The 108,670-nt window shown below is 36.2% G+C and carries 117 protein-coding genes (1 of these 117 only partly in view); 43 read left to right on the top strand and 74 right to left on the bottom strand.

Features of this window, described 5'->3' with window-relative positions; translation table 11 throughout:
* The 6 genes from ACMAZI_RS11310 to ACMAZI_RS11285 form a co-directional block, all read left to right on the top strand.
* On the top strand, window positions 1-776 hold a 776-nt coding region (locus ACMAZI_RS11310), incomplete at its 5' end, for a histone protein (RefSeq protein WP_412475125.1).
* Between the two features lie 68 nt (window positions 777-844).
* Window positions 845-1,087, top strand: coding sequence for a glutaredoxin family protein (locus ACMAZI_RS11305; RefSeq protein ID WP_158536864.1), 243 nt, complete (start codon window positions 845-847; stop codon window positions 1,085-1,087).
* Between the two features lie 18 nt (window positions 1,088-1,105).
* Window positions 1,106-2,416, top strand: a complete 1,311-nt coding sequence (locus ACMAZI_RS11300) for an HD domain-containing protein (RefSeq protein ID WP_412474111.1) — start codon at window positions 1,106-1,108, stop codon at window positions 2,414-2,416.
* Window positions 2,417-2,466: 50 nt separating this feature from the next.
* Window positions 2,467-3,141, top strand: coding sequence for a hypothetical protein (locus tag ACMAZI_RS11295; RefSeq protein ID WP_115361772.1), 675 nt, complete (start codon window positions 2,467-2,469; stop codon window positions 3,139-3,141).
* Entirely contained in the window at window positions 3,134-4,039 is a 906-nt protein-coding gene (locus ACMAZI_RS11290; protein WP_115361774.1) for a hypothetical protein, read from the top strand. The genes ACMAZI_RS11295 and ACMAZI_RS11290 overlap by 8 nt, the downstream gene beginning before the upstream one ends.
* Window positions 4,040-4,106: 67 nt before the next feature.
* Window positions 4,107-4,613 (top strand): rhodanese-like domain-containing protein, encoded by a 507-nt coding sequence (locus tag ACMAZI_RS11285; protein WP_115361776.1) that lies wholly within the window; start codon window positions 4,107-4,109, stop codon window positions 4,611-4,613.
* A 6-nt stretch (window positions 4,614-4,619) separates the two neighbouring features.
* Here ACMAZI_RS11285 and ACMAZI_RS11280 read toward each other — a convergent pair whose 3' ends face one another.
* The 6 genes from ACMAZI_RS11280 to mreC form a co-directional block, all read right to left on the bottom strand.
* Window positions 4,620-5,105 (bottom strand): MarR family winged helix-turn-helix transcriptional regulator, encoded by a 486-nt coding sequence (locus tag ACMAZI_RS11280; RefSeq protein ID WP_115361778.1) that lies wholly within the window; start codon window positions 5,103-5,105, stop codon window positions 4,620-4,622.
* A gap of 78 nt (window positions 5,106-5,183) precedes the next feature.
* Window positions 5,184-5,477 (bottom strand): hypothetical protein, encoded by a 294-nt coding sequence (locus ACMAZI_RS11275; protein WP_115361780.1) that lies wholly within the window; start codon window positions 5,475-5,477, stop codon window positions 5,184-5,186.
* Between the two features lie 64 nt (window positions 5,478-5,541).
* Window positions 5,542-6,654: a rod shape-determining protein RodA gene (rodA, locus tag ACMAZI_RS11270; protein ID WP_115361782.1), complete on the bottom strand. Its 1,113-nt coding sequence runs from the start codon at window positions 6,652-6,654 to the stop codon at window positions 5,542-5,544.
* 2 nt (window positions 6,655-6,656) lie between these two features.
* Window positions 6,657-8,675 carry a penicillin-binding protein 2 gene (gene mrdA, locus ACMAZI_RS11265; RefSeq protein ID WP_334678831.1) on the bottom strand — a complete coding sequence of 673 codons (2,019 nt, stop codon included), beginning with the start codon at window positions 8,673-8,675 and terminating at the stop codon, window positions 6,657-6,659.
* Entirely contained in the window at window positions 8,675-9,205 is a 531-nt protein-coding gene (locus tag ACMAZI_RS11260) for a hypothetical protein (RefSeq protein ID WP_115361785.1), read from the bottom strand. Before ACMAZI_RS11260 ends, mrdA begins: the two co-directional genes overlap by 1 nt.
* The gene (gene mreC / locus ACMAZI_RS11255; RefSeq protein ID WP_115361788.1) at window positions 9,202-10,092 is read right to left on the bottom strand and encodes a rod shape-determining protein MreC; all 891 of its coding nucleotides are present in this window, start codon (window positions 10,090-10,092) and stop codon (window positions 9,202-9,204) included. The genes ACMAZI_RS11260 and mreC overlap by 4 nt, the downstream gene beginning before the upstream one ends.
* A gap of 130 nt (window positions 10,093-10,222) precedes the next feature.
* Between mreC and ACMAZI_RS11250 the strand changes: the two genes are divergently transcribed.
* From ACMAZI_RS11250 to ACMAZI_RS11240, 3 genes are all read left to right on the top strand, one after another.
* Entirely contained in the window at window positions 10,223-11,686 is a 1,464-nt protein-coding gene (locus tag ACMAZI_RS11250; protein ID WP_412474110.1) for a SurA N-terminal domain-containing protein, read from the top strand.
* Window positions 11,687-11,710: 24 nt separating this feature from the next.
* A complete protein-coding gene (locus ACMAZI_RS11245) occupies window positions 11,711-11,941 on the top strand; it encodes a ferredoxin (RefSeq protein ID WP_115361792.1) in 231 nt (76 codons plus the stop codon).
* A 110-nt stretch (window positions 11,942-12,051) separates the two neighbouring features.
* Window positions 12,052-13,920 (top strand): hypothetical protein, encoded by a 1,869-nt coding sequence (locus ACMAZI_RS11240; protein ID WP_412474109.1) that lies wholly within the window; start codon window positions 12,052-12,054, stop codon window positions 13,918-13,920.
* A gap of 297 nt (window positions 13,921-14,217) precedes the next feature.
* Here the strand turns inward: ACMAZI_RS11240 and ACMAZI_RS11235 are convergent, their stop codons facing one another.
* The 4 genes from ACMAZI_RS11235 to ACMAZI_RS11220 all read right to left on the bottom strand — a co-directional run bounded on the left by ACMAZI_RS11235 (window position 14,218) and on the right by ACMAZI_RS11220 (window position 18,118).
* Entirely contained in the window at window positions 14,218-15,276 is a 1,059-nt protein-coding gene (locus tag ACMAZI_RS11235) for a hypothetical protein (protein ID WP_199506639.1), read from the bottom strand.
* Between the two features lie 73 nt (window positions 15,277-15,349).
* Entirely contained in the window at window positions 15,350-16,489 is a 1,140-nt protein-coding gene (locus ACMAZI_RS11230; protein WP_115361795.1) for an acyl-CoA dehydrogenase, read from the bottom strand.
* A 2-nt stretch (window positions 16,490-16,491) separates the two neighbouring features.
* Entirely contained in the window at window positions 16,492-17,283 is a 792-nt protein-coding gene (locus ACMAZI_RS11225; RefSeq protein ID WP_412474107.1) for an enoyl-CoA hydratase/isomerase family protein, read from the bottom strand.
* On the bottom strand, window positions 17,273-18,118 hold the full coding sequence (locus ACMAZI_RS11220; RefSeq protein WP_115361799.1) for a 3-hydroxybutyryl-CoA dehydrogenase: 846 nt from the start codon (window positions 18,116-18,118) through the stop codon (window positions 17,273-17,275). The genes ACMAZI_RS11225 and ACMAZI_RS11220 overlap by 11 nt, the downstream gene beginning before the upstream one ends.
* Before the next feature lie 248 nt (window positions 18,119-18,366).
* Here ACMAZI_RS11220 and rpsT point away from each other — a divergent pair, with 248 nt between their 5' ends.
* A complete protein-coding gene (gene rpsT / locus ACMAZI_RS11215) occupies window positions 18,367-18,627 on the top strand; it encodes a 30S ribosomal protein S20 (RefSeq protein WP_115361801.1) in 261 nt (86 codons plus the stop codon).
* Window positions 18,628-18,734: 107 nt separating this feature from the next.
* On the opposite strand, the gene ACMAZI_RS11210 is transcribed toward rpsT, so the two are convergent.
* On the bottom strand, window positions 18,735-19,685 hold the full coding sequence (locus ACMAZI_RS11210) for a hypothetical protein (RefSeq protein WP_412474106.1): 951 nt from the start codon (window positions 19,683-19,685) through the stop codon (window positions 18,735-18,737).
* Entirely contained in the window at window positions 19,648-20,307 is a 660-nt protein-coding gene (locus tag ACMAZI_RS11205; protein ID WP_115361806.1) for a hypothetical protein, read from the bottom strand. The genes ACMAZI_RS11210 and ACMAZI_RS11205 overlap by 38 nt, the downstream gene beginning before the upstream one ends.
* A gap of 77 nt (window positions 20,308-20,384) precedes the next feature.
* On the opposite strand from ACMAZI_RS11205, the gene ACMAZI_RS11200 reads away from it, so the two are divergent.
* The gene (locus ACMAZI_RS11200; RefSeq protein WP_158536865.1) at window positions 20,385-20,963 is read left to right on the top strand and encodes a DUF721 domain-containing protein; all 579 of its coding nucleotides are present in this window, start codon (window positions 20,385-20,387) and stop codon (window positions 20,961-20,963) included.
* Here ACMAZI_RS11200 and ACMAZI_RS11195 read toward each other — a convergent pair.
* From ACMAZI_RS11195 to ACMAZI_RS11150, 10 genes are read right to left on the bottom strand one after another with little or no spacing between them, the layout of a single operon-like run.
* On the bottom strand, window positions 20,937-21,563 hold the full coding sequence (locus tag ACMAZI_RS11195) for a methyltransferase (protein ID WP_412474105.1): 627 nt from the start codon (window positions 21,561-21,563) through the stop codon (window positions 20,937-20,939). The two genes, ACMAZI_RS11200 and ACMAZI_RS11195, sit on opposite strands and share 27 nt — an antisense overlap.
* On the bottom strand, window positions 21,547-22,134 hold the full coding sequence (locus ACMAZI_RS11190; protein WP_115361812.1) for an L-threonylcarbamoyladenylate synthase: 588 nt from the start codon (window positions 22,132-22,134) through the stop codon (window positions 21,547-21,549). Before ACMAZI_RS11190 ends, ACMAZI_RS11195 begins: the two co-directional genes overlap by 17 nt.
* Complete coding sequence (locus ACMAZI_RS11185) at window positions 22,131-23,222, bottom strand: hypothetical protein (protein WP_412474104.1); 1,092 nt, start codon at window positions 23,220-23,222, stop codon at window positions 22,131-22,133. Before ACMAZI_RS11185 ends, ACMAZI_RS11190 begins: the two co-directional genes overlap by 4 nt.
* Window positions 23,223-23,227: 5 nt before the next feature.
* Window positions 23,228-24,301 carry a hypothetical protein gene (locus ACMAZI_RS11180; protein ID WP_334678822.1) on the bottom strand — a complete coding sequence of 358 codons (1,074 nt, stop codon included), beginning with the start codon at window positions 24,299-24,301 and terminating at the stop codon, window positions 23,228-23,230.
* Window positions 24,302-24,311: 10 nt separating this feature from the next.
* On the bottom strand, window positions 24,312-25,682 hold the full coding sequence (locus tag ACMAZI_RS11175; RefSeq protein ID WP_115361818.1) for an MlaD family protein: 1,371 nt from the start codon (window positions 25,680-25,682) through the stop codon (window positions 24,312-24,314).
* Window positions 25,683-25,706: 24 nt separating this feature from the next.
* Window positions 25,707-26,459: an ABC transporter ATP-binding protein gene (locus ACMAZI_RS11170; protein WP_115361820.1), complete on the bottom strand. Its 753-nt coding sequence runs from the start codon at window positions 26,457-26,459 to the stop codon at window positions 25,707-25,709.
* Window positions 26,460-27,260: an MlaE family ABC transporter permease gene (locus tag ACMAZI_RS11165; protein ID WP_120404178.1), complete on the bottom strand. Its 801-nt coding sequence runs from the start codon at window positions 27,258-27,260 to the stop codon at window positions 26,460-26,462.
* Window positions 27,261-27,297: 37 nt separating this feature from the next.
* A complete protein-coding gene (gene alr, locus ACMAZI_RS11160) occupies window positions 27,298-28,425 on the bottom strand; it encodes an alanine racemase (protein ID WP_120404177.1) in 1,128 nt (375 codons plus the stop codon).
* Entirely contained in the window at window positions 28,422-29,774 is a 1,353-nt protein-coding gene (locus ACMAZI_RS11155) for a hypothetical protein (RefSeq protein WP_412474103.1), read from the bottom strand. Before ACMAZI_RS11155 ends, alr begins: the two co-directional genes overlap by 4 nt.
* Before the next feature lie 59 nt (window positions 29,775-29,833).
* Window positions 29,834-30,340 (bottom strand): shikimate kinase, encoded by a 507-nt coding sequence (locus tag ACMAZI_RS11150; RefSeq protein ID WP_158536866.1) that lies wholly within the window; start codon window positions 30,338-30,340, stop codon window positions 29,834-29,836.
* A gap of 98 nt (window positions 30,341-30,438) precedes the next feature.
* On the opposite strand from ACMAZI_RS11150, the gene ACMAZI_RS11145 reads away from it, so the two are divergent.
* The 7 genes from ACMAZI_RS11145 (at window position 30,439) to acpP (ending at window position 36,007) form a co-directional block, all read left to right on the top strand.
* Entirely contained in the window at window positions 30,439-31,011 is a 573-nt protein-coding gene (locus tag ACMAZI_RS11145) for a YceD family protein (protein ID WP_115361830.1), read from the top strand.
* Window positions 31,012-31,124: 113 nt separating this feature from the next.
* Window positions 31,125-31,334, top strand: a complete 210-nt coding sequence (gene rpmF, locus ACMAZI_RS11140; RefSeq protein WP_115361832.1) for a 50S ribosomal protein L32 — start codon at window positions 31,125-31,127, stop codon at window positions 31,332-31,334.
* Window positions 31,335-31,482: 148 nt separating this feature from the next.
* The gene (locus ACMAZI_RS11135; RefSeq protein WP_412474102.1) at window positions 31,483-32,802 is read left to right on the top strand and encodes a cytochrome-c peroxidase; all 1,320 of its coding nucleotides are present in this window, start codon (window positions 31,483-31,485) and stop codon (window positions 32,800-32,802) included.
* A gap of 148 nt (window positions 32,803-32,950) precedes the next feature.
* Window positions 32,951-33,949, top strand: coding sequence for a beta-ketoacyl-ACP synthase III (locus ACMAZI_RS11130; RefSeq protein WP_115361836.1), 999 nt, complete (start codon window positions 32,951-32,953; stop codon window positions 33,947-33,949).
* 17 nt (window positions 33,950-33,966) lie between these two features.
* Window positions 33,967-34,920, top strand: a complete 954-nt coding sequence (gene fabD / locus ACMAZI_RS11125) for an ACP S-malonyltransferase (RefSeq protein WP_412474101.1) — start codon at window positions 33,967-33,969, stop codon at window positions 34,918-34,920.
* Window positions 34,921-34,928: 8 nt separating this feature from the next.
* A complete protein-coding gene (gene fabG / locus ACMAZI_RS11120; RefSeq protein ID WP_162929500.1) occupies window positions 34,929-35,693 on the top strand; it encodes a 3-oxoacyl-ACP reductase FabG in 765 nt (254 codons plus the stop codon).
* An 89-nt stretch (window positions 35,694-35,782) separates the two neighbouring features.
* Window positions 35,783-36,007, top strand: a complete 225-nt coding sequence (gene acpP, locus ACMAZI_RS11115; protein ID WP_115361840.1) for an acyl carrier protein — start codon at window positions 35,783-35,785, stop codon at window positions 36,005-36,007.
* A 50-nt stretch (window positions 36,008-36,057) separates the two neighbouring features.
* Here acpP and ACMAZI_RS11110 read toward each other — a convergent pair whose 3' ends face one another.
* Both ACMAZI_RS11110 and ACMAZI_RS11105 read right to left on the bottom strand, forming a co-directional pair.
* On the bottom strand, window positions 36,058-36,318 hold the full coding sequence (locus ACMAZI_RS11110; protein ID WP_115361842.1) for a hypothetical protein: 261 nt from the start codon (window positions 36,316-36,318) through the stop codon (window positions 36,058-36,060).
* Window positions 36,318-37,892 carry a protein-glutamine glutaminase family protein gene (locus tag ACMAZI_RS11105; RefSeq protein ID WP_120404175.1) on the bottom strand — a complete coding sequence of 525 codons (1,575 nt, stop codon included), beginning with the start codon at window positions 37,890-37,892 and terminating at the stop codon, window positions 36,318-36,320. Before ACMAZI_RS11105 ends, ACMAZI_RS11110 begins: the two co-directional genes overlap by 1 nt.
* 192 nt (window positions 37,893-38,084) lie before the next feature.
* On the opposite strand from ACMAZI_RS11105, the gene fabF reads away from it, so the two are divergent.
* From fabF to ACMAZI_RS11075, 6 genes are all read left to right on the top strand, one after another.
* A complete protein-coding gene (gene fabF, locus ACMAZI_RS11100) occupies window positions 38,085-39,338 on the top strand; it encodes a beta-ketoacyl-ACP synthase II (protein ID WP_115361846.1) in 1,254 nt (417 codons plus the stop codon).
* A 17-nt stretch (window positions 39,339-39,355) separates the two neighbouring features.
* Window positions 39,356-40,606 (top strand): serine hydroxymethyltransferase, encoded by a 1,251-nt coding sequence (gene glyA / locus ACMAZI_RS11095; protein ID WP_412474100.1) that lies wholly within the window; start codon window positions 39,356-39,358, stop codon window positions 40,604-40,606.
* Window positions 40,607-40,699: 93 nt separating this feature from the next.
* A complete protein-coding gene (locus tag ACMAZI_RS11090) occupies window positions 40,700-42,280 on the top strand; it encodes a YiiX/YebB-like N1pC/P60 family cysteine hydrolase (protein WP_412474099.1) in 1,581 nt (526 codons plus the stop codon).
* Between the two features lie 27 nt (window positions 42,281-42,307).
* Entirely contained in the window at window positions 42,308-42,841 is a 534-nt protein-coding gene (gene nrdR, locus ACMAZI_RS11085) for a transcriptional regulator NrdR (protein WP_412475124.1), read from the top strand.
* Window positions 42,819-43,295, top strand: coding sequence for a transcription antitermination factor NusB (gene nusB / locus ACMAZI_RS11080; RefSeq protein WP_115361852.1), 477 nt, complete (start codon window positions 42,819-42,821; stop codon window positions 43,293-43,295). The genes nrdR and nusB overlap by 23 nt, the downstream gene beginning before the upstream one ends.
* Before the next feature lie 4 nt (window positions 43,296-43,299).
* Window positions 43,300-43,701, top strand: coding sequence for a hypothetical protein (locus tag ACMAZI_RS11075; protein WP_115361854.1), 402 nt, complete (start codon window positions 43,300-43,302; stop codon window positions 43,699-43,701).
* Here the strand turns inward: ACMAZI_RS11075 and ACMAZI_RS11070 are convergent.
* The 5 genes from ACMAZI_RS11070 to ACMAZI_RS11050 form a co-directional block, all read right to left on the bottom strand.
* Window positions 43,698-44,462 carry a HEAT repeat domain-containing protein gene (locus ACMAZI_RS11070; RefSeq protein ID WP_115361856.1) on the bottom strand — a complete coding sequence of 255 codons (765 nt, stop codon included), beginning with the start codon at window positions 44,460-44,462 and terminating at the stop codon, window positions 43,698-43,700. The two genes, ACMAZI_RS11075 and ACMAZI_RS11070, sit on opposite strands and share 4 nt — an antisense overlap.
* A gap of 37 nt (window positions 44,463-44,499) precedes the next feature.
* Window positions 44,500-45,534 carry a hypothetical protein gene (locus ACMAZI_RS11065; RefSeq protein ID WP_133296934.1) on the bottom strand — a complete coding sequence of 345 codons (1,035 nt, stop codon included), beginning with the start codon at window positions 45,532-45,534 and terminating at the stop codon, window positions 44,500-44,502.
* A gap of 119 nt (window positions 45,535-45,653) precedes the next feature.
* On the bottom strand, window positions 45,654-46,496 hold the full coding sequence (locus tag ACMAZI_RS11060) for an inositol monophosphatase family protein (RefSeq protein ID WP_115361860.1): 843 nt from the start codon (window positions 46,494-46,496) through the stop codon (window positions 45,654-45,656).
* The gene (locus ACMAZI_RS11055) at window positions 46,480-46,692 is read right to left on the bottom strand and encodes a DNA gyrase inhibitor YacG (RefSeq protein WP_199506641.1); all 213 of its coding nucleotides are present in this window, start codon (window positions 46,690-46,692) and stop codon (window positions 46,480-46,482) included. The genes ACMAZI_RS11060 and ACMAZI_RS11055 overlap by 17 nt, the downstream gene beginning before the upstream one ends.
* Complete coding sequence (locus tag ACMAZI_RS11050; protein ID WP_115361862.1) at window positions 46,689-47,489, bottom strand: aminotransferase class IV; 801 nt, start codon at window positions 47,487-47,489, stop codon at window positions 46,689-46,691. Before ACMAZI_RS11050 ends, ACMAZI_RS11055 begins: the two co-directional genes overlap by 4 nt.
* A gap of 39 nt (window positions 47,490-47,528) precedes the next feature.
* On the opposite strand from ACMAZI_RS11050, the gene ACMAZI_RS11045 reads away from it, so the two are divergent.
* The 3 genes from ACMAZI_RS11045 to ACMAZI_RS11035 are packed head-to-tail and all read left to right on the top strand — an operon-like array spanning window position 47,529 to window position 49,930.
* Entirely contained in the window at window positions 47,529-48,497 is a 969-nt protein-coding gene (locus tag ACMAZI_RS11045) for an NAD(P)-binding domain-containing protein (RefSeq protein ID WP_115361864.1), read from the top strand.
* Window positions 48,469-49,275 (top strand): 3-methyl-2-oxobutanoate hydroxymethyltransferase, encoded by an 807-nt coding sequence (gene panB / locus ACMAZI_RS11040; protein WP_412474098.1) that lies wholly within the window; start codon window positions 48,469-48,471, stop codon window positions 49,273-49,275. The genes ACMAZI_RS11045 and panB overlap by 29 nt, the downstream gene beginning before the upstream one ends.
* Entirely contained in the window at window positions 49,256-49,930 is a 675-nt protein-coding gene (locus ACMAZI_RS11035) for a type III pantothenate kinase (protein ID WP_115361868.1), read from the top strand. Before panB ends, ACMAZI_RS11035 begins: the two co-directional genes overlap by 20 nt.
* Here the strand turns inward: ACMAZI_RS11035 and ACMAZI_RS11030 are convergent.
* On the bottom strand, window positions 49,862-50,086 hold the full coding sequence (locus ACMAZI_RS11030) for a hypothetical protein (protein ID WP_133296935.1): 225 nt from the start codon (window positions 50,084-50,086) through the stop codon (window positions 49,862-49,864). The two genes, ACMAZI_RS11035 and ACMAZI_RS11030, sit on opposite strands and share 69 nt — an antisense overlap.
* A gap of 99 nt (window positions 50,087-50,185) precedes the next feature.
* Between ACMAZI_RS11030 and coaBC the strand changes: the two genes are divergently transcribed.
* From coaBC to ACMAZI_RS11010, 4 genes are read left to right on the top strand one after another with little or no spacing between them, the layout of a single operon-like run.
* Window positions 50,186-51,409, top strand: coding sequence for a bifunctional phosphopantothenoylcysteine decarboxylase/phosphopantothenate--cysteine ligase CoaBC (coaBC, locus tag ACMAZI_RS11025; RefSeq protein WP_412474097.1), 1,224 nt, complete (start codon window positions 50,186-50,188; stop codon window positions 51,407-51,409).
* A complete protein-coding gene (gene panC / locus ACMAZI_RS11020) occupies window positions 51,409-52,278 on the top strand; it encodes a pantoate--beta-alanine ligase (protein ID WP_412474096.1) in 870 nt (289 codons plus the stop codon). The genes coaBC and panC overlap by 1 nt, the downstream gene beginning before the upstream one ends.
* Window positions 52,271-53,590 carry a GTPase HflX gene (gene hflX / locus ACMAZI_RS11015; RefSeq protein WP_115361873.1) on the top strand — a complete coding sequence of 440 codons (1,320 nt, stop codon included), beginning with the start codon at window positions 52,271-52,273 and terminating at the stop codon, window positions 53,588-53,590. The genes panC and hflX overlap by 8 nt, the downstream gene beginning before the upstream one ends.
* A 30-nt stretch (window positions 53,591-53,620) precedes the next feature.
* Window positions 53,621-53,974 carry a hypothetical protein gene (locus ACMAZI_RS11010; protein ID WP_412474095.1) on the top strand — a complete coding sequence of 118 codons (354 nt, stop codon included), beginning with the start codon at window positions 53,621-53,623 and terminating at the stop codon, window positions 53,972-53,974.
* Between the two features lie 3 nt (window positions 53,975-53,977).
* Here ACMAZI_RS11010 and ACMAZI_RS11005 read toward each other — a convergent pair whose 3' ends face one another.
* A complete protein-coding gene (locus tag ACMAZI_RS11005; RefSeq protein ID WP_412474094.1) occupies window positions 53,978-54,250 on the bottom strand; it encodes a peptidylprolyl isomerase in 273 nt (90 codons plus the stop codon).
* A gap of 99 nt (window positions 54,251-54,349) precedes the next feature.
* Window positions 54,350-54,697 (bottom strand): hypothetical protein, encoded by a 348-nt coding sequence (locus ACMAZI_RS11000; protein WP_115361879.1) that lies wholly within the window; start codon window positions 54,695-54,697, stop codon window positions 54,350-54,352.
* 50 nt (window positions 54,698-54,747) lie between these two features.
* Here ACMAZI_RS11000 and ACMAZI_RS10995 point away from each other — a divergent pair, with 50 nt between their 5' ends.
* Window positions 54,748-55,035, top strand: a complete 288-nt coding sequence (locus ACMAZI_RS10995; RefSeq protein ID WP_115361881.1) for a hypothetical protein — start codon at window positions 54,748-54,750, stop codon at window positions 55,033-55,035.
* Window positions 55,036-55,038: 3 nt separating this feature from the next.
* Here the strand turns inward: ACMAZI_RS10995 and ACMAZI_RS10990 are convergent, their stop codons facing one another.
* Window positions 55,039-55,875: a type II secretion system protein gene (locus ACMAZI_RS10990; RefSeq protein ID WP_412474093.1), complete on the bottom strand. Its 837-nt coding sequence runs from the start codon at window positions 55,873-55,875 to the stop codon at window positions 55,039-55,041.
* A gap of 29 nt (window positions 55,876-55,904) precedes the next feature.
* Between ACMAZI_RS10990 and ACMAZI_RS10985 the strand changes: the two genes are divergently transcribed.
* Window positions 55,905-56,165 (top strand): hypothetical protein, encoded by a 261-nt coding sequence (locus ACMAZI_RS10985; protein ID WP_412475123.1) that lies wholly within the window; start codon window positions 55,905-55,907, stop codon window positions 56,163-56,165.
* A gap of 329 nt (window positions 56,166-56,494) precedes the next feature.
* Here the strand turns inward: ACMAZI_RS10985 and ACMAZI_RS10980 are convergent, their stop codons facing one another.
* The 15 genes from ACMAZI_RS10980 to ybeY all read right to left on the bottom strand — a co-directional run bounded on the left by ACMAZI_RS10980 (window position 56,495) and on the right by ybeY (window position 72,671).
* Window positions 56,495-58,228: a 30S ribosomal protein S1 gene (locus ACMAZI_RS10980; protein ID WP_115361886.1), complete on the bottom strand. Its 1,734-nt coding sequence runs from the start codon at window positions 58,226-58,228 to the stop codon at window positions 56,495-56,497.
* 163 nt (window positions 58,229-58,391) lie between these two features.
* Complete coding sequence (locus ACMAZI_RS10975; RefSeq protein WP_133296937.1) at window positions 58,392-59,540, bottom strand: glycosyltransferase; 1,149 nt, start codon at window positions 59,538-59,540, stop codon at window positions 58,392-58,394.
* Window positions 59,540-60,625 carry a DUF3108 domain-containing protein gene (locus ACMAZI_RS10970; protein ID WP_158536867.1) on the bottom strand — a complete coding sequence of 362 codons (1,086 nt, stop codon included), beginning with the start codon at window positions 60,623-60,625 and terminating at the stop codon, window positions 59,540-59,542. Before ACMAZI_RS10970 ends, ACMAZI_RS10975 begins: the two co-directional genes overlap by 1 nt.
* Complete coding sequence (gene lpxK, locus ACMAZI_RS10965; RefSeq protein ID WP_115361892.1) at window positions 60,618-61,709, bottom strand: tetraacyldisaccharide 4'-kinase; 1,092 nt, start codon at window positions 61,707-61,709, stop codon at window positions 60,618-60,620. Before lpxK ends, ACMAZI_RS10970 begins: the two co-directional genes overlap by 8 nt.
* A gap of 15 nt (window positions 61,710-61,724) precedes the next feature.
* On the bottom strand, window positions 61,725-62,861 hold the full coding sequence (gene lpxB, locus ACMAZI_RS10960) for a lipid-A-disaccharide synthase (RefSeq protein WP_115361894.1): 1,137 nt from the start codon (window positions 62,859-62,861) through the stop codon (window positions 61,725-61,727).
* Window positions 62,858-63,805 (bottom strand): Gfo/Idh/MocA family protein, encoded by a 948-nt coding sequence (locus ACMAZI_RS10955; RefSeq protein WP_412474092.1) that lies wholly within the window; start codon window positions 63,803-63,805, stop codon window positions 62,858-62,860. Before ACMAZI_RS10955 ends, lpxB begins: the two co-directional genes overlap by 4 nt.
* A 16-nt stretch (window positions 63,806-63,821) precedes the next feature.
* Window positions 63,822-64,625, bottom strand: coding sequence for an acyl-ACP--UDP-N-acetylglucosamine O-acyltransferase (gene lpxA, locus ACMAZI_RS10950; protein ID WP_233500256.1), 804 nt, complete (start codon window positions 64,623-64,625; stop codon window positions 63,822-63,824).
* A 17-nt stretch (window positions 64,626-64,642) separates the two neighbouring features.
* Window positions 64,643-65,119, bottom strand: a complete 477-nt coding sequence (locus ACMAZI_RS10945) for a 3-hydroxyacyl-ACP dehydratase FabZ family protein (RefSeq protein ID WP_115361898.1) — start codon at window positions 65,117-65,119, stop codon at window positions 64,643-64,645.
* An 8-nt stretch (window positions 65,120-65,127) separates the two neighbouring features.
* Window positions 65,128-66,150 (bottom strand): UDP-3-O-(3-hydroxymyristoyl)glucosamine N-acyltransferase, encoded by a 1,023-nt coding sequence (gene lpxD, locus ACMAZI_RS10940; RefSeq protein ID WP_115361900.1) that lies wholly within the window; start codon window positions 66,148-66,150, stop codon window positions 65,128-65,130.
* Window positions 66,151-66,226: 76 nt separating this feature from the next.
* On the bottom strand, window positions 66,227-66,727 hold the full coding sequence (locus ACMAZI_RS10935; protein WP_115361902.1) for an OmpH family outer membrane protein: 501 nt from the start codon (window positions 66,725-66,727) through the stop codon (window positions 66,227-66,229).
* A 16-nt stretch (window positions 66,728-66,743) separates the two neighbouring features.
* On the bottom strand, window positions 66,744-68,978 hold the full coding sequence (gene bamA, locus ACMAZI_RS10930; protein WP_412474091.1) for an outer membrane protein assembly factor BamA: 2,235 nt from the start codon (window positions 68,976-68,978) through the stop codon (window positions 66,744-66,746).
* 156 nt (window positions 68,979-69,134) lie between these two features.
* Window positions 69,135-69,791: an ABC transporter ATP-binding protein gene (locus ACMAZI_RS10925; RefSeq protein WP_412474090.1), complete on the bottom strand. Its 657-nt coding sequence runs from the start codon at window positions 69,789-69,791 to the stop codon at window positions 69,135-69,137.
* Window positions 69,792-70,985, bottom strand: a complete 1,194-nt coding sequence (locus ACMAZI_RS10920; protein ID WP_115361908.1) for an ABC transporter permease — start codon at window positions 70,983-70,985, stop codon at window positions 69,792-69,794.
* A gap of 12 nt (window positions 70,986-70,997) precedes the next feature.
* Window positions 70,998-72,111 (bottom strand): peptide chain release factor 2 gene (gene prfB, locus ACMAZI_RS10915; RefSeq protein WP_240406497.1). Its coding sequence is split into 2 segments (ribosomal slippage): window positions 70,998-72,038 and window positions 72,040-72,111, totalling 1,113 coding nucleotides; the frame shifts between segments, so codons are not numbered across the junction.
* A gap of 17 nt (window positions 72,112-72,128) precedes the next feature.
* Complete coding sequence (gene ybeY, locus ACMAZI_RS10910; RefSeq protein ID WP_412474089.1) at window positions 72,129-72,671, bottom strand: rRNA maturation RNase YbeY; 543 nt, start codon at window positions 72,669-72,671, stop codon at window positions 72,129-72,131.
* Window positions 72,672-72,736: 65 nt separating this feature from the next.
* Here ybeY and mazG point away from each other — a divergent pair, with 65 nt between their 5' ends.
* Window positions 72,737-73,543: a nucleoside triphosphate pyrophosphohydrolase gene (gene mazG / locus ACMAZI_RS10905; protein ID WP_115361912.1), complete on the top strand. Its 807-nt coding sequence runs from the start codon at window positions 72,737-72,739 to the stop codon at window positions 73,541-73,543.
* Window position 73,544: 1 nt separating this feature from the next.
* The gene (coaE, locus tag ACMAZI_RS10900; RefSeq protein WP_412474088.1) at window positions 73,545-74,192 is read left to right on the top strand and encodes a dephospho-CoA kinase; all 648 of its coding nucleotides are present in this window, start codon (window positions 73,545-73,547) and stop codon (window positions 74,190-74,192) included.
* Window positions 74,193-74,397: 205 nt separating this feature from the next.
* Here the strand turns inward: coaE and ACMAZI_RS10895 are convergent, their stop codons facing one another.
* From ACMAZI_RS10895 to ACMAZI_RS10815, 17 genes are all read right to left on the bottom strand, one after another.
* Window positions 74,398-76,698, bottom strand: coding sequence for a hypothetical protein (locus ACMAZI_RS10895; RefSeq protein ID WP_115361916.1), 2,301 nt, complete (start codon window positions 76,696-76,698; stop codon window positions 74,398-74,400).
* A 198-nt stretch (window positions 76,699-76,896) separates the two neighbouring features.
* Entirely contained in the window at window positions 76,897-77,682 is a 786-nt protein-coding gene (locus ACMAZI_RS10890; RefSeq protein ID WP_115361918.1) for a FliA/WhiG family RNA polymerase sigma factor, read from the bottom strand.
* 16 nt (window positions 77,683-77,698) lie between these two features.
* Window positions 77,699-78,607, bottom strand: a complete 909-nt coding sequence (locus ACMAZI_RS10885; protein WP_115361919.1) for a MinD/ParA family protein — start codon at window positions 78,605-78,607, stop codon at window positions 77,699-77,701.
* 49 nt (window positions 78,608-78,656) lie between these two features.
* A complete protein-coding gene (locus ACMAZI_RS10880) occupies window positions 78,657-80,132 on the bottom strand; it encodes a hypothetical protein (protein WP_115361922.1) in 1,476 nt (491 codons plus the stop codon).
* Between the two features lies 1 nt (window position 80,133).
* On the bottom strand, window positions 80,134-82,209 hold the full coding sequence (gene flhA, locus ACMAZI_RS10875; protein WP_115361924.1) for a flagellar biosynthesis protein FlhA: 2,076 nt from the start codon (window positions 82,207-82,209) through the stop codon (window positions 80,134-80,136).
* A gap of 22 nt (window positions 82,210-82,231) precedes the next feature.
* Window positions 82,232-83,308 (bottom strand): flagellar biosynthesis protein FlhB, encoded by a 1,077-nt coding sequence (gene flhB, locus ACMAZI_RS10870; RefSeq protein WP_115361925.1) that lies wholly within the window; start codon window positions 83,306-83,308, stop codon window positions 82,232-82,234.
* Between the two features lie 12 nt (window positions 83,309-83,320).
* On the bottom strand, window positions 83,321-84,097 hold the full coding sequence (locus ACMAZI_RS10865) for a flagellar biosynthetic protein FliR (RefSeq protein ID WP_334678797.1): 777 nt from the start codon (window positions 84,095-84,097) through the stop codon (window positions 83,321-83,323).
* Between the two features lie 9 nt (window positions 84,098-84,106).
* Window positions 84,107-84,376 carry a flagellar biosynthesis protein FliQ gene (gene fliQ, locus ACMAZI_RS10860; RefSeq protein WP_115361929.1) on the bottom strand — a complete coding sequence of 90 codons (270 nt, stop codon included), beginning with the start codon at window positions 84,374-84,376 and terminating at the stop codon, window positions 84,107-84,109.
* A 17-nt stretch (window positions 84,377-84,393) separates the two neighbouring features.
* The gene (gene fliP, locus ACMAZI_RS10855) at window positions 84,394-85,143 is read right to left on the bottom strand and encodes a flagellar type III secretion system pore protein FliP (protein ID WP_115361932.1); all 750 of its coding nucleotides are present in this window, start codon (window positions 85,141-85,143) and stop codon (window positions 84,394-84,396) included.
* Between the two features lie 36 nt (window positions 85,144-85,179).
* Window positions 85,180-86,349 carry a flagellar biosynthetic protein FliO gene (locus ACMAZI_RS10850; protein ID WP_115361934.1) on the bottom strand — a complete coding sequence of 390 codons (1,170 nt, stop codon included), beginning with the start codon at window positions 86,347-86,349 and terminating at the stop codon, window positions 85,180-85,182.
* A 12-nt stretch (window positions 86,350-86,361) separates the two neighbouring features.
* Window positions 86,362-86,742: a flagellar motor switch protein FliN gene (fliN, locus tag ACMAZI_RS10845; protein WP_162929496.1), complete on the bottom strand. Its 381-nt coding sequence runs from the start codon at window positions 86,740-86,742 to the stop codon at window positions 86,362-86,364.
* Window positions 86,743-86,758: 16 nt separating this feature from the next.
* Window positions 86,759-87,781 (bottom strand): flagellar motor switch protein FliM, encoded by a 1,023-nt coding sequence (gene fliM / locus ACMAZI_RS10840; protein WP_115361936.1) that lies wholly within the window; start codon window positions 87,779-87,781, stop codon window positions 86,759-86,761.
* 63 nt (window positions 87,782-87,844) lie between these two features.
* A complete protein-coding gene (gene fliL / locus ACMAZI_RS10835; protein WP_115361938.1) occupies window positions 87,845-88,378 on the bottom strand; it encodes a flagellar basal body-associated protein FliL in 534 nt (177 codons plus the stop codon).
* A gap of 291 nt (window positions 88,379-88,669) precedes the next feature.
* Complete coding sequence (locus tag ACMAZI_RS10830) at window positions 88,670-88,948, bottom strand: HU family DNA-binding protein (protein WP_115361940.1); 279 nt, start codon at window positions 88,946-88,948, stop codon at window positions 88,670-88,672.
* A gap of 119 nt (window positions 88,949-89,067) precedes the next feature.
* Entirely contained in the window at window positions 89,068-89,505 is a 438-nt protein-coding gene (locus ACMAZI_RS10825; protein WP_115361942.1) for a hypothetical protein, read from the bottom strand.
* 107 nt (window positions 89,506-89,612) lie between these two features.
* Window positions 89,613-90,407, bottom strand: a complete 795-nt coding sequence (locus ACMAZI_RS10820; protein WP_115361944.1) for a DsbA family protein — start codon at window positions 90,405-90,407, stop codon at window positions 89,613-89,615.
* A 78-nt stretch (window positions 90,408-90,485) separates the two neighbouring features.
* Window positions 90,486-91,451: a hypothetical protein gene (locus ACMAZI_RS10815; protein ID WP_115361946.1), complete on the bottom strand. Its 966-nt coding sequence runs from the start codon at window positions 91,449-91,451 to the stop codon at window positions 90,486-90,488.
* Between the two features lie 141 nt (window positions 91,452-91,592).
* Between ACMAZI_RS10815 and ACMAZI_RS10810 the strand changes: the two genes are divergently transcribed.
* A complete protein-coding gene (locus ACMAZI_RS10810) occupies window positions 91,593-92,234 on the top strand; it encodes a hypothetical protein (protein WP_115361948.1) in 642 nt (213 codons plus the stop codon).
* A 3-nt stretch (window positions 92,235-92,237) separates the two neighbouring features.
* Here ACMAZI_RS10810 and ACMAZI_RS10805 read toward each other — a convergent pair whose 3' ends face one another.
* Window positions 92,238-93,389, bottom strand: coding sequence for a SpoIID/LytB domain-containing protein (locus tag ACMAZI_RS10805; protein WP_412474087.1), 1,152 nt, complete (start codon window positions 93,387-93,389; stop codon window positions 92,238-92,240).
* 79 nt (window positions 93,390-93,468) lie between these two features.
* Window positions 93,469-94,308, bottom strand: coding sequence for a hypothetical protein (locus ACMAZI_RS10800; protein WP_412474086.1), 840 nt, complete (start codon window positions 94,306-94,308; stop codon window positions 93,469-93,471).
* A 161-nt stretch (window positions 94,309-94,469) separates the two neighbouring features.
* Here ACMAZI_RS10800 and ACMAZI_RS10795 point away from each other — a divergent pair, with 161 nt between their 5' ends.
* The gene (locus ACMAZI_RS10795; protein ID WP_115361954.1) at window positions 94,470-94,682 is read left to right on the top strand and encodes a hypothetical protein; all 213 of its coding nucleotides are present in this window, start codon (window positions 94,470-94,472) and stop codon (window positions 94,680-94,682) included.
* 4 nt (window positions 94,683-94,686) lie between these two features.
* Here ACMAZI_RS10795 and uvrC read toward each other — a convergent pair whose 3' ends face one another.
* The gene (gene uvrC / locus ACMAZI_RS10790; protein WP_412474085.1) at window positions 94,687-96,567 is read right to left on the bottom strand and encodes an excinuclease ABC subunit UvrC; all 1,881 of its coding nucleotides are present in this window, start codon (window positions 96,565-96,567) and stop codon (window positions 94,687-94,689) included.
* An 87-nt stretch (window positions 96,568-96,654) separates the two neighbouring features.
* Between uvrC and ACMAZI_RS10785 the strand changes: the two genes are divergently transcribed.
* Window positions 96,655-97,077: a hypothetical protein gene (locus tag ACMAZI_RS10785; RefSeq protein WP_115361958.1), complete on the top strand. Its 423-nt coding sequence runs from the start codon at window positions 96,655-96,657 to the stop codon at window positions 97,075-97,077.
* Between the two features lie 360 nt (window positions 97,078-97,437).
* On the opposite strand, the gene ACMAZI_RS10780 is transcribed toward ACMAZI_RS10785, so the two are convergent.
* Complete coding sequence (locus ACMAZI_RS10780) at window positions 97,438-99,318, bottom strand: hypothetical protein (RefSeq protein WP_334678793.1); 1,881 nt, start codon at window positions 99,316-99,318, stop codon at window positions 97,438-97,440.
* Window positions 99,319-99,471: 153 nt separating this feature from the next.
* Here ACMAZI_RS10780 and ACMAZI_RS10775 point away from each other — a divergent pair, with 153 nt between their 5' ends.
* Window positions 99,472-100,017 carry a hypothetical protein gene (locus ACMAZI_RS10775; protein WP_412474084.1) on the top strand — a complete coding sequence of 182 codons (546 nt, stop codon included), beginning with the start codon at window positions 99,472-99,474 and terminating at the stop codon, window positions 100,015-100,017.
* A gap of 197 nt (window positions 100,018-100,214) precedes the next feature.
* On the opposite strand, the gene ACMAZI_RS10770 is transcribed toward ACMAZI_RS10775, so the two are convergent.
* Window positions 100,215-100,655: a hypothetical protein gene (locus ACMAZI_RS10770; protein WP_115361964.1), complete on the bottom strand. Its 441-nt coding sequence runs from the start codon at window positions 100,653-100,655 to the stop codon at window positions 100,215-100,217.
* A 100-nt stretch (window positions 100,656-100,755) separates the two neighbouring features.
* Window positions 100,756-102,333, bottom strand: coding sequence for a murein biosynthesis integral membrane protein MurJ (murJ, locus tag ACMAZI_RS10765; protein ID WP_412474083.1), 1,578 nt, complete (start codon window positions 102,331-102,333; stop codon window positions 100,756-100,758).
* A 42-nt stretch (window positions 102,334-102,375) separates the two neighbouring features.
* Here murJ and ACMAZI_RS10760 point away from each other — a divergent pair, with 42 nt between their 5' ends.
* The 3 genes from ACMAZI_RS10760 to feoB all read left to right on the top strand — a co-directional run bounded on the left by ACMAZI_RS10760 (window position 102,376) and on the right by feoB (window position 105,239).
* Window positions 102,376-102,951: a deoxycytidylate deaminase gene (locus ACMAZI_RS10760; RefSeq protein WP_199506642.1), complete on the top strand. Its 576-nt coding sequence runs from the start codon at window positions 102,376-102,378 to the stop codon at window positions 102,949-102,951.
* An 84-nt stretch (window positions 102,952-103,035) separates the two neighbouring features.
* The gene (locus ACMAZI_RS10755) at window positions 103,036-103,266 is read left to right on the top strand and encodes a FeoA family protein (RefSeq protein WP_158536869.1); all 231 of its coding nucleotides are present in this window, start codon (window positions 103,036-103,038) and stop codon (window positions 103,264-103,266) included.
* Entirely contained in the window at window positions 103,266-105,239 is a 1,974-nt protein-coding gene (feoB, locus tag ACMAZI_RS10750; protein ID WP_412474082.1) for a ferrous iron transport protein B, read from the top strand. Before ACMAZI_RS10755 ends, feoB begins: the two co-directional genes overlap by 1 nt.
* Here feoB and ACMAZI_RS10745 read toward each other — a convergent pair.
* The 3 genes from ACMAZI_RS10745 to ACMAZI_RS10735 form a co-directional block, all read right to left on the bottom strand.
* Entirely contained in the window at window positions 105,236-106,324 is a 1,089-nt protein-coding gene (locus ACMAZI_RS10745; protein ID WP_115361975.1) for a hypothetical protein, read from the bottom strand. The two genes, feoB and ACMAZI_RS10745, sit on opposite strands and share 4 nt — an antisense overlap.
* Window positions 106,325-106,419: 95 nt before the next feature.
* Window positions 106,420-106,917 (bottom strand): macro domain-containing protein, encoded by a 498-nt coding sequence (locus tag ACMAZI_RS10740; protein WP_115361977.1) that lies wholly within the window; start codon window positions 106,915-106,917, stop codon window positions 106,420-106,422.
* 24 nt (window positions 106,918-106,941) lie between these two features.
* Window positions 106,942-107,622 carry a transglycosylase SLT domain-containing protein gene (locus ACMAZI_RS10735; RefSeq protein ID WP_412474081.1) on the bottom strand — a complete coding sequence of 227 codons (681 nt, stop codon included), beginning with the start codon at window positions 107,620-107,622 and terminating at the stop codon, window positions 106,942-106,944.
* Between the two features lie 132 nt (window positions 107,623-107,754).
* Here ACMAZI_RS10735 and ACMAZI_RS10730 point away from each other — a divergent pair, with 132 nt between their 5' ends.
* On the top strand, window positions 107,755-108,670 hold the 5' portion of the coding sequence (locus ACMAZI_RS10730; protein ID WP_158536870.1) for a hydroxyacid dehydrogenase. Its footprint extends 32 nt past the window's final position; only the first 916 of its 948 coding nucleotides appear in the window; the start codon lies at window positions 107,755-107,757; the stop codon falls past the right edge of the window.

The raw sequence follows: 108,670 nt of genomic DNA, 5'->3' as shown, positions 1-108,670 counted from the left end.
AGAAAAAAACGGCCAAGAAAAAAGTTGCCAAAAAAGCAACGAAGAAAAAAACGGCCAAGAAAAAAGTTGCCAAAAAAGCAACGAAGAAAAAAACGGCTAAGAAAAAGGTAGCCAAAAAAGCTACTAAGAAAAAAACTGCAAAGAAAGTAGCCAAAAAAGCTACTAAGAAAAAAACTGCAAAAAAAGTAGCTAAAAAAGCGACAAAGAAAAAAACAGCTAAGAAAAAAGTTGCCAAAAAAACTACAAAGAAAGCAACAAAGAAAAAAACGGCTAAGAAAAAAGTAGCAAAAAAAGCAACGAAGAAAACTACGAAGAAAAAGACTGCTAAAAAAGCAACAAAAGCTTCTCCAAAGAAAAAACAAACAAAAGCAGAAAGAGAAGCGGCGGCAGCACTTTCTCGTGAAGAGGCCATTGCTAAATACAAAGCTGAGCATAAAGCTGAACTAGAAGCTCAATTAGCAGATTCACTTAAAGAATATGAAATTGAAGATAAACTAGCTGAAGCCGAAGAAGCAAAAGTTGAAACGATTGAAGAAGCAGAAGGTAGCGTTGCTCTTGAAGCGGCTGAAAATTACAACGATCCAGGCCCAAATCTTCAAGAAGAATATAACCCAGATGATGAGCAAGACGAAAAAGATGATATGAGTTTTGGTTGGGGTTATAACGATGCTTTTGACTCTCCAGAAGAGGAAGTATCAGCAGATGATCTAGATGAAGATGAGCGCTATGCACTTGGCCTAGAAACATCTGATGAAGATAAAGACGATTTATATTAAGATTTATTTACATCGATTATAAAATGATAAAAGCGGCTTCGGCCGCTTTTTCTGTTTGGGATAAAATTATGAAACTAGAACTATACTATTACGACTCATGTCCTTTTTGCCAAATTGTCCTTCAGGCAGTGAAAGAACTAGATATTAATCTAACTTATTGCGATATAATGAATGACACATCAGCTCTAGAAAGGCATATTAAGACTACAGGACGACGTACAGTTCCTTGCTTATACATTGATGGAGAACCAATGTTTGAGTCGCGAGATATCATCAACTGGTTAACGCAAAACAAAGAAAAACTAAAATAAGCTTGAGGTTAAATCCAAATGGAAGTTAGAGACCCGGTACATGGATCAATCCATATTTTAAAAGAAGAAGAACCTATTATTCGTGCAGACTTCTTCCAACGCCTTCGAAATATTAAGCAGCTAGGTTTTTCTGAATATATTTTTCCTGGCGCAACTCATACTCGCTTCATCCACTCAATAGGTGTGATGAGGATTGGAGAGATGGCCTTTGACCGTCTATTTAAAGGTGTCGAACTCACAAAAGAGCACTTAAGAATCAAAGAAACTTTTAAGCTAGCATGTCTTCTACATGATATTGGACATGCCCCTTTAAGTCACTCAACTGAAGTGGTTATGCCAAAGCTTAAAGACCTTAAAATACCAAAAGAGTACCTTGTAGCAAGAGACGTTAATAGTAACCGCCAGGCCACTCATGAAGATTATACAATTAAAGCAATTGCAGATAGCTCACTTGCTCATAGCCTAAGAGAAGTTGAAAAGACTTTTGGCGTTGAAAGAAAGTATATAGCAGACTTAATTCGCGGAGAAACAAGCGACCACGAATATTTCACAATAAATGGTATTAGCTACTTCCCACTTCTACATCAACTTGTTTCAAGTGAACTTGATTGTGACCGAATGGACTACCTTTTAAGAGACAGCTACTTCTGTGGAGTTAGCTACGGTTCCTACGATCTTGACTGGCTACTTGATAATCTCGAACCAGCTATTATCGATGGAAAAGCAAGCTTAGGTATTTCGGAAAGAGCAGTTATCACATTTGATGACTTTTTACTAAGCCGCTACCACATGTTTATTATGGTTTACTTCCACTACCGCGCTGTTTGTCTTGAAAAGCTTCTACAAAGATATTTTAAAACTTCACCATATGAGTATTTAATCCCTGCTGATATTGAAAAATATATTGAACACGATGATTACCATCTAATGAAGGTTCTTCGTCATTCAAACAATCCTTACGCGAAGGCCATTGTTAACAACCAAACTCCAGAAAAGATTTTTGAATCCTTTAATAGTTCACAACTAAAGACATTAGAGGAAGTTCAAAAGTACTTAGAATCCTTAAATATTGAAGTCATCCGCTCTTCTTCAACTGGCCGTCTATCGAAGTATTATGCAGCAGATAAGCCAAATAATAATGAATACACGATGAAAGTAGTAAGAAATTCAAAGATGGGTGGACGTACAGAATACTTCGATATCAATGAAGCGACGGATCTTTTCCACAAATTTCAAAAGTCACATGCTATTAATCGCCTCCACTGTGACCTTGGGATGCTAAGCAAAGCTAATTTAGACGAAATTAATAAAATAATTTCTGCAAATTAATCTTTGAAAGTTTTTACTTAACTCTTCATCCTCGTCTATAATAAGAGGATATGAATAAGTTTTCACTTTATGTGCTATTAATTTTGCTCTATTTAGGAATCTCTAAGAGCTTCTCTCCCTCTGAGAAGAAGACAATCTATATTCCGAATGCAAATGCTTTTGCCTCCATTTTTAAAGGCTCTCCTATTTCAGTAATTCTTGAAAAAGAATTCTCTACAGGTGCACTAATTAAAACTTATTATCATCAATATCAAATCATTCACGCCTTTAAAGCACCTCAAAGATATAATATTAGGATCTCAAGAGACTTTCATCTTGAGAATAAGAAAAATATTGGGATGTCTCTTTTTAGAAGATTTGAAAACGGTGAAATCTCAACAGTTCCCCTACCTCCTGGTTCAATCTACATTGGTTCCCCTGCATATGGTACATGGAGAACTTCAGGCTCTGGTCAAAAAGTATGGCGCTTTCATCGAACATACAAAAACTTTCCAATGATCTTTCGCTGGGGAGACTTTACACCAACTTACAGCTTCTATCGAAAAATGATAGCTTTAGAAAAACTTGATACTCCTTTCTACGGACTAAATGATGAGTTTGGAACAGATGGAAAAGTGACTCAAGAAAATTACAAGTTAAAGAAGAATGTCAAAAGAGAAACTAACTTCAAAGATATTTTAAAGAAATATACAAAAATACCTAAATGGGACCTCAAGAATGAATGAGCTTTATGATAAATTAATTATTCGAGTTATATTTGCGCTCCTTATTTGCTTTATTGTTTATATTTATAAGCAAGCGCACCTTATTCTCTATCCTTCAATAAAGCATCAAATTCTTAAGAAATTTGCTCCATCTAAAAATTCAACAGATACTATACATCTCTTTGGTCGAATCATCGGTATTGGAATTATCTATTCAAATATTGTCATTAATGTATCTGATGGAGTTTACTTCGCTCTTGGACAATTATTTCTTGAATCGATTATGGTCATCATTCTCTACCTTGCTTCTCTATATATTTTAGAGAGTATCGTTTTGTACAACTTTGAATACGCAGATGAAGTTCTTAGGCGTAAGAACTATGCTTATGCAATCATTTGTTTTTCTCATTCTATTTCATTAGCCTATATTCTAAAGACTGTTATTAAGGTTTCAAATAGTTCTCTTATTATGACTGTTTTTCTCTGGCTATTTGCCATTGTTCTCATCGGCTTTTGTTCAAAGACATTTCAGATCATATCCAAGCTTTCGTTTAATCGACTCCTAGTTCAAAAAAGCTTGGCGGTTGCAATTTCTTATATGGGCTTTATTTTAGGTTTATGCATTATTATATCTTCAGCATTAGACCATTCATTACAAGATATTAAATGGTATACGATTCAGGTAATCCTAAAAATTCTACTTTCTATTATCATTATTCCAATTATTAGAAAGGGCCTTATTTGGGTCTTCTCAATTCAAGATGACCTTCAGGTTAAGAAAGATGAAACAGAAGAGAAAAAACTGAATGTTGAACTCGGTTATGGAATTTATGAGGGTGCGATTCTCTTCACATCATGCTTCTTAACAACGGTTATCACTGGGAATATCTATTACGGAAATTTTTACCCGCTCTTCTAGCCACGGCCTCATTCTCTCATCTTTAAGGTTTTTTAACCGAAATGGTTGGTAGAATGAGGAGGATTTCGTGGATTTAAAATACTTTCAAATGCTAGATTTTATCAATACAAGGCTTACTAATATTGAACGTAACCTTGCAAAGGTAGATGAGAAACTAGATTTCTCAGTTGCATTACAAAGAAATCACTTAATTCGTGTCAAAAATGGTGAATTCATTGATGATAATATGATCTTAATGGGACTTCCATATAACGATCTCTCACCTCGTCGTGCACTTGAAATTTATGAAGATAAGGATATGGATTATATTCTTCTCGATATCACTTCTAAAGGTTATGACAAACCAATTGAATTAGAAGGTGCAATTCACATTCCTTACGAAGAATTAGATCACCGCTATGTTGAGATCACAAACAAAACAACACCAATTCTCGTTATTAGTGAAGACGGCCTTAAGTCTATACAAGCTTGTGAAAAGCTAGTTAAGAAAGGATTCTTCAACGTTAATAACATCTCTGGTGGCTATAAGTTTTGGCCAGCAAATCAAGGCTCTGTTGTTTTGAAAGTTGCCTAAATACGTCTAGAAATCGAGAGAAAGATTTAATTGGATACGAGATTCAAGTGTATCCCTTTCCACGTTATTAAGCTTGTCGTGCATATTATCGAGAGTCGATAAAATTCGCTCAAGTTCAACTTCACCAATACGTCTTGAATAATTATTCTCGATTAGCTCTAATACGTCATAAAGTGAAAACTTAAATTTCTCACCGTACTCCGTCAGATAAACTCTTTGCTCACGCTTATCAACTTCTGAAGACTTGCGAATAATGTAGCCACGTTTTTGTAATTCATTGAGATGGCTTGTCATAGTTTGTTTCTTTAAACCACAAGCTGCACCAATCTCTTTAATTGTTGGGCCTTCATTTTCACATGTATAAATAAGAATCTCGAGGAAACTAGGTCTTAGATCAGTAAAACCCTTATCCTGAAGATAAGATAAAATATGATTACTATAAATGCGATAGATTCTCTTAAGGAGACTACCAATTGCTGAAACGTTTTTCATTTCATACCTCGCTACAGCAATATTGTAGCGAGATCATTTCTCCATAGTCAAATATTAGTACTAAATTTAAATACGTTTTTAGAACGATCTTTCAAAGGCATGGATAAGATCATAAGGTACTGATTTTACAGCGGACATTTGCTGGGCAACTTCTTGCTGAATTTCACCATCTTGCATCATTCCATGGGTTGGTGAGTTAAGATCGGCCGTTTGGACATATTCAAAGTCAAGGCCCATCTGCCACATATCAGTTTTCAATCGATCAAATAATTCAAATTCTTCATTATGACCGAATGAATTGGCCATAACAGAACCCGATAAAATGCTAAGTAATGAGACAACTGTAAATAATTTGATCAACTTCTTTGCCATATTTGCTCCATATTGCTGCTTTCTTCAATATAGTTGCAGGATTAATGCCAAATCGAAGCTGATCTTAGAAAAACCTTCTCGTATTGGAAATTGAAGTCGCTACCCCGATACATATCCCAAAGGTTAATAATGAGGACCCACCATATGACATAAGAGGAAGTGGTAAACCTACAACCGGTAGTAATCCCATAACCATCCCCATATTGATAAAGGTGTGCCAAAAGAAAATACTCATAATTCCAATTATGGTGACGGATTCAAAGATCCTACTGACATTTACGGAGAGCCAGACAAATCGAAAAAAGAGAAAGAGGTATAAGCCAATCAGAAGTATCGCTCCAAAGAAGCCATGTTCTTCATTGTAGATTGAGAAAACAAAGTCAGTATGATTCTCAGGAAGATAATTAAGTGAAGCCTGAGAGGATTTTCTTAAACCTTTACCAAATATCTTTCCTGAACCAATAGCAATCTTTGATTGAATCGCATTGTAGCCTGTCCCCTTAGCATCGGCCGTAGGATTTAAGAAAGTTCTAATACGATTTCGCTGGTACTCTTTTAATCCAAATTGATACATCACTCCCCCACTAAGAACTCCAACAAGTCCCAAGATAAGAAGTGTTTTCCATTTGAGTTTTCTAAAGAAAACCATTGTTGCAAATATAAGAAGAACAAGAAGTCCTGTTCCAAGGTCTGGCTCCACAACAATTAGAATGGTCGGAATAATGGCAAGGATTGCAGGTTTAATAAGATCCTTTAATCCAAGTTCAATATCAGGAGCGTAATTTCTAAAATAACGGGCCAAAATAAAGATCACTGAAATCTTCATAAATTCTGAAGGCTGAATTCTAATAGGCCCTATTAATAGCCATCGTCTTGCCCCCATTCCCTTATGACCGAGAACTAGTACTAAGACTAATAAGAGAATATTAAATAAATAGATCGGCCAAGCGAAACGATATAGGTTTTGTGGATTAATAAAGCTAATAACAAAGGCAACAACAATTGAAAGTGCATACCAACCTAATTGAACTTTAAATAAGTTTGCATGAGCTGTACTGGCCGAAGCATGAGTTGCAGAATAGAGGTTTAGAATTCCAAAGAAAAAGATTACAAAACTCAAAAGAAAAAATGAGAAGTCATATCTTTTAAAAAATTCTTTGATATTAGATAAATCCATTATTAATCCTCTTCGCGTCCATTTTCTTCAGACTCTGAAGCTTGTTCTTCTTTCTTTTCTTTCTCTTCTTTTAATCGTTGAGCTTCTTCTCTCTTACGTCTTCTTTCTGCAAAGTATTTCTTCATAATGGCACGATCTTCTTTTGCATAAATTTGATGAAGATCTGGCATATACTTTTTCATATAAGTCGTAAGAACATCTCGAACAATTGGGCCAGCTGCACCTGAACCGGAACATCCGTGTTCAACAACAGCAGCAACTGCAACTCTTGGATTCTCATATGGTGCAAAGGCCACAAATAGACCGTGGTGTCTTTGGTTATATGGTTTTTCACTACACTTAGAAAATAGCTCTGATGTCGTCATTGAAATAACTTGAGAAGTACCAGACTTTCCGGCCATTTTAATACCTGTACCTCGTACCCACCAACCTGTTCCTTTTGGGTGATTGGCAACTTCGTATAGGCCTTGTCTGATGTCGACAAAAGTTTGCTCACTAATGTCGGCCGTTTGAATGAGCTCTTCTTTATAACTTTTAATAATGTCACCTTTATTATTAAAAACTTCTCTAACAATTTGCGGTTTAAATACTTTCCCACCATTTGCAATGGCAGCATAAGAAACGGCCAATTGTAGAGGTGTTGCAAGAACATATGATTGACCGATTACACAACTTACGGTTTCACCGTCTTGCCACTTCTCACCAAAACGTTTCTCCTTCCATTCTCTAGTTGGAATAAGGCCAGTTGTTTCGCGAGGTAGAGCAATTCCTGTCTTTTCACCAAGTCCGAACATACGAGCATACTTTGCAAGGATATCAATATCCAGTTCAACAGCGATCTTATAATAGTAAACATCAACAGAGCGACGTAATGACTTATACAGATTTGTAATCCCGTGTCCAGATCGCTTCCAATCATTATAAGTACGACGTCCTAATCTGAAGCGAGGGCCACACATTATTTCATCTTTTGCTTTTATAATTCCCTCTTCGAGAGCAGCAATTCCTGTAAAAGTTTTAAAAGTTGAACCTGGAGCGTAGTGATCCTGAATTGTACGATCTCTTAGAGGACGATCAGGATTATTAATTAGCGAGTTCCAATACTCTGATGTTAATCCTTTAGAAAATTGTCCTGGGTCAAAAGAAGGACGTGATACCATTGTTAAAACTTCACCATTTCTAACGTCTACTGCTACAACCCCACCAACCTTTTCCTCAAGGGCCTTGTAAGCAGTAATTTGCATATCACGATCGATTGTTAATCTTAAATTATTTCCTGGTCTAGCTTTCTTATTTTGAATACCGGCCAAAAGATTACTCGTACCAATTGAGCGACGCATACGTCCTCTGGCATCGACTTCCATAATTTGGTATCCGTCTTCACCACGTAAATAGCGATCAAAACGTTCTTCAATTCCGGCTTGTCCGATAAAGTCACCTAGCTTGTAATCAATATTATCTCTTTTACGATACCTTGGTAATTGGTTTTGAGAGATCTCACCAATATAGCCAAGTAAGTGTGAGCCAACTTCTTTATCTCGATATTCACGTGAAATAAATGTTTCGACCTGCACACCTGGAAGCTTTTCATTTTCAGTTTCGACAATGGCCACTTCTTTATTTGAAATATTCTTTTTAATTCTTACGGGACGGTATCTTGCTTGGCCACGATACTTCTTTAACGTTTTATAAATATCTTTCTCATCCATCTCAAGAATTTTTGAAAGCTTCTTTATAGTCTCTTTCTTATTCGTTAAATATTGAGGAATAATAACGAGGTCAAAACGAGGAACGTTATCAACAAGAAGTTGATTATTACGAGAAAAAATCATCCCCCTTGGTGCTTTAACTGTCTCTTTTCTTAAGCGGTTTTGAATCGAATATTGATACAACAGGTCCCCTTGATATATCTGTAAATACCAAAGGCGAATTAAGATAATCGCAAAAGCTAAAGTAATTAATGTAAATAGAATATCCGCTCGTGTCTTATGGGAGCGAACTACTTCTTCTTCAGCAAACATTAAACATTACTTCCCATAAGGCCTTCACCTTTCGTCTTCCATACCTTATCAAGTAAAGAGAAGAAAACTGGTGCCAATAAAGATAAAATTATACTCTCTGGAATAAAACGCCAAAACTTCTGAACAATATAATCAAAACTATCAAACTTTAAATACAGTAGTGATGAACTGATTAAGAACCAAAGAATTTGAAATATAAATGTTGTCAGCATCGTAATGAAGCTACTTGTAAAATGAAGTAGATCTCTTAAATATGCAATGACGATACAAATAAGAACACCTGCAATAGTCCCATACTCCCAACCTTCAATTGAGAAGAGTGAATGAACTAATTGAAGAGAGAGAATTATAAGAGCTAAGTAAGGAGTTTCTAATTTAAACCCAACATAGAGAACAATTAAGATATTAAATGGAATCATGTACTTATTAAGTCCAAATAAAGGAAGAAAGGCACTTGCCAAAACCTCTAAGACAATAAGGATTAAAACCGTAATTAATAAACGAATTGGGATATCTGATGACTTAATCATTTGTCATCTCCTTGTTCAGCGTTATTCTCTAGAGCTTGCCACTCCACTCTCTTTCTTTCTTGATCTTTCGTCGTTACAAGAACTGCAACTTCTTCAAGCTTTGAAAAATCAACCGCAGGAGTTACTTCAAGGTGCTGAGTAATCCCATAACTTTCACGTTCAATTTTTGTAATTCTTCCAACAGGAATACCTTTTGGATAAATATTTCCAAGACCAGAAGTGATAACAAGATCATTTAGGCGAACAGGATCAGTACGAACGACATACTTCATCACTGTTCTCCAGCCAGAATAACCTTCAAGTATTCCATAAGACCTTGTACGATTTACAATAACATCAACGCGATTACTTGGATCAAGGATCGTTAAAATATCAGCGAAGTGATCTGTTAGACGGTATACATAACCAACAACACCTTCTGAGGTAACAACTGTTGACTGAAGTTTAATACCATCTTCAACACCTTTATTAATACGAATTACACGAAAGTCACTCGACGAGTCCCAGGCCACAACCTGAGCAGAGATCATTTCATGTTTTATCTTTTCTCCAAAATTTAAGATATCTCTTAAACGTCGATTTTCTTGCTCTAATTGCTTTAGTGCAAAAACCTCTTGCTTCAAGGCACCGATTTTTTCTTTCAGTGCAACATTTTCTTTCGACGCATTAACATTGAGCATATAATCTTCAAAAAAAGACGCGACATTTCCATATGCGTTGGAAATCCCTCTTTGAAGAGGTGCTAGTGTATCCATCATTACATTCTCGAAAATAGAGGCTTCTTTATAAGGGGCCTTACGTTTTGACACGCCGTAAAATGCAAGTGATAAGACAACGAGATTAATGATTAATTTGGTTCGAGATCCTTCCGATGCGATCAGCTTCATTCTAATCCTAAGTTGCTAATTTTTTTTATATTAAAATCGTACACAGGATTATTTAAACTGCCAATAATCTTTACGACCCACCTTATTTAAGTGATAATATCGGAAATCAAAAATTACATGGAGTGGTATAATGTCATCTAGTTTTCAGAAAAAATCATCGCAGATATTCCTGACTCTTTTTATCGGGATTATTGTAATTTCATTTATGGTTTCAGGACCAATGTTTAATACTGGTACACCTGATTCAATAGGAAGTGTTGCTGGTCATGATATAAAAGTTCGTGAATTCAATGCTGAAGTTCAAAGACAATCTGAGTTCTACGCAAATATTCTAAATGGTGGACAACCATTAACATCACAACAAATGTCTCAATATAAAGTTTATGACAATGCTATTAGAAACCTTGTTTTTCAAAAGCTAAGAATTGTTGTTGCTGATGATCTAGGAATTGTTGTTTCAAATGAAGAAGTTATCAACGATATTCAAAACCAGCCATATTTCCAAACAAATAAGCAATTTGATATCACAAAGTATAAAGCACTACTTTCATACAATAAATTCACTCCTGAAGATTATGAGAATGAAACGAAAGATCGTGTGGCCCTAAGAAGACTACAAAATATCGTTCAACACGTTCCTCTATCAAAAGGACTAGAAAACGAATTAAATGAATTATACCAAGACCAAAGAAATGCAAAAATTATTTCTTTAAAGCATAGTGAAGTTAGAAAGCTTGTTAATGTTTCAGATAAAGAGATTACTAAGTTTTTAAGCAATGAAGAAAATAAGTCAAAAGTTGAAGCTCTTTTCAATGAAAAGAAGCCTGTTCTTTCAACTCCTGAACAAGTAAGAACAAGACACATCCTTATTACTGTTGATGAAGGTAATGAAGAAGAAGCTCTTAAGCAGGCAAAGAAGATTAGAAAGGAAGTTAATCCTAAAAACTTCGTTCGTCTTGCTAAGAAGTATACTCAAGAACCACAAGGTAAAGAAAATGGTGGTGATCTTAATTGGGTAAAGCGCGGTCAAATGGTACCAGAATTTGAAAAAGCAGCCTTTGCTTTAAAAGAGGGTGAAATCTCTGAGCCAGTTAAAACATCATATGGTTATCATATTATCTATGCTCAAGATCGCAAAGATGCAGTCGTTGCTAAACTTGAAAATCATGAAAGAAGTCTTGCAAAAGAAATCTTACAAAAAGAAATCGATATAAAAGACATGGTGGCCAAGGCAACTAATGAGATTAAAAATGCAGCTGGAAGCGGTAAAGCTCTTAGTCGTTTAAAGAAAAAGTACAACTTAACTGTTAAAGATCAAAATATTAATAAGCTTGAAGGTGCCGGTCCAACAGGTGCATTAGATGAGAAGCAAACAGCTGAGATCTTCTCAAAAGAGAGCGGATTATTCACTTTTGATGAAGCAACACAAACAACAATTGTTGCGACCAAACCAGCTGATGAAAAAGATGTAAAATCTTATAATATTGAAGGTCTTACAAATATTAGTTCTCAACAAATGATAAAAAATCTGCTAGATAACTTAAGCAAAGAATATACTTTTAAACAAAATAAATACGCTCAATTACCACAGTAATTATAGAATTTTTGGAGAAGCGAGATGGCCGATAAAAGCGCAAAATTTGATCAGAATGTAGATGGCAAATTCTATGTTGATGACCAATGCATCGCCTGTGATGCTTGCGTGATGGAGGCCCCTCGCTTCTTTGAAATGAATGATGATGAAGGACACGCCTTCGTAAAACTCCAGCCAACAAACGATGCTGAATTAGAAGAATGTATCTCTGCCCTTGAAGCATGCCCAGTTGAGGCCATTGGAGATGATGGTTAAACCTCATTTTCTTTGCAATTTCAAACCCTTAGCTCTCTTCTAACTAGTTAAAATCACATTAAATTTATCTAAAGCTTCTACCTCAAATAACCGAGTAGTATAATATGGTTATGAGGAAAACTCTTACGCTATTCACACTCTTGTCTCTGACAACGGCCCTTGCAAATGACAATGGAGAGGCCCAGTATCTACAAGTTATCAGTAGTAAAAATCCTCTTTTTAAAAGTGCTATGCAAGTTGAAGGCGTTCGAGAAATGTATTCAGAGTGTTATCAAATTGATGCGCAAAATGGAAAGCTTGAAGATGGCGACAATAAATTAAGTAATTGTTTATGGGATCGCATCAAAGCGGATGAAGGTATTAAAGAAAAAGTCATGAAGCTTGTTAATGAGCAAAGTGGCGAGGAAGGTACTGGACGCTATCGCACGACCATGGAAACGACAAAGAAACAGTCGGCAGGATTAAAAGGCCTAAAGGAATTTTTCCAAAAACGCCTTGAAGAGGCCCTTTACGGTGAGTATCAAAGTGATAAAGGCCGGTTTGAAAAAATCGCTGATCAAAGAACCTTCTTTGAACTCTATAAAACTCAACTTGGTAAAAATATTATTGCATCAATGACATCATATTGTATTGAGACTGGGCCATACGCTACAGAGATACAGCAAACAGGAATACCTGCATATCCTCTTATTCATTTTAGTGATGAAAAAGCGAGTGGTGATAAGAATAAAAATATCGCAAGTCTTAATAAGCAAGACATCGAAAAAGGTGCATATTCAAATTGGGAACGATGTATTCAAAACCTACCTGTAATTTGTGCTATTGGCTCGAGTGCTAATAAAGGTGAAGTTACCTATAAGAAATATGATGTTTCAACAAAGAAACAAAAAGATTCAAAGAAGTATTCAGATATTCTTGGCTCATGTGAAGACCGCATGAAGAAGGGAAAAGACCCTACAGCAGATGAAACTGAAACATGTGAAAAAATTGTCGATAACTCTAATATGAGGGCCTGCCAGGTTGTTCAATATATTGAACTAGCTAAGCAAAGTCTTCTTAAAACAGATGATATCGTTGCCAAACTCGATAAGAAATCCGGAATGGCCGGAATTCAAAATGTTGAATTCTATGACTCAACTAAGAATCAAGACGAGAGTATCAATGCTCTAACGACGATTTCTTCAGGTGAGGCCCTTGAGGCCCTATCAGAAGGCCACAAGCAAGATGTTGCAAAAATGGAAGAGTGCTATAAAGACGGAGCAATTGTTGATGCTGAAGCTTGTAGTCAATACTTAGCAACAGACAAAGAAGAACAATACGCACTCCTAGGTGAGCTAAAAATCCAACAAGAAGCGACTCTTGAAAAGTTAAAAAATAGTGAAAACGATCCAGAAGAGATCGCAAAGATCCTAATTGAAGAAGGTTATACAGAAACGCAGGCCCAAGAACTTGCAACAATTCAAGGTGTAAAAGAGCAAGTTGAGAGTCGTTATCAAGCAAAGAAAGATGCCATCCTTGCTTCTTTAAGAGAAGAGATTGAAGCCCATACAACAACAGGTGATGAGTTTGATGCTAATAATGCCCAGGATGTTGAAAAGATCGCAAAGATTGCTAAAGAAATTGAATCACGACCAGAGAACTTTTCAAAGCTAGTTCACTATAACAATATCATTTCATCATTTCTTGAGGTTTCTAGTACTGGCGAAGATGGTGAAGAAGTTAAAAACCGAAACACCGCTTCCCTATCAGCTGAAATGAAAAATTCATTTCTATCTGAAGAAAATAAGCAGAAATATGAAGAGATGAACGTAAATTTAGCAACACTTGGCTATTCAGAGGATCAGCTTGGGGAGAGATTTGCTCAGGCAGGAATTGATTACTCTGAAGCTCCTAATGACGATACAACTGTAGAGTTGGAAGATATCAATAAACTGATCTTTAGTTTATTTGATGGCGCCGAGAATATTCAAGAGAAATAAAATAAGAGATAGATTTTCTTTGTGGAGTATTGGCTTATTTTCACGAAGTGAAAATGTTGCTTTTTCTTTGAGAGGGATTTGGCTCATTTTCACTTCGTGAAAATGTCGGTTTTTCTTTACGGGGGATTTGGCTTATTTTAGCTACGCTAAAATGTCGCTTTTTCTTTGCGTTTTCTTTCCCATTGCTCCAGAGGCAACAAAGCCGGGCTTGAACCCGGCTTGTTGAATTAGTTTAATTTCTTTTGCATGGGGAGCTGGCATAGCGTCCAATAGTTTGCCTTTGGGCAAACAATGACGCTATTCCTCATCCATAATAGCTTTAACAGATGACTTTGTTTCGAAGGCGATGTCTTGATCATCTTCTGCATCAATATCATCAACTTCATCAAAGCTTTCATCTGCTTCAATATCCATCTCACGAAGAACATCAACGAAAGACTTATCATCAGCAAGATCTTTTAAAACCTCGTCGATAACTTTTACTGGATATTTAGAAGTGATCTCACGAACAAACTTCTGTAGCATTCCTTCTTCAAGGATTGTTATTTTGTTTTTAATTTCTTTCCAATAACCAATATAGTGAAGACGACAGTATCCAGCCGTTGTAGCTGGATTATCACATCCTTTAGCTAGACAATCATCAGTATCACCTAGGAAATAATCTAAATTATCGGCCATATCAAATACTTGTTCAATACGATCTTCTTCAGCTTCTTTCTTTTCTTCAGCTTTTGTTTTCTTCTTGGCCTTTGGTGCAGGCTTCTTCTCTTCAACGACTTCCTCAACTACTTCTTCTTCAGTAAATAGTTCCGGCTGCTCTTCAACTGCCTCAACTACTTCTTCCTTCTTTGCTTTAGCTTTTGAAGTTTTCTTTTTAGGTGTCGCTTCAGCCTTTTTTGCTACTTTATTTTCTGCCTTCTTCTTAACTGAAGAAGCGGCTTTTTTAGCTGTCTTCTTCTTTGTTGAAGAAGTTGCTGCTTTTTTAGCCACTTTTTTCGCAGTCTTTTTCTTCGTAGTTTTCTTTGCTACTTTTTTAGCCGCTTTTTTCGCAGTCTTTTTCTTCGTAGTCTTCTTTGCTACTTTTTTAGCCGCTTTTTTCGCAGTCTTTTTCTTCGTAGTTTTCTTTGCTACTTTTTTAGCCGCTTTTTTTGCAGTCTTTTTCTTTGCTACCTTCTTCTTTGCAGAAGAAGTAGCCGCTTTTTTTGCAGTCTTTTTCTTCGTAGTTTTCTTTGCTACCTTCTTCTTTGCAGAAGAAGTAGCCGCTTTTTTTGCAGTCTTTTTCTTCGTAGTTTTCTTTGCTACTTTTTTAGCCGCTTTTTTCGCAGTTTTCTTCTTAGTAGTTTTCTTTTTGGCCATGCCTACTTTCTCCAAGATTTTCTTTAACATAACAAGTTAAAACCGTATCACTTCTCTTTCAATAGAACAACGCCTACTTTAAGCTCTTAAGCTCGTTAGCGGCAATTACGACTCTTTGAATTTCTGAAGTCCCTTCATAAATTTCAGTAATCTTAGCATCACGGAAGAACCTCTCAACCGGATACTCTTTAGTATATCCATTACCACCACAAACCTGAATAGCTTGAGTCGTAATCCACATTGCAGCTTCAGCAGCAAAAAGCTTGGCCTGAGCAGATTGTAATGAGTACTCTTCACCATTATCTTTTCTACGAGATGCTTCCCAAATAAGAAGACGTGATGCTGCAAGTTTTGTACTCATATCAGCTAACTTAAACTGGATTGCTTGAATTGCATGAAGTGGCTTACCAAACTGAACTCTTTCATTTGAGTAATGCTTAGCGTAACGGAATGCAGCTTCACCAATACCAAGTGCCTGAGCAGCAATACCGATACGTCCACCATCTAGTGTATTCATCGCAATTTTGAAACCTTTCTCATACTCACCTAAAAGATTCTCTTTTGGCACTTTTACTTTATCGAATGCGATTTGAGCTGTTGATGATCCTTTGATCCCTAGCTTATCTTCACATTTCATTACTTCGAAACCTTCAGAGTCACATTCAACGATGAATGCCGAGATTCCTTTGTAATTATCTGTTTTTGATGTCTTAGCGAAAACAACTGCGATATTAGCTTCTTTACCATTTGTAATGAAGTTCTTTGTTCCACTAATCTCAAAGTAGTCACCTTTATCTTCAGCAAATGTTGTCAGAGAACCTGCGTCTGTACCAGCATTTGGCTCAGACAGACAGAAACAACCAATATGCTCACCAGAAGCTAGCTTAGGAAGATACTTCTTCTTTTGCTCTTCATTACCAAAGTTTAGAATTGGGTAAACACATAGTGAAGTGTGTGCTGAGATTAAAACCCCTGTTGAAGCACAAGCACGAGAAATTTCTTCTACGATGATCGAGTAAGATACATAATCCATTCCTGCTCCACCATATTCTTCTGGAACATATGAACCTAGGAATCCATTCTCACCGAGCTTACCAACGAGATCACTTGGAATCTTTTCATTTTTATCAATTGAAGCCGCTAGAGGAGCTACTTCGCTATCAGCAAATTTAGAAACAAGGTCTCTAAGTTCTTGGTAGTCACTTAACATCATTATTATTCTCCCTTAAATTCTGGTTTTCTTTTTTCAACAAAGGCCTTTGTTCCTTCTTTCATATCATAAGAAGAGAAGATATCGCCAAAGTGGCGAGCTTCAATATCTAGACCTTGTTCATTAGTCAGGTCATTACCTTCGTTCATAATTTGTTTTGATATGGCCACTGCATTTGGTGAGTTTTTAGAAATTGCTTCCAATGTCTTCATCGCCTCACTAATCATTTCATCTTGTGAATCAAAAGAACGAACAACTAACCCGATTTCTTTTGCTTCATTAATATCAACATTACGGCCACTATAAATAATTTCTTTAGCGCGATTGCGTCCAATTAACTTTGCTAATCTCTGTGTACCACCAAAGCCTGGAACAAGACCAAGTTTTACTTCAGGCTGCCCAAAAACTGCTGTCTTCGTTGCATAAATAAAGTCACATGACATGGCCATTTCACAACCACCGCCAAGTGCAAAACCATTTACACAAGCGATTACTGGAATATTTAAACTTTCAAAAAGTAGCGTTACATCTTGCCCAAGAGTTGAGAAGTCATGCCCTTCATCAACTGTCATATCACTCATTTCAGCAATATCTGCACCAGCTATAAAAGCTTTGTCACCAGCTCCAGTAAAGATCATCCCTTTAAGCTCATGACCTTCACTTAGTGAAGATAAAAAATCTTTTAACTCGTGAAGTACTTGTGAGTTAAGTGCATTATATTTCTTTTCACGATTTACTTTTAAAATTCCAATTTCACCGAGCTTTTCAAAAGCAATTGTTTCAAAATTAGTATTCATAAACACCCTTCCCTACTTTGCGACCAAAGCGACCAGCTGTTACATACTTCTTAAGAAGTGGGCATGGACGATACTTTGTATCACCTAGGCCATCATGTAGAACTTCCATAATAGCTAAACATGTATCAAGTCCAATAAAGTCAGCAAGCTCTAGTGGTCCCATTGGCTGGTTACATCCAAGCTTCATAGCATCGTCGATCCCTTTAGCCTCAGCAACTCCTTCGTATAGAGTATAGAAAGCTTCATTGATCATTGGCATAAGGATTCTATTAACAGCAAAGCCTGCTACATCATCTGCACGTACAACTGTTTTACCCATTTTTGTTGCTGCTTCTTCAACAGCATTAATTGTTTCAGCACTTGTTTCAAGCCCAGTGATTGTTTCAACTAACTTCATTACAGGTACTGGATTCATAAAGTGCATTCCAGCAACCTTTTCTGGACGTGAAGTAGCTGCAGCAATTTCAGTAATTGAAATTGAAGATGTATTTGAAGCTAAGATTGCTTCAGGTTTTGCAATCTCATCTAATTGCTTAAAGATTTTGAATTTTATCTCTTTATTTTCAGTAGCTGCTTCAATGAAAAGGTCACAACCTTTAAGATCATTCATTTCTGAAGTTGCACTTAAGTTAGCTAGCGTTGAATCAACAAATGATTGTTCCCACTTACCTTTTGAAACACCTTTTTCTAATTGCTTTTTTATAAAGCTCTGTCCGAACTCAAGGCCTTCAGCTGAGATATCATACATAAAAACTTTATAGTCATTCATAGCGGCAACTTGAGCGATTCCTCGACCCATCTGCCCTGCTCCTATAACGGCAATTTGTTTAATCATTGTGTCTCCTTTGTATTGGCATTCAAAGTACCTAAATTATAAAGGATCGTCCATTAAATTACTATTTCACTCAGATATATCAAATACTTAGACGCCATGAATCATTTAATCATAAAAAGAAGCTAGGTCCATAAATCCTATTGTAGAGATGTGTAATATTCACTTTTCTCTTGCAAAAATGCATTGTGCGGATTATAAAAAGTGACTTATTAATTAGATGTTGAACAAGTTAAACGTAGGAGTCCATTGTGGCAAACCACAAATCTTCAAAGAAAAGAGCTAGACAAGCAATTGTTAGAAACGAAAGAAATACTTCAAAAAGAACTGCTGTAAAAACAGCTGTTAAGAACGTAAGAAATGCTATTGAAGCAGGTAAGAAAGAAGAAGCATCAACTCTTCTAGTTACAGCTCAAAAGCTACTTGGTCGTCTAGCAAAGCACGGTGTTATTAAAACTAACACAGCTGGAAGAAAAACTTCTAGACTAGCAAACCAAATCAACAAGCTTTAATCTTTAATTAGATAGTTTGATATATAAAAAGCGGAGAGCAATCTCCGCTTTTTGTGTTTGTAGCTATATCTTTTAAAATACTAACTTCTTAATTTTTTCTTATAATTTTAGAGACAGAGGTATTCTCTACGGATTTGATCTCTAAGCCAAAGGTCTTTAGACTTGGCCAGCACTTCAAAATTAATCATCTTCTGCTGAATATCGATTAACTCTTCAAAATTCCACTTTTTAGATGCTAATTGAATTCCCCTATCATACTTACTAAGAGATTTTTTAGTGGCCAAATAACTAGGGTCAATAATTTTTGATATATGGCCCTGAAATGAACGGAAGAAATCCATATATAAACTAAAATCATCTTCCACTAATAATAAGTTGAGGTAGAACCTTTTTAAGTTTTGCTGATTAAAAAGATCTGTCTGATCAAAGAAGTCTAACTTTCTCACCTTTATAAGCTCTCTGGCTTTTTCAAGAGAGATATTCCCATTTGCATCCACATGGTGAGAAAGAATATGACATGAATTGAAATAATCACCAACATTATCCTGGACTGACTTTTCAATAAAGTTCTTCACTTGAGGATTCATTTGAAAACCAAAGTACTTAGCAAAAATATCTAAGTATTGGCCAAAATGCCATGGCTTTGGTGCAGCGATGGCCAAAGCATTCATATCTTTAGGAAAAGCTTTAGGCAGGCGCCCTTTCGTTATGAAGATAATTGTGTCTTCAATTAAGTGACGATTATTATTAAATGCTTCAAAAGCATTAGCTTTAATATCCTGAGCATCAATAACAACATAAGGGCCATTAGTCCCAAATAGACCGCCTCCAGCAAGAAGCTCTTGCTCTACAAAGTCGATATTAAACTCATTAGGCCACATCTTCTTTGTCTCACCTTTTAATTTGTCACAAACAATTTTTGAAATAAATTCATCTGGGACAGTTAAATGGTATAGGCCATTTAATTCACTAAGAATTTTTGAAACTTGATCAACGCTATTAATATCAAAACTTTGTTTTTTAGAAGGCATAAAGAAGAACCTCTCTAAAGTCATCACCGAAATCACTTGCTCCATCAGCTAGGGATTTCTTAAAAGTACCTCGGTTCTTTACACTTCTAAGAGGAGCAGCACTGTCAATTCCACCAACTGTATTTTCAATAATATAAGAATCACTTATATCAAAAGTCTTTGAAAAAATGCTACGAGGAAATTGAGAGTGGTCTATTTTATAAAATGATTCATAGAACTGAATTTCATCATTATTTGGCTTCTTAAAGACTGTCACTTGTATCTGAAATTGATAACTTCCAGATGTAGCTAGATAGAAAGCATTTCTATTTCCACCCAATTGATTCTTCTGCTCATCATTCATTAAGGTGTCACCAGTTTCAGTAACTTCTTTCCCCGCTTTTTTTCGACTAGTAATCTCTGCAAGTAAAATTGCATCACTGTCATAATTCTTTCCTGTTCTAACCCTTAAAGAACTAAAAGAAGAAAGAGTTTCAACAATTTCATCAGTATATATTTGAGAAAGACCTGATATTCCAGTGTGATTTTTTACAACAAAAATTGTAATACTATTAACTCCTTGGGCCTCAAATGGGTTATTTGACTCACTGAAACGATACCCTGCACAAGAAGAAAGTAAAATTAAACAAGTTAATACGAAAAACCTCATATTAATAATATGCCTATGATTCAATCAATCGTCTATTACTTTGACTGGTAAGACCTCTTTAATATATGATGCATCTTGTGAAAAAGCTGAAAAATCTCAAAAATTTAAAAGATGTTTTAAAAGATATCGATAGTGACTTCAGTAAAAACGCTGGTGTTGCGAGCGTTTCAAGTTATGGTAGTTATGGTAATAAACAATCTAACTTTAAAGCGAATAAGGCCATTGATCTCTTTGACTTTCTCGAGCTCTCAAGTTCTTGGAATAAGATCGTAGGGCCAAGGCTTTCTCAATTCACTATTCCACTTAAGCTAAAAAATAAATCTCTAACGATTTTAACTTCACATCCAGTTTACGCTCAACAGCTTAAATACATGGAAACAGAAATTATAAAATCAATTGGAAATGTTCTACCTGCAACAAAAGGACAGATTAAGAAAATCTTCTTCCAAGTAGATAATCAATTCTTCCAAAAAAAGAAGTCGGAAGTCGAAAGAAAAGAAATAGTAAAACAAGAAGTTGAAAATCGTCTACATCCACAATCTCCAGAATACAAAGCAATTATGAGAGATGCTCAAGAACAATTTTCAGATATTGAAGATGAAGAGCTCAAAAAGTCATTAACTTCAATATTAATGCAACTTAGAACGAAGAAGTAAGAAAATCGAAAAGCCTTCTGCCTCCTCAACCTTCTCTATATAATAGTTCTTAGAAATACCACTTAGTAATTCTTTTAATTGCTCATCTTCTCGACAAACAAAGAATAAAACACCATTTTGACTCAGTAAATTAGCAGCGTGAACGATATAACTCTTAAGCTCATCACCAGAATACTCTCGGCAAGTTCTTTTCTTTTCATTCTCACTAGATCTTCCATGGCCATTTTTAAAATATGGTGGATTCATCACAATAAGGTCAAAGTCTTTTACTGTATTAAATTGAAGAATATTTTCGAAATGAACCTGATATTCAAGGCCATTTATTTCTCTTTTAACTATTTCAATATTACGATGAAGATGAGAGTTGTAATCATCTTGCACTTCAACAAAATGAATCTCTTTTATCGAATTGAGAAGTTCTTCTTCTAGCTTTTGTAAGATCTCGAGTCCAATGACGCCACAACCACAGCAGAGGTCAGCGACCTTATCAACGACAAGCTCATGAAATTCAATATGCTCGGCCACACAATTTGCTAACTCAATTGAATCACGAGAAAAATGATAAAATGAGGGCTGTGAATAATCAGTAATTAATGCCATGAGATTTTAACACTTCTAAAATATTGTCAATATGATTACCTTCTCGAACTACTTGGGCCGTCAATCCTGAGATTAATATGATAGTTGATGAATGCCCACTCGGTTTAAGAAAATCTGAACTTATGAAGTTACTGTCAGGACAATATCGATGCCAAAATTCATTTGCTTCATCAGAGTCGTAAATCGGAGGCTGACCTGTTTTATTTAAACTTGTTGAAGTAATGAATCCAGGAAAGTCCCTAATACACTCATCAATGATCTCATTTTGAATGACTCGAAAACAAATAAAGTCCGTATCATCAAATGGACCTTTAGGAAATTGAAGGGATAAACTCGCCTTTGGCAGTCCCACTGTGATTTCGTATTTGAAAAGGTCATCAAAAAGAGCTGTATAGGATTCTGAACCATGAAAAGTATCAATCAAATTTTGAACATCATTAGTTAATATACTCAAAGGCTTTCTAATTGAAGTTCCCTTCACTTGAGCAATAAGTTCATACGTTTCAATAGAGAATGGATCTCCTCCAATTCCCCAGACAGTATCCGTTGGATAAATGAATAAATCTTTCATAAATCAACCATTAAGTTTTTAATAACTTCTTCGTTTCTTTGTCCAAGATATAACAGCTGATACGCAAGCCAGCTACTCTTTTTTTCTCTTAATTTCTTATTTAGATATGTTCTTTCAATACTAAAGATTGGCCTTTCAAAATACTTATCACGCTTGACCAGCTCTTTTTTAAAAACAGGGTTACGTAATCCAGAAATCAAAGAAATCATTTGATCAAAATTATAATCTTTATACTCACTAGCTATTTTATCGATAATCTTATCTCGGCCACTTCCAACCTTTGGTAGATTGTATTCAAATAATAGGCCATTATAATCAGATAATTCTTTTACAGCAGGAGTATCAAAGAACCTCTCTACTAAGCGCTTCTTTTCATTAAAATTCTCAAGCTCCTGCACCCAAAATGGAGTCATCTTAACTCCATATTTATAACTTGTTATATCAAACTCAAGAGTTGCTCCAAAAGTTTGATTTAAAAGCTGTGTTAACTTTAATCGACTATCACCAGTAGATATATGAGTGAATTTTTTAAAAAACATTAATTTATAAAATTCATCTATACTTGACTCATTTACCAATTCAAAAGTTCTATTAATATATTTTGCATACTTCTGTCTTGATTTTGGAATGATATTTTCATTAATCCAAACGGAATAATTTGTAATGTCTCGACCTAGTAAGTCGATAATAACAGTCGTTAGCCATTCGTTTTTATTTAATGAAGAAGCGATTATTATTTCTAAAAGTAATTGATGAATATTCTTTCTCTCTAAACTTTTTAAGAAGTTTTGATGAGCTACTTTTTTACTATCAAACTTCATTTTTAAAGCTTCTTCAAACTCCAAAACAGGTTTATCAGAACGAGACTCAACATAAGACTTTATAACGATATCTGGATAAAATAGATGCTGACACTTGGCCTGAAACTCAACCCAAGGCTTCTCGTCACTTTTAAGTTCTGACGTCGTAAAAGCATAAATCAAATTGAACTCAAATTGTGTAATTTTATCACAAGTACTAGGAGGTGTTTTAATAAAGTCCGGTATATACTCGACACCTTCTAATGATAAACTATATGAAACATTCACATAGTTTAGAAAAATCTTTTTTTTTTATCCTGTGATCTAAACTCTTGCGCGTAAACTAAGCTAGTTGGTGTTTTAAATTGAATATCAGAAAACAATTCCTTACCTACAAGCTTTGAATAGAATTTTGAAATAAAGAAAAGAAGAACAATTAATACAGCAATTGCAATATAGACAAAGCTATAATCGTTTTTTCTTTTCTTCTTTTTAGCTTTTGACTTTTTCTTAGCACCTGACTTCTTCTTTTTTGAAGGACGAGGCATTTCTACGGCCTTCATAGGCTCGATATTATCATCTTCAATACTATCTAAATCCGGTGCAGTTGGTGGCTGTTTTTTTTCAGACTTAAGAATCTCTTCTGCTTGAGCAGCTAATTCATCTTCTTTATTCTTTTCTACTTCTTCAACAAATTGATCAATCTGGCTTACTTGAGAAGCTTCTTGTGCAACTTCCTCAGCAGGTGTACTTTCTGAAACACCACCAATATCTGGGAAATCGAGATCATCAGATGAAGGAAGGATTACTTCTTCTTCCTCGATATCCATAGCACTTGTTGCTTCGGCTAAACTGATTGATTCGTCATCAGCCACATCTGCCAGTGGTTTTTCTTGAACAATATTAGGCTCACTACTTGGAGCTGCAACTGCTGTATCACTGTAATCAATTGGCTCTGGAAAATCTAAGTCATCTTCAGCAGGAAGTAATATTTCTTCTTCATCATTAATTGTTGTTGAATTATCTGTTGCAGGGTTTTCAGAAGATAATGGTGTTGCAGGAATTTCATCCCCATTCTCTTTAGAGATTTTTTCTACGATACCACTTGTTTTAACAAGTTTTGTTACGCTATTTGCAACTTTCGTCTTGGCCTCTGCTACTGGATTGAAGGTTTGTTCTTCATCTCCATAGAGAAACTTATTTAATAGGTCTTCTTCTTTGACCCAAAACCAGTAACCATTACCGCTACAAATCTCATCCTCTCCAGAGAGGGTTCCATTTTGTACAAACTCGACAACCTTCTGCTTTGAAAGTGGACCGAGTATTTTTTTCGATTCTGTTCTAATTAACCAGTTTCTTTCCGTCATTACTTATTCTTTATAAGAAAATCCCTACTAAGCCTTTAATATCTTCGTCATTAAACTTTAATCCTAAACTATAAACCATACCAGGATCATTAATTAAATCTTCACCCTCAATTTTACCATAAATTACACTCCATAGTTGAAAATCTAATCCGATACGAATATTTGGCCCAATATTATCTCGGTAATCGAAGACCTCAAGGCTTGTAATGGTATTCCAGTCATCAAAATTATAATCAACAGCAAGACCACCGTAAGAATCGATAAGTCCTCCACGGAATGTCCAATTGTCGATACGACGACCTAATTGAAGGTTGAGGAGAACGTCATTGTATTTTCTAACCTTCTCATCCTCAATAGTCGTTGTCCCACCAACAGTTGTTTCTGTGATCTTTCGTCTTTCAGGCCCAAATTCAGAAGTCGTTACACCTACCAGGTAAAAACGGCCAGGCGATGGAAAGATACGAAGTTCAGCAGTTGTATCTGTTTGATCAGTTCTCGTATTTGCACCAGTATAAACCGACAATTGTGTTCGGATACTATCAACTCGTCCAATTACTTTTTGAACACTTGATAGAGTTGACTTAACTTCATCTGCAATCTCTTCTTCAACAAGAAGCTTACCAACTGTTCCCTTCCCATCTTTGATATTTTGAACAAGGTCCTCAAGATCGGCCATCATATTATCAGCTTTCTTAAGAATCTCTTTTACATCTGCAACAGCACTTGCTGGCTCGTTTGCATCTGTTTGGTATGCTATTTGAGCAGTAAAGTCTTCGAGATTATCAATAATTCGTTGAAGTTTTTGATTATTCCTTCCAACGAGATCATTAAGCTTACCTGTTAATTCTTTCGTATTCGTCATCGTCTCCTGAACATCAGCTACGATCTTTTTCATCGCTGGCTCACCACCCTCTGGAACAAAAGACTCTTTAATACTTCCAACAAGAACTTTTACATCTTGCATAACTTCACTTGCATCTTTTAGAAGTGTTTCAATACCTGCTTTCTCTTCCGCTAGAAGCTCTGAACCATCCGGAAGGAGTTCATCATTATTAGCAACGTAAATTTCTAAGTACTTATCACCTAAGAAACCTACTGATCGAATTCTAAGCTTGGAACCCTTTGTGATCTTAACTCTTTCAAGAACCTCAAAACTAATACGGGCCTTATTTCCAGTTAGTTGAATATCTTTAATTCGTCCCGCATTAATACCAGCAACTTTGATTGGAGTTTTTGGAAAGATACCAGAGGCATCATTAATAGTTGTGTAATAATCATTATAAGCTCCAAAACCAGATTGGTTTGAAGTTACAACTAAGGACATAACAACAACAGCTATCATGGCGGCCAAGGCCATTAAGCCGACTTTAAATTCATTCATATAATTCCTCTTCCCTGGAACTACCTATAAATTAATAAACTCTTGAACCAATGGATGGTCTGAGTTTTTGAAATCATTTGCAGGTAGATACTCAACAATATTACCACGGTTTAAAAAGGCAACGTAGTCGGAAATTTCAAGCGATGCTTTTACGTCGTGCGAAATAATAATTGAGGTTAATCCAATATCTTTATGTAATTTACTTGTTTCTATGATCAAATCGTTGACCATTTTAGTTGTAATAGGATCAAGTCCAGTTGTTGGCTCATCATAGAGCATAAGCTGTGGACTTAGGGCCAGTGCTCTTGCAAGACCTACCCTTTTTCTCATACCACCAGACAATTCACTTGGTAGTTTATCAAAAGAGATCTCCTGAAGACCTACTGATTTTAATAAAGAAGCTGCTTTCTCTTTAATTTCACTTTCATTTAATTTTGTGAATTCAATTAATGGAAAGGCCACATTTTCAATTGTTGTCATTGAATCAAAAAGTGCCGCATATTGAAAAAGCATTCCGTAGTTTTGACGGAATTCACGAAGCTTATCTTCTTGAAGAGTTGATAAGTCTTTTCCCAAAACCTCAATTGATCCAGAAGTTGGATGATGAAGTCCTAGGATATGCTTTAAGAGTGTTGATTTTCCAGCTCCTGAAAAGCCGAGGATTGTAGTAATACTTCCTCGTTTTATATCAAAGTTTAATTCACTTAAAACAGTGTGCTTACCAAAAGTCTTGGTTAAGTTTCTAATTCGTACTGAATGATCATCAAATTCTAACATCTACATCACCTGCACTAAGAAACTTGTTAAAAAATAATCTAAAACTAAAACCGAAATCATTCCCCATACAACAGCGAGGTTTGTCCCCTTACCGACTCCTTGTGCACCTTTTGTGACAGCAAAGCCAAAGTAAGTTCCAATTACTGAAATAACGAAACCAAAGACAGTCGCTTTAATTACACCTTGAAAAATATCTGAGACGTACATAAATTGTCCAAGCTTAGACAAGTAAATGGCATCATCAATCTGCAAGGCATAGGTTCCGACAATGTATGAGCCAACATTCCCTACTAATAAAAAGAAAACTGATAATAGTGGAACTGATAAAGTACCAGCAATAATTCTTGGAACAGCAAGGTATTGCATACTACTAATGCCCATAACTTCAAGAGCATCAATTTGTTCAGTAACTTTCATCGTTCCAATTTGTGCTGCCATCGCAGCCCCTGCTCGACCTGCAACAATTAGCCCTGTTAAAACAGGAGCTAATTCCTTTGCTAAAGAAATTGCAACAACTGGGCCAACAAGAGAATCAACATTGATTAACTTAAAACCAAAGTATGTTTGATAGGCCATAACCATTCCGGTGAATGCACCGGCCAAGAAAATAATAAATAGACTTTTGTTTCCGACAAATTCCATTTGTTCAAAAAATAATTTGAAACGATACGGCCTCTTCGTTAACCAGTAAAAAAAGTTCACAATGAACTTCATCACTTTGCCAAGACCTGCCAAATTGAAAATAACTAATTTTCCTAAATTTTCATTAAAGGAAACAAATGTTCTAAGTAAAAGATTCATTACTTAAATTCTAATGGAAAAAGAATGAAACTGCTACTTACTGTCGATATATTTTGGGAATTCTTTCAGTTAAGTGAATAAACACTTCGTAAGGAATAGTCTTTGATTCGACACATATATTAGAAAAGTTTTGACCATTTTGATCCCATACGACAAACCTTTCGCCATTTTTGATTGTTAGGTTTGTGTTAGGAAACAAAATCTGTGCCATATCCATATTAACTCGCCCTACAATTTGCCCTTCATGCTCCCCATGATTAAGGTGAACATTTTGATAGCGAGTTGAAAAACCATCACCATATCCTAGAGCAAAAACTCCCACAGTACCTGCTGATGGGCATGGGGTTGCTCCATAGCCTATAGGCGTACCTCGATCAACTTGAAAACTATCAATAAAAGTTGTCTCAAGTTTAGAGATCAACTTTCCTTTCCAGCAACTCAACTTATTATACTGAGGCAACAAAGAAGACGGGCCATACATCATTAATCCTGCACGAACATGAGACTCTTCAAGGCCAACTTTTTGCTCAATTGCACCAGAGTTTGCAATTGATGATTTATGAATTTCAATTCCAGAACTATTGATTTGAGACTTTAATTCTTTCCAATTCTCTTTTTGAGTTAGATTTCTCTTATTTTTTTGCATTGATAAGCTTGAGCTCGAAAAGTGGGTCATCAAATGATAAATACTTGATCGGCCATGCTTTTTGATTGTTTGAATCGCATAATCGATTCGATCCATTTTTATTCCGAGTCGATTCATTCCCGTATTGAATTTTAAACAAAGTGGGAAGTAGCGAAATTCCTCATGAGACAAGAAGAACTCTAAGTTTGTTTCATTTGAAATAACTGGGATAATTCGATTATTTAAATAAATATCTGCTGCTTCTTGAAGATCTAGGTTCACATCAGAAAAGACATAAACTTCAAACTCTCCATTTGGAATTTCTTCACGAAGCCTAAGAGCCTCTCCAATACTGGCACAACCAAACTCTTTTATGCCAAGCTCATAATAAGCAAACTTAACAACTGGCACCAGTCCATGTCCATAGGCATTGGCCTTGACCATAAAGAGAGTTTCATTATTAGGACAAATTTCTTTTAAAAGTTGATAGTTTTGCGAAAGAGTGGAGACATTAACCTCCATACTACTTTTTATTCTCATAAGGTACTATCTTGAAACGCTCTTTTTCCTCTCAACTTTCGTGATGTCGTCACCATTGAATACCCAGAGTAAGGAATTTCAGAAACATTTAGCTGCATTGATAGAATAAGACTCTTATCTTTTCCGCTAAAATACTTTCCTAATCTTATATTCTTACAAAGGTCTTGAGCGGCTGCATAACTTTCATCAAAAAAGTCATTTTCCACATCCAGTACAATTGATTCAAAAGAGATATTGTAAATATTGCCAATACTAGTGATTTGAGAAAGATAAACTTTCATATCTTTCCAAAATGTATTCCAGTCAAATGAGAAGTCTGATCTTAACTCCATTAGATCTGTAATTTCAGAAGTATCAATCGATATTAAATTCCTTCCATGACTAACTTCAGAGATATTTGATAATAATTCAAATGGACCTTTAGCCTGTGCGATAGAAGAAACATGAGTTAATGAATTCTTTATTTGAGAATAAATCCCACTTAAAAGTGTTTCTATGACCTGCCAATTAAAGTTAAATAAATAATCGCGATCAACTTCAAGTGCTACAACACTAGTTGTATCGACACCATTTTCCGATAATTCTAAGGTAACAACAGGATTGTGAACTAGGTTAGAAACAATATTCTTCACCATATTCATTCCATTTTCATTAACGCCTTTAAGTTTAATATGACCAAGCCAAACCTCAGGAACTTCAATAGACTTATGCCCATCATGCTTTAAAGGTGAAAGCTTATTGGTCTTTTGATTTAATTCAAAAATTGTATAACCTGAGACAAACTCTAAAGGTTCAAAAACATTTGTTATAAGAGAAGTTAAATCATTTTCTTCTCTATTAAAATTAATGCTGTCACAAACTTCAAAGAAGTCTTTCCCATAAAGAGTCTTCGTTCTTTCACTTTCAAGACTCGCAACAAGTGCTTCTTGACGGTGACGGTACTTATCATGAAATGATTCAAGTTGAGCTAATTGTCTCTTTAACGATGTTTGTTGATTGTACTGATTTAGTACATGTCTAATTTGCGCAAGCAAATCTAAATCGCGATATATAATTCCAATATTCTCATTCGTTGCAACAGTCTTCAGTTCTGAATTCGTTGAAACAATGAAAGCTCTCTTAACGGACTTTAACTCAGATCGATTAAAAAGAAATTGTCCCTCAAATGTCGCATCATTTGCACTTGCTATAACAAGGTCGTATTGCTTTTGTAAGTGAGCGATTAAGAAAGAGTCTACAGTGTCGTATGAGTCGACAACAGTATTAATACTTTTGAAAATTTTTGAAAATGATTTACAGTCATCAATCATTGATGAAAGGATCGCAACTTTTGGACTATTCATTGTCATGGCGCAAAAACTCCTTCTAAGGACATAACATCGCTTAAAATCGTATCAAAAGAGACGTTCTATAGCAATTTTAAGAGGTCCTGGACTGTATTTATTTCAAGAATTTCTTCTTGATTAAGTAAAAGATGACTCTTTTCATAAGTAGGAGCTCTCTTTTTATAGAGATTTTCCATAAACTCGCGGCCATATTTAGCAAGTGGGCGATTTCCATCTTTCTTTAAACGTTGCCAACACTCTTCGAAGTCACATTTTAAATAGACTAATTTTCCACCAATCTCTTCTATAAAATCTGCTACACTCTTTTCATCAAGAGCACCTGCTCCTAATGTAATCATATAGTTATCCTTCATATTTTGATGTAGGAGCTTGAGCATATCAAATTCATCCTTACGAAATTCATCAATACCGATCTCTTGGATATACTCCCCAAGACTGTCGTAGCCAGTCCCCATTCGATTAAAAATCTCTTCATCCAGATCAAATACTTGAAATTCACTATCTTTAGATAGTTTCTCACCAAAAGTTGTTTTGCCGGCTCCAGAAAAGCCCGTTATAAAGATTCTCATACGTAAAAAACTACACGATTCCCACCATAATGTCCTAATTTTCTTGCATTTTGGCCTTACGCAATATACACAGAAGGACATCTAAATTTAGAGGAAATATGCAAATAGTTAATAAAGAAAATAGCTTTCTAAAAGATTCCACAATCCTAATCTCACGAGTTGGAGACGAGTTTGAAACTTACAATCTTACTGATAAAGATTGCACTTGGGTAAAAGAGATTCTTGATGGAATCACAAAGGACTTTGAACCTGAAGTTAAGCCGGAAGGTTTTGAAGGCTTAAGCGTAGAGCTACAACTAAAAAATGCAAGAGACTATACTTTTGGTGAGCACTTAATCGTCAAAGGAAAGGTATCAGGGGCGTATACAGCAACTTGTATCCGCTGCTTAATTGATACACCACAGACTTTTGATTCTGAATTCACAGCTGCATATGTAAATAAGCGATACGAAGACGATCCTGAGTACGAAGAGGTTGATGAGATTTTTGTAAGTGATGAAATGGCAGATATGTACTTTCATAATCGCGGAAAGGCCGACTTAAAAGAAGCCTTGGCAGAATGTTGCTTTTTGGCAGTAAATCACTACCCTCTACATGACGCAGATTGCAAAGGTCTTTGCCAAATATGTGGTGTTGACCAAAATTCAGAGACTTGCGAGCATGCGAATTAAGAATAGATAAAAACAAGGCCTCTTTTGGCTTGTAAAAATGACGTGAGTGATGTATTTACATAAGCTCATTTATAAAAGAAATAATTTTGTAGTTGAATATAACGGAGTAGAAAATGGCAGTACCTAAGAAGAAGACAAGTGTTTCAAGAAAAGGCCTAAGAAGAGCTGGACAAACACACAAGCTTTACGCGAACAATGTAGTTGTAGCTGATTCAACAACTGGTGAACTTACTAAGAAGGGATGTATCTCTCCTTCAGGTTACTGGAAAGGTAAGCAGATCTTCACTACTAAAGCGGATAGAGAAGAAACAACAGAAGAATAAGATAATTCATTATTTTTCATATAAGAAAGGCCCACTCTTTGAGTGGGCTTTTTGTGTTTTATATCTTTCTAAAGCTAATAAAAATCAGTTTGACCCATCAAACTCTTCTCTTGTATAAAGATAGAAAATATTTAGAGAGAGAACACACATGAATAAAATTTTAATCATTCTAATGATGACAGTTTATGCATCAGCAATGTCACCACTAGATAAGTCACTTGCAACCCTAATTGAAAAGCATCAACTGACATCACTTCCAGAGTCAAAATTACAAAACCAGAATGAGGTTATCCTAGGTTCGAGGCTTTTTGCTGAACTTCAATTAAGTGGAAATAACGACATTACTTGTATGCACTGCCACCATCCAATGCTTGGCACAGGTGATGATCTTCCTTTCTCAATTGGAACAGGTGGAAAAGGCCTAGGAACAGGACGTGTTCAAGATGGTAAGGGTAAAATTATTAAGCGCCACGCACCTACTCTTATAAATCTTGGTTACGATGATATTGTTGATATGTTCTGGGATGGAAGAGTACACTACGATAAATCAAAACAAGAGTTTATGTCTCCAAGTACTGAGCTTAATGCAAGAAAGGACCTATGGAGTAAGTTTAGCGGCTCTCTTGCTGTTCAAGTTATCTTTCCACTACTCTCGCCTGAAGAAATGCTTGGTGAAAATAATGAAATTGCATCACTTGAAGGTGACTTAAAAAAATGGAATGGACTTGTTAAACGACTTTTAAATGGTAAGAAAAATGCCATGTATCAAAACCTCTTTAAGCGCGCCTACCCTCAAGATTATAAAAAGGGAAAAATAGATATCACTCATGTGGCAAATTCTCTTGCAGCTTTTATTACAAGAAACTTCAATGTTGTGAATACACCATATGACCAATATCTTGATGGAGACTTAAATGCCATGAATGATAGCGAGAAGCGCGGATTAAAGGTATTCCTCGATAAAGGAGCATGTATCAATTGCCATAGTGGTCGTCATTTAACAGATTGGGATTATAAATCGATTGGACTACCTGAAATTGGACCGATTGATGCTCAAGCTTCTCTAAACGATAAGGGAAGATATGAAGTAACAGGGGCCAAGGCCGATCAATATAACTTTAGGACACCTCCTCTTAGAAATATTCATCTTTCAGCTCCGTACATGCACAATGGGGTTTACTCAACATTGGAAGAAGTTGTTGATCATTATAATCACACTCGACGAGCTATCAGAAACTACGATCTTTCCGAAACAATTCAGGCCCTTTATGAAGAAAAAATCGTAAAAGATGAAAGTTTTGTTAACAATAAACTTAGATTTCAGTTAATAAGTGATGATGATATTAGACGTCCACTGAATCTGACTGAAAACGAGAAGGCTGACCTCGTTCAATTCCTCAGAACAGGGTTGGCAACAAAGCGTCTCAGAGGGCTATCTGAAGACTTATCAAGTAAACAAACTAAATAATATGAACGAAAGGCCACATCAGTGGCCTTTTTTTGTAAAACCTATACAAAAACACTGCGCATCAATTCATAACGCCCCTTCCCTTCCCCATCATTGCTATACTACCTAAAATAGGGCCAATTTTTATAACCAAGGTTAGGAATTTTAAATGAATACAAAAGTTAAAATTAAAGGAACAGGGATCTACGTTCCTAAAGAAGTTAGAACAAATGTCGACCTCGAAAGCATGGTTGAAACTAGTGATGAATGGATCTTTGAAAGAACAGGTATTCGCCAAAGACATATCTGCTCTACTGAAGGTGGAGAATGGCCAAGTGATATGGCCTATCATGCAACAATGGATGCATTAAAAACAGCTGGAATGGAACCAAATGATATCGACATGATTGTCTTTGCTTCTGTTACACCTGATTACAAACTTCCAAATACAGCATGTATTCTTCAACAAAAACTAGGCATTACTAATAAGTGTGCGGCAATCGATATTGCAGCAGCTTGCTCTGGATTTGTTTACGGAATCAATATGGTCACAGGACTGATAAAAATGGGTGCAATTAAAAATGCACTAATCGTAGGTTCTGAAATGTTATCACGAGAAGTTAACTGGGAAGATCGTAACACTTGTATTCTTTTTGGAGATGGTTGTGGTGTTGCTATTATTGGGGCCAATGAAGATGGTGATGATTCAGATATCCTATCACTTGAGCTTGGTGCCGACGGTTCAGGAAAAGAATTCTTCGACCAACCAGTTGGAGGAGCAATTGACCCAATCACAGCTGAGCACTTAGAAAATAGAACTCACTATATGCAAATGAAAGGAAAGGAAATGTTCCGTGTTGCCACTAGAACACTTGCAGATAATGCAAAGAAAGTTTTAGAAAAAGCAGGAAAGGATCTTGAAGAAGTCGATTGGCTAATTCCTCATCAAGCGAATGTGAGAATTATTGAAACAACAGGAAAACTTTTAGGAATCAACCCTGAAAAAGTTATTATCAATATTGATAAGTATGCCAATACATCTGCGGCTACAGTACCGATTGCAATGCACGAAGCAATTACAGACGGTCGAATCAAGCGCGGACAATTATTATTACTAGATGCATTTGGTGCCGGACTAACAAGCGGTGCTACATTACTTAAATACTAATTAAAAGGTTTATTGATATGAAGAAAGTAGTATTAATCTTCCCTGGTCAGGGATCACAATATGTTGGAATGGGAAAAAGTCTTGAAGGACACCCTTCTTTCGAATTACTAGAAAAAGCAAATAAGACTCTTGGTTATGATCTTTCAAAAATTATGCTTGAAGGTCCTGCTGAAGAGTTAACACTAACTCAAAATACACAGCCAGCAATTCTTACTTATTCAATTGGCCTTTATCAAAAAGCCAAAGAAATTTTAGACGAAGCAGGAATTGAAGTATCATGTGTTCTTGGCCACTCAGTTGGTGAATACCCTGCGCTTGTCGCTGCTGGTGCTCTAAGTTTTGAAGACGCACTAAAGTCTGTGCACAATCGTGGAAAATATATGCAAGAAGCCGTTCCAGCAGGAATGGGTAAAATGTATGCTGTCATGAGAGTGCCAGCAGAAATTGTAGAAAAGGCATGTAAAGAAGTTTCATCAGAAGGTAATGAAGTTATGCCAGCAAACTTCAATGAACCTGGTCAAATAGTTATCTCAGGACATGCTGATGCATGTGATAAGGCCGTTGCTTGGATTTCTGAAAACTTTTCTGATCCACATAAGACTGTTGAACTTAAAGTAAGTGCTCCCTTCCATTCAAGCCTGATGAAGCCAGCTCGAGAGAATATGGCAGCATTTTTTAATGACGTAACTTTTAATAAAACGACAATTCCTTATATTGCCAACATCGATGCCAAAAAGTATCAAATTGGTACAGACGGTGACATCGTAAAAGAGAACCTCATTAAGCAAATTGATGGTTCTGTACTATGGACTCAAAGTTTCCAGAGTCTTGATGACGATACTCTTTGTATTGAAGTTGGGCCAGGAAGAGTGCTAATGGGACTTGCTAGAAAGATTAACCGCAATATAAAAGTCATCTCACTTGATAAAGACGGTGCATTTGACGAGCTAAAAGAAGCTTTAAACTCATAGGAGCATATATGATTGCAACTTATAATGACCTTAAAAATAAGAAAGTTCTAATCACTGGTGCTAGCCGTGGTATCGGTTTAGAGATTGCAAAATCTCTTGCAACTCAAGGTGCTCACGTTGTCTTCAATTATCGTGAGGGTAAAGAAGAGGTCGCAAAAGAAGTAGAAGCAAAACTAAAAGAGCTTGGTGCTTCAAATGTAACAGGACTCATGTTTGATCTAAATAACGAAGAACAAATGAAGACTGCAGTAAACGACTTCACAAAAGAATATGGCCCACTTGAGGGGTTAGTAAATAATGCCGGAGTATCAAAAGACAGCCTTATCCTTAGAACGAGAAAAGCAGATCTGGATGCAATTATTGATACAAACCTAAAGGGTGCAATCATGTTAACAAGTATTTGTTCTCGTGGTTTCCTAAAGGCCGAGAATGTATCAATTGTTAATATCAGCTCAATTGTTGGCTTAATGGGTAATATTTCACAAACAGCTTACTCTGCTTCTAAAGCGGGACTAATTGGAGCAACAAAGTCAGTAGCGAAAGAATTAGCTAGCCGCAACATTCGCTGTAACGCAATCTGTCCAGGTTTTATTGAAACTGATATGACTGATTCTCTCGAAGAAAAGGCTAAAGAAGCCTATATTGCTTCAATTCCAACTTCACGCTTTGGGTCAACTGAAGATGTATCAAACCTTGTTTGTTTTCTTCTTAGCCAAGCGTCAGGATATATTACTGGTGAAGTAATTAAAATTGACGGTGGACTTTATATCTAGAAAAATATTAATATACTAAAATTAAAAATTTAACATAACTAATAGAGAGAGATTGAGTTTAAAGCTTAATATTTAATTAGGAGACAAATATGGAACAAAAAGTAATTCAACTAGTAGCGGATCAAACAAAAATCGATATCGCAAAAATCAACGCTTCAACATCATTCGTAGATGATCTAAACCTTGACTCATTAGACATCGTAGAACTTATGATGAAAATGGAAGATGAATTTGATATTCAAATTCCAGAAGAAGATGCAGAAGGTCTTAAGTCTGTTCAAGACGTTGTTAAGTACCTTGAGTCTAAGCAATAATCTAATTTAAATTTTAGATAAAAAGAAAGCCTGCAATTTGCAGGCTTTTTTTATTCTACAATCTTACATGACTTTATTTCATATGTTTTATAGTCGTAATCTATTTTAACTTTTCTATCATTCTTAGTTGATTCTTGAATACACTTTAATTCTTTTTCATTTGCCTTATAAAAAGTTGCACTCTCAATAAAGGAAACAAGAGTTTTTCCATCTTTATTAATAATCTTTGAGACAGTGTACTTTGCACTACTAATACTTGAGGCAAAAACAGAGCTACATAATATTGAAAGAATTAAAAATACCTTGTGCATTATTGTAACCTATTTCCTAAATCAGCTAAAAGAGCTCTCGCGGCAGTAACCCTTTGCTCTTTTGTAAGTCTTGTCTTGTCCTGAGGATGAAATGTACTTCGATCAGAAATCGTAAATGTATTTCGACCAACTGAGACAGCATCTAAACTTGGTGGGAAGCCAACTTGATCGAGGTTCTTTTCATTTACACCCATAAGCCTTAACCACTCATCTGGCTCAACTGGACCATTTGCAACGGCAGGATCAATAATCATTTTTTGTACATGGCCTCGCCCATTATTAACATATACTACTGGAGCAACATGGTAAGACCATGGATGAGGTGAAGATTTTGATTTCAAATATCCAGAGGTCCATGCCTTATCAGCAATGACTCCTTCTTCTTCCATCATATTAACCATAAGTTCAGCTCTGGCATAACAACCATCTGCTGTATAACGCCAAGTTAGCTCTTTCATTTTCTTTGCTTTCTCAAAGAGCTCTCCTGCTTTTTTCCAAGAGATAACACCACTTGATCGAGGAACAAATTCTTGCGACTCTTTATAACTTTCGGCCGTGTAATATGAATCACCATCACGACAGCTATTTTTTGGAAGAAATTTCTTATTAATATACTGACTATTGATAGTACCGTTAACAACTTCAACAAGATGAACAAAGTCTAGGTTTGCTCTTTCATTATTAGTTTGTACACCAAGGCTGATAATATCGTCTTTAATGTTCTGAGAACAATGTGGAATGATTGTCTTGAGATAATCACTAAAGCGGGCATCTTGAAAACTAAAATAGGCCGTTGGATTACTTTGTAAATTTTGAGGTGCCTTTCTTGCAGCTGTTAAACGAGAAGTTTTATAGTCGTCATTTAATTCTAGAACTGCACCATTCATTGTTCTTGCTATAGTTATTTGAGAATCACTCTTGGTAAACTTTGCATTACCTCGTGAGTCACGAGTGTAGTTAATTGGCATGAAGATATTTCGAGAAGGATCAAAAATAAAGAAATGATTGTCTCCACACTTTTTAATAGGACACTTTGTACTCATCTCACAATGAATATTTCCATCTTTTTTAGTGTTAACCCATAATAAGTTTGAAGCCTGAGCAACAACTGATTTTAGCTTATTTAAGCTATCATCTAAGTCACTATCAAAATCTTCAAGGTCTTCTAAAATATTACTATTTTCTTTTTTAGCAATTTCTATTGCTTGTTCGATTGATTTTTTTCTTTCTGCAATTTCTTGTAACTTTGTAATAGGTGTTGTGAATTCTGAGGTTGCTCTCTCCTCATTAATCTTATCACTTAAACTGTTGTAGTATGTCGGAACACCATTTTCAACGATCTGCTTAACAGCAAATGTTTTTGAAGTCCCACCTTCAGTAACAAGACCTAAAAGATGTCCCCTGCTATTGATTTGAACAATCGCTCTTTTTCCACCGTTTTCACAAACGACAACGGGTACCTTTGAAGGAGCTTTACAATTATCAAAGCTGAGATCATCAGAGAAGACAACTGATGTTGCATGTGAATAAATAGAAAAAATTGACAAAACCAATAGGATAATATTTTTAGTCATAGAGGCATTATCGGGGTAATTACCTAAAAATATTAACTTATTAAGAATTAAATTCGTTATTTCTTATAACTTATTGAAATATCGTTTAAATTTAAACAGAACCCATTGAATTCTGTAAAATTTAAGAGCCTCAAAGACTTGTCAAATGGCCTTCAAAATTATCAAATACTAGGAAAAAATAAGGATATGTATATGACGACAAATAGAAATCGCCGTGTAGTTATAACAGGACTAGGAACAATCTGTGGCCTAGGTAAAAACACAAAAGAAGTATGGAATGGGATTGTTGAAGGAAAGTCAGGAATCTCAGAAGTTGAAAGTTGGCCAGTACCAGATCTTGCAATCAAGATTGCTGGAGAGGTAAAGGACTTCGAACTTTCAGAAGATATAATGGAAGCAAGAGAGGCCAAGAAATATGACCGCTTTATACACTTTGCTCTTCATGCAACAGATGAGGCCTTAAAAGACTCTGGAGTTAATCTTGAAGAGTTTGATAAGTATAAAGTAGGTGCAATCCTTGGTGTAGGAATTGGTGGCTTCCCTATTACAGAACAAACAGCAAGAGCTTTTGTTGAAAAAGGGCCACGACGTATTTCTCCTTTCTTCATTCCAGCTATCATTCCAAATATGGCATCAGGTGTATTAAGTATTAAGCATGGATTTATGGGTGTTAACTACACAGTTTCATCTGCTTGTGCATCTTCATGCCATGCTATTTCAAATGCTGTTGAAGAGATTAGATCTGGCCGTCATGACCTAATGATTACAGGTGGAACTGAAGCCGTAATCTGTAACCTAGGTATGGGTGGTTTCATTAATATGAAGGCATTCTCAAAAAGAGTTGATGAGCCAACAAAAGCATCAAGACCATTTGATATTGATCGTGATGGATTCGTTATGGGAGAAGGTGCTGGGATTCTAGTACTTGAAGATTATGAAAGTGCTGTAAAGCGTGGAGCAACGATTTACGCTGAAGTAGCAGGACATGGAGCAACTTCAGATGCTCACCATATTACAGCTCCTCATCCTGAGGGTGATGGTGCTTATGGTTGTATGAAAAAAGCAATCGAAGACGCAGGAATTTCTCCAGAAGATATCGAATATGTTAATGCACACGGAACTTCGACTCCTCTGGGAGACGTTGCTGAAACTGGTGCTATTAAGCGTGTTCTTGGTGAAGAGCATGCAAAAAAAATTAATGTATCTTCAACAAAGTCAATGACTGGTCACCTTCTTGGTGCAGCTGGTGGTATTGAAACAGTCTTTACAGCGCTTGCGCTACACACTGGAACGATTCCTCCAACTATTAATATCGACAATCAGGACCCGAAGTGCGATCTTAATTACACGGCAAATAAGGCCGTTAAAAAAGATATTAAATATGCGCTTAACAATTCTTTTGGATTCGGTTCGACAAATTCGTCACTCGTATTAAAGAAAGTTTAAAGTCAAAAAGGATTAAGATGTTTCATAAAGACGCCGTTAGCCTAGAAAAAATGGATGAGGAAATTTTCTCATTAACTAATAAAGAATTAGCAAGACAAGAAGAAGGTCTTGAACTTATTGCTTCTGAAAATTATACATCAAAAGCAGTTATGCAGGCCCAAGGCTCAGTTCTTACAAATAAGTACGCTGAAGGTCTTCCAAAGAAACGCTACTACGGTGGTTGTGAAGTTGTTGATACGGTAGAACAAATTGCAATTGATCGCCTATGTAAAGTCTTTGGTTGTAAATTTGCCAACGTTCAACCACACTCAGGATCAGGTGCTAATATGGCAGCCTACTTTTCTATCATCTCACCTGGTGACAGAATTTTAGGAATGAATCTATCTGAAGGTGGTCACTTAACACATGGTTCACCGGTTAATTTTTCTGGAAAGTATTTTGATGTAAAATTTTACGGACTTAATCCAGAAACTGAAATGATTGACTATGAAGATGTAAGACGTGCAGCTCAAGAACATAAGCCAAATGTAATTGTAGCTGGTGCAAGTGCTTATCCTCGTACAATTGATTTTGCAAAGTTTAGAGAAATTGCTGATGAAGTTGGTGCTTATCTATTAGTTGATATGGCCCATATTGCAGGTCTTGTTGCCGCAGGTCTTCACCCTTCACCATTTCCACACGCTCATATAGTCACATCGACAACACATAAGACGTTAAGAGGTCCACGTGGTGGAATCATTCTTACAAACGATGAAGAGCTAGCAAAGAAAATTAACTTTAATGTCTTCCCAGGAATTCAAGGTGGCCCACTAGAGCATGTTATTGCAGCAAAAGCAGTATCTTTCAAAGAAGCACTTGATCCACAATACAAAGAGTATCAAAAACAAGTTATTACAAATGCACAGGCCCTTGCTAAACAACTAACAGATCTTGGTATGGAATTAGTTTCAGGTGGAACAGATAACCACCTTGTTCTTATGAAAACAGATCCAGCAGGAGTAACTGGTAAAGCGGCAGAAAAGGCCCTTGAGCAAGCAGGTATTACTTGTAATAAGAATATGATTCCAGGTGATACAAGATCACCATTTGTTACTTCAGGTATTCGTCTTGGAACTCCAGCTCTTACAACGAGAGGAATGAAAGAGGACGAAATGAAGAAGATAGGAACTTGGATTGTTGAGGCCCTTAAGAATGCAGAGAATGAAAGTGTTCTTGCAGATATAAAAGGACAGGTCCAAGCTCTTTGCAAAGAATTTCCAGTATACTAATTTCAATACATTAGGGAGCTTTTCAGCTCCCTTTTTCATCTCCTAAATTTATTGTCTTAGCTATCCGATAAGTCTTTCAGTGAGGAAAGATTGATGAGGATTAACATTTCGAAATTACTACTATATTTATCAGCAAGCTCTCTGTTGAGCTCATGTGCTAGTGTCGATCAAATTGAGATGGCCTATGATAATTATCGTAACTCTGTTAGCCGCTACATCGCTTCAGTAAAAGGACAATACCATCCTTCTGAATTTGAGATTAATAAAGATAATCTCTATAAGCTACAAGAAGAAATCGAATTGAATTTAGTTTGGAGAAAGAATTTTGCTAATGCAAAAAAGAAAGAAGATCAAAACTCCTTGAAGTTTATTTCTCCCTACTTTAATCAAAACCAAAAGATTACTGCTAATCTAAATCGCTTTTTGAAGAATATTGACTGGGTAACAGACCCTACAACTCGCTTTGAAATACGCACTGATAAAATTTCATCGATAGAACAACGAAAAGAAATATATTTCGTAGGAAATCGAAAGCTTAAAAGAAAAGAAAGAGATGTCGATTTTGCTATAATCAATCCTTATGATGAAATTGGACAAGATACATTTAAGGCCATAAAAGTCGGTCTCATTGCTAATATTGCGATTTATGAAAATCATCTTTTACTTAAAAGAAAAATTGCAGAGGCAATAAAAATTGAATCCGACCCAACACTTCAAAAAGAGCTTGAACTATATCATGAGAAGTTAGAAGAGAAGTTAAAGAACTCTCCTTCACATATGAAATTAGCAAATCTCTTATCGATGTATCGAGATATCACGATCTTTGAGAAGGCAAAAACAAAATCAAAACTTTCTTACTATATTGACCCTTTAATTGAAGAGACTCTAGTTTATAGTAATGTTCACAAAGAGCTTCACAAGAAAAAGAGATGGAATCAAGAAACTAAAGTGATCCACGATATAGTTGCAAAGATGGCAACGACAGTAGACAAGCGCTTTGCTGTTTACTTTAAGAAGTCTATCAAGTTTGAAAACCCAACTTATGGTGAAGTGACAAAAATTGGTAAGAATGAAAAAGCACATCTACTCTATCAACTAAAACCTATGGATATTGTCTTTATTCATAATGAAAATAATTTCAACAATGCTGTTGTTGAAAAGTTTTGGGATAATGTAGGAATCTGGATTGGAAGCTGGGACGATATTGTAAAATTAGGACTTTCCACTCATCCTCTGATCAAAGAGCATCAAGAAAAAATTCAAACGAAAGAGTTAAACTTCCTAGTCTCAACCAGACAAGGGGTTAAACTTAAGAATATGAGCTCGATATTAAATCAAGACGATATTGCAATTGTTAGAAAACGAAGACTTAGCTACAAAGAAACAGTTAAAGGCCTAACTCTTGCCTTTAGCAATCTTGGAAAACCTTATGATTACTCAATGAATCCACAAGATAAAGAGAAAGTATCTTTTGCGCAGCTCGTCTTTGACAGCTTTCCTCAAGTGAATTGGGATAAGTCACATATGTATAAACAAGAAGCAGTTTCTCCGTATAAGATTACACAGCGCACCGGTGAAGAAAAAGACTTCTTCACAGTTCTACTATATCGAAATGGTAAAGAAGTTCTAGAAGACCTTGAGGAAAATTTTCGAACCATTTCCTCTCAAAACTAAAATGGGAATATGCAATGCATCTCAATTATGATAGAAATAATTATGTATTGCCCAAATTGCCAAACACCAAACACTAAAGTTATCGACTCGCGTCATCTTTCGGATGGACTTGCTGTTCGCCGTAGACGTTCGTGCCCAAAGTGTGATTTTCGCTACACGACTTATGAGAAGCTTCAGCTTCAAGTTCCGGCCATTGTTAAAAATGACAAAAGACGTGAGCCATATAATCGTGAAAAGATCTCAAAAGGTATCAATAAGGCATGTCAAAAAAGACCTTTAACAACAGCACAAATTAACCGATTAATTGATGATGTTGAAATGACTTTATCTCAAAAGAATAATACTGAAGTTGTGGCCAAGGTTGTTGGTGAAGTTGTGATGGAAAAATTATACGAATTAGACCCTGTTGCCTATGTTCGTTATGCTTCTTTTTATTGGAATTTTAATGACATTGATGGCTTCATTGAAAGTTTACAAAAAAGTATTGGGCAATTTACAAATATAAAAGAAAAGATTTTTATCAATAAGGATATACTAAGTGAAAAACCAAGCATTCAATAATAAATCAGCTGCTAGAAGCTTTGCATTTAAATTCATCTACAAACTCTTTCTTAAAGATTTCAAAAATGATTTAAGTGACTACCAATCTGACCTTGAGAAATTAAAAGTTGATATTGAAGAGTTTGAAGAGTCATATATTAAAGAAGATGATGAACACAGTGATAATGAATTAAATCCAAGTGTTCAAAATTATGGAAATAAGCTTATCACAGGTGTTATCAAAAACTTTGAAAGCATTAAGTCCACAGCTTCGGAGTGTATTCTAAAAAGAAGTTTTGACTCTGTTGATGCTATTGAAAGAGCTATTATCTGCCTTGGTATTTATGAGATTAAATTTGAAGAAACACCAAATAATGTAGCAATCAATGAATATGTAAATCTTGTAAAGAGTTACGGGAAAGAAGACTCTAAGAACTTTGTAAATGGTCTTTTAGACAGAGTGAGTAAGTCTTAGCGATATGTCAGTAAAAGAAGAGATCTTCACATTAGTAAACGAAAGAGTAGGAGCAGTGATTTGTCTATATGACCAGTCATCTTCTAACTCTATCGATGTGATTGAGGCAATTAACCATCTGGTTGACGGAACTCTAGAAGAACGAATTCTAAAAAAGAAGAATCAAGACTTAATAAAAGAAGACTATTCTCATTTCTTCTTTTCAAAAAACTTTGGACAGCAACTTAATATCATTTTTAGTCAGATACCAAAGACTCCAACTAAGAATGAAATCAACCAATTTATCTCTATTCTTGATAAGCAATACGATATAGAAAATGAATGTGAAGTTGTAATTATAAAGCCCACTGGAAATTCATTTAAATTTCACCACCCAAGCCTTCAAATTCACCACTTTGAATATTAGCGAATAACCACTTTTGCTTGAGCAAATTTAGACCAGAATCTTTTCTTTTCTTTAAGACTAGTTGTAGGAGCTCGGCGTCCTGTAATCTTTTCTAACGTATCAGATATTTCAGAATGAATATCAGAATACTTCGGTTTTTGAATCATCGATAAAAGTGGACCTTGGGCCTTTTCAAACTTTAGATCTCCAATTGTATTAATAATTTCTTTTACAATATGGGCCCTTTTAGATGACTTTAATTTTTCATTAATATGATAATTTCTCTTATCATAAAGCATTGCCCAAATATTTGGAGCAAGCCCTGTAAGATTAAGCTTCTTTACGTTTTCAAGTGCTTGGTAACGAACAATTAGAGAATTATCTTTTAAAGACTTTTTATAAATATCAGTATATTCAGTTTGTCCTAAAGCGAGTAGAGATTTTAAAGCGGCCATTCGCATTACCCAATTTGGGTGCATTGTGAATTTTGAAATAAATGGTGCCGACTTCTTCCCCATAATTCTTCCAAGTAAGAATGTTGCCATCCAACGATTCTTATCTGGGTACTTATCACTTTTCATGACATTTATAAGGGCCGCAACAGACTTTCCTTTAAGCTTTAAGACTTGTTTCTTAAGCTTATCCATATCTGCTGTTTTCATATTATATTTGAATTGTCTTTCTAGCTTTTGAGTTAGAACAGAACGCTGTGCCTTTTGGTTAACTGCGGCAGTAGTATTTAAACTTGCAAGTATCGTTACAATTAAAAGTAGTTTCTTCAAAAGACATCCTTGTCTGCAAAAAAATTTGCTCTAAATATTATCCTAACATTTTTTCAAATTCGCTTAGTAACTCTTCAGCTGATTTCTGTTCACCTGCTCCATCATCCTTAGCTTCTTCAGGTGCAGCTTCAGCAGCAGGGGCCGCGGCTTCTTCAATAGGTGCCGGCGCTTCTTCAGCAACTGGTTCAGGTGCTGGCTCTGGTGCAGCTTCTGCAATTGGCTCCTCAGGAGTCGGCTGTGGCTGCTCAGGCGCTGGAACTTCTTCAGGTTCTGGAGGAGTCGTAGGCTCTTCTTCAGGAACTGGAACTTCAGCAGGCTCAGGAGTAACATCAATCTCAGGCTCTTCGGCCGGAGTTGGATCGATTTCAGGTTCAGGCTGAGCAGGAGTTGGATCCCCACCAGCTTGAGCAAGTTGAGCTTTTAATTGTTCGTTCTCTTGCTTGAACTTTCTTAGATCGGCAAGATCACCTTCAATCATTTCATATTCTTTAAGACGAGACTGTAGTTCGTCTCTTTCATCTTTAAGAGCATCAATTTCTTCATTAGAGGCAGCCGCAGAATCACCAGCAGCTTTAAGCGCTGCAATTTGTGCCTTAAGGTCTGCGATCTCTGTATTTAACTTTGTGATAATAGCAGCTGACTCTGAATCATCACTACTACCTGCTGCACTTAATTGTGCTTCAAGATCTTTTATAAGAGATTCTTTATTTGCAACTTGCCCTTTTAAGGCAGCTATTTCGGCATTCTTACTTGCAAGCTGGGCCCCATCAACATTACCAGTAGGTAAACTTCCACCTGGAACAACAGATGGTATCCCCTCTCCGGCCTCAAGCCCTCCACCTCTAAATAGAGATGACTTTAACGCATTTGAATTTTGAATTACTGAATCGAGATAGCTCTTTAATACATTTGCTGGAATTTGATGTTGTAATTCCTGCATACGTTTTCTTGTGTAAAACCAGTAAACGACAATGACACAAATTAACAATATAAGAACTGAGAACAAAATATAGAAGACGTTATCACTAACGTACATCATTTCTCTCGATAATCTTGTAATAGTACCAGTCACTTCTTTATTCCTTTTAAATTAGATAAACCTTTGATTATTTTAACATAATCAGCATTATTTAAAAGATATGAAAAAAGAGCAATTATGAACCCATTATTTCCATTTATAAGGTGAGTTTTTTAGTCAGAAACCATTTCACTAAGTTTCTTATAAAGAGGATTTCTGCCAACTATGATTGTCTTAGAAAAAATATTATGATCATGACCATTATACTCAGTTATTTTTGCCCCAGCTTCTAAACAAATGATCTTTCCTGCGGCCACATCCCAAGGAGCAAGCCCCTTCTCCCAAAAACCATCAAAGATTCCTTGGGCCACATAACATAAGTCGATGGCCGCCGAGCCCAATCTTCTCACAGCGGAGATACTTGTCATGACTTTTTTAAACTTACGGAATTCATCATTGAACGGCTTGCCTTTTTCAGTAGCAAAGCCTGTTGCTAATAAGAAACCTTTTGAACGAGATTTATTTTGCTTGAGTCTCTTCTTATCTTTTCCCTTAATAAAGTATGAACCGTTGCCTTTAGTTGCACAATAAGTCTCTTTGCGTTCAGGGATATAGATAACTCCAACAACCGGTTGAAGTTTATATGTTAAGGAGAGGCTAATACAATAATGCTCAAGTCCATGAACAAAATTATTCGTACCATCCAAAGGATCAATAACCCACATATAATCATGGTCTTGATATTCTTTTAAATATTTATAATTGCCTTGATACTTCTTATAAAAGTCTTCTTCGGCCAAAACAGGAATCTCTGGATTTAACTTTTTAAGCTTTTTAATTATATACTCTTCAGAAGCATGGTCTGCTGCTGAGACTGCCCCTTGAGCTTCTTTAATATCAATTTTTAAATTAGCTAAATCTTTTTGATAAGGAGAAAGAATCTTACCTGCTCCCTTTGCTATTGAAATAAGCTGCGCTTCATAAGCTAATAAATCTTTCTTAGTAATCTTCTTCATCCTGTCTCTTCTTTATAACTGCTTCAAGGTCAGAGTCTGAAAGAGGCTCATGTGAAGCCACTGTATAATTCTCAGTTAGCCACATCCCTAAATCAACCATCTTACATTTTTCACTACAAAATGGTCTAAATTCACTTTCATAATAATTAAACTCTTGTGAGCATTCAGGACACTTAACATTCAACTTCTTTGTCACCAAATTTCTCCGTAAAATTCTTTGATCATATCTTTTATCTTACTATCTTCATTATATGCTACTTCACCTATACTTGAAATATGCCTTATGCCATTAAATGAACTCGTCGCAAAACAGCTATCAAATTCATGTAGTTCAGCAGCATGTACTCGCATTTCTTTAAATTCATGGCCAGTTTCACTTAGCATAAATCTTACGCGATCAAGAGTAATTCCATCTAAGACTCCATATTCTGCTGTTGGAGTTATATAAGTATCCCCTTTTTTCAGAATTAGGTTTGACGTGGGAAGCTCCAATAAATACGAATCGTGATCGAGTAAGAGAACATCATCATAACCATTAAAAATGGCCTCTTTTCTTATTTTAAACTGATATTGATAATCGCTACGTTTTAAATAGTCGGGAAAATTTCGATCAGGATAATAACAGTGAGTTGTTAACTTTAAAGGTGTAGTCACCTGTTCTTTTTCTAAGGCCCATATCCAAAACTGAATATCACCAGATAACTCACGATAGAAAGTTATTCTCAAATAAGCATGATCAATGTGGACAAATTCATCTAATATTTGGGCCGTCGCTAATTGTGCTTCATCAATAAGCCCTTTATCAAATTGCTTAGGCCAACAAAACTCGAAGCACTTTTCAAGTCGAGCTCGATGTTGATCCCAAAATATGGCCTTACCTGAGCGAACAAGTGCCGTGGTAAAGAATGAATTCCCCCATAAGTTCCCCTCATTAATAAATGCATCTCTTGCCGATAAACCTTTTCTCGAAAAATAGATTACTTCCTGTGCCATAACTTTCCTTATTGTTATAAAACATGATATCTAAAAATCATGATGACAGATAGTGATAATCAAGAAATTCTAATTATTGGCTTTGGCTCTCAAGCAAAATCTTGGGCAATGAACCTAAGAGACTCAAAGCGAAATATTCATATTGGCCTTCGATCAAATAGCTCTTCTATAGAGCTGGCCAACGAATTAGGCTTTAAGGTTCTTGATATTGAAAATCTTGCACTACCTCAATACGAATTTATCATTATCCTTACACCTGATGATACCCATAAAGAGATTTTAACTTCACTTAAATTTTCTAATAAGAAAAGTAAGCAAAAATTTATTTATGCCCATGGTTACAGTGTTATATACGATGAACTAAGGAAGCTACTTCCCCATCACGAACATATGCTCTTAGCACCGAAGGCCATCGCAAGTGAATTAAGATTTGGTTATGAAACAAAAGCTCCTTTAACTGCTGTTATCAATAGCGATGCTAAATCTAAAGATGCCCTTAAAAACTTGGCCAAAGATTTGGGTATTACTGTCGGTCCAATTGAGAGCAGTTTTAAAGAAGAAACAATTTGTGATTTATTTTCAGAGCAGTCTCTTCTTTGCTCAGTCATTCCACAGGCCGCACGCCTTTCTTTTGAAACTCTTGTAAATAAGGGTCACTCGCCGGAGATTGCATATATCGAATGTTGGCATGAGGTAAAACTCATTGCTGATGCTATGATTAAACACGGGCCAAGTGCTCTTCTTAAATTAATTTCACCTAATGCTTTCATGGGTGGAGAGAGGGCTAAGTCACTGATATTTGATGAAGGGTACCAGCAGAAACTCCATAAAATCTACAATGAAATCGATAATGGCCAATTTGCCCATGAAATTCTTCATAGTGATTTCCAAATGCAACTGAAACAAGCTATAAGTGAGTGGGATAATCTTGAAATTTCCAAAGTTTATCAACGCTTTGGAAAAAAATTGGTTCATGTGAATGAAAAAGTTAACAACGAGAAAAATTAGAGGCTTCAAAGCCGAAAAGACTAAAACTTCACTGCAAGTTCTCACTTGCTATGACTTCCAAACAGCGCAAATGTTAAATGAGACTCAATTAGATATGATTCTCGTTGGCGACAGTCTTGGAAATGTCGTTTTAGGATACGATACAACTGTTGAAGTAAGCTTAGAAGAAATGGCAATCTTTGGAGCGGCCGTTAAAAGAGGTGCTCCTAATAAATTCGTCATTGTCGATATGCCTTTTGGTTCTTATTCTACTTTTAATAAGGCCATTGAAAATGCGACCAAGATTTATCAACAAACAAAAGCTGAAGCCTTAAAACTTGAAGGCGCCTTCCCTCATCAACTTGAGATTATCACCCGCTTAACTCAAAGTGGAATTCCTGTAATGGGACATATCGGTTTAACTCCTCAAAGTGTTCATCAACAAGGTGGATACTATACTCATGGTAAGACTGATGCCGATAAAGAAAGACTTTTAAAAGAGGCAAAAGACTTAGAAGCTGCCGGATGTTTTTCCCTAGTACTTGAGTGTGTAACAGAAGAGATTGCAAATCTTATTACAAAAGAGATTTCAATTCCAACAATTGGCATTGGTGCAGGCAACGGTACAGATGGACAGGTTCTCGTAATCAACGACCTTTTAAAGATGGGTCCAGGAAAGTACCCTAATTTCTGTAAGCCAATTGCAAATTTTTACGACTTAAAGCTAGAGCTTGTTTCAAAGTATATTCAGGATAAGAAAATTCCTCAAGGAATTGATAATGCCGACTTACACCATTGATAGTGGCAACACATTTATTAAAGTAGCGAAGTTTGAAAATAATATTCTTTCAAAGATCACTCGCTATACGCCAGAAGACTTTAATCCAACATTTCAAAAAGATGAAAAAATTATTTTTTCAAATGTATCCAAAAATATTATCCACAAATTACCATCGTCTGCCATAGCTGCAGCTGAGCTAATAGAAGACTTCAAGTCTACTTATGATCAATCAACATTTGGTGTGGATCGAAAAATCATTTCACATTATCTTCAAAAGAAGTTTCCAAATGAAAATATTCTCATTATCGATGCGGGTAGTTTTATTACTTTTGACTATATAGAGAGTGGAATCCATCGAGGCGGGCCCATCTACCTTGGACTTGGGAATTACCTCAAAGCTTATCCGGCATTTTCACAAAATCTTCCTCTAGTTGATAATGTAAAAGCAGGAGAATGTGCAAATACGAAAGAGGCCATTAGCACAGCATTCACTCAATATCTTTCAATGATTAAAAATGAAATTCAGAAATTTCAGACTGATCAAGTTATCGTAACCGGTGGTGACGCTAGAAACTTTCAAGACTGTGCAGATGAACAAGGCGATCTAATGCACCATGCTCTCTTTGAACTTAGCAGGGATTTCGATAGCTCGGTACTTCTTCCCATTACTTAGTCGGATCCAGTAACCTTCTTGCACTTCACCATCAATAACAATATTAATTGGCTTCATTGATACAATGTGATCATAGTTTATATAAATTGGCTCACAAGTATCTCCCAATGCTTGAACGTCGCGTTGTGAAATAATCGAAAACTTACCAAATTTCATATACTTACCTTTGTTACATCGTTTCAAATTCAATGGCCTAAACCCTTTAAAACATATATAAGGGAGTCTCAGGGTATTAACAACCATAAAGTTAACTATATGAAAATATTAGTAGGTGTATGTGGTTCAGTTTCCGCTTACAAGTCAATTGAGTTTGTCAGAGGACTTGTTAAGGCCGGCCACCAAGTAAAAGTCATTTTAACAAATGGAGCAAAGGAATTTGTTTGCCCAAACCTATACTCATACCTTGGCGCCCAAGAAGTTTACGAAGCGAGTGCTGACTTTAGCGGCAGTATTGAGTCAAAGAGTGTACTTCATATAGAATTAGCAAAGTGGGCCGACAAGCTCCATATCTACCCGGCCAGTGCCAATACGATAGCCAAGCTTGCCATGGGTCAGGCCAATGACCTACTCAGTAGTGTCTTCCTCGCAGGATGGGATAAGTTTCAAACAATTATTTACCCGGCCATGAACACTTCGATGTGGACTAATCCAATTACCCAAGAAAATATTGATTTAATAAATCGTCTTGATAAGCATGATCATATCTATATATATCCACCACAGAGTGGAACACTCGCCTGCGGTGATACTGGTAGTGGAAAAATTCCCGATATAGAAGAAGTGCTAACAAATTACGATGCCATAAACCTTGGTATCACTGATAACTCTCCTCATGTTGTCATTACAGCAGGAGCAACAGTTGCTCCAATTGATCCTGTTCGTTTTGTGACGAATCCTTCATCAGGAAAGACAGGACTTGAGATAGCAAAACAATCCCTTCGCCTTGGCAATCGCACCACAGTTCTTTTAGGAGAAAATTCATGCGATGGTTTTAAGCACCTAGCAAAACTTCCAGGAGTTAAAATCATTAAGGTTCGTACAACGGATGAGATGTATGAAGCAGTGAAATCTCTTGAGAATCGTTTTGATACATATATTTCAACTGCCGCTATTAGTGATCTTAAATTTAAAACCGCTGGTGACAAGTTAAAGAAAGACACTCTCTCAAATTCACTTGAATTTGAAAAAGCACAGGATATTCTAAGCTATGTAGTTTCAAATCAAAGTCCTTCTCAATGTATTGTTGGATTTGCAGCTGAGACACAAATGACTAAAGAAGTCCTGGAAAGCAAATATAACCGTAAACCAACAAAGCTATTAATAGGTACTCATGTAAATAGTGGACTTTGTGATAAAGAACGCCAAGGATTTGGCAATGATAGTGCAACATATACGATTCTTGAAAATGGAAAAGTTGCTTTTGAAGGAGAACTTTCAAAGCTTCAATTGGCCAAAGAAATATTTGAGAGGATTAAATAGTGAAAGTTATCACAAAACGTAATGAACTTATTAACACAATGAAGGAAGTTTCCCACCAAAGTCTTGGACTTGTTCCAACAATGGGTAATCTTCATGCTGGACACATGAGCTTACTTGAAAGTGCTCTTAATGACTGTCAGCAAGTTGTTCTAACAATTTTTGTTAACCCAAAACAATTTAGTGCAAATGAAGACCTCTCAACATACCCAAGAACTCCTCAGGAAGATCTCGATAAGATAAAAGAAACTGCGGGCAATCGTGCTAACGATATTATCGTTTTCATGCCTGAGGGTAATGCGGAAGTTTATCCTCCAGGATTCAATACAACGATTAGTGTTTCTGGAATAACTGAAAAGCTTTGTGGAAAGAGTCGTCCAACTCATTTTGCAGGAGTGACAACTGTAGTCTACCAACTATTTACTCTAATAAATCCTGCTCGTGCTTACTTTGGACAAAAAGATTACCAACAAGTATGTGTTATTCGTAAGATGGCACAGGACTTAAATTTAAATATCGATATTAAAACCGTACCAATTATAAGAGAAGAATCGGGACTTGCCCTCTCTTCTCGAAATGGTTACTTATCAAACGAAGAAAAAGAAATCGCTCTAAATCTTCCTACAAAATTAGAAGTTATTGAATCTCTTTTAAAGTTCAATACTTGGGTAGACGCTGGAGCACAATTAAATGAAATACTAGAATCAACACTAAGTGATAAGGCCTGGGACTATCTAGATATTCTAGATAGCAAGACTCTTGAAGATGTTGATCAAAATACAAAAGAAGTCGTTATCGCTGGAGCTTATTTTGTTGGAGATCGTCCAACGAGAATCATCGATAACCGACTAGTGGAAATTACATATGCTTGATAATGAATTTTATATCTCACGTGAGGCAAAGGCCTCCCTTGTCTCTTTAATTTGTCCTAAGTTTAAAGAACATGCGACAGAAAAAGATACTCTTCGAAGTTTAGAAGAGCTTCGAGAGCTAATGCGCACTTTAAATATTGAAACAGGTGAACAGTATATTCAAAATAAGAAGACTGTTGATGCTGGAACGATTTTAGGAACAGGAAAGCTTGAAGAAATTGCAGCAGCGGCAAAGGCCGAAGGCTCATCTCTACTCGTTTTTGACTGTGAGTTAACTTCTTCGCAAATTAGAAATATCAAGAAGCTGACAGGGCTATCTGTCGTTGATCGTTGCCACATTATTCTTGAGATCTTCTCAGAGCACGCAAGAACAAAAGAAGCACGTATTCAAATTGAAATTGCTCGTCTTCAATATATTCTTCCACGACTGGCCGGATTCTGGTCACACCTTGGCCGTCAAAAAGGTGGTATTGGTGTCCGCGGTGGTGAGGGTGAGCAACAAATTGAGCTTGACCGTCGTATTATTCGCGAAAGAATTGAGTTCTATAAACGCGAACTTAAAGAAGTTGAAAAGTCTCGTATTGAACAAAAGAAGCGCAGGTCAAAAAAAGCAATTACGACAGCACTCGTTGGATACACCAATGCAGGTAAGTCTTCTTTAATGAATCGCCTATGTCGTGTTGATGTACTTGAAGAAGACAAGCTCTTTGCAACACTTGACTCAACTTTTAGGATGTTAAATCCAGATACAAAACCGCCAATGATCCTTATCGATACGGTTGGTTTCTTATCAAACCTACCAAATACTCTAATTGATGGTTTTAAAACAACTCTTGAATCTGCTCTTGAAGCTGATCTTCTTATGATTGTTTGTGATATTAGTGACCCAAATTACGAAAAACATCTTGAAGTTACTAACAATGTTCTTAAAGAACTAGGGCTTGAAGACAAAGAACGTATCATTATCTTTAATAAGAAAGATAAATTAAATGATAAAATAGCTGAAAATATTATTAAGAGAAAGCATCCAAATAGCTTCGTAATTTCAAGTTTTGATAAAGCTGACATTGATAATTTACGTCAATATGTCGTGGATTACTTCTTAGAAAAACAAAATAATTACGATCTATTTATTCCTTATGATGCTGGAGCTGCCCATTCAATCGTTGTTTCAAAAACTAACGTAATTAAGACAACTAATCATGAAAAAGGGATCTATTATCAAGTTAAAGTACCTGACTTTATTTATAATCCATTAGGTTTACAAAAATTTGAGCTTGGGCCACACGACCCTCTTCTTAAAGAAATCTAAATTTAATCTTAAATAATCCGACAAGCGAGTATGAAGAAAATTATACTCGCATTAATATTTAGCTTTATAGCATCGACAGCTTCTGCTGGAATAACAACAATCGACGTAGAATCATATCATCGAACTGATATGGACTTTATGTTCTTAATCAAGAATAAGAAATACGATAAAATTGTTCTTGATTGCCAAGGCTTTATTAATGGCCTCAATATGTATAGTACAAGAGGGCATGATATCTTCACTCTTCCAGGCTATGGACATTGTATAGCAATCCATAACGAGATAATCAAAAATATCAAGGCTAAGAAGAGCTCATGCCTTGCTATTAATGATTCAGAAGGTAAAGTACTAGTTCTTGATAGCAAGTGCCCTGTTCAACCTTAAGAGCTAGGCCAATCGCTTAATTAAGTGGTAGCCAAATTGCGTTCTAACGATTGGTGACATTTCACCAACCTCAAGAGAAAATGCAGCTTTTTCAAATGGTGCCACCATCATTCCCTTACCAAATTCACCAAGGTCACCACCATTTTGACCTGACGGACAGCTTGAATAGTCCTTAGCAAGTTCTTCAAAAGACTTTCCGTCTTCCATCTTCTTTAGTAGATCTTTTGCTTCATATTCTTGATCCACAAGAATGTGGGCACAACGAATCTTGCTCATGTTATTTCCTTTGAATAGATTTTTTAAGAATGAAATCGCCAATAGTATGTTCCTATTATTACAAGTAAGATAACGGCCAGTCCCAGCCACATGTAAAACTCATCCTTCTCCATTGAAGTCTCCACAAATACGATCGAGATTAGACATGAGATTTGCAATATCAAGAGGTGCTTGAATGACGCGCTTTGCGCCTTCTTCTCCCTTAGTTACGAGCTCTACAACTGGAATTTTTTCACAAAACTCAGCTTCAATCTTCTTAATTGTTTCAGCTGAAATTGTTGAAATATCGACGAGAATGACTTCAGGCACAATATCTCGGATGAAATGGAAAGCATCATCTTCATTTGAAAGCGTAAAAAACTCTCCACCAACCTCTTTACCTAAAGCCTCTATAGCAGTGATCATCATTTGGTTGTCGGATAGAAAGAATAGTTTTTTAATTTTCACGTTTAGGTCCTGATATGTTACATTAAAACAATAATCGAAATGGAGATCTTATGTCGAGTCGCATTAAAATTATTGATAACTTATCTAATTCTACCCTATATGAGTTTTCAATGGAAGACGCAGACCGTGCATATGAGAAGTCAGAGGAACTTGAGGAAATGGGGCTTGATATAAAGCTTATTATCCCTTCAGTTTCAGAAACACTCATTAAATCTCTAGGTGCAAATGCTGATAAAATTGAAAAACTCAAAGAAATGATGGATGAAGAAATTGCATCCCATATCGAAGAAGAAGGTAGTTGCTCAATTTGTCTTCCCGATGGAAAGATTCATCAATAAGAGCTAAAACTCTTCGTTCATCAAGGCTTCCATCTTCTTATTTGATTCTTGAAGTACCTTTAAAGACTCCATTGCCTTTTGAAGTTCAGGACTATCTTGAACGGCCTTCTTGATATCTTCCTGTGAAATTTGCTGTCCTGTTTTCTGACTTGCTTCTTGTATAGACCTTTGAAAGACCTTGTCCATATCATCCTTTGAACTTAAACTCTCACTACTGCTGCCATCTGCAGAACTTACACTCTCACTACTGCTATCATCCTGAGACTCATTAGTGGCTTCCGTGTTAGAAATTACAGAAGGACCAAGTGGGAGATAAAGCCCTCCTAAAACACCACAATCTGAGATCTTATTCTCATTATCAACATACATATCAATCTCAAAACTCTTATTAAGTTTTTTCGCTCCATAGGAAGCATTATTTATTCGCGTAAGCTCAACATTTAAAACGGCTTCACCGCGGTGAAGTTCGCGATCTTCAATCTTATTAACAAATAGATCACTTATATACATCGATGAAAGAATATAGTTAGTAGCGGCCACTTTTTCTTCAAGAGAATACTTTGCTTCACCATCAGGTCTTAAAATCTTTTCTACTATTAATCGATTCTCTAAGCGGCCAAGCTTCTCAAGAGTTCTTTTACAAGTTCCAGGCTTCCCCATATAGGCCTTCATCCCCTGAAAGTAGTTATTTAACTCGGTTTTATTGATATTTGTCTTTGTCGATTTAATCTGATTTTGCTGATATTTCATAAACGCTAAAGCTAAGAAACCCAAAAGTCCCGCAGCAATAACTATTTCCATTAAGGTAAAACCATTCTCATTTTTCGTAAATTTAAGCATGGGTATATTTTAGTGGATAAATGGATTTTATGGTAGTAGGTATTTCATGTAGTTTCGGGAACTTGTACAAAAAAGGCCACCTTTCGGTGGCCTTATATATCTATTTTATCTTAGATATTTTTTGCTCATCCTGCGGCAAAAGTGCCCCAATGGGCAGTTTTGAAGCAGAGATGGATGTGATTCAAGAATCAAAGAGCGAAGCTCGCGTGATTCGGTTGTTTACCACAAACAAAAAAGGCCACCTTTCGGTGGCCTTATATATCTATTTTATCTTAGATATTTTTTGCTAACTTTAGCGAAGCTAAAGTGTCGCTTTCTGCTCGCCAACTTTCCCATTGCTCCTGAGGCGAACCGCTCGGGCTTGAACCCTCGCTCTCGGCATCAGTCTCTAGCTAAAGAGATGGGGAGCTGGCATAGCTTACAATCTGCATAAAAATGATTAATAATCATTTTTGTGCTGAGTTGATTCGAGGACTTTTTAGTTTGCAAAGAATTTTTGCGCTGGAAAAAAGATCGCCGGGCTTGAACCCGGCGACTTTATTGAAAATATTCATTTCAAAAATGGTGCGCTAGCACCGCAAACAATAGACTGGCCTTGGCCAGTCAATTTTGCGGTTGCTTACTCCTCATTTCCTAGGTTGAAACCCTTAAGAACGTCACCAAGAGTTGCAGACTTAACTACATCTTGTTGCATTCCTTGAGTATCAGAGTTTAGAGCAGACTTGATAGAAAGAGCGATTTTCTTCGCATCTTTATCAAGAGAGATAACCATAGCCTTAACTACGTCACCTTTCTTAACTACGTCTTCTGGCTTCTCAACTCTATCTTCAGATAGTTCAGAGATGTGAACTAGACCTTCAATACCAGTTTCAAGTTCAACGAAAGCACCAAAATCAGTTACTCTAACGATTTGAGCTTCAACGATTGTACCAACTGGAAGTCTTGTTTCAATCTTCTTCCAAGGATCTTCTTTAAGTTGTTTAACACCTAGACAGAATTTTTGGTTTTCTTTATCAACTGAAACTACAGCAGCTTCAATCTCGTCACCAACATTGTATTCTTCGTTTAGGTTGATATTCTTCTTAGTCCAAGAGAAATCAGATACGTGAATTAGTGCATCTACTTCTTCTCCAAGGTCAACGAAGATTCCAAATTCAACAATTGATTTGATTTTTCCGTTAACTTTTGAACCAACAGGGAACTTAGCTTCTAGAGCATCCCATGGGTTTTCTTGAAGTTGCTTGATACCAAGAGAGATTCTCTTGTTTTCTACATCTACTTCTAGAACCTGAGCTTCAACAATTTCACCTACAGTGAAGTGCTTAGTTGGGTTCTTGATAGAGTTTGTCCATGACATTTCAGAAACGTGGATTAGACCTTCGATTCCGTCATCAAGTTCAATGAAGATACCGTAATCTTTAACAGATACGATTTCACCTTTAACTTTAGTTCCTGCAACGTATTTCTCGTTAGCAGTTTCCCATGGATTATCTTGAACTTGCTTAAGACCAAGAGATACTCTTTCTTTTTCTTTATCAAACTTAAGAATCTTAACTTCGATTTCGTCACCAAGAGTTAGGATATTAGATGGGTGCTTAACACGTCCCCATGACATATCAGTGATGTGTAGAAGACCGTCAATTCCACCTAGATCGATGAATGCACCGTAATCAGTGATGTTTTTAACGATACCCTTAACAACCATTCCTTCTTCAATTTGAGAAAGAACTTCACCACGTAGTTTACCTCTTTCTTCTTGAAGAATAGCTCTTCTAGAAAGAACGATGTTTCCACGTTTCTTGTTGAATTTAATAACTTTGAATTCCATCTTTTTACCGATGTACTTATCAAGGTTTCTAGTAGGTCTAACATCAATTTGTGAACCTGGTAAGAATGCCTTAACACCGATATCAACAGAAAGACCACCCTTAACTTTTGCAACAACAGTACCAGTAACTGGAGTACCATCTTCACAAGCTTCAGAAATTTTATCCCAAGCTTTAAGGATTTGAGCTTTGTCCATTGAAAGAACAAGGTTTCCTAGGTGTGACTCTAGCTTATCTAAATAAACTTCAATTTCGTCACCCATAGATACTTTTAGAGAACCATCGTAGTTAGTGAATTCTCTTTTTGGAACTAGTCCTTCTTGCTTGTAACCAATGTCAACAAGAACATAGTCTGGTGAAATGTTAACAACTTTACCTTTGAAAACTTCACCTTCTGTGAAAGTTGGAGTTTCTGTCGAATCTAATAGTTTCGAAAACTCTGTCTCTTCCTTTGTCTCGATGTCTTCACCAAGAACAACTTCGTAATCTTGCATCCAAGATTGTTTTAGATTGTTTAAATCTGTCATAATTTACCTCACGGCAGACAACTGAAAGTGTCCAATCAGCGTCTTAATTTTGATATCTAAAGGCAAAGCCTTTAGCGCAAATCTCTTCTACTGAAGACAATTTACATTTTTTGATTTTGCGCATCTTATGATTTTTGGGACTCTACGTCAACAATAAAACCTATTAATTATAGAATCTTATACGTTTATTAAGGTGCTTTTCGTAGAGTTTGAATAAATTGTATTTATAGCCATCAATACCGTGCTCATTCCATAATTCATCACGAGAATTAAAACACGCCTGCTTATACTCTTTATTCTTTAAGACGATCTCTTTCACCTTGGATCTAAGCTCTCTTGCATCTCCTTGTCGATAAGTTTCAAGGGAGCCATGATAAATTCGATGAAGTTCCTGAGTTGTGGCATTACGCGGCACAACAGTTGGAATTCCTTTTAAGATGGCCAAGAGTGCATAATCTTCAATTGGTGACTTTGAAGTATATGATATCCAAATATCAGAGCGTACATTGTAAATATCATCGGCCTCATGAAACTCGACATAATTCTCAAGCTTATATTCTGCAATTTTTTCCTGAAGCGGCTTATAAAGTATATTTCTTTTCCATTTACGATTAGAGAAAATATGTAATTTAAAGCGCTTTGGCATTGTGCTGTCGAGATTTAAGGCCCATAAACTTTCAAGACAGACAGTTAAGTCATTTAATTCAACTTCATGATCATTAACCCAGCAAGATAAGTGTGTTAGGCTTTCCTCATCGAAAGTATACTTCTGATCAAAGTTAATTTTATCGACACCAAGACCTGAAGAATAAATCTTTCTTACGGGAACATCCATATGAGCATTGATTGACTCTATCATCTCTCTAAAAGGAATAAAGATCAGATCAATCCTTTTAATTAATGGACGATACCAGAACTGCTTGTAAAACTTCTTCATTTCAAAATTAATTGTAAAGAATAAGGCAGTGAGGTTTCTCTTTCTTAAATAAGAGGCTAAAGGCCAAAGAAAGTTTAATTGATAGCAGTGAACAATATTAATATCGTATCTTTTGATGATACCTCTAAGTTTATTTAACTTATACCAATTCCAGACACGAAGCTTTGTTGTCCCTGTATGAAAAATACAATCAATCCCCGCCTTCTTACATTCACGATGTAGAAACGAGTCTTTTAAACAGTATAGAAAAATATTATGCCCAATTTCTTTTAGCAGTAAGCAATCTCTAATGAGCATTCTCTCTCTAGAGCCAGAGTTATACGTAGGTGATACGTAGAGAATATTTTGTTGTTTTCTAAAGATATTAATCATCATTATTTCTTATATTCACCTTTCTTATGACTAATAAGCTCACCTTTTACAGCACCTATTTTAATTTTAGCGGCAAATTTTAGAAGCATTCGACTCTCATCAGTTGAGAACCAAAAGTTAATATCTCCAGACTTTTTCAAAACACCAGGAAACTGAGTTTGTGCTGTTATTCGATAAGCCTGAAACTTCTTATTCATGACTTCGACTTCTTCTACATTATCCACTTCTGCTTTTAAGATCCAAACCTTCCCTCTTGTTACAATTGGGAATTCAAATTTAGAACCAATTTTCATTGGTAGCCCGCGCAGGAAATATAATGCAGAGAAAGAGTCAGTAAAATAACGTGGTAAGTATTCTTGAATTTTTTTATTCTTAGTCTTTCCATCTTTTAAGCGATGATAAAAGAAATAAGTCTTTAACTTATCATGATCAAATAATTGTAGATCATCAACAAGCTGACCAGACTCTCTTTGCTTCATTTCATACTTAAGAGGTGAAAAGCCACCTTTTTCAATATCAACATAAACATCGAGTGTATCTTTTAACTTATAAATACCTTCAAAGTATTCTGCAGATTCTAAAAGCCCATTAACATGGAGAACTTCTTTACCACCCATTGTCGCCATTGGCATTGTTCTAATGGTTGCTGTGCCTGCTTTAAAAATTGACCACCCAATTTCAAACTTAAATTCTTCTCCAATTAAATACATTGGACGATAAGACTTCCAATACTCTTTAGACTTTTCATCAATCGCAATATATTGCTCAGGATAATCATCAAGAGTCTGAGGGTTTATAATTTTTTCTTCTTTTTTCTCTATCTTCTTTTTGGTTACTTTTTCTTTAAGCTTCTTCTCTTTGGCCTTTTCTTTTTTGACGATTTCTTTTTCTTCTTTAGTTGGCTCTTGAGTTGCTGACTTCAATGATGGTTCGGCAACAGGATTTTCTGTTTTAAACTTTTCTAAGGTTTCACGGTCACCATTTTCAAAGATCTCAACGAGATCTTTTTCATCACTCTCACCTTGCATAAGTGCCCCAGCACAACTAACAAGTAATAGAAAAAGTATGATTGAAAGAAGTTTATTCAACTTGCCCCCTAGAGTCTCTAATAACAGAATTAATTCTTTGTTTTACCAATTCCTCACCCTTTAGAAATTCAATTCCAATTTGTAAGTAATGGATGCGCTCACTACTTGAACACCTCTTCATTTTAACAATATCTTTTTCTGTTGTAAGAATGATGGCATCCTTTTCTTCCGCTAAGGACACTAAGCTTTCTAACTCACTGACTTTATATAGGTGATGGTCAGGAAAATTAAAATCATCAACTATATTGGCGTTTAGCTGTTTAACTAACTTTAAAAAAGACTGTGGTGAAGCTAACCCAGATACACAAATAACATTCTTTCCATTTAATTCATCTAGAGCAATATCTTCTTCATGTAAGAGGTTTCTAATCGCCCCAGGTGCATACTTAAACTGACCACTTGGTGTATCTTTCTTACAGTGAGTAAGGACAAACTTTTCCAATTCATCTAATTCACTTCTATCAACCAAATCAGCTCGTCCAAATAAGACGACATCTGCTTCCTTAAGAGCACTTAGTCCCTCTCTAAGATATCCCCTAGGTGGACAATGATATTTTGAAATCGGTAAAAGAGAGTCAAATAGTACGATATTTAAATCACGCTCTATTTTTAAATGTTGGAACCCATCATCAAGTAAGACGATATCGGCCTTCTCTTCTTCATAGTAGCGTCTTAGATTATCTCTACGGTCAGCTCCAACAACAACACTAGCATTCTTTAAGTTTCGACTTAAGACTAGGGCCTCATCTCCAAAAACAAATGGGTTTTCAGATATTTTCTTTCCCGTCTTAATAATTCCGCTAGAGTTTTCAAGCTCGCCTTTATAGCCTCTTGTTAGAACCATAGTCTTTTTTTCTAGTGAGTCATTTAGATAATTCCCTATCCATAAAGTGAATGGTGTTTTACCTGTTCCACCAAGAGATAGGTTTCCAATACTAATAATAGGCACTTCAAACTTTGAAGAATTAAAAACTCCCATCTTAAACGCGAAACGACGAAGACGATAGATCCATTCCCACAAGAAACTTACTGGAGTAAGAAGCTGGGATAGCATGTTGAAAACTTTTACATTTAACTGACTCATGAGTCTTTTTTCCTATTATCCTTCAGGGTAAGCTTGCTTAAGCTTATCAATCAAATACTGAGAGATCTCAATATCCTCTCCCTCAGTTAATTCTTTTACTTTCTTGAGTTCATTAATAACAAACTCATAACGTTCTTTATTTTCAAATAACTCTTTTGCCTTCCTCTCTAAATTATAATGGCCAAAAGCATCTCCTAATAACTCAGGATAGACATCATGTCCGAGAATGAGATTAGGTATTGAAACAAAACCCTTATATTTTACGATATTCTCTGCAATAAAAGTATTGAGTAAATTTAAATCATAAGAAATAACACTTGGTACACCATATAAGGCAAGTGAGAGATTTACCGTACCACTAGTTGCAAAAGAAAAATCTGCTTCTTTTAATGCTTCATCTAGTTGATCATCACGATAAATTTTATCAAACTCACCTTCAAAACGAGAGAAGAGTTCATTATCAACAGAGCTTGCCTTAACAATAGTTAAGTTAAAATTATATTTCTTTTTTAGATTTCTTACGGCCTTTATGAACTCTGGAAGCATAAATTCAATTTCAAACCGACGACTACCAGGAAGAAGAAGTAAGTTAAATTCTTCGTTCTTAAAGTCTACACTTCTGCGTGTAAAATCTTTAAGAAGCGGCTTTGTCTTTTTCAAAAGAGGATGCTCAATTGTAATGGCCTTACTTACACCACGATCCATAAACCACTTTTTTTCAAAGGGTAAGATGCAAAAAAGCGTATCAACAGATTGTTGGAGATACTTCGTTCTCCATTCTTTCCAAACCCATGCCTGAGGTGCAACATAATAGAGAACTTTTACACCTAATTTCTCAAGTTTCATTGCTAACTTTAGATTAAAGGTTTGAAAATCAATCAGTATAGCAACCTTAGTATCTCTCTTCTTTACTTCATCGATAAGATGACGATATGCCTTGTAGTAAAAAGGAACCTTTCGTATTGCTTCAGTGACTCCCCAAGTTGAGAAGTCCTTTAATTCATATAGTAGTTCAACGCCAGACTCTTTCATCTGACTACCGCCTACTCCATAGAAATGGATATCCGAAGCCCCTTCTTTAAGGGACGGAAGAAATGTCATTGCATGTTCTTCACCAGATTTCTCACCAGCAATAATTAGACAGCTTTTCAAACTAAGTTAACCTCTTTGTTTTCATTCAATGAAGTATTTACGGCAGCAATTAATTCCATTGCAGCAATCCCATCATCAATTGTTACAAATTCTTCAGTATTATTTGTAATTGAATTATAGAATTTTTCTTGCTCAATATAGAGATGATCTCTCTTCTCATAGTCAAACTCGTGAATTTCTTGTTCGCTATCAGATTTAATATCTTTTGAATAAGAAACTTTATTATTTAGAAGATCGACTCTTAAGATTCCATTAGCTGAATTTAGCTGAACACTTCGTTCTGTCTTTACATCATTTCGAGAGTTCTCAATTGTTACAACAGAATGACCGTAATTTAATAGTGCTTTAACATGATCAAATTTATCAGTGAGAACCTTCATTCCATAAGCTCTAATTGACTTAGGCTTACCAAATAACATCAGAGCAAGATCGAGATCATGAATCATCAAGTCCTCAACAACTCCAACATCTGCGGCCCTTCCTTTAAAAGGAGAATTTCTTACAATAGTTGCGACGCTATTATTTTTAACGATCTCACTAAACTCTTCTAATCTCTCCCAAACTTGGTGACATCTTTCACTATGTCCAACTTGTAACTTAACACCCGCTTTAGAAGCTAGTTCTTTTAATTCCTTAGCTTCTTCAACTGTTACCGTTACAGGTTTTTCACAAAAAACATGTTTTCCATTTTCAAGGAGGCCTTTAGCTATTTCATAGTGATAACTTGTAGGTGTTGCAATAACAGCAGCATCAATCTCATTCATCACTTCTTTGATATCTGAAACAATTTTGGTTTCTGGATATTTTTCCTGTGCTTTTTTCTGATTCGGCTCATAAGGCTCTACAATAGCAATCAGTTCACATCCATCTAATTGATGGGCCTTCTGAGCATGCCACTGTCCGAGGTGACCAAATCCGATTGAAGCAACTTTTACTTTTGTCATAATTAAAACCTAGTTCTTAAGTTAAAAATGGTGCAATTCCCATTTTCGTCGAAATAATATGTTCTTTAATTTGTGCAATAATTTCATTATTCGCATATGGCTTCATAAGCTCTTCTGTTTCAACAAATGTACGAGGAGAATACGTAGAAGCTTCCATATCACGGAAGAAATCAACGATTTCTGAAATAGCATTTCTTTCTACTCCAGCACGACGAAGACCAATAATATTGATTCCACGAAGCTTTGCGCGATTTCCATAAGCAGTACAATAAAGAGGAATATCTTTATCAATTGCAGAAGCACCACCGATATATGCTCCCTCTGCAACTTTAACAAATTGTGAAATATTTGTTCCACCACCAATAATAACTTTATTACCGACTTTTACGTGACCTGCGAGGTTTGTCGAGTTGGCCATGATTACTCGATCCCCAACAACTACATCGTGACCCAGGTGAACTTTTGCCATAAGAAGACAATTACTACCTAGAGATGTTTTTTGGCGATCCTTCATCGTTCCACGGTGAATTGAGACATATTCTCTCATTACATTATTATCACCAATTTCAACTTCTGTTGGATCTTCTTTATAAGTTAAGTCTTGTGGTTCTTCACCAATAGAGCAAAATTGATAAAACTTATTATTGTCACCAATTTTAGTATGACCATTTATAATAACGTGATTTCTAATTTCACAGTTTTTTCCAATCTTTACATTTGGACCAATAATGCAATATGCACCTATTGTTGTCCCCTCTCCAATCTCTGCTCCTTCAGAAATAAGTGCAGTCGGATGGAATCTTTCATTCATATCACTCATAATGAGCTCCTTGCTTGTTATTCTTTAACTTTAAAAGTTGCTAAGACCTGACACTGGCTCATTAATTCTCCATTGTGAAAAATCTTACAATCATTTTGTAAAAACCCTGTTCGCATTTTTGTACAAACAGTCTCAATTTCTAATCTCATCCCTGGATAGACAGGCTTTCTAAATTTTGCACCCTCAATTGATAATAGCGCAACTTCGAAGTCACCTTCTTCTAAATTTTTATAATAAAGTTTTAACTGGAATGAAGTGAACTGGGCCATCATTTCAACTTGAACAACACCTGGAAGAATAGGATTCCCAGGGAAGTGACCAGCAAAAATTGGATGGTCTTCTCTCGTTGTATAATTTCCTTTAACAACAGCACCAACTAGATCTTTGATATCATTGACCTCACCAGTCGCTTCAACACTTGTAATTTCATCAACAAATAAAAACGGTTCCCTGTGAGGGAGAATTTTCATTACTTCTTCTTTGCTTAAATGCATAACCTTACCTACCTTTTAATATTCTTTCTAATAAAGGCAATTGATCTTAAAAATTCACGCATTGGCCTTGCAGGATAACCTCCAACAGTTTCCTGCGCGGCCACATTACCGATAACAGTTGATCCACCAGAGATCTGAGCGGCCATTCCTACTTCTAAGTTGTCAGCGACAGCAGACTTACCACCAAAGACAGCATAATCACCTATCTTTGTACTTCCACCGATTGCAACCTGTCCGCACAGAATTACACCTTTCCCAAGTTGAACATTATGACCAACTTGAACATGATTATCTATTTTAGTTCCACTTCCAATACGTGTCGGTGTAAATGTTCCTTGATCCACACAAGAATTCGCACCGATTTCCACATCGTCACCAATAAGAACTCCACCGAAGTGCCAGATTTTATGATGAACGCCTTGATGGAAATTATAACCAAAGCCATCACTACCAATAGTAGTTCCTCCATGGATTCGACAATTCTTTCCAATGACAGTTTCGGGATAAATTGTCACATTTGAATAAAGAGTCGTTCCCTGAGAGATTTTAACATTTGGCATAATCACGCAACCAGGCATGATAAAACAATCGCTTTCAATTTCGACATTTTCGCCGATGAAAACACCTTCAGCAATTTTTACAGAAGGGTGAATTTTAGCACTTCCATCTTTTCTACCATCAAGCTCAAAAGCAATACTACCTCTTTGCTTTTCATAGAAAACCTTTGATGCTTTTGTAATTGAAATTGGAATATTACTAGAAGTTAACAGAGCAAGTGTATTATTTGAGAGAGACTCTCTATCTTCTTGGTCTAATTCTTCATAAAGCTTTTCATCGATAATAATTACAATTTTATTTTCGACTTTGGCCTGTTGATATTTTTTAAAGAACTTTTTATTTCCTAAAAATAAGACCTCTTCATCATTAATTTCCTCAATTGAAGAAATACTATTCAAAGATAAATCTTTATTTCCTGCTAATAACTTTAAATCTGAATCATTTTTGATGAGGCTTTCAAGACTAACTTTCACTTTTTACCTCCTCCTTTAAAACGACAAAAGGGAATACATGAAGTATTCCCTTAAAAGAGTCTATATCAGTAAAAAATTACTTATGTTTCTTATCGTAAGCTGTAATAACATCATTTGTGATGTCAGTAACTTTCTTAATGTAAAGAATTGGAGTTGTTGATGTTTCATATGTCCAATCAAGACCTTTCTTTTTAGAAACTTCTTCAACAACAGCTTTAATTTTATTTAAGATAGGACCTTTTGCACTTTGTTCCATCTTAGCAAGCTCACCCTGATACTTTTGCATTTTTTGTTGAAAAGTGAAGAATTTCTTTTGAAGCTCCTGACCTTTCTTCTGCTTTGTTTTCTCATTCATAACAAGAGCTTGTTTCTCAAACTTCTCTTTCTCTTTTACTAGAGATTCTTCTTCTTTCTTAAGTTCGGCTTGCTTCTTATCGATTTCTTTTTGCAGCTTGTCCTTAATTTGCTTTGACTCTTTAACAGATAGTAGAACTTTTTGAACATCAACTCGCCCAATATTCATCGCACTTGCAGTTAAAGAAGAAAAAAGTAATCCAACCATTAATAAGTTTTTCATATCGTCTCCTTACGAATTAGAATAATTGCCCAATATCAAAATGGAATTTTGTCCCGCCGTTCATGTCCTCATCAGGGTTGATAGGAATACCCCACTCAAACCTTAGTACACCAATTGGTGAGAACCAACGGAAACCAAACCCATAATCCATATATATTTTATCAACATTGTTGAAATCAGCAGCAGTACCAGCATCAAAGAAAGTAACAAACTTAAGTCCCGCTTCTTTTGCTAGAGGATGCTCTAACTCAAGAGTTGTAAATGCCGTAAATGGAGCACCAATATTAAACTCTTCATCTTCACCATCTGAGTTCTTTGCCGTCTCCTTAGGTCCAATATCTTCGATATCGTACCCTCTTAAGTTTCTTGCACCACCAAGTGAGAATTTCTCATTTCGTGGAATTGGAACACCCTTGTCTTCAATTTTACCAGTATATAGACGACTTCTAAAGACTAACTCTTTCCAAACAGGATAGAAGTAACGAATATCAATTTCATTCTTCCACCACTTCTTGTCACCACCTATACCTGCGTACTCTGTTGCCACATTCCAGTAATAACCATCAGTTGGCTCAAAACGGTTATTTCGCTTGTCTTTAACAACAGCAACTCTTGCAGAAGAAGTAACACCCGCTTCATTTTCATCAACCGTTTGGTCTTTGATATCTGTAAGTTCAGTTTCTTCAAGTTTATAAGTAGTATAAAGTCTTGTGTATTCAAAAATTGGGTAACCAACTCGAGCTGCAAAACCATGTTTCTTATAATCATATGAGTCAAGTTGTGTATCGACTGTTCTAAAAATCTCTCCACCTAAAGTCCACTTAGAGTCCATAAAGTAAGGTTCAGTAAATGACAGAGAGAAGTTCTGTGTTTCTTTTGCAAGATTGGTAGAGAATGAAAGCTGTTGCCCTAGTCCTCTAAAGTTATTTTGAGAAACAGAGGCTTGGAAGAATCCACCTGTTGCAGTTGAATAACCGGCTCCAACTGAAATCTGTCCAGTACTTTTCTCTTTAACACTAATTTCAACATCGAGAACATCATCCTGTCCCGGAGCTGAAACAGTATTGAAAACAACACTTCCTGGTTCAAAGAAACCTAAACGATTAACATTCTCTTTAGATTCTCTAAGGCCTGTACCAGAATATTTGCCACCCTCATGAATCTTTAATTCACGACGAACAACTTTATCGCGAGTTTTTGAGTTACCAGTAATTGAGATACGACCAAACTTTGCAAGCTTTCCTTTCTCAAAAGAGTATTGAATATCAACTCGATTCTCACCTGGAACTAATTGAATATTTCTAATAACGTTGGCAAAAGCATAACCAAGATCTTGATAAGATTCTGTTAGACGCTGAATATCTTTTCGAAGTAATTCCTCAGAATAAACTTCTCCGGCCTTAAGCTGAGTTTTTTCAAGAAGCTCTTCTTCTGTAAAAAGAAGCTCACCTTGGAAGTAAATATCACGTACTTCAAACTTTGGTCCCTCTTTAATTTTTACAGTAATAAAGACCCATTTCTTATCTTCTGAAACTGTAACTTCCGGAACTGCCACATTAACTTGTAAGTAACCCTTCGTTGAATAGAAGTACTTAAGACGCTCAATATCTGTTTTAAAGTTTAGCTCTTTAAAGTTTCCAGAACCCGATAGGAACGAGAAGAGACTCTCCTCTCTTGTTTCCATTATTGACTTAAGTTCTTCTTCAGCAAACGCTGTAAGACCTAGGAAGGTAATCTTTTTAACACGAACTTTATCGTACTCACTGATATGATAAATTAGATGAACATTCTCATTGTTAACTCTTCTAATTTCATATGAAACATTTGCAAGGTAGAAGCCCTTTTCTTCGTAAGTCTTTTCCATCTTACGAACATCGGCCTGTATTGAGTTAACATCAAGGATTGAGTATTCTCTGGTTTTTAGACCTTCACTCAAATCATCTTTATCAACTTCATCATTTCCTTTAAAAATGATCTTTGCCACAATTGGCTTTTCTACAACTTTGAAAATTAGCTTCTGTCCCTCTTGGTGAGCTTCAACTGATTCAAAATATTTTAAGTTATAAATAGTCTCGATATCGTTAAAGAGAATCTCATTTGTCAGGGTAAGACCTTTACGCGCGCGAAGCTTATCAAGAACAGCTTCTTTCTCTACTTTCTTTAGACCTTGAATTTGAACATCTGAAATTTTAAACAGACGTTTAGTAGGACCTATTTCATTTGCAATAACATTGAAGGTTATTGTAAACACAATAATATATATAAAACTCTTCCAAGAGTTAATCATTCAGTCTCCGTGATTTTGTCTTGTGTGCATGCTGACAAAAAATACTTGAGTAAAAAAATATCAACAATCTTACAAAGTTACAAAAAGAAAAACGAACACAGTGCGACACAAAATTGCGTTTTAATGCAATATTCCATCCACCATCGTGTGAGTTCTCTCAAATTTAGCGGCCATTTCCTCATCGTGAGTAACAACAAGAAGTGTTGTTCCCAATTCTTTTGAAAGATTAAAAATTAGATCCGCTACGATTTTAGAGTTTTTCGAATCGAGATTACCTGTAGGCTCATCACATAGTAACATCTTAGGCTTAAGTGATAGAGCACGTATCAGGTTAATACGCTGTTGCTGGCCACCTGAGATCTCAAATGGGTATCTTTTAAGACACTCCTGGACACCCAGGGCCTTTGCTAAAGACTCGATATACTTCTTCGTCTTCGACACACTGTGCCCACCTAGTCTTGCTGGCAATAAAATATTTTCCAAACAAGTTAGTGATGAAAGAAGAAAGTGAAATTGGAAAACAAATCCTATTTTAGAATTACGATATTTCGCAAGCCCCGCGTCATTTAATTTGCCAATATTGAGGTCATCGACAGTAATTTCTCCTGCAGTAATATTCTCAAGACCACCAATCAAATAAAGCAGTGTTGATTTACCACAACCAGATGAACCTTTGATGACACATCTTTCTCCCTCACTAAGTGAAAGATCCACACCTTTTAAGATATGTGAGTTTCCAAAGTCTTTTTGAACATTCTTTACATTTAAAACAGCCATTTATGAAAACTCCTCTCTCAGGCCTTGGGCCATTGATTTAGAATCTAATCTCTTTAGAACGAGATAAGTTAAAAATAATATAAGAGCTAATGAGATGGCCCCAACAGCGAAAATATCTTTGAAGGCCAGATACAACTCAATACGGCTTAAGTGATAAACATTTGTCGGTAATGAGAAAATATCTAAAGTCCCTAAAAGATAATCAAAGATTTCAACACAAATTAAAGAACCTAAAAATGCCAAAAGCCAGATGCCAACATTTTGAACAACCCAAAGAGTCTTAAACTTACTTGGAGACAATCCAATCGCATATAATAAGAATATTTCTTGAGATCTTCTTTCCTTAGAAAAGATGATAAAGGCCAGGCAATTAAATATTGCCAAGATGACAACAATTGAAAAGACAATTGAGATCATATACTTTTCAAATTCAACCGCTTTTAAAAATGTTGCAAAGTCACTCCAATAAGGGGCCACTGTAAATTCATAATAGAAGACACTTCTCATATCTGAGACGACTTCATTTATCTTATTAATTGTGCGGTATTCGGGATCGAGCCTGAGGCTCATGATATTAATCTTTTTCCCAACTCCAAGAAGCTTTTGAATATGATCTAAATTCACGTAAACAAAACGATTGCGATATTCATGAATTTTAAACGGAATAATATCAACAACTCTTAAAACAGCATTTGTGGGAAGATACCTCTCTCCTAGTTTCCCAGCAGAAAAACTAAACTTGAGAGTATCTCCCTTTTTGACCCCCAAATTCTCGGCCAACAGATCCCCGATAATAACTTCATTTTCTTTTGGCATGAATAGGCCATTATCAAGTTTTTCCACACCTTCATCAACACCGACAACAAAGACAGCTTTTCCTTTTTCGTCTTTATTTGCAAATGATTGTGTACGAAGCATTGGTATTTTAGTTTGAATTGGAAAGTTATTCAGGTCTTTTACTTCATTTTCATTTAACTCAAAAAAACCACTATTTGCAGTAAGAATGATTTCTCCACTACCTGCATTTAAAGATTTCTTAAGAGTCACCCCAAAACCATCCATTAGAGCAAGACTACATAGAATAACGGCCAACGAAAACATTAGGCCAAGTATAGTAGCAGAAATAAAGTAACGTGAAGAACGATCACGAAAAAAGAGTAATTGGAAATCTTTTAAAAGATAAAAAAAGTTCAATGCTATATTTCCTTATCCTTCTTTCTTACCATCAACAGACCATCTTAAGAATGCATCCATGAATCCATCAATATCCCCATCAAGTACTTTTTCAGCTTGAGAAGATTCGAAATTTGTTCGGTGGTCTTTAACCATTTTATATGGATGAAGAACATAAGAGCGAATCTGAGCTCCCCAACCAATTTCTTTCTTATTGGCCTCTTCTTCAGCGGCCGCAGCTCTTTGCTTTTCAAGCTCAAGTTCATAGAGACGAGACTTTAAAACTTTCATTGCTTGAATCTTATTTTGAAGTTGTGAACGCTCGTTCTGACATGTTACCACGAGTCCTGTTGGATGGTGTGTAATTCGAACCGCAGAATCTGTCGTATTTACAGACTGTCCACCAGCACCACCTGAGCGATACACGTCAATACGAATATCTTTATCGGCCACTTCAATTTCGATATCATCATCAACTTCTGGTGAAACAAAAATTGAAGCAAAAGAAGTATGCCTACGATTTGCTGAATCAAACGGAGAAATACGAACAAGGCGATGTACTCCTGTTTCAGACTTTAAATTTCCGTAAGCGTAATTTCCTTCAATGAGCATAGTTGCAGATTTAATCCCAGCACTATCTCCATCTTGTACATCTAAGACCTGAACCTTAAATTTCTTTTGTTCGGCCCAACGATTGACCATACGAAATAACATACTTGCCCAATCACATGATTCAGTCCCACCTGCACCAGCATTAATACTTACAATTGCATTATTTGAATCGGCATCATCTGAAAGTAAGACTTTAAGTTCAGCTTTATTGAAAGCATCGACGAATTCATCAGCAATGCTTATTGCACCTTCTGCTGATTCCTCATCACCTTCTCCAGCATATTCGAGTAGAATATCGAACTCATCGTATAGATCTTTTAATTTTGTATATGTATTTGTGACATCCTCTAAGAGGTTTTTTTCTTTTTGAACTTTTGTTGCGTTAGTATTGTCATCCCAGAAGCCAGGCATTGCTTCCATCTCTTGAATCTCTTTGATACGTGCAGACTTTTGGTCTACATCAAAGTGACCTCCTAAGACTTTCTAATTTATCCTTATAATCCGCCATGAGTGATTTTTTCTCACTAAGGCCAATACGTGTACTCTCTTCCATTAATTTCTTGCCTTTTTTATTTTTAAGAGAATCTCTTTTTCAAGCGACTCCATAATCTCTTCTTCTTTTTCAGATATTTCGTGATCATATCCTAACAAATGTAGGAGTCCGTGACAAAATAAGTGAATAACCTCTTGCTCAAGACTTAAGTTAAATTCACGTGCTTGTTTCCTAGCGACATTGCGACTGATGATGATATCACCAAGCATTACAGGTCCAGGTAGAACGAAATCCGTACTGTCTGGTCTAAGGCTTTCATACATTGGAAACGACAAGACATCAGTGGTCTTGTCTTTGTTGCGATGCTCACTATTAATTTGACGCATTCTTTTATCGCCACAGAAGTGAAGATCGACTTCTATTTCTTGATGAATCTTCTTATCTAAACAAGTATTCTTTGAGAAAAGGAAATTACTTAAGACCTTTAGTGAGTCCTGCATCATCTTTTCACATGCTTCTAATCCCCATTTAGACCTAGCGTTATCTGTTAAGTGAATAACCAATTTTGATTTATCAATTTGAATGGTTTTAGTGTAGGCCATTATTTCCAATCTCTTCATTCTGGGTGTAATATTCAGTTATTAGATTATATTACCAAGGCTAGATTATGTCACTAAGCGAAATGGAAAGATTAAAAGAGGTTGTGGCCAAATTAAGAGATCCTAAAGATGGATGTCCATGGGATTTGGAACAAACTCATAAGTCACTTCTTAAATATTTAATGGAAGAATCTTACGAATACATGCACGCCGTGGAAGATGGTGACTATAGAAAAATGGAAGACGAGTTAGGTGATGTTCTCCTACAAGTCGTGCTCCACTCTCAACTAGCTAGTGAAGAAGGAAAATTTAATCTTAATTCTGTTGCTAAAACTATCGCTGACAAAATGGTAAGACGCCATCCTCATGTCTTTACGAATAATAAGGCCCGCGATATTAAAGAAATCAAAGACAATTGGGAGGCCATCAAGAAAGCTGAGAAGGCCCAAGAAGAAAGTCTAAAGAAGTATGAAATATGCGATGAGCTTCTATCATTTCCGGCCCTGACAAGTTCAGCAAAGATTGGAAAGAAGACAAGTAAAATAAACTTTGACTGGGAAGAATACTCTCAGGTTATGTATAAAGTAGAAGAAGAGTGGCAAGAGCTTAAAGAAGAGTTAACTCCAGGACGCGACTTAAATAAGGCACGTGTTCAAGAAGAGATGGGTGATTTACTTTTTTCAGTTGCTCAGTTAGCACGACACCTGGATCTTGATCCAGAAATGACTCTTAGAGAGGCCAACCTTAAGTTCAAAAGAAGATTTAATCAATTAGAAGATATTGCAAGACAAGAAGGTATTGCGATTCGAGAAAGTTCACAAGAAGAACTAGAAGGACTTTGGTCTCGTGTAAAAGAGATTGAAAAAAATAAATAATATGAAATCATCCATTAAATTAAAAAAGAAATATATTTCTCTAAAAAAAGACAAGCGTCTTTACGAAATGCCATGCCCAATTGTTGGTCTTACTGGTGGAATTGCCACAGGAAAGTCAACAGTCTCAAAAATTCTAAAAGAAAAGAACTTTCCTATTATTGATGCAGATGCATTGGTTAAAGAAGTCTACAAATCTAAAGAGTCTATAGAGCATTTAAAAAAGTATTATTCACAAGTAATTAACGAAGAGGATGAAATTAATTTCAAACTCCTTCGAGAATACTTCTTTCAAGATATTCAAATTCAAAACGATATCGAAAGTTTAATCTATCGCCAACTACCTGAGATATTTCTCAATGCATATAAAGACCTTGGTTCTCCAAAGGTTATAATCTACGACGTTCCTCTTTTATTTGAAAAAAACCTTGCACCATTTATTGATTTCAAAGTCGTGGTGTATTGCCCAAGAGCAAAACAAGTAGAGCGTTTAATGGCACGTGATGGAATCGAAAAGGACCTTGCCTGTAAGATCCTTTCTAAACAGATCAATATTGAAGAGAAGGCCAAACTTGCTGACTATGTCATTGATAACTCTGGCAGCGCTGAGGATCTTAATTTAAAACAATTCTTAGATCATTTTGACTTTTAGTTACGCGGTCCTAAAATTAGTTTGGGTTGGACTAACTTTAGCTTCGCTAAAGTGTCGCTTTTTTTTGCGACTGCTTTCCCATTGCTCCTGAGGCAACAAAGCCGGGCTTGAACCCGGCTTGTTGAATATTATTTTCTAGCTAAAGATATGGGGAGCTAGCACCGCAAACAATAGACTGGCCTGAGCCAGGCAATTTTGCGGTTGCTTAAATAATAGGGTGACTGTCAGCAACAGTATTTTCAATTTCACCATTTTGAGTTCTTAAGTTTTGGAAACTTCCATAAAGTCCTCTAAGTGATGAAATTAATTCTTCATCTTCTTCTTGAGCGAAACGAGATAATTGTTGAGTTTGCGTTGAAACTTCATTCATTTCGCCTCTGATTGTTTTAAATGTCTCTTTAATTGCTCCAACATCAGGAACTTCTTTACTGTCCATAATAATCTGAACCTTAGAAAGACCAACATCTAATTGAGTTGATACCTTTGAGAAGTTTCCTAGAGTTGAATTAAAGTCCCTAAGCTCACCTGCAAATTTTTCAATTGTAGCATCTGTCGCTACACCTCTTTGAATTTGATCAACGATTTGTGAACTTCGTGCTCTAAAGAGTTCAACTTGTGATTTAAGTGACTTAAATTGATCACGAGATTTAACAAGGCCAGCAAAGGCAGCCTTATTTTCATTTATAATTTCAACAATCTCACTTGAACGAGTCGCTAATTCAATCTCTTCATTGAAAAGACGATTACTCATCTCCACCATGTAACGATTCATTTCTTCAAACTTAGCTCTCATCTCAACTACTGATACAATCTTATCCTTAGCAGATTTGAACTTATTAATCGCTTCTTTTTGTAAGTCCTTTTGACCTTCAAAAATAATTCTTACATCATCGATTATCTTATATTGTTCAAATAAGTTATTTTCAAGAAGCTCTACCTCTTTTAAGAAAGATGCTTTTTGACTTAAGAAGTGATCGTTAACTTTTGTGAATTTATTATATACATTATCAATACCAGCAGCAGAGAAGTCTTGTTTTAACTTTTCTTTTAACTCACCTGAGAAGCTAGCTTCAACTAAAGCATCAAGAGACTTACACACCGGTGAGACGACTGATTTCATTTGATTTGTTAAAGTCTCTTCTAAACTTCTTAATGGATAGAAGATGACCATAATTCTTTTTTGATCTGCATATTCAACCGGTGAAACATACATTTCAAAAGGAGCAGCTTCTTTATCATTTTCTGTTTTTACCTGAATTTGATAAATTCCAGCAATACCATCTCTTACAGCACTAATAACAGGATCGTTTTCACCGAGGTTTGTAAATGTGCTTAGATAGTCCCAAGTAATACTGTGATCATTTTTAGTATTATCAATACTCCAATGCTCATAAAATAATGAGTTTGCCCAAACAGCATTTAAGTTTGAATCAAGTAATAAAGAAGAAAATGGCATTGCGTCTTGAAAGATTGATCCAAAGCTCATTCTCTTATGAATATAACCACGATACTTTTCAATTTCTTCTTTAAATAAATGAGACCATTCCCCTTCTAATTTTGCACTGACTGGAATAACTCCATCTTTGATAAGATCTAGAGAAGTTTTTTCTAAGATCTTTGATGCCCTTCTCTCAGTGTAGGCAACCATAAATATTCCACCTGCAAATACGAGAGTAAGGATACCAACGATTGCAATTAGGCCATATAGCGTAGTTTTAGAAGCTTCATTTAATTCAATTTTTTGGTAAGTAAGTTTTGGACCAAATTTCTCACTCCAAATCTTATATGATTCATTTGTTGAGTTCCAAATTGATCCAAAATCTCTAAGAGAGTCTAGTGATCTTTTTAAGAGATTTAATTCTGTTTTTAATGTCCCAAGTCGGATAACAATCAAGTTCTTATCTTCATCAGATAATACCGATCTCATTGTTACTCTTTCCATATAATTAACATCTGATGAAATCGACTGATGTAATTTCTTTAAATTTGAATATGTATAAAAGTTAGAACTCTTTGTTGTGCCTACCGAGATTTTTGTTTTAATCTTTGTTGAAACTCTTGTTAATGTACGCCATTGGTTATGGACAACAAAGTTTTGAAAACCAATCACCTTTGTTCTTAAAACATTAATCAATGTCGACTTGTTTGCAGAAGCTGTAATATCATTTAACTTCTTTTTCAAATTAGAGAAGTTCTCATTCAAAGCTTCATATTCTTCAATATTAGCAATATTATTTAATTCATTTACACCTGCTTCAAATCTTTCAAATTCTGAGATCGCTTCTTTCGTACGATCAACTCGAACAAGCTCTTTAATACTTGTTAGGGCATTTGAATTTTTAACTTCATCAAATTTTGAAGTCGATTCATAGATCATCGTCATTCTTTCAAAATTAGCAGGTCCTTTTTTCCAAAAGGTCCATACACCAGCGGATATAAGAGCTGTCGTTAGAATAAGAGAAACTGAGAAATAGATGTACAACGGCTTGCTGAAACGAAGCTTCATATTATTTATCTCCTAAATGGCGGCTAGGGAAAGTCACTTCCATATGTTAACGGTCCTTCACTTCCTGTGAACGTAAGAATTTCTACATCTATTATGCTATTTTTTGCCGGGTTTTTAAAGGGTTAATTCATTTAATTTATAGGAAAAAAAAGGCCCTCTTTCAAAGAGGGCCTGATTATTTTGATCTGTTATTTTTTATTAGCTTACTAGTTCTTCATAACCTTCAAACATATTTTGTAGCTTAGCTTTAAGCTTCATTACAGCTTGTGTATGAAGTTGTGATACACGTGATTCCGTTACATCTAATACCTGACCAATCTCTTTAAGATTTAGATCTTCATAATAATACAGTGATAGTACTAGTCTTTGTTTCTCAGGTAATTGCTCAATACCCTCTTTAATTTTATCTCTAAAGTTTTTATTAGAAACAGCAGTAAAAGGATTCATTGATTTACTGTCTTCATTTAAACCGGCCATTGCTCTCTTATCATTGCGATTAAAAGTTGCCGAATCATCAATATTTAAGATTGAAACTGATTTTGCTTTATTTAGCATTTCATGGAACTCTTCTTTACTACATTCAAGTTCCTTACACATTTCATCATCAGTAGCAGGACGACCTAATTCTGATTCAAGCTTCTGATAAGCACGATCAATAGTCTTTGCCTTCTCTCTTACTGAACGAGGTACCCAGTCCTGTGAACGTAATTCATCAAGGATAGCTCCTCTTATTCTAAACTCTGCATATGTTTTAAATTTATTATCACGAGTTGGATCGAATTTCTCGATTGCATCCATTAGCCCGATAACTCCACATGAAATAAGATCATCTAATTCAATATTAGATGGAAGACGTGAAGCAATTTTCTGTGCGATATATTTAATTAGTGGTGCATATTCCACAACGATTTCATCTTTTACTTTTGGATCTACTGTTGAGCGGTAGTCTTTTAAATTCTTTAATTTTTTGGCCAACGATGACATCTCTCTCACTCCTTGATTAGGCTAACTGTTGTGGACTAGTTCCGGACTCACTAAATCCATTTAGGATTACCGGTGTAATACGACTATCGTCCTCGTCGGAAAATTTATTAATGATCTTTGTGTAATATTTTGAAAGGGAATTCTTTTCCGTTTTCAAAAGTGCATGATCAAATTTATCAGATGGAATTTCGATATTTTTAACCCCACCTAAAACACTCAAGTTTGCCTGCATAAAGCTTGAAACAGTATCAACGAGCGAACGTACAACTTTATTGTATTGTTGATTCGATTCTACTTTGTTTACGATTAAATGGTTGTCTTTGATATTGTATTTTTGATTTAGAATTTTAATTAGTGCGTATGTATCTGTGATTGATGAACGATCTGGATTTACAACCATGAATCGGTAATCAGAATAGGCCTGAAGATTGATCGTCTCCCTATTCACACCAGCTGGACAATCAAGAATAATATGATCGTATTCCGTACGATGTTCAGCAATAATATCGATAATGAATTTATCGTGAGAGAAAGATTTCTCAAAGAGATCGCTATTACCATTACATCCACTTAGAAGATCTATATTACCTAATTTATAGACACATTCTTCAAATGGCTTCTCATTAGAAATAAGGGAGTAAAAGTTGTCATTTAAAGGAAGCCCTAGCTTAACTGCCGTGTTAGAAAGATTGTAGTCACAATCGATTAAAAGAACACGTTTTCCTTTAGAACTTAATTCATTGGCCAACATCAAAGCTGTCGTTGTTTTACCAACTCCACCTTTTCCTGAACCAACAGCTATAATTTCGCAATCGTCACTGATTAAATTAAGAGATTCTTTTACGTTAAGATCTTCTAGATTAGAGATCTCATCGCTGTCACTTCTATGTGACATCAACCAAGTTGAAAGATCGTTTCTGGACATCCTGTCTCCTAAACAAAACTTAAAATTTAAATATAAAAAATAAAATCAGCTACAGTTTAAATATTCCTGCCAAAATCCTTTCGGCAGTTGCAGCTTCGAGGTCATCTGGAACAATCTCACCTGTTCCAAAAAACTTATATGGTAGCGAATTAAAATCAATTGCTAAATTAAAGAGTGATCCATAATTTAAACACTGATCTAAATGCGTCACCACGAGACCGTTAGCAATATTTGCATAACGATTAAGTACTTTTCTATTATACAACTCTGTGTTGATTCCCGAAAGACAGATTAAAACTTCCACATTTTCAAATGAACGTCTTAGGCCATCTACGAACTTCTTGATTTCATTGATTTCTTGATTTGTTGCCTTGTAGTCGATAAAAACATTTTTCTTGGTTTCTATTGATTTTCTTGTTTGCGCAACGATTTCAGAAATTGTTTCACACACATTTGATTCAACATTGAAGAACTTTTCAGAGAAAGAAGTATTATCTTTATATCCAACTTTTCCCTTATTTCTAATAATCACTGAATCATCTTTAAGAGCAGAAAGCTTCGTTAACATCGAGCTCTGCCCACAAGTAGCATCAGAGATTAATACTGTAACAGTCTTTGAAGCTTCGTTATCGACAGAAGAAAAAAGTGGCATCGCCGTCTTTACTTCACCCATCATCTCTTTAAGAGCAAATTCGAAAACTGTATCTGGATTCTCTTTATCATCATCAGAAAGATCAAAGTTTGCTTTGCGAACAATTTTTTGAATATATCTTTCTTCAATATCTAGACTTCTAAAAATTGTTACCATTTCCTTAACACCAAGTGCTTGCGGCTTAGTCATCCCCTGTACACTTTGTGTTAATTCATAAATCTTTTTTTCAAGATCATCGATTTTATTTCTTTGTGAATCAATTAAATGATTTACTTCTTCATTATTAATTGATGGTGTAGATGGACCAGTTACATAATTGTCTTGCATTGCTGGTCTAGCTTGAGCAACCTTTGGCTCCTCAACTTCAATCTCATCATCAAGAGAGAAGTCTCCATTTAAGAAATCATTGAAGTTTTCAGAGTCTGCATTAGCTGTTGCTTTCTTAACTTCTTCTCTATCAATAGAGCTTAAGAAATCATCAAGTCCTGATGCAGAATTTGAAGTCGATTTTTCTTCAAGAGAGTTAACACTTTTGTTTAAGCCAAGGCTTCCATAACCGGCCATTGGATTTTCATTAGTGCCTTGATTTTGTTTATGTTGATCATGTGAATTTATCATATTTGCTATATAAGATGAGTTATTTTGGTAAAAAGAATCTTTTTGTTCAGGATTTAAAACGCTATCAACTTGAGCTTTTTTCGTGTAGTTCTTCTCAGAGATTGCAGCAGTGATCTCAATTTTTTTCTTTTTGAAAGCACCCTTTATTCCCTTATTCGTCTGTGTTTTAAGAATAATTGCATCAGGTCCTAGCTCGGCCTTAATATTTGCTAATGCCTCATCTAAAGAATCTGCTTCAAATTTCCTAACGTACATCCTATAACCTCACCGTTCCAAGCGATCTAATATTCACATCTGGACTTAATTCATTATGACTTACTACAATTAAGTTTGGTATGAATTTTTCTGTTAATTTCTTAAAGTGGCCACGGATAACAGGTGAACATAGAACAACCATTTTTTCACCCATATTCGTTGCCTCCTCTATTTTCTCATTTAAACTGGCCAAAATCGATTGGGTAATTCTTGGGTCTAAAGAAACTTGTTGACCATTTTCTGTTTGTATGAGATTGCCAGCAACCTGCTCTTCTATTTTACGATCTAACGTAAATATCGGCAAATCACCATTTGGAGACTTAATAGACTCAGTGATAGTGCGGTATAACGATTGTCTGACATTTTCTGTCAGAAGATCTGTATCCTTAATTTTCACTCCATATTCAGATAAAGACTCTAAGATCGTTCTTAGGTCACGAATGGAAACATTTTCCCTTAAAAGGTTCTGTAATACCTTTAAAACAGCTCCTAGAGGAAGAATATCTGGAACGAGATCCGCAACAATTTTTGGATAATGTTCTTTAAAATTATCAAGAACACGAACAAGTTCTTGGCGTCCAAATAATTCATGTAAATTAGTTCTGAGTATTTCAGTCAAGTGAGTTGCAAGAACAGTTGATAAGTCTACTACTGTATAACCATTAAATCCTGCATCATCTTTTTGATCTTCTGTAATCCAAACGGCAGGAAGACCGAAAACTGGCTCAATTGTTTCAATTCCATCAATTTTCTCAATAACACTACCAGGGTCCATGGCCAGGAAGTGATCAGGAACAAGTTCACCTTGAGCAATTTCGACACCTTTAATCTTTAAAGAGTAGCCACCTGGAGCAAGTTCCAGGTTATCTTTAATACGAACAGATGGAATGATAACACCCCAATCAAGAGCAAATTGCTTTCTCATATATGTGATACGCTCAAGTAAATCACCGTTTTGTGATGAATCAACGAGATTTACAAGTCCATATCCAACTTCTAATTCAACAAGTTCAAGATTAAGGAGATCCTCAAGTGACTCTGGAGTCGATTTCTTCTCGTCTTCAACAACTGATTCAGCGGCAACTTTCTCCTGAGCAATTTCATTTTCCATTTTATTTGAAACAAAAAGAAGAGCTAAACCGACAACAATAAATGGTAGCTTTGGAAGTCCTGGAATAAGTGAGAAAATAAGAAGCACACAACCTGCAATTAAGATTGCTTTTGGGTGAAGCTTAAATTGCTTACTCATTTGAGCACCAAGATTATCTTCACTTGTATTTCTTGTTGCAATAATACCGGCAGCAGTTGAAATAATTAGAGCTGGAATTTGAGAAACAAGCCCATCCCCTACCGTTAATAGAGTATATGTTTCAGCTGCTTGGCTAAAGTTCATATTATATTGGCCAACACCAACAATAATTCCACCAATAACATTAATAGCAGTAATTAGAATACCTGCAATGGCATCCCCTCGTACGAATTTGGAAGCACCATCCATCGACCCGTAAAAGTCAGCTTCTTCAGCAACTTCAGCTCGTCTTTGCTTTGCTTCAGCATCATTGATAAGTCCGGCATTTAAATCGGCATCAATGGCCATCTGTTTACCAGGCATTGCATCTAACGTGAAACGAGCACCAACTTCTGCAACTCTTCCAGCACCTTTTGTGATTACCATGAAGTTAATAATTACTAAGATGATAAAAACGATGATACCAACAACAAAGTTCCCTTCAACAACGAATTCACCAAAACTTCTAATGATCTCACCAGCAGCACTTGTCCCCTCACTTCCAGAACGAAGTAAAATATTTCGAGTTGATGCTACGTTTAGAGAGAGACGAAAAAGTGTTGTTACAAGTAGAACCGCCGGAAAAGTAGAAAATTCTAATGGCTTCTTTGTATAAACAGAAACTAATAGAATAATGATTGAAAATGAAAGAGTTGTCGCTAAAAGTAAATCAAGTACAATTGGTGGAACAGGAATAATCATGACTGCAAGAACAGCTAGAATCCCGACTGCAACTGCAAGATCTGAGTTTTCAGTTAATACTTTTAATCTCTTAAAGATACCATCCATGATACTTTTCCTAATACTTCAATTAACTTAGAGCTTTATTCTTTCTCTTAAGCTTATAAACAAACGCTAATACCTCAGCGACTGCTTTATAAAGTGTGCGAGGAACTCCTTCCCCAACTTTTACTGATTTATATAATGCTCTTGCTAAAGGCACATTTTCTACAATTGGAATATTGTGTTCTTTAGCAATTTCTCTAATTCTCATTGCAAGGTGATCAGCACCTTTTCCAACAACCCCAGGGGCCACCATATTTTCTTGATCGTATTTTAAAACAATTGAGATATGTGTTGGGTTTGTGACAATTACATCTGCTGTCGGTATATCTGCAAGCATTCTCTTTTGGGCCTGCTCTCTTTGAATACTACGAATTCTTTGCTTAACTTCAGGAGAACCATCTTGTTCTTTTGATTCTCTTTTTGCTTCTTCTTTTGTCATCATGAGTTTCTTTTTGTGAGAATACTTTTGATAAGCAAAATCAGCGATAGCAATAACAACAAGACCTGCTAGGATTGCAAAACCTAACTTAATGAGAATATCTTTTCCGATTACAAATGCTTGAAAGAAGTCAACATGAAGAAAACCTACAAAAGATGCAATATCTTCTTTCATATAGAAATATACAATTCCTAGAATGAAAACAAATTTTAAGACACCTTTAACGGCCTCAACAACTGCTTTCATTGAGAATAGTTTCTTTATTCCCTTGATTGGATCAATTCTTTCTGGTTTCCACTCTAAAACTTCAGGAGCATAGATGAATCCGATTTGAGCTACGTTTGCAACGATCCCCATACAAAGAGCGACAAGACAAACAGGAGCGGCACAAACAAGGGCCGTAGAAGCTGTTTTATTAGCAATTGTTTTAAGTGATTTTTCAGTAAAGGCAGTCGCTGGATCAAGATACATAATCCATCTAATGAATTCTTCCATTTCTTGATAAATGAAAAGAAGAGAAAGACCTAATGTCATGATACAGGCGGCCAGTACTAACACACTGGTTAGTTCTTTTGAGGATGCGACCTCACCCTTTCTTTTCGATTCGTCAATTCGATGCTGGGATGGATCTTCCGTTTTTTCCTGATCTGTTTCTTCGGCCACGACTTACTTCCTTTAAAGTATAAAGTTAAACCACTCGCCTAATCTTTCCGTATACATCTTAAATGCAACGTGAAAGAACTCATCGCTTGTTGCCGTGAATACTAGTAGACCTAGGCCAATATTAACGACAAAGCTCACCATAATGATATTCATTTGTGGTACAGTTCGAGCAATAATTCCTAGAATCGAACTGATGAGCATATTTGTAAAAATCAATGGTGTTGCAAGCATAATGGCAGCAACAAAAATTGATTTAAAAGCTTCAATATAGAAAATATGAGACTTCGCAAAGACACCCATATCGTAGATATGAATTGAATAAAAAGATTGAAAAATCCCTTTAAACATCGGTAAAAGTGCTCCGGAAGATATAACCATTACAAGAACAGTCCATTGTATAAGTTTTTCGAAAGGACCCACTTGTTGACCTGAAGAAGGATCAAAGTAGCGAATCGCTGCAAATCCAATTTGCTGGGTAATAATACTACCTGCTGACAGGAAGATACCCATGATTGATTTTACCAAATATCCAATTATCAATCCAATGAGTGTGTAAATAATAGTGAGGGCCCAGAAGTTATCTTTTCCCACATACATGATGTCCTTTACTACTTCACCTTGAATATATGGGAAGAAGCAAAAACTCATAACAAGAGTTGAAAGGATCTTTACCATCATTGGGATTGGTAAGTTATCATAAATAGGTAGCTGAAAGTTAATAGCAAGTAATCTGGTAAAGATTAACCAAAAGGCGATTATAGGGACAATGTCAGTGATTTGAATTGTCATATATTACGATTACCTACCAGTTACTAGTTGTGGAATACTGATGATTAATTCTTTTGTAAAAGTAGTCAGTTGATCTGTCATCCATGGTGCTGTTAACACTAATGCACCAACAATCACTAGAATCTTAGGGATGAATGAAAGTGTTTGCTCATTGATTTGAGTAACTGCTTGAAATATCGATACTAAAATACCCATAATTAGAGCACCTGCTAACATTGGTGCTGAAATCATTAATCCTACAGTAACTGCTTGTCTTGCGATGTCTGAAAAAAAGTCCATCTTGTTCTCCAATTCTTTTAGTTAAAAGACCTTAGTAGTGAACCTGTGACCAGTTGCCAACCGTCTACAAGAACAAAGAGTAATAATTTAAAAGGCAATGAAATAACAACCGGAGGAAGCATCATCATCCCCATGGCCATTAAAACAGAGGCAACAACCATATCTAAAATGAGAAATGGGATATAAAGTAAGAAGCCAATTTGAAAGGCCGTCTTTAATTCAGAAATAATAAATGCAGGAATCAAAAAATGAATAGGAACATCATTAATTGATTGTGGTGCCTGTCTTCCTGTTACATCATAGAAAAGACCGATATCAGCTTTACGTACTTGTTTATTCATGAATCCACGAAGAGACCCTTCAATTCGATCAAGAGCAAGAGTCGTTGATATCTTCTTATCCATATATGGCTTAATAGCATTATTATAAATATCTTCACCAGTTGGCTGCATCACAAAAACAGATAGAAACATTGCAAAACCAATTAGTAGTTGGTTTGGTGGCATACTTTGAGTTCCAATGGCCTGTCTCATGAAAGATAGAACAACGATAATTCTCGTAAAACATGTACAAAGAATTAATACAGCTGGTGCTAACGTAAGAACTGTAAAAAGGACCGTTAACTCGATCGTATCGACTAGATCAACACCTTGACCAAAATTAACAGAAAGTCCTGGAAGCCCCAGGTTCGTTGACTGCTGTGCAAAGATCGTACTTAGCCATCCGCCGATACTAAATACTAATAATGCTTTTAAAAGGTTCTTCATTCAACTTCCTATTGAATTGATTTTAAAATCAAATATCTATTGTAAAGACTTCATGTCTTTTACTTTTTTCTTAATTTGAGCAGTAAGACTCACCTTCTCTTCACTTGTTGCTTGTCCTGCTAGACTATTTAAAATTGCTTCCTGTGAAGATCTTGTAGAGTTGCTTGCTTCATGCATATTTTGAGTTACTTCTTTTAACTTAAATTCTTTTGAACCTTCATTTGCAGAATCAAGGTTTGTATCAAAGTTAGATCCAGTGATTTGTTTTTCACCTTCCTTAAAGAAAGCTGATGTATCTTCAATCTCTGTTAAAAAATCCATACCTTTTTCTGACTGTGCCATTAAAAAGACTTGTTTTTGAACTCTAACAACAAGAAGACTTCTTTTTGGGGCAAGATATGTTGTCGATAATACTTCAACCATCTTTGCACTAGAGAAGATTCCTAATCCACCTTTCTTAAGCATTCCCTTTCTAAAAAAGTTCATTAGAAAGAAGATACCGGCAGCAAAAAGAGCGAAGAATCCGATAAATTTAAAAATATAAGTCGACATTTGAAATCCACCCTTTTCAACTCCAGAAGAAAGAGAGCTTACGCTATCTTCTACTTGTTGTTTTTTCTCTTTTGCTAATGCTAGAAGAGAATCATTTGTATCATTTAGTTTCTTATTATTAGGTTTTTCGTTCTTTGTTACTTCTTCTTTATCTTTTAAAAGTTTTTCTAAGTAACTTTCATCATATGCTTCTGCTTTTTTAGTTTTAGCAGGAGCCTTCTTTGGAGTAGCTGCTCTTGTTACAGCAACTTGTTTTTTAGAAGCTGAAATTGGAAAGAACATTTTTATTTGGTTATCTCCAACCTCTAAACTTACTTTATCTTCCTTACCTCTTAGTTCATAAGGAAGAATGGCACGTACACGAGCAACATCTTTATTGAATTGATACGCCATAAGTTTCGTATCAAACTTATTATTCACAGAAACTTGTTTTTCAATTTTTGGCCAAACAATTGTTCCATCAAGAGCAACTTGAATAATATCATCCTTAATTGTTAACTCAGGAGTATCTCGGTAGTTACCTTTTAACGCAATGGTTACAACACCAGTACTTCCATCTTTAGTTAACTCAACTTTTCCAATTTCAACTCTTGCATAAGCATTTGCTGTTATTAAAGAAAGTGCTAAAAATAATAATTTAAATCGTTTGGCCATAATAAGTTCCTATTATTTAAGGTTTTCAATTCTCTCAATTGGCGAAATGATATCTGTTAAACGAATTCCAAACTTTTCGTTAACAACAACAACTTCACCTTTAGCGACAAGCTTCCCATTTACTAAAATCTCAAGAGGCTCACCAGCTAACTTATCAAGTTCAAGTACAGAACCTTGTCCTAGTTGCAGAAGGTCTTTAATAATTACCTCTGTACGCCCTAGTTCAACTGTTACCTTTAGAGGAATGTCTAAGATAAAGTCTAGGTTTTGTACCTTTAATTTATTAATCGCATCATCACCGGCCCTAATTTCATCAGCAAGTTTTTCAACTTCCATCGTATTGAAATTTTCTAGACCTTGTACTTCATTATTTAATTCTGTTTGATCGCTCATTTATATACTCCCTTTATTACTCTACTTCGATATCCATAGAAACTTTCGGTGTTTTATCAACATGTGTGACTTGTACCGCTCGGCTTCCTTTATATGTTCCAATTAGACACTGTAACTTCTCTACTCCCTGAATTGTTCCCTTAACTTCACTTGAAGCTTCTTGGTTCAATGGAATAATATCTCCACTTTGAAGAGTGAGAAGGTCACCCACTGTCATCTGTGCCTCACCAAGTTTGACAACAATCTCAGCTTTCGTATCTTTAATGTGCTCATTCATTGCACTTGTCCAGATACTATCTGCCATGTCGTTATCAGTTTGGTAATTAGATGAAAGCTTTTGCTTAATTGGTTCAATTGTTGAGTAAGGAACAACGATCATAATCGTTCCAGATGCAGACTCAAATTCAACTTCTAGAGTTGTTGCGATAATTACATCTGATGGAGGAACAACCCCAACGAATTGTGGGTTAATCTCTGTTCTTACATATTGTGCATCAATTCTGTGAACTTGTGCCCAAGCTTCCTCAAGGTCAGCAATGGCCATATCCATAACTTTTCTCATGAATGAAAGTTCAATTGCTGTGAATTCCTTTCCTTCAATCTTTGTAAATGGACGATCCGTTCCACCGAAATATGAATCAATAATTGCATAAGCTAACTTTGATTCAAAAACTAGAAGAGCTGGACCTCTTAGTTCATTGAATTTCATAATACACATACACGAAGGAATCGGTAGTGTGTTTACGAACTCACCAAACTTAAGAAGATCAGTTGAGATCATTGAGATCGTTGAAATCTTTCTTAAAGAATTTGAAAGTGATACACGAAATGAACGAATAAATCTTTCGTAGATGATTTCAAGAATAGGCATTCGCCCACGAATGACTCGGTCTTGATTAGTTAAGTCATAGGGCTGTATATTCTCATCTTCAGCTTCATCATCGAAATCGCCACCATCACCTAAAAAATCATCTGCTTCACCATCGTTTACAGCGTTTAATAGAGCATCGACTTCGTCTTGACTTAAAACCTGTGCCATCGTTCCCCTCCTAGGATTTGATGATCTTGGCATCCTGCCAAAAGTTAAACTTTTATTTATGTACTAGTTGATCTGGAAACCAACGTAGTAAACATCTAAAACTTTTCCATCAACGAGATATGAGTTAATCGCTGATTTAATTTCTTCTTTAAGGTATTCCTTACCTTGTACTTTAAGAAGATCATTTGGCCTCTTTGAGTTTAGAATACTAATAATTGTATCTCTAATCTGAGGCTTTCTTGCTTTATATTCTTCCTCTTTTGCATTTAGAGAAAGCTTAAGTACAGCATTTAAACGAATGTAGCGTTGAGGTCCATCACCTTGTGAAAGGTTTGCTGTAAAGCTATCAAGAGGAAAGAGCTTACCTTCTTCTTCTTGTGCTTCACCAGTTGTCACAACGTCTGCTTCTTTATTTGCTTCGGCCATTTGGGCCTTAACAAGATCTTCTACTGAAGATTGCTGCGATAATTTCACATGTGTCTGATACTGAAAATAAGCGATTACACCCATTAAGATAATATTCAGTAGTAGAGCTACTGTTAAAAGAGGGCTTTTACCACTTCCTTGGTTTGTATTATCAGCACTTCCATCTGCCATACTTATAAATCCTTTACTTCACACAGAAAAAAATTCCTTTATAAACTGTGCCTCGTCAAAAATTATACATCCTACCGGCAAATTCTACAAGATAGTAAAGAATGTTCTACCACATTCTATTGCCCTTTAAAGGAATTCTAACCGTTTAGCTTGTATGTAAAAATTGGCCGGTGTCAAAATGTCGACGCTTTTTTGACGCTTATTGAGTTGAGAGGCAAATTTTTCCCCTCTAGAAATAAGAAAGCCTCCCAAAGGGAGGCTTCTTATTATGAAACTAATTTAAATCTAAAATTAGAACATTTCCTTCCAAGCTTTACCTGGCTTGAATTTTGGAAGAGTCTTAGCTTTGATTTTAATCTTTTCACCAGTTGCTGGATTGATACCAGTTCTAGCTGCTCTTCTTACTTTTGTGAAAGTACCAAAACCGATTAGTGATACATCGTCACCTTTCTTAACAGCTTTCTTGATTGTTTCAAGAGTAGTTGATACGAAAGTATCTGCATCTTTCTTAGTTAGGTGCTTAAGTTCTTTGTTCTTTAAGATTGCTTCTACAAGTTCTTTTCTGTTCATGTAAACTCCAAATAGTTAGTTATTTAGTTGTTGTAAAAATAGGATGAGGCCTGAAACACGCTTTGACAAGGCTTTTTAAGCCTTTTTTTTTAATTAAGTTATTTTTTTTATTTTTTAGGTTATTTTAGACTTTTTTCTTGCCAAACTACCACTTCTTCCTCTAGTGCGATTCTAACGGCTTTAAGCCACTCTAGCTCTAATTGAGAGTGCTCTTTTATGTCTTCAATTTCAACAAATAATTGAATGAAGACTGGGCCGAGTTGATGATAGAAAACTTCCATATTAGGAATCTTTATATCAACAGGAAGGTGCTCAGAAAGCTTATCAAGAATTTTTTCAAGCTCTAAGATCTCATGAGCAAGTTTATAAATCGAGTCAGTTTTAAGTAGAGATGAAACATGCTTGATATATGCATGATCAAGTACATTTTGTTCAATGAGGTTATGAGGAATATCATCGTGTAAAAAATCAGATAGAGAATAATCGATCTGCTTAGCAGATTCACGCATATATTCTTTATTAATTTTTACTTGGTTATGATCAAAGAAGCTTGTCATTTTTAACCTCCATTATTTCTAGTATAACAGAAGATTAGATTTTGCCCAAATAAGAAGGCCTGCAAAGAATGCAGGCCTCTTATTAAATATAGAAATGTATATTTGAATTAGTTCAGCTTTAGCTTCCCTTTCTCTTTTAATAGATCAATGATCATTTCAAAGTGTGACATTGGGTAAGCACCTTTAACTGGAACACCATTGATTACGAAACCAGGAGTTCCTTGGATTTCAAATTTTCTTGCTTCAGCTTCATCGGCCTTAACTCTATTTACAACGTACTCAGACTTAACATCTTTAGCAAGTTTAGTCATGTTAGCACCAACTTTCTTTGCTGCTTGCTTTAGGTACTTTTCTTTGTACTGTCTAAGTTTCTGCTGACCTTCTTGAGTAAAAAGCATATCGTGGAATTCAAATGCCATCTTTGGATCTTGTAGACGAAGAGCTTCATAGTACTCTGCTGCAATTCTTGCTTCAGAATGGAATGAAAGTGGAAGGTGCTTATAGATAAACTGTACTTGACCTTCATACTTTTCAAGCATTGGCTTTACAACATTTTCAAATCCTCTTGTACAATATGGACATTGAAAATCAGAGTATTCAACTAGAGTGATCGCTCCACCTTTTGTACCACGGATAGATTCATCCTCTCTAATTTCTGGCTTAAGAGGATTCTCAATAAATCCATGAAGTTTTTTATTCTCTTCCTCTTCTCTTTTCTTTGCCATTTCAGCTTTTGCATTTTGAGCTGCTGTTTGTAGAGCTTCCATAACTTCAGCAGGGTTTGCTTTAATTGCTTCTGCTAAAATAGTTGGATCATCTTTAAGAGCTTGTTTGATTTGATCTTTACCTACACAGCTGGCAAGTAGAAGAAGTGACATTACAATGCCGATTGATTTTTTCATTACTATCCCTTTTGTTGTTTTAAACAATAATTTCACGTCAAGTTATTATTAGAATTCTACTTGAACAAAATGAAATACTCAATCATCTTTTGCAGAGTACTCTTTTTCCATGTAGTCGAGATAGCGGTTTATGACACGTGTCTGATTACGCACATACTTATAACCGATTAAATGAACTCTTGAGGCATATCGTCCACTAATGAATGATCGCATAGTGGCAAAAATCCCGAAAGCAGGTGTAGCAACCTTGTTATAGAGATAGAGTAGAAAGATACCATAAGAAATAATATTGACAATAATTGTGATGTAGAGAATGTCGTTTTGCAGTATCGCCATGTTAACTAAGTAATCTTTAAAAACTTTACTATCTGTTAAGATATGATTAACCACCATAATAATGGCGTCAAAAAGAGCAAAGTTTATGATCGTAATAATCATTCCCATCAGTATGCAAACAATCGCAACATAGAAACTCTTATTAAGGAAGAACATTGATTCAAAGACAGGCTTGTGTATCTTTTTGTATTTATTTGGAACTTCAATTTTAGTTAAAACACCACTCTTTCTAAAAGTTTCAGTAGTTGTAAAAAACCAGTCACTAAAATTCGATAGTAATCTTAGCTCAGAACTAAAATCAGCATCAAATGTTGCATCTTTATTTTCTGCACACAGAAATTCATTACAGTAGTCTGCTATCTCATCAAATGGACGAAGCATTAATTGAGCAAGAATAATTCCTGCAATTAAGAGACAAATAAATGAAAAGATCACCCATGGCCAAACTTCGACTAAGCCTATCTGTAGGTAGTCTAAGATAAGATCATCAATAATGTAATCAAGATCCTTTCTAAATGTAGTAATGTAGATAACTGCCGACTTTAAAAGAAACCAATTTAAGATGAAGCCAGCAATGATTGATAGAAAAGGTAGAACGGCAAAAATGAGTCCTAGCTTCAAACGAAACTTTGCCTGGTCATCCTTTTTAAAGTCTTTTAAGGATTGTGCTACGACATTAAACATTGATTTCTTGAAATTTTCGTACATAAGTAATTCTATAAGTTGTTTTAATTACATATCTTTTCGGTTCATGATCTTTATTTCTTAATTAATTTTATCAATTTCTAAAGAAAATCTTCAGAGTCGCCGATACAGGAAGTAGCGTGAATATTAATATTTGAGGATATTATGAAAAAGTTTAAATTATTGATGGTTGCTACAATTACTTCAATGTTAATTACAAGCTGCGGTAGTGACTCAGGTGGCGGTGGCGGTGCTACAAACTTCTCTGGTTGGGGATCTAACGGAAGCGGTAATGTTGCAAGAGGTGTTGAACAACTTCACAATAGCCTTGAAGGCCACTTCCCATGTAGTACAGAAAGAGTTTTCATGAGTACTTATCTTGATAGTTATCAAACAACGTCCCAAACAAATGGAACGGGAATTATTGGTAATTTAAAACAAGGTGCCATGGGTGGAGAAACTGGTGATTACTATGCGGGAGCAAATGGTAATAGCGATATTCTCATTATAGCTAAAACAACAAATGGAAATAATGTTGGGTTCAATTATTATTTCTCTTTTTGTGGGCGCTACTTTACAGATAATCAATATGGAACTGGAAAATACCCTCTACTAGCAAAAGAAAGAGGTGTTAACGGTATTCAAATGACTTCACCTTCAGTTCTAACAGCAACTGCATTTTGTCCAACAAATGTAATCTCTGCTGGTCAATTCTACGTTTATGTACCACAGTACACTTCACCAAATGGTGTACCGTTACAAGCAACAGCGTTGACAATTAACTTTGCTCCTCCGGGATGTCAGTAAGACTTAATACAATTTTAAAATATTTAATTTAGGAAAATAATGGGCCAGAATTTCTTTATGGCCCTTTCCTTTTTGGGCAAGACCTAAGGCACCTACCTGACAAAGGCCCACACCATGGCCATTACCTTTTCCAACGAATTGAAGTCCTTCGCGGCCAAGATCAACAAGGTAGAAGTAATTAGAAGGAAAGTCTACTCGACCAAAATAGCGACGAAATAAACTCTTTTTAATCTTTATCTTATTCTTTCCATTTCGAACATAGATGGCCTTCGCATTTTTCTTGTCTGGATAAATTGAAAGTTTCTTGTGTAGCTTTTGTTTTTTTACATATCCCTTTCTCATACCCCACTCAATCATTTTTTTAAAACGAATTTGAGTGATCTTTGAATCCCAGTTCTTCTTTCTTTGGCAATAGGCACACTTTACAGTGGAGTAACCATGAACTTCATTTGTCCATACATCGTCAGGCTCTAGAGTATTTCCGCCACAACTTGCATGAAAAAATGCAGGGACTAGATTTCCATCTTTATTAGTAAGTACCATTCCAGCTGTTTTTCTAGCAGCTTCAATTGTACTTGCTGTTACATCATTAAATGTTCCGTTTACTTGATGCTTTTCTGAATTCTCTAAATCGTAGAGAGTATCATTTTGAAGACCTGAACTCATCATATGATGAATTGCATATGTTCTAGCTGCTACGGCCTGAGCTTTTAAGGCCTCAACTGGCCAAGAAGCATTCATCTCTTTTGCTAGTAGTGTTGCAATGTAATCATCTAATTCCATCTCATTGACAACATCGCATGACTTTCCATCTTCACTTGTTACAATGTGCATCTGGCCCATGAATTGTTTTTTTTCAAAACCAATAAGACCTGTCTTTGAAGTTAAAGAAGCGAGATATTGTGGCCTTATCGAGCGAGCATGCTTTAAATTTCCGCAATTTATTTTTATTTTCTTAAAGCCTTTAAAGCTTTTCGATTTATTAGTTGCGATAACTTCTCTCGTTATTCCAACACCTTCTAGAAAGACCTTATTTAAGTTCTTAGCGACTCTCACTTTAATAGTGTGACCTGACTTAAAATTTTGAAGTGGACTAATTCTTGCAAAAGAATTGAAAGTGAATAAAAGAATAAAAAGTAAGAATAGACTTCTCAAATATCATCGTCCTGATTCGTGCGGCATCCTTGCCAAGCAACTTAATCTATTAAAATGATATATGATTTTACTATACTACTCAACTTGTAAGAAATTTAATCGCCTTTTGCATATCGGCCCAAGCCGTTTTCTTCATCGACTCATTAACTTCTAATAGCTTAGGGTGGAAAAGTGGCATTGTTTCTATTACTTGAGTTTTTCCATCAACTTCAGTTTGAATAGAATGGAATACTCCATGCACATTTGCCAATCGAACCTGCTTGTCTAAGCACAGCTTAGTGGCAGCCGCTCCAAGAGGAACAAGAAGAGAAGGCTTAAAGTGTGCACAACAAGAAAAAATAAATTCTTTTGCATCTTTTTTAATAAAAGGAACTCGAATAAAGCGCCCTGAAGAGATCTTCATCGCCTTAATCATTCTTCCCATAATATCTTGATCAGACTCAATCATTGATAGCGGAAGAAAATCAGGAAACTCTGACTCCTCTATTTCATCTAATCCAAAAAAGATAATATCAATTTCACCTTGATAGTCCTGATAACCAGGAATTGTCTCTAGTTTCCAATTTTCATTATATTTTTGAATTAAATTTGTGAACGATGTATCAACTTTAACCAAAGATGAGCTGGCCTTTTTTTCCACTTCAATCTTTACTGGCGCAGGGTTGTCTTCTATAGGAACTTCAATTTTCGCTTCTTGAGGCTTTGCTGCAATCTCTGGGACATTCACCTCAAAAGACTCTTTATTGGTCAGGGTAGGCTTATTAGAGGCTTCATTTGAGCTAAGAGTACGACCTACTAACTTAGGAAACCACAGGGTATTTTCAAAGATTTTTGCATAGTAATTCGGCTTCTCATTAGATGAGATTTTTAGCTTATTATTGAAATCTTTAGTTAATTTTGAAATTAGTTGCTGTGCCATTCAATTCTTTCCTATGGGTAAAATATCCCTAAGGCACTAAAATTAAAAGCTTAAATTTTAGAAGATTTATAAGCCTCCGATAAATCTAGCATACCCACTGAGGACACCCTGCATCAAAGAGTCCAAAGTTACGGGGAATTAGATTTTAAAGGAGCTACTACATGTCTTTCGATCCAGATTTCCAACTTGAAAATTTCGAAGAACTTTTTGGGGATTTCGAGCAAGTACATAAGGTATTAAATGAGTGTCCAGTTTGTGGTTCAAATATGGTTCACACACACTTATCAGATTATAAGAATTTGTACATACACGAGAATTCGAGATGTACGGATTGCGGGCACGGCAATCGAAAAAAAATTCACCATATCAACTAGCACTCTATTTCTGAGGGAATTCTTTTAAAAGTTTTAATTGAATTCTCTCAGCAATACTCTCCTTCACATTTAACTTGTGACTAATTTCAATCAAAGATAATTGCGCAAGCTCTTTTAAAGTTAAGTCCATATTTTCGTGAATAGTTTTTAAAGTCTTCTCTCCAATCCCCTCAATATCATCAAACCATGAAGTAAAAATTCGATCCTTTTCTTTCTTATGATGTAGCTTACGAGAAAAACGATGGGCCTCATCTCTCATTTGAACAACAATTCTCATTAGTGAAGGTGTCTTCTTTAAAATATATGGATTAATGCGATTAGGAATAATTAAGCGCTCATCAGAACTTGAAACCTCTTTATCCTTAAAAGTTTCACTCTTACTTGTTTTTATTTTTGCAATTCCAACAACAGGAATATCTAATTCAAAATCTTCCAAAACAGCTAAGAAGCTTGAAACCTGCCCTTTACCACCATCGACAATAAAAACATCAGGTAGCTTTCCTTTCTTAAGCCTTCTTGCGAGAACTTCCCTCATCATAGCAAAGTCGTTATTACCTTCAGGCCTCTCTTCCAAATGGTAGTAACGGTATTGAGTCTTATCGGGTTTTCCATCGCGAAAAACGATTTGAGAAGCAGTTGGAGACTTACCTTGCCAAATGGCAACATCAAAACATTCTAAAATCTTTGGTGTCTCTTTTAGTTTTAAAAGTTCCTTTAACTTATTTAAACCGATCCAAGGGCCATCCATATTTTTAACGCGAAAGCGCTGATGCTCTTTTGTATGATCATACGTTAATTCATAAAGGGACTTCATTTTTCCAATTGGCTTTTGAACTTCTATTTCTTCGTCCACAACCTCTTTAAAAGCCTCGCTAATCATTGCAAGATCATTCTTTTTCTCGTCGATATAAATGCGACTTGGAAGTTTTTCTTTAGTATTAGAATAGTACTGAAATAGGAATGTTTGAAAAAGTTCGTGATTCTCTTTGTCACTATCCCCTTTCCCAAAATGAAAGTTCTTATGTCCTAATAAAATTCCCGATCTCATCATATAAATAGAAATATCGACTTCTAGCTCTCCCACATGATAAGCGGCAATATCAAAATCTTTCTCAGTAGATAATTCTACATTTTGTTTTTGATAGGCCTTTGAGAATTCTTTTAATTCTTCAATGCTATCGCGGATTTCAGCAGCACGTTCAAAATGCTCTTTTTCAGCTTCCTTAAACATTCTCTCTTCAAGAGTTTTTAAAACCTGACTACTTCTTCCCTCAAAGAAATTAATCACATTATTTAAATCAACCTCATAATCTTCACGTGAAATATAATCCACACAAGGAGCAGAACATTGTCGCATTTGATAGATAAGGCACGGCCTTTTTCGTCTGCGCATCTCCTCAATTGAACAGTCTCTCAATGTAAATGACTTGGTTAAAATACGAGAAATCTTGTGAATATTACTGCCTGTGGTGAAAGGACCAAAAAGGCGAACCTTCTTCTTTCTCTTAGGTCTTCGAGTATAAACTAGTCGCGGAAACTTTTCATTGAGATCGATTTGAATATAGGGATAACTCTTATCGTCTTTTAATTGAATATTATACTTAGGTATATGCTTTTTAATTAAGTTATTTTCTAAGATATATGCTTCAGCATCAGTCTTCGTCATGATGAAATCAAAGTCCTGAATATGAGAGACTAGGATCTGTGTTTTCGGTGACTTCTCTGAACTATTAAAATAACTAGAAACTCTCGCTCTAAGATTCTTCGCTTTACCAATATAGAGGATCTCTTCGACGCCTGCTCGCTTGCGTTTCATCAAATAGCAGCCGGATTTCGTTGGTAAATGTTTTGCTTTTTCAAGAAGCTGTAAAGTATTTTTCTTCATTATAATTATCTACATATAACCTTTTATTCTCTTTACTTTAACACTATTCCCCATTAAATTGATCAGATCATTAAAAGGAAGAGGTAAATGTCAAAACTAGGTGTTGGTAAGGAAATTGTAACATATTGTAGCAAATGTAAACTCGATCTTGCTCATTTAATCGTAGCAATGAAAGATACAGAAACTCCACATAAAGTTCTGTGTAATACATGTAAGTCAACTCACGCATACAAAGCTAAAAAAGTAGCTTCTCCAAGTGCTGCTCGTAAGAAGGCAGGAACTAGAAAGAAGCGTGTTTCTACTGAAGATAAAATTATCAACATTTGGGAAGATGCAATGGCAAAGCTTGATGGTGATCCAATCAAGTACAATATTCGCCAAAAATTTGAAATTGGTGATGTTATCGGCCACCCAACTTTTGGCCCTGGTTTAGTTGAAAAAAACCTGGATGCCAATAAGATCGAAGTCGTTTTCCGCGGCACAATCAAAGTTCTCATGCATAACAAATAAAAAAAGAGGCTGATAGCCTCTTTTTTTATTTGTGCGCCCCATTTTGGTGCACATACTATTCGAGAGAAAGACCTTTAGGTCTTTCGGTTCGCCACAGGCGCTACAAAAAAGAGACCATTGGTCTCTTTTTTATTTGTGCGCCCTACGCAAAAAAGCCTCCAATACTGGAGGCTTTCGCATATCTCTCAATGTTTTGCTAACTTTCACTTCGTGAAAGTGTCGCTCTTACTTTGCGTTAACTTTCCCATTGGCCTAGAGGCAACAAAGCCTGCATAAACGCAGGCTTGTTGAATTGATTATTTATTTCATTGCAATGAGGCCTACTACCGCATCAAATCTTGCTTACGCAAGATGCTGCGGCTAGTTCATTCCCCAATTCATTCCAGCGCCACCTTGGACACCAATACTGAATTGACCATTAAGTGCTCCACCGGCCATTGAGCCGTAATTTACACCAGAGTTATACATTCCAGAGTAATTATTAGCATAGATATTCTGCTGAGCATTTTGTAAATTTCTATAAAGGGCCTGATTTGCATACATTGCAGTTGCTTGGTTCTGGTAGTTACCTTGAGCAACAGCTTGTCCCTGTAGTCCATTAATATAGCTTTGGAATTGTTGTGTTTGGTATGCAGAGTTTCCTCCACCATTAACACCCCAGTTTCCATTAGCACCCCAGCCACCGCCAGCGTTACCATTTAGACCCCAGCTTGTTCCACCGTTGACTCCCCAGCCACCGTTGTTTCCAGCGCCCCAGTTACCATTACCTCCGCCGGCCCAGCCGCCATTAACGCCCCAGCCACCATTGATATTTCCGTTTCCACCAGGGTATGTATTTCCACATGAACAAGGAGCAGAGATACACATACAAGCTGCGTTTCCGCCTCCATTTCCACCCCAGTTTCCACCAGTGTTAATTCCCCAGTTTCCGTTACCACCGGCTCCTGGATATTGTCCTGGTGCTGGATAAGTTGGATAAACTCCACCGTTTCCACCCCAGTTTCCGCCTCCATTGACGCCCCAGCCTCCGCCAGCAACACCACCTGGATACATTCCTGGATAACCTCCAGCTCCAGCACCGCCGTTAATACCCCAACCTAAGTTGAATCCTGCATTAACACCTGCTCCTGGATACATTCCCATTCCAGAACCTGGGTACATTCCCCACGCTCCTCCTGAGTTCATTCCCGGATAAGCACCGATTCCAATATTAAGTCCAAAGCCTGCTCCGGCCCCAGCTCCTGGGTAACCAGACATTCCTGGATACATTCCAACACCCATTCCGCTGCCCATTCCCATTCCGAAATTAGCACCAAAACCTGAGCCGAAACCAGATCCAAATCCAGCTCCATATGGGTAGCCACCCATGCCCATACCCATACCTGCACCCATTCCAAATCCTGGATACATACCACCGTAGATATTTCCGCCAGGGTACATTCCTGGGTATCCACCCATTCCCATACCACCATTCATTCCGACACCGCCATTAATACCGATTCCGAAACCTGCGTTACCACCTGTAAGAAGTCCAGCAAGAGCTGATCCTGCAAGAGATCCTAGTGGATTCATATAAACATTTGCTTGGTAACCGCCACCAAAGCCGTTACCCATTCCACCCATTCCAGGGTATCCACCCATGCCAAATCCACCACCGCCGTAGATTCCGCCACCGAAGTTTGGTCCGGCCATTCCACCAAGGAAGCCACCTGTGTAACCTTGACCTTGCCAGCCATTTCCTACACCACCAAACATTCCACCAGTAAGTCCAAGACCACCAGCATATGCACCATAACCGTAACCATTACATGAATTGAGCATATTAGATTGCTCATCTGGAAGGATTGGGTTTGCCCCTCTTTCTAGGTTGTAGTTATGATATGAGTCGATTGAGCCATGACATGACTTAATTCCGTTTTCAAAAGAATTTGCCCACGCTTCTTGTGAATCAGCAGCGTGTTTTGATTGAAAATAAACACTTCCCATAGCAGCAAGAGAAGGGATTGCAACTTTAGCGACTTCGGCCCACTCGTTTCTTTCTGGTAGTTTAGGTAAACATTCCACACAGAAGTCACCGTTGTCTGAACCACCTCGAGAAGCTCTGGTTACACATGCCGCTGCATCATCTTCATAGCCATTGTCTCTTAAGTAGATACAATCGCTGATATCGATTTCAGCATATGTGTTGAACATCAGTGCTGCTAACAAGATGCTCTTTGCGCTAATAAGTCTTAACTTCATAGTTTTCTCCATAAAAACTTTAACAATCCTCATCTTCTTAACGACAGAATATGAATAAAACTTAAGCATTACGGCGACTTTTTTTATAAACTACTGATTTAACTGATTAATATTACGTTTACGAAGACAAAAAGACAGGCTAAATTGTCGGGTATGAGTAATACATTTTGGTGGATCCTTCTCATTTGCGTCTTAATTTTTGCCACTTATGCTGCCTTTGTTATTAAAGGTGAAAAGGAAGTGGCCCTAAAAGATGCTATCCCCTTCCCATTTTTTGGATTAGAAATTCCCGTACCACCTTGGTGGACATTAACAACTAACGAAGATGAATTAAAAATATTTGAAAGAACTGACACACGCTACGAGTGGCAGTCGCGCTTTAGTTTTTCAAGAGAAGAATACAAAGACCTGCAAGATGCTTTTGAACAACTTGCAATTAAAAATCAACTTGTCTTCGATAAAGACACTTCCATTATTCATGAACCAACTTCCTTTAAAGAGCTACTAGACCAAGGGATCGAAACTCTTAGGGTGGAAGGAACCGCAACCAAAGCCCACGAGCTTCGTGTCTACTACGATGCTGCCTTATTAAAAGTTGATGATGGGATTGTGATATTAGAAAGTGAAAGCTCGGTTTTAAATGGTCTACTTGAGGGACCGTTTTTTGAGCAAGCGCTACATCACATCAAAAAACAATAATTTTTCCATTGCTCCAGAGGCAACAAAGCCTGCATAAATGCAGGCTTGTTGAATATGGTTTTTAAGCTAAAGTTTTGGGGAGCTAACACCGCGTCCAATTTAAGCTCCGCTTAAATGCCGCGGATGTTTTTTGAGCAAGCGCTACATCACATCAAAAAACAGAAATAAAAAAGGCTCCTTTCGGAGCCTTTCTAATATTAACGACTTCTAAAAGTTCTAATATTTTGTACTAGGAAGTTGTGAATCTCTTCATCCGTTCCGAAAACGTCGTCGATGAATTCACAGCCAATTAAGAATCTTGTCATTCTCTTTGCAATATTATGAAGAGACTCTACTAAGTAAAGGCCACCAATATTCTCACCACTAAAAGACTTAATGATTTCTTTACGAGCGTGATTGAACATTTCAGACTCAGTTACATCTTCAGGCATATTATCTACACCCATTTTCTCTTCAACTTCTTCAATTGCTTGGTCACGAATATCTTCGTCAGTTGCAAGCGCTACACCAAACTCAGTTGCCATTGCTTCGATAAGTTTCTCGCGATTTGCAATATCGAACTCAATAACACCTTTCTCTTTAAGTGTATTAATTGTATGACTCGCTAAATTTTCGAGTGTTTCAAAGTTTGTTCTCATTTAATGCTCCAAATATATAATCTTCTTAAGTTTAACGACTTGCAAGCGGTGAAGCAAGGCAAATAATGTAAGAAACTAATAAAATTCTAACGACATAGGACTACTTTCGACGCAGAAGCTTATTTAAGAAGCGCTGAATTAAAACGTAATCACCTAAGACACTCAGCGCAATAAGATAAGCTAATCCCCCTCCTAATGCACTTATACTAAATGCACCAAGGTTATCCACAGTAGAAAAAATATTCACTGGAAAAAAGGAACGTAAATAAGATGCTGTAAAAAAAGCAGCGACAGCGCATAAGCAAATTTTAAAAAATCTAATTGGAAAAAAGAATGTTAACTCTAAATTTAGCATACGAAATAAAAGTACTGACTGAGTAACGATGATAAAGATCATTGAAACAGAAGTTCCCATTGCAAGAATTTTAAAGCCATAAGTTTCGACAAGTGAAATACAAAAAATAATATTAATAAGTACTGCAATTGAAGAAATCGTTACAGGAATCTTTGGCCTATCCAATGTATAAAAACTCGGTGAGAAGACTTTATATAGGCCATAAAAAGGTAGACCAATCAGATATGCGTAAAGTGCCTCCGTTACCATCTTAGTATCATTTAGCCCAAATGCTCCTCTTTGAAATGAGATTGCAACAGTATCTTGAGCAAGAGCAAACATCAGGGCCATGGCCGGCATAAGTACAAAGAGACTAGTTATATAACTTGTTTGTAGTGCTTTTTTTGCATCTTCTTCATTTCCACTTCTCCACAACTCAGAAAAATAAACGAGATTTGAGTTTCCAATTGAAACCCCTAGGATTCCTACTGGAAATTGAAAGAGACGAAAAGCATATTGAAGCCATGAGACGGCACCGATAACAGTACCTGTAGCTAAAAATGTTGAAACAAGTAAATTGATTTGCGTTGCTGCAACACCAATTGTTCCAATACTCATACGCTTTAAAATTTCTTTTACATCTTTTGAGAAGATATCAATTTTTTCAACCTTAAATAAACCCTTGCTCACAAGCATTGGTAGTTGGATGGCCATTTGAACAAAGCCACCGACTAAGACACCGATCCCAAGAGAGACAATTGGATGAAGATTTCTTGCTTCTAAATACTTTGGTAATGAAACCATCGAGATAATCATGATGATATTAAAGAAAGCTGGTGCCATCGCAGGCGCAAAGAACATGCGATAAGTATTTAAAACTCCCATAAATAAGGCAGCAACAGAAACAAAGGCCAAAAAAGGAGACATCATACGAGTTAAGAGAATCGACATCTCAAAGCGATTGGCATCACTTGTGAAAAGCTCATTTGTTAGAAGCTGAATTAATTCAGGAGCGAAAATAAAAATAAGCCCACAGATTAAGGCCGTCACACTAAAGAGAACAATGGCCATTGACCATAATAAAGTTCTGGCGTGCTTATCCCCGTCGACTTTTGCACTGGTAAAAATTGGCACAAAAGCAGCTGAAAAGGCTCCTTCAGCAAAGAGGTCTCTAAGCATATTGGGAATTCGAAAAGCAATCTGATAGGCATCTGTTAAACCTGAAGCACCAAATAATTTGGCCATCAAAATCTCACGAGCAAAGCCCAGAACGCGACTTGAGAGAGTCGCCATGGCCATTTTTATAGAAGATAATAAAAAATTCTTTCGGTGTTCAGTTGTCATTACAATATTTTGCACCACCCTCTATGACTTAACAAGTTGCCAATGAATGCAATATTTTCTAATCTTGTGGCCATGAGAACAGACATGGAAAAGACAATTAATCATATCAGCACAAAGAGTGCTGTGAACTGGGACGAATACTTCATGCTTCAGGCCATTATGGCCAGCTACAAAAGTAAGGACCCGGCCACTAAAGTGGGATGTGTTTTTGTTGATGATAATAATCATCAAATAACTTTTGGTTACAACGGATTTGTTGCAGGGATTGATGAGTCGAAACTTCCATGGGGAAAAGAGAGAACAGTACCTCTTGAGCATCAAAAATATGGCTACGTTGTTCATGCGGAAGCAAATGCTATCCTTCACTCTAACCGTCCACTCGCTAATACAACTTGCTACGTGACACTCTTTCCATGTCATGAATGTGCCAAGCTACTTGCCTCTTCAAAGATCAAAGAAGTCGTATACTTACAAGATAAGCATGCTGGATCAGAAACAAATCGCATCGCTCGTCGCATCTTTGACCTGACGGGAGTCACTTATCGTCAGCTTGAACTTGGAGAACATGTTCTAGACTCACTCATAGCACACTTTACAGACGCCTTTTACCGCGACTAGAACGTTGCACAATTTTCAGTAAATCCCTAGACAAGTTTGACTAATGAAACTATAGTAAGCCCGTTCAGACAAATGGAGAATACTATGGTTTTATCGAAGGCAAAGAAAGGCGCAAGCGTAAAGATACTATCTTTTAGCAACGAGCTTAAGCACAAAACAATAATGACTGGTTTAGGTATCCTACCTGGTGATTCAGTTTATATTGTTGCTCCTTCATTTCTTGGCTCTCCTTTAACTCTAAGATTAACAGATGGTGAAACAGTTGCTCTTCGTCTAAGTGAAGCAAGCTTCATTAACGTAGAGGAAATGCAATAATGAAAAAGACGCTACTTATAGGGCCAGCAAACTCTGGAAAATCTGCCATCTTCAATATGCTCTCAGGAGCAAATAGAAAAGTTGCAAATTACAATGGTATTACTGTTGATACTGCAACAGCGGGACTTATTTCAAACTCTCGCCATGAAGAACAGCTTGCTATTGTCGACCTTCCAGGGATCTATTCTCTAGTTCCTTCATCAATTGATGAGGCCGTTACAACTTCAACTCTAATTGGAAGAAATAACCAAGTAACAGAGTTTCACGATGTTGTTTGTGTTGTGGACTGTGCACGTCTAGACTCTTCTCTTTCATTAACTCTTGCTATGAAGGATCTCTTCGGTGGAAAGATAAAAGTTATCTTTAATAAGATTGATCTTGATATCGCAAAGAATTATGACTTTGATAAAATTGGTCAGCACCTTGGTGTTCCTTATTTAAAGTTTTCAACAATGAGAGATAGCAGTGCCACTATCGATCAATTCATAAGAGAAAATGCATCAGCTTCTGTATTAACTCCAGTTAATAAAATTCAACTTTCAAATGAATCAACAGAGTATAATCCTTTTAGTGTTAACTTTGAGGAAGAAGAACATATTCAACTAGAAAATGAAGTTGCAGCTCTTTCAAATATTGAAAAGTATCAAAGAGAAGCACGTGATCTAAAAGCATCATATGCAATAGGAAAGAATAAAGGACTAATTCAATTATCAAATAAGATTGACCATATTGTTCTTCATCCAATTCTAGGTGGAGTTATCTTCCTGGCCGTTTTCTATTTAATCTTTCACTCAATCTATACTTGGTCAGGTCCAGCAATGGATCTCATCGATGGTGGCGTGGGAGCTTTTGGTGAATACGTAAGTTCAATACTTCCTCCAGGCATGCTCAATAGCTTTATTGTTGATGGTGTTATCGCTGGAGTTGGTGGGGTTATTATCTTCCTACCACAGATTATGATCCTCTTCTTCTTACTAAGCCTTTTAGAACAAAGTGGATATATTTCTCGTGCTTCAATTATTACTGACCGTGCAATGTCATACTTTGGACTAAATGGAAAAGCATTCCTTCCTTACCTTTCTGGATTTGCTTGTTCTGTACCTGCAATTATGGCAACGAGAACAATCTCAGATAAGAAGGAACGTCTTGCTACACTTATGACGATTCCTCTTATTACTTGTTCAGCAAGACTACCTGTTTATATTCTTTTAATCGGAACTTTTGTTCCAGAAAAAACAATATTTGGAATCTTCAATTCACAGGCACTTTCGTTCTTCTTCCTATATTTCCTAGGAAGTTTTGTGGCCTTAATTATTGCAAAGATATTTAGACTAACTCTTTATAAAGGTAGTACGACTTCATTTATTATTGAACTGCCACTCTATCAACTTCCAACTTTTAAGCCGGCTTTTAAGGCCATGACTTTTAAGGGAAAGGTTTTCTTAAAAAAGGCCGGAACAATTATTTTAGGTCTTTCGATGGTAATTTGGTTTCTTTCAACATTTCCAAAACCAGCGGAACAACTACTTGTTGGAAAAACTGATGCAGAAGCTGCTTCGATCTCACTTGAGCATTCAACGATTGGGCAATTTGGAAAACTAATTGAGCCAGTAATTAAGCCACTTGGATATAATTGGAAAATGGGTGTCGGTATTACTGTTGCTATGGGGGCCAGAGAATTATTTGTTTCTACACTTGGAACAATCTATGCTCTTGGTGATGTCGATGAAGAGTCCACAACTCTTAGACAGCGCCTACAATCAGAGATCGATCCAGTCACTAATAAACCAGTTTTTAATACGGCCGTAGCTTGGTCACTATTAATCTTCTTTGCCTTTGCCATGCAGTGTATTTCAACACTTGGTATTGTAAAAAGAGAAACAGACGGTTGGGGACATGTCTTTCTCATGTTCGGTTACATGACAGTTCTGGCCTACGGTGGCGCATTCATCACATATCACATTTTAATTTAATTACATTCATATATTCTCACGGCATCGGATAATAAAATTCCGATGTCCAGAGGATCTCTTTCCAATATAACTGAAACCATTGTATCTGGTTCAACACTTTGTTTGCCAAGTGGATACCAACCACCTTTTCCTGATTTCATATTATAATTGATTAACCTTGAGAAGATCTCTATATCCTCTTGAAAAACAGTCACTTTAGCATTGGAGAGACCGCCAATAGTTGTCACTCGATAAATATCAATACAGTAATTTCTATTTTTAGGAATGAAGCTATAAATAGCGTATGCGTATTCATCCTCACTCATTCGCACCGTGCTTTCTTGATAGCCTTTAAGATTACTCTCCTGCCAATCACCATATTCACGATACCCATCATTACTAGTAAATGATTTCTCATCCATTCCTTTGGCAAAGATCACCGCTTCTTTATTCACGTTAACATATTTTCTTCCCTGACAATCTTCATTCTCTTCTAGACGAGAGAAACGAACTTCATCAGCTCTTAATTTCTTGAGATCTTCAATACCTTTATAAACAATGACCTTGGCTTCTTGTTCATTAGTAAATGTAAATTCGCCAAGAGGATACCAGCCTTTGCGATCCGTCGGTAATGACATATTCACGCTGGCCACTCCAATTTGTTCAGTTCCATCAAAGATATCCACAAATGCACTTTCGGTTGCATCAGGAGATGTTACTCGATAAAGCCATATACAATAAGTCGAATCACCTAGTTGATCTGTTAGATAAATACTTTGTGCCGTTGGGTCTACTGAATAGCGAGAAATACTGCCTCCGGAGCCACGAAGTTCATCCTGAAACCATGCTCCTTCCTGAATAAAGCCATCTGTATCCTCTTTAGAATTATCATTTGTAATGTCAAAATAATTTCCAATAGTGAGGCTTTCAACACCTTCAACATAGGTACTGGCCGGAGAGCGATCAACTGCCATTGCACCTTCATTAGTTTTCACAACTTCTGAACTTGTAGTTCTAAGATTATGTCCTCTGCCAAGACAAGCGATGAGAACAATTAATGAAATTGGAATAAGAGAATAAGTGAACAATTTTCTAAATTTTGACATATGTGCCTCTGTAGCGTTGTTCTACACACATCTTATCAGCTATTTAGAAAAATTCTAAAATGAAGTTCAGTAAAGATACTCAAGAATTTTTAAGATCACAATATTGTCTGATAGATCTCGTAACTTTCATCATCAAAGCAACAAAAGATCACATCATCAAAAGAATCGATTCCATCAAAACTCTTTACAGCAGAAGTTGCTGTAATGGCCGCTTCAATCTTAGGGTAACCAAAGATCCCTGTAGAGATACATGGAAAAGCAATGGACTTACACTCATTTTCTTGGGCAAGTGAGAGTGCATAGATATAACATTTTTCAAGTAGTGCTGATTCACCGTTATTGCCACCTTCCCATTTAGGGCCGACAGCGTGGATGATAAACTCAGCAGGAATATTAAATGCCTTTGTTAAGCGGGCCTCGCCTACAGGGCAACCTCCCATTTCACTTAATTCCTTTTCTAACTCCTCACCACAGGCTGCATGAATAGCGCCATCAACACCACCACCGGCCTTGAGTTCAGAGTTTGCGGCATTAACAATAACGTCCACATCTAGAGTTGTAATATCGGCTTTAATAACTTGAATATTTTTCATAAGAGATTTCTAGCATGAATAAAATTAGATTTCATCGTAAAACTTCAAAATTGTACGAGCATACCAATATTTACGATCCCCTGGCTCCCCATTATAGTCCACTAACGCTTGATAATAATTATCCATTAGGTCTTGTTCATAATTCTTGGCCAAAAAGACCTTTAAAAGAATCATGCCGTAGATGATAGAAAGCTGAACATCTTCTAAGAATAATTCTTTCTGATTACTCCAGCCACGCTCTCTTAACCAGAGCTGCTGCCACTGATCAGTGCAATTTCCAATAATATCGTTTAAATAATTAGTATTGCGAGAATTCGCATATCGCGGGCCTCTCTCCCCTAGTTGATCAGAGACTTCTTGGGCACCAATAGAAGTAAATTGTGTTAATCCCACTGCTCCGGTGTGGGAAATGGCCGTCATATCAAAATTTGACTCCATTCTCATGAGGGCCACAAAAAGCTTTGCATCCACTTTAAAACACTCAGCAAGAGTGATCGTTTCATAAGCAATCTGAATCACTTGCTCAGTGGGAACTGCTGGATTTTCAGAAAGCATATAAGTGAGAAAATCATTAGGATTGTATTGTTTCTCAATTCGGTAATCCTTAATTAGCTTATCGTGGTCCACGAAGTATCCCTCTGGAATTGCGGCCACGGCACTTAGTGTTAATAGGCTTAATATAAGTATTTCTAATAATTTTCGCATTTAATAATTATTTCTAATGAAAAACTAAAAGGCAACTTACAAAAAGTTGCCAATAATAGGGTTACATGTAGTGGCTAGCGTTCTATAATCGCAGCACAACTAAGAAAACTTCAAAAAGCTATGGAGGCCTTTGTGAAACCATTTATTGTCGTATGTGACGGAATGGATGCTGACGTATTTGCATCATTACAAGCTGTAAGTGAATTTGACGTACATCCAAAAGCAAAATTAACTCAAGATGAGATTAAAGAACTTCTTCCAAAAGCAAGCGCTCTTGTTATCCGCTCTGCTACAAAGGTTCAAGAAGAATACTTAGAGCTAGCACCAAATCTTAAGTACGTTATTCGTGCTGGAGCTGGTACAGATAATATCGATAAAGTTAAATGTGGTGAGCGTGGGGTAAAAGTTTCTAACACTCCAGGTGCTAATAATAACTCGGCAGCAGAGCACGCCGTTGCTCTTATGATGACTGTTCTTAGACATACTGCTGCAGCAGATGCCACAATGAAAAACGGTGGTTGGGACAAATCAAAGTACACAGGAAATGAGCTAACAAATAAGAAAGTTGGTATCGTTGGTTTTGGTCAAATTGGAAAGATCGTTGCTAAAAGACTTCAAGGTTTTGAACCAGAAGTTAAATTCTTTGATCCATTTTGTGAATCAAGTGATCTAGCGTACGTATCAAAGGCCCAATCAGTAGAAGAAATTTTTGAAACTTGTGACATCATTACACTTCATACTCCTCTAATGGAAGAAACGAAAGGAATGATCAACAAGGACTTATTTAATAAAATGCAGTCTCATGCTATTTTAGTTAATGCTTCTCGCGGAGGAATTGTTAACGAGGAAGACCTTGTTAGTGCTCTTAAAGAAGGTAAGCTAAAAGCAGCTGGCTTTGATGTATTTGCAACAGAGCCACTTGAAGAAGACTCTCCCCTACGCCAAATCCCAAATCTCGTATTAACTCCTCACCTAGGTGCTGCAACTGATGAAGCACAATTAAGAGTTGGAGAAATGGCAGTAAATCAACTTAAAGAATACTTTTTAA

Origin of the sequence: Halobacteriovorax sp. YZS-3-1 (genome assembly GCF_047084945.1) — a bacterium.
Taxonomy (GTDB): Bacteria; Bdellovibrionota; Bacteriovoracia; order Bacteriovoracales; family Bacteriovoracaceae; genus Halobacteriovorax_A; species Halobacteriovorax_A vibrionivorans.
The sequence above is the reverse complement of the archived record's forward strand: the minus strand, read 5'-3'. Positions and strand labels throughout refer to the sequence as shown.

What these genes read in the sequence shown, in the direction of transcription:
- ACMAZI_RS11305 (WP_158536864.1), top strand. Translation starts at nt 845, where the DNA reads ATGAAACTAGAACTATACTATTACGACTCATGTCCTTTTTGCCAAATT.
- ACMAZI_RS11300 (WP_412474111.1), top strand. Translation starts at nt 1,106, where the DNA reads ATGGAAGTTAGAGACCCGGTACATGGATCAATCCATATTTTAAAAGAA.
- ACMAZI_RS11295 (WP_115361772.1), top strand. Translation starts at nt 2,467, where the DNA reads ATGAATAAGTTTTCACTTTATGTGCTATTAATTTTGCTCTATTTAGGA.
- ACMAZI_RS11290 (WP_115361774.1), top strand. Translation starts at nt 3,134, where the DNA reads ATGAATGAGCTTTATGATAAATTAATTATTCGAGTTATATTTGCGCTC.
- ACMAZI_RS11280 (WP_115361778.1), bottom strand. Translation starts at nt 5,105, where the DNA reads ATGAAAAACGTTTCAGCAATTGGTAGTCTCCTTAAGAGAATCTATCGC.
- ACMAZI_RS11275 (WP_115361780.1), bottom strand. Translation starts at nt 5,477, where the DNA reads ATGGCAAAGAAGTTGATCAAATTATTTACAGTTGTCTCATTACTTAGC.
- rodA (WP_115361782.1), bottom strand. Translation starts at nt 6,654, where the DNA reads ATGGATTTATCTAATATCAAAGAATTTTTTAAAAGATATGACTTCTCA.
- mrdA (WP_334678831.1), bottom strand. Translation starts at nt 8,675, where the DNA reads ATGTTTGCTGAAGAAGAAGTAGTTCGCTCCCATAAGACACGAGCGGAT.
- ACMAZI_RS11260 (WP_115361785.1), bottom strand. Translation starts at nt 9,205, where the DNA reads ATGATTAAGTCATCAGATATCCCAATTCGTTTATTAATTACGGTTTTA.
- mreC (WP_115361788.1), bottom strand. Translation starts at nt 10,092, where the DNA reads ATGAAGCTGATCGCATCGGAAGGATCTCGAACCAAATTAATCATTAAT.
- ACMAZI_RS11250 (WP_412474110.1), top strand. Translation starts at nt 10,223, where the DNA reads ATGTCATCTAGTTTTCAGAAAAAATCATCGCAGATATTCCTGACTCTT.
- ACMAZI_RS11245 (WP_115361792.1), top strand. Translation starts at nt 11,711, where the DNA reads ATGGCCGATAAAAGCGCAAAATTTGATCAGAATGTAGATGGCAAATTC.
- ACMAZI_RS11240 (WP_412474109.1), top strand. Translation starts at nt 12,052, where the DNA reads ATGAGGAAAACTCTTACGCTATTCACACTCTTGTCTCTGACAACGGCC.
- ACMAZI_RS11235 (WP_199506639.1), bottom strand. Translation starts at nt 15,276, where the DNA reads ATGGCCAAAAAGAAAACTACTAAGAAGAAAACTGCGAAAAAAGCGGCT.
- ACMAZI_RS11230 (WP_115361795.1), bottom strand. Translation starts at nt 16,489, where the DNA reads ATGATGTTAAGTGACTACCAAGAACTTAGAGACCTTGTTTCTAAATTT.
- ACMAZI_RS11225 (WP_412474107.1), bottom strand. Translation starts at nt 17,283, where the DNA reads ATGAATACTAATTTTGAAACAATTGCTTTTGAAAAGCTCGGTGAAATT.
- ACMAZI_RS11220 (WP_115361799.1), bottom strand. Translation starts at nt 18,118, where the DNA reads ATGATTAAACAAATTGCCGTTATAGGAGCAGGGCAGATGGGTCGAGGA.
- ACMAZI_RS11205 (WP_115361806.1), bottom strand. Translation starts at nt 20,307, where the DNA reads ATGAGGTTTTTCGTATTAACTTGTTTAATTTTACTTTCTTCTTGTGCA.
- ACMAZI_RS11195 (WP_412474105.1), bottom strand. Translation starts at nt 21,563, where the DNA reads ATGGCATTAATTACTGATTATTCACAGCCCTCATTTTATCATTTTTCT.
- ACMAZI_RS11190 (WP_115361812.1), bottom strand. Translation starts at nt 22,134, where the DNA reads ATGAAAGATTTATTCATTTATCCAACGGATACTGTCTGGGGAATTGGA.
- ACMAZI_RS11180 (WP_334678822.1), bottom strand. Translation starts at nt 24,301, where the DNA reads ATGACGGAAAGAAACTGGTTAATTAGAACAGAATCGAAAAAAATACTC.
- ACMAZI_RS11175 (WP_115361818.1), bottom strand. Translation starts at nt 25,682, where the DNA reads ATGAATGAATTTAAAGTCGGCTTAATGGCCTTGGCCGCCATGATAGCT.
- ACMAZI_RS11170 (WP_115361820.1), bottom strand. Translation starts at nt 26,459, where the DNA reads ATGTTAGAATTTGATGATCATTCAGTACGAATTAGAAACTTAACCAAG.
- ACMAZI_RS11165 (WP_120404178.1), bottom strand. Translation starts at nt 27,260, where the DNA reads ATGAATCTTTTACTTAGAACATTTGTTTCCTTTAATGAAAATTTAGGA.
- alr (WP_120404177.1), bottom strand. Translation starts at nt 28,425, where the DNA reads ATGAGAATAAAAAGTAGTATGGAGGTTAATGTCTCCACTCTTTCGCAA.
- ACMAZI_RS11155 (WP_412474103.1), bottom strand. Translation starts at nt 29,774, where the DNA reads ATGACAATGAATAGTCCAAAAGTTGCGATCCTTTCATCAATGATTGAT.
- ACMAZI_RS11150 (WP_158536866.1), bottom strand. Translation starts at nt 30,340, where the DNA reads ATGAGAATCTTTATAACGGGCTTTTCTGGAGCCGGCAAAACAACTTTT.
- ACMAZI_RS11145 (WP_115361830.1), top strand. Translation starts at nt 30,439, where the DNA reads ATGCAAATAGTTAATAAAGAAAATAGCTTTCTAAAAGATTCCACAATC.
- rpmF (WP_115361832.1), top strand. Translation starts at nt 31,125, where the DNA reads ATGGCAGTACCTAAGAAGAAGACAAGTGTTTCAAGAAAAGGCCTAAGA.
- ACMAZI_RS11135 (WP_412474102.1), top strand. Translation starts at nt 31,483, where the DNA reads ATGAATAAAATTTTAATCATTCTAATGATGACAGTTTATGCATCAGCA.
- ACMAZI_RS11130 (WP_115361836.1), top strand. Translation starts at nt 32,951, where the DNA reads ATGAATACAAAAGTTAAAATTAAAGGAACAGGGATCTACGTTCCTAAA.
- fabD (WP_412474101.1), top strand. Translation starts at nt 33,967, where the DNA reads ATGAAGAAAGTAGTATTAATCTTCCCTGGTCAGGGATCACAATATGTT.
- fabG (WP_162929500.1), top strand. Translation starts at nt 34,929, where the DNA reads ATGATTGCAACTTATAATGACCTTAAAAATAAGAAAGTTCTAATCACT.
- acpP (WP_115361840.1), top strand. Translation starts at nt 35,783, where the DNA reads ATGGAACAAAAAGTAATTCAACTAGTAGCGGATCAAACAAAAATCGAT.
- ACMAZI_RS11110 (WP_115361842.1), bottom strand. Translation starts at nt 36,318, where the DNA reads ATGCACAAGGTATTTTTAATTCTTTCAATATTATGTAGCTCTGTTTTT.
- ACMAZI_RS11105 (WP_120404175.1), bottom strand. Translation starts at nt 37,892, where the DNA reads ATGACTAAAAATATTATCCTATTGGTTTTGTCAATTTTTTCTATTTAT.
- fabF (WP_115361846.1), top strand. Translation starts at nt 38,085, where the DNA reads ATGACGACAAATAGAAATCGCCGTGTAGTTATAACAGGACTAGGAACA.
- glyA (WP_412474100.1), top strand. Translation starts at nt 39,356, where the DNA reads ATGTTTCATAAAGACGCCGTTAGCCTAGAAAAAATGGATGAGGAAATT.
- ACMAZI_RS11090 (WP_412474099.1), top strand. Translation starts at nt 40,700, where the DNA reads ATGAGGATTAACATTTCGAAATTACTACTATATTTATCAGCAAGCTCT.
- nrdR (WP_412475124.1), top strand. Translation starts at nt 42,308, where the DNA reads ATGATAGAAATAATTATGTATTGCCCAAATTGCCAAACACCAAACACT.
- ACMAZI_RS11075 (WP_115361854.1), top strand. Translation starts at nt 43,300, where the DNA reads ATGTCAGTAAAAGAAGAGATCTTCACATTAGTAAACGAAAGAGTAGGA.
- ACMAZI_RS11060 (WP_115361860.1), bottom strand. Translation starts at nt 46,496, where the DNA reads ATGAAGAAGATTACTAAGAAAGATTTATTAGCTTATGAAGCGCAGCTT.
- ACMAZI_RS11050 (WP_115361862.1), bottom strand. Translation starts at nt 47,489, where the DNA reads ATGGCACAGGAAGTAATCTATTTTTCGAGAAAAGGTTTATCGGCAAGA.
- ACMAZI_RS11045 (WP_115361864.1), top strand. Translation starts at nt 47,529, where the DNA reads ATGATGACAGATAGTGATAATCAAGAAATTCTAATTATTGGCTTTGGC.
- panB (WP_412474098.1), top strand. Translation starts at nt 48,469, where the DNA reads ATGAAAAAGTTAACAACGAGAAAAATTAGAGGCTTCAAAGCCGAAAAG.
- ACMAZI_RS11035 (WP_115361868.1), top strand. Translation starts at nt 49,256, where the DNA reads ATGCCGACTTACACCATTGATAGTGGCAACACATTTATTAAAGTAGCG.
- ACMAZI_RS11030 (WP_133296935.1), bottom strand. Translation starts at nt 50,086, where the DNA reads ATGAAATTTGGTAAGTTTTCGATTATTTCACAACGCGACGTTCAAGCA.
- coaBC (WP_412474097.1), top strand. Translation starts at nt 50,186, where the DNA reads ATGAAAATATTAGTAGGTGTATGTGGTTCAGTTTCCGCTTACAAGTCA.
- hflX (WP_115361873.1), top strand. Translation starts at nt 52,271, where the DNA reads ATGCTTGATAATGAATTTTATATCTCACGTGAGGCAAAGGCCTCCCTT.
- ACMAZI_RS11010 (WP_412474095.1), top strand. Translation starts at nt 53,621, where the DNA reads ATGAAGAAAATTATACTCGCATTAATATTTAGCTTTATAGCATCGACA.
- ACMAZI_RS11005 (WP_412474094.1), bottom strand. Translation starts at nt 54,250, where the DNA reads ATGAGCAAGATTCGTTGTGCCCACATTCTTGTGGATCAAGAATATGAA.
- ACMAZI_RS10995 (WP_115361881.1), top strand. Translation starts at nt 54,748, where the DNA reads ATGTCGAGTCGCATTAAAATTATTGATAACTTATCTAATTCTACCCTA.
- ACMAZI_RS10990 (WP_412474093.1), bottom strand. Translation starts at nt 55,875, where the DNA reads ATGCTTAAATTTACGAAAAATGAGAATGGTTTTACCTTAATGGAAATA.
- ACMAZI_RS10985 (WP_412475123.1), top strand. Translation starts at nt 55,905, where the DNA reads ATGGTAGTAGGTATTTCATGTAGTTTCGGGAACTTGTACAAAAAAGGC.
- ACMAZI_RS10980 (WP_115361886.1), bottom strand. Translation starts at nt 58,228, where the DNA reads ATGACAGATTTAAACAATCTAAAACAATCTTGGATGCAAGATTACGAA.
- ACMAZI_RS10975 (WP_133296937.1), bottom strand. Translation starts at nt 59,540, where the DNA reads ATGATGATTAATATCTTTAGAAAACAACAAAATATTCTCTACGTATCA.
- lpxK (WP_115361892.1), bottom strand. Translation starts at nt 61,709, where the DNA reads ATGAGTCAGTTAAATGTAAAAGTTTTCAACATGCTATCCCAGCTTCTT.
- ACMAZI_RS10955 (WP_412474092.1), bottom strand. Translation starts at nt 63,805, where the DNA reads ATGACAAAAGTAAAAGTTGCTTCAATCGGATTTGGTCACCTCGGACAG.
- lpxA (WP_233500256.1), bottom strand. Translation starts at nt 64,625, where the DNA reads ATGAGTGATATGAATGAAAGATTCCATCCGACTGCACTTATTTCTGAA.
- ACMAZI_RS10945 (WP_115361898.1), bottom strand. Translation starts at nt 65,119, where the DNA reads ATGCATTTAAGCAAAGAAGAAGTAATGAAAATTCTCCCTCACAGGGAA.
- ACMAZI_RS10935 (WP_115361902.1), bottom strand. Translation starts at nt 66,727, where the DNA reads ATGAAAAACTTATTAATGGTTGGATTACTTTTTTCTTCTTTAACTGCA.
- ACMAZI_RS10925 (WP_412474090.1), bottom strand. Translation starts at nt 69,791, where the DNA reads ATGGCTGTTTTAAATGTAAAGAATGTTCAAAAAGACTTTGGAAACTCA.
- ybeY (WP_412474089.1), bottom strand. Translation starts at nt 72,671, where the DNA reads ATGGCCTACACTAAAACCATTCAAATTGATAAATCAAAATTGGTTATT.
- mazG (WP_115361912.1), top strand. Translation starts at nt 72,737, where the DNA reads ATGTCACTAAGCGAAATGGAAAGATTAAAAGAGGTTGTGGCCAAATTA.
- coaE (WP_412474088.1), top strand. Translation starts at nt 73,545, where the DNA reads ATGAAATCATCCATTAAATTAAAAAAGAAATATATTTCTCTAAAAAAA.
- ACMAZI_RS10895 (WP_115361916.1), bottom strand. Translation starts at nt 76,698, where the DNA reads ATGAAGCTTCGTTTCAGCAAGCCGTTGTACATCTATTTCTCAGTTTCT.
- ACMAZI_RS10890 (WP_115361918.1), bottom strand. Translation starts at nt 77,682, where the DNA reads ATGTCATCGTTGGCCAAAAAATTAAAGAATTTAAAAGACTACCGCTCA.
- ACMAZI_RS10885 (WP_115361919.1), bottom strand. Translation starts at nt 78,607, where the DNA reads ATGTCCAGAAACGATCTTTCAACTTGGTTGATGTCACATAGAAGTGAC.
- ACMAZI_RS10880 (WP_115361922.1), bottom strand. Translation starts at nt 80,132, where the DNA reads ATGTACGTTAGGAAATTTGAAGCAGATTCTTTAGATGAGGCATTAGCA.
- flhA (WP_115361924.1), bottom strand. Translation starts at nt 82,209, where the DNA reads ATGGATGGTATCTTTAAGAGATTAAAAGTATTAACTGAAAACTCAGAT.
- ACMAZI_RS10865 (WP_334678797.1), bottom strand. Translation starts at nt 84,097, where the DNA reads ATGACAATTCAAATCACTGACATTGTCCCTATAATCGCCTTTTGGTTA.
- fliQ (WP_115361929.1), bottom strand. Translation starts at nt 84,376, where the DNA reads ATGGACTTTTTTTCAGACATCGCAAGACAAGCAGTTACTGTAGGATTA.
- fliP (WP_115361932.1), bottom strand. Translation starts at nt 85,143, where the DNA reads ATGAAGAACCTTTTAAAAGCATTATTAGTATTTAGTATCGGCGGATGG.
- ACMAZI_RS10850 (WP_115361934.1), bottom strand. Translation starts at nt 86,349, where the DNA reads ATGGCCAAACGATTTAAATTATTATTTTTAGCACTTTCTTTAATAACA.
- fliN (WP_162929496.1), bottom strand. Translation starts at nt 86,742, where the DNA reads ATGAGCGATCAAACAGAATTAAATAATGAAGTACAAGGTCTAGAAAAT.
- fliM (WP_115361936.1), bottom strand. Translation starts at nt 87,781, where the DNA reads ATGGCACAGGTTTTAAGTCAAGACGAAGTCGATGCTCTATTAAACGCT.
- fliL (WP_115361938.1), bottom strand. Translation starts at nt 88,378, where the DNA reads ATGGCAGATGGAAGTGCTGATAATACAAACCAAGGAAGTGGTAAAAGC.
- ACMAZI_RS10830 (WP_115361940.1), bottom strand. Translation starts at nt 88,948, where the DNA reads ATGAACAGAAAAGAACTTGTAGAAGCAATCTTAAAGAACAAAGAACTT.
- ACMAZI_RS10825 (WP_115361942.1), bottom strand. Translation starts at nt 89,505, where the DNA reads ATGACAAGCTTCTTTGATCATAACCAAGTAAAAATTAATAAAGAATAT.
- ACMAZI_RS10820 (WP_115361944.1), bottom strand. Translation starts at nt 90,407, where the DNA reads ATGAAAAAATCAATCGGCATTGTAATGTCACTTCTTCTACTTGCCAGC.
- ACMAZI_RS10815 (WP_115361946.1), bottom strand. Translation starts at nt 91,451, where the DNA reads ATGTACGAAAATTTCAAGAAATCAATGTTTAATGTCGTAGCACAATCC.
- ACMAZI_RS10810 (WP_115361948.1), top strand. Translation starts at nt 91,593, where the DNA reads ATGAAAAAGTTTAAATTATTGATGGTTGCTACAATTACTTCAATGTTA.
- ACMAZI_RS10800 (WP_412474086.1), bottom strand. Translation starts at nt 94,308, where the DNA reads ATGGCACAGCAACTAATTTCAAAATTAACTAAAGATTTCAATAATAAG.
- ACMAZI_RS10795 (WP_115361954.1), top strand. Translation starts at nt 94,470, where the DNA reads ATGTCTTTCGATCCAGATTTCCAACTTGAAAATTTCGAAGAACTTTTT.
- uvrC (WP_412474085.1), bottom strand. Translation starts at nt 96,567, where the DNA reads ATGAAGAAAAATACTTTACAGCTTCTTGAAAAAGCAAAACATTTACCA.
- ACMAZI_RS10785 (WP_115361958.1), top strand. Translation starts at nt 96,655, where the DNA reads ATGTCAAAACTAGGTGTTGGTAAGGAAATTGTAACATATTGTAGCAAA.
- ACMAZI_RS10780 (WP_334678793.1), bottom strand. Translation starts at nt 99,318, where the DNA reads ATGAAGTTAAGACTTATTAGCGCAAAGAGCATCTTGTTAGCAGCACTG.
- ACMAZI_RS10775 (WP_412474084.1), top strand. Translation starts at nt 99,472, where the DNA reads ATGAGTAATACATTTTGGTGGATCCTTCTCATTTGCGTCTTAATTTTT.
- ACMAZI_RS10770 (WP_115361964.1), bottom strand. Translation starts at nt 100,655, where the DNA reads ATGAGAACAAACTTTGAAACACTCGAAAATTTAGCGAGTCATACAATT.
- murJ (WP_412474083.1), bottom strand. Translation starts at nt 102,333, where the DNA reads ATGACAACTGAACACCGAAAGAATTTTTTATTATCTTCTATAAAAATG.
- ACMAZI_RS10760 (WP_199506642.1), top strand. Translation starts at nt 102,376, where the DNA reads ATGAATGCAATATTTTCTAATCTTGTGGCCATGAGAACAGACATGGAA.
- ACMAZI_RS10755 (WP_158536869.1), top strand. Translation starts at nt 103,036, where the DNA reads ATGGTTTTATCGAAGGCAAAGAAAGGCGCAAGCGTAAAGATACTATCT.
- feoB (WP_412474082.1), top strand. Translation starts at nt 103,266, where the DNA reads ATGAAAAAGACGCTACTTATAGGGCCAGCAAACTCTGGAAAATCTGCC.
- ACMAZI_RS10745 (WP_115361975.1), bottom strand. Translation starts at nt 106,324, where the DNA reads ATGTCAAAATTTAGAAAATTGTTCACTTATTCTCTTATTCCAATTTCA.
- ACMAZI_RS10740 (WP_115361977.1), bottom strand. Translation starts at nt 106,917, where the DNA reads ATGAAAAATATTCAAGTTATTAAAGCCGATATTACAACTCTAGATGTG.
- ACMAZI_RS10735 (WP_412474081.1), bottom strand. Translation starts at nt 107,622, where the DNA reads ATGCGAAAATTATTAGAAATACTTATATTAAGCCTATTAACACTAAGT.